This window comes from Mangrovimonas xylaniphaga, from assembly GCF_001280435.1.
GTDB lineage: Bacteria > Bacteroidota > Bacteroidia > Flavobacteriales > Flavobacteriaceae > Mangrovimonas_A > Mangrovimonas_A xylaniphaga.
In genome coordinates, this window is sequence record NZ_LBIP01000013.1 from 1,038,085 (window position 1) to 1,153,427 (window position 115,343).

96 protein-coding genes and 1 tRNA gene (2 of these 97 only partly in view) are annotated in these 115,343 nt (G+C 38.8%); 53 read left to right on the plus strand and 44 right to left on the minus strand.

Annotated elements, in window-relative coordinates:
• The 3 genes in view from ZA06_RS04615 to ZA06_RS04625 are tightly spaced (at most 20 nt apart) and all read right to left on the minus strand, a layout consistent with a single transcriptional unit that may run on beyond the window.
• On the minus strand, positions 1–324 hold the 5' end (the start) of the coding sequence (locus tag ZA06_RS04615; protein ID WP_053976214.1) for a tetratricopeptide repeat protein. The gene continues 819 nt to the left of window position 1, outside the view; the window shows 324 of its 1,143 coding nt (coding positions 1–324); it begins with the start codon at positions 322–324; its stop codon lies beyond the left edge, outside the window.
• 20 nt (positions 325–344) lie between these two features.
• Positions 345–2,582, minus strand: coding sequence for a M56 family metallopeptidase (locus ZA06_RS04620; RefSeq protein WP_053976215.1), 2,238 nt, complete (start codon positions 2,580–2,582; stop codon positions 345–347).
• A 2-nt stretch (positions 2,583–2,584) separates the two neighbouring features.
• Complete coding sequence (locus tag ZA06_RS04625) at positions 2,585–2,944, minus strand: BlaI/MecI/CopY family transcriptional regulator (RefSeq protein ID WP_053977064.1); 360 nt, start codon at positions 2,942–2,944, stop codon at positions 2,585–2,587.
• Between the two features lie 165 nt (positions 2,945–3,109).
• Here ZA06_RS04625 and ZA06_RS04630 point away from each other — a divergent pair, with 165 nt between their 5' ends.
• Positions 3,110–3,610: a DUF456 domain-containing protein gene (locus tag ZA06_RS04630; protein ID WP_053976216.1), complete on the plus strand. Its 501-nt coding sequence runs from the start codon at positions 3,110–3,112 to the stop codon at positions 3,608–3,610.
• Positions 3,611–3,837: 227 nt separating this feature from the next.
• Here ZA06_RS04630 and ZA06_RS04635 read toward each other — a convergent pair whose 3' ends face one another.
• From ZA06_RS04635 to ZA06_RS16885, 3 genes are all read right to left on the minus strand, one after another.
• A complete protein-coding gene (locus tag ZA06_RS04635; protein ID WP_053976217.1) occupies positions 3,838–4,509 on the minus strand; it encodes a response regulator in 672 nt (223 codons plus the stop codon).
• A gap of 4 nt (positions 4,510–4,513) precedes the next feature.
• Positions 4,514–6,436, minus strand: coding sequence for a tetratricopeptide repeat-containing sensor histidine kinase (locus ZA06_RS04640; protein ID WP_053976218.1), 1,923 nt, complete (start codon positions 6,434–6,436; stop codon positions 4,514–4,516).
• A 250-nt stretch (positions 6,437–6,686) separates the two neighbouring features.
• Entirely contained in the window at positions 6,687–6,854 is a 168-nt protein-coding gene (locus ZA06_RS16885; RefSeq protein WP_157503100.1) for a hypothetical protein, read from the minus strand.
• Positions 6,855–7,282: 428 nt separating this feature from the next.
• On the opposite strand from ZA06_RS16885, the gene ZA06_RS04645 reads away from it, so the two are divergent.
• Entirely contained in the window at positions 7,283–8,284 is a 1,002-nt protein-coding gene (locus ZA06_RS04645) for a glycoside hydrolase family 5 protein (protein WP_053976219.1), read from the plus strand.
• A 37-nt stretch (positions 8,285–8,321) separates the two neighbouring features.
• On the opposite strand, the gene ZA06_RS04650 is transcribed toward ZA06_RS04645, so the two are convergent.
• The 7 genes from ZA06_RS04650 to ZA06_RS04680 form a co-directional block, all read right to left on the minus strand.
• Positions 8,322–9,332 carry a LacI family DNA-binding transcriptional regulator gene (locus ZA06_RS04650; RefSeq protein WP_053976220.1) on the minus strand — a complete coding sequence of 337 codons (1,011 nt, stop codon included), beginning with the start codon at positions 9,330–9,332 and terminating at the stop codon, positions 8,322–8,324.
• A 32-nt stretch (positions 9,333–9,364) separates the two neighbouring features.
• Positions 9,365–10,570, minus strand: a complete 1,206-nt coding sequence (locus ZA06_RS04655) for a glycoside hydrolase family 27 protein (RefSeq protein ID WP_053976221.1) — start codon at positions 10,568–10,570, stop codon at positions 9,365–9,367.
• Between the two features lie 86 nt (positions 10,571–10,656).
• Positions 10,657–13,140 carry a glycan-binding surface protein gene (locus tag ZA06_RS04660; protein ID WP_053976222.1) on the minus strand — a complete coding sequence of 828 codons (2,484 nt, stop codon included), beginning with the start codon at positions 13,138–13,140 and terminating at the stop codon, positions 10,657–10,659.
• Between the two features lie 52 nt (positions 13,141–13,192).
• On the minus strand, positions 13,193–14,275 hold the full coding sequence (locus ZA06_RS04665) for a CIA30 family protein (RefSeq protein ID WP_053976223.1): 1,083 nt from the start codon (positions 14,273–14,275) through the stop codon (positions 13,193–13,195).
• Between the two features lie 10 nt (positions 14,276–14,285).
• Positions 14,286–15,869 carry a RagB/SusD family nutrient uptake outer membrane protein gene (locus ZA06_RS04670; RefSeq protein ID WP_053976224.1) on the minus strand — a complete coding sequence of 528 codons (1,584 nt, stop codon included), beginning with the start codon at positions 15,867–15,869 and terminating at the stop codon, positions 14,286–14,288.
• Between the two features lie 11 nt (positions 15,870–15,880).
• The gene (locus ZA06_RS04675) at positions 15,881–18,982 is read right to left on the minus strand and encodes a SusC/RagA family TonB-linked outer membrane protein (RefSeq protein ID WP_205625693.1); all 3,102 of its coding nucleotides are present in this window, start codon (positions 18,980–18,982) and stop codon (positions 15,881–15,883) included.
• A 351-nt stretch (positions 18,983–19,333) separates the two neighbouring features.
• A complete protein-coding gene (locus ZA06_RS04680) occupies positions 19,334–20,212 on the minus strand; it encodes an AraC family transcriptional regulator (protein WP_053976226.1) in 879 nt (292 codons plus the stop codon).
• Between the two features lie 158 nt (positions 20,213–20,370).
• On the opposite strand from ZA06_RS04680, the gene ZA06_RS04685 reads away from it, so the two are divergent.
• Genes ZA06_RS04685 through ZA06_RS04710 form a run of 6 tightly spaced genes read left to right on the plus strand, consistent with a single transcriptional unit; the run spans position 20,371 to position 28,625 of the window.
• Positions 20,371–21,501 carry a glycoside hydrolase family 26 protein gene (locus ZA06_RS04685; protein WP_053976227.1) on the plus strand — a complete coding sequence of 377 codons (1,131 nt, stop codon included), beginning with the start codon at positions 20,371–20,373 and terminating at the stop codon, positions 21,499–21,501.
• 3 nt (positions 21,502–21,504) lie between these two features.
• Positions 21,505–23,343, plus strand: coding sequence for a sodium:solute symporter family protein (locus tag ZA06_RS04690; RefSeq protein ID WP_053976228.1), 1,839 nt, complete (start codon positions 21,505–21,507; stop codon positions 23,341–23,343).
• A 1-nt stretch (position 23,344) separates the two neighbouring features.
• Positions 23,345–24,532, plus strand: a complete 1,188-nt coding sequence (locus ZA06_RS04695) for a glycoside hydrolase family 130 protein (protein ID WP_394332243.1) — start codon at positions 23,345–23,347, stop codon at positions 24,530–24,532.
• A complete protein-coding gene (locus tag ZA06_RS04700) occupies positions 24,532–25,719 on the plus strand; it encodes an AGE family epimerase/isomerase (RefSeq protein WP_053976229.1) in 1,188 nt (395 codons plus the stop codon). Before ZA06_RS04695 ends, ZA06_RS04700 begins: the two co-directional genes overlap by 1 nt.
• Positions 25,720–25,723: 4 nt before the next feature.
• On the plus strand, positions 25,724–27,271 hold the full coding sequence (locus ZA06_RS04705; protein ID WP_053976230.1) for a glycosyl hydrolase: 1,548 nt from the start codon (positions 25,724–25,726) through the stop codon (positions 27,269–27,271).
• 46 nt (positions 27,272–27,317) lie between these two features.
• Positions 27,318–28,625, plus strand: coding sequence for a glycoside hydrolase 5 family protein (locus tag ZA06_RS04710; protein ID WP_053976231.1), 1,308 nt, complete (start codon positions 27,318–27,320; stop codon positions 28,623–28,625).
• A 36-nt stretch (positions 28,626–28,661) separates the two neighbouring features.
• Here the strand turns inward: ZA06_RS04710 and ZA06_RS04715 are convergent, their stop codons facing one another.
• Genes ZA06_RS04715 through ZA06_RS04725 form a run of 3 tightly spaced genes read right to left on the minus strand, consistent with a single transcriptional unit; the run spans position 28,662 to position 32,127 of the window.
• Positions 28,662–30,029 (minus strand): sialate O-acetylesterase, encoded by a 1,368-nt coding sequence (locus ZA06_RS04715; protein ID WP_053977066.1) that lies wholly within the window; start codon positions 30,027–30,029, stop codon positions 28,662–28,664.
• Entirely contained in the window at positions 30,022–30,987 is a 966-nt protein-coding gene (mgrA, locus tag ZA06_RS04720) for an L-glyceraldehyde 3-phosphate reductase (RefSeq protein WP_449405304.1), read from the minus strand. The genes ZA06_RS04715 and mgrA overlap by 8 nt, the downstream gene beginning before the upstream one ends.
• Before the next feature lie 39 nt (positions 30,988–31,026).
• On the minus strand, positions 31,027–32,127 hold the full coding sequence (locus tag ZA06_RS04725; RefSeq protein WP_053976233.1) for an SGNH/GDSL hydrolase family protein: 1,101 nt from the start codon (positions 32,125–32,127) through the stop codon (positions 31,027–31,029).
• 174 nt (positions 32,128–32,301) lie between these two features.
• Here ZA06_RS04725 and ZA06_RS04730 point away from each other — a divergent pair, with 174 nt between their 5' ends.
• From ZA06_RS04730 to ZA06_RS04740, 3 genes are all read left to right on the plus strand, one after another.
• On the plus strand, positions 32,302–32,895 hold the full coding sequence (locus ZA06_RS04730; RefSeq protein ID WP_053976234.1) for a YceI family protein: 594 nt from the start codon (positions 32,302–32,304) through the stop codon (positions 32,893–32,895).
• Positions 32,896–32,935: 40 nt separating this feature from the next.
• Positions 32,936–34,228, plus strand: coding sequence for a hypothetical protein (locus tag ZA06_RS04735; protein WP_053976235.1), 1,293 nt, complete (start codon positions 32,936–32,938; stop codon positions 34,226–34,228).
• An 83-nt stretch (positions 34,229–34,311) separates the two neighbouring features.
• Positions 34,312–34,860, plus strand: coding sequence for a YceI family protein (locus tag ZA06_RS04740; RefSeq protein ID WP_053976236.1), 549 nt, complete (start codon positions 34,312–34,314; stop codon positions 34,858–34,860).
• Here ZA06_RS04740 and ZA06_RS04745 read toward each other — a convergent pair.
• The 5 genes from ZA06_RS04745 to ZA06_RS04765 all read right to left on the minus strand — a co-directional run bounded on the left by ZA06_RS04745 (position 34,853) and on the right by ZA06_RS04765 (position 44,475).
• Positions 34,853–35,716, minus strand: coding sequence for a hypothetical protein (locus tag ZA06_RS04745; RefSeq protein WP_053976237.1), 864 nt, complete (start codon positions 35,714–35,716; stop codon positions 34,853–34,855). The two genes, ZA06_RS04740 and ZA06_RS04745, sit on opposite strands and share 8 nt — an antisense overlap.
• Before the next feature lies 1 nt (position 35,717).
• A complete protein-coding gene (locus ZA06_RS04750) occupies positions 35,718–37,697 on the minus strand; it encodes a beta-N-acetylhexosaminidase (RefSeq protein ID WP_240472202.1) in 1,980 nt (659 codons plus the stop codon).
• 69 nt (positions 37,698–37,766) lie between these two features.
• A complete protein-coding gene (gene nagB, locus ZA06_RS04755) occupies positions 37,767–39,695 on the minus strand; it encodes a glucosamine-6-phosphate deaminase (RefSeq protein ID WP_053976239.1) in 1,929 nt (642 codons plus the stop codon).
• Between the two features lie 94 nt (positions 39,696–39,789).
• Complete coding sequence (locus ZA06_RS04760) at positions 39,790–41,379, minus strand: RagB/SusD family nutrient uptake outer membrane protein (protein WP_053976240.1); 1,590 nt, start codon at positions 41,377–41,379, stop codon at positions 39,790–39,792.
• 6 nt (positions 41,380–41,385) lie between these two features.
• Entirely contained in the window at positions 41,386–44,475 is a 3,090-nt protein-coding gene (locus ZA06_RS04765; RefSeq protein WP_053976241.1) for a SusC/RagA family TonB-linked outer membrane protein, read from the minus strand.
• Positions 44,476–44,715: 240 nt separating this feature from the next.
• Here ZA06_RS04765 and ZA06_RS04770 point away from each other — a divergent pair, with 240 nt between their 5' ends.
• The 15 genes from ZA06_RS04770 (at position 44,716) to ZA06_RS04840 (ending at position 61,267) form a co-directional block, all read left to right on the plus strand.
• Complete coding sequence (locus tag ZA06_RS04770) at positions 44,716–45,756, plus strand: sensor histidine kinase (protein ID WP_240472203.1); 1,041 nt, start codon at positions 44,716–44,718, stop codon at positions 45,754–45,756.
• The gene (locus ZA06_RS04775) at positions 45,753–46,475 is read left to right on the plus strand and encodes a LytR/AlgR family response regulator transcription factor (RefSeq protein WP_053976242.1); all 723 of its coding nucleotides are present in this window, start codon (positions 45,753–45,755) and stop codon (positions 46,473–46,475) included. The genes ZA06_RS04770 and ZA06_RS04775 overlap by 4 nt, the downstream gene beginning before the upstream one ends.
• A gap of 21 nt (positions 46,476–46,496) precedes the next feature.
• Positions 46,497–47,825, plus strand: a complete 1,329-nt coding sequence (locus tag ZA06_RS04780; protein WP_082331934.1) for a sugar MFS transporter — start codon at positions 46,497–46,499, stop codon at positions 47,823–47,825.
• 11 nt (positions 47,826–47,836) lie between these two features.
• Positions 47,837–48,922, plus strand: a complete 1,086-nt coding sequence (locus tag ZA06_RS04785) for an acyltransferase family protein (RefSeq protein ID WP_053976243.1) — start codon at positions 47,837–47,839, stop codon at positions 48,920–48,922.
• Positions 48,923–49,187: 265 nt separating this feature from the next.
• The gene (gene rplM / locus ZA06_RS04790; RefSeq protein WP_053976244.1) at positions 49,188–49,643 is read left to right on the plus strand and encodes a 50S ribosomal protein L13; all 456 of its coding nucleotides are present in this window, start codon (positions 49,188–49,190) and stop codon (positions 49,641–49,643) included.
• Positions 49,643–50,029 (plus strand): 30S ribosomal protein S9, encoded by a 387-nt coding sequence (gene rpsI / locus ZA06_RS04795; protein WP_053976245.1) that lies wholly within the window; start codon positions 49,643–49,645, stop codon positions 50,027–50,029. Before rplM ends, rpsI begins: the two co-directional genes overlap by 1 nt.
• Before the next feature lie 143 nt (positions 50,030–50,172).
• Positions 50,173–50,943, plus strand: a complete 771-nt coding sequence (gene rpsB, locus ZA06_RS04800) for a 30S ribosomal protein S2 (protein ID WP_053977069.1) — start codon at positions 50,173–50,175, stop codon at positions 50,941–50,943.
• A 91-nt stretch (positions 50,944–51,034) separates the two neighbouring features.
• Positions 51,035–52,009, plus strand: coding sequence for a translation elongation factor Ts (tsf, locus tag ZA06_RS04805; protein WP_053976246.1), 975 nt, complete (start codon positions 51,035–51,037; stop codon positions 52,007–52,009).
• A gap of 192 nt (positions 52,010–52,201) precedes the next feature.
• Positions 52,202–52,909 (plus strand): UMP kinase, encoded by a 708-nt coding sequence (gene pyrH / locus ZA06_RS04810; protein ID WP_053976247.1) that lies wholly within the window; start codon positions 52,202–52,204, stop codon positions 52,907–52,909.
• A gap of 50 nt (positions 52,910–52,959) precedes the next feature.
• A complete protein-coding gene (frr, locus tag ZA06_RS04815) occupies positions 52,960–53,517 on the plus strand; it encodes a ribosome recycling factor (RefSeq protein WP_053976248.1) in 558 nt (185 codons plus the stop codon).
• A 63-nt stretch (positions 53,518–53,580) separates the two neighbouring features.
• Positions 53,581–54,855, plus strand: coding sequence for a hypothetical protein (locus ZA06_RS04820; RefSeq protein WP_053976249.1), 1,275 nt, complete (start codon positions 53,581–53,583; stop codon positions 54,853–54,855).
• A 73-nt stretch (positions 54,856–54,928) separates the two neighbouring features.
• Positions 54,929–57,322 carry an efflux RND transporter permease subunit gene (locus ZA06_RS04825; RefSeq protein WP_053976250.1) on the plus strand — a complete coding sequence of 798 codons (2,394 nt, stop codon included), beginning with the start codon at positions 54,929–54,931 and terminating at the stop codon, positions 57,320–57,322.
• Positions 57,323–57,537: 215 nt separating this feature from the next.
• Entirely contained in the window at positions 57,538–58,971 is a 1,434-nt protein-coding gene (gene asnS, locus ZA06_RS04830) for an asparagine--tRNA ligase (RefSeq protein ID WP_053976251.1), read from the plus strand.
• 93 nt (positions 58,972–59,064) lie between these two features.
• Positions 59,065–60,531 (plus strand): RNA polymerase factor sigma-54, encoded by a 1,467-nt coding sequence (gene rpoN, locus ZA06_RS04835; protein ID WP_053976252.1) that lies wholly within the window; start codon positions 59,065–59,067, stop codon positions 60,529–60,531.
• Positions 60,532–60,709: 178 nt separating this feature from the next.
• A complete protein-coding gene (locus ZA06_RS04840) occupies positions 60,710–61,267 on the plus strand; it encodes a hypothetical protein (protein ID WP_240472204.1) in 558 nt (185 codons plus the stop codon).
• Here the strand turns inward: ZA06_RS04840 and ZA06_RS04845 are convergent.
• The 8 genes from ZA06_RS04845 to ZA06_RS04880 all read right to left on the minus strand — a co-directional run bounded on the left by ZA06_RS04845 (position 61,262) and on the right by ZA06_RS04880 (position 66,461).
• On the minus strand, positions 61,262–61,957 hold the full coding sequence (locus ZA06_RS04845; protein ID WP_053976254.1) for a porin family protein: 696 nt from the start codon (positions 61,955–61,957) through the stop codon (positions 61,262–61,264). The genes ZA06_RS04840 and ZA06_RS04845 overlap by 6 nt on opposite strands.
• 108 nt (positions 61,958–62,065) lie before the next feature.
• Complete coding sequence (locus tag ZA06_RS04850; RefSeq protein ID WP_053976255.1) at positions 62,066–62,548, minus strand: ExbD/TolR family protein; 483 nt, start codon at positions 62,546–62,548, stop codon at positions 62,066–62,068.
• A gap of 21 nt (positions 62,549–62,569) precedes the next feature.
• Complete coding sequence (locus tag ZA06_RS04855; protein WP_053976256.1) at positions 62,570–63,172, minus strand: ExbD/TolR family protein; 603 nt, start codon at positions 63,170–63,172, stop codon at positions 62,570–62,572.
• 2 nt (positions 63,173–63,174) lie between these two features.
• A complete protein-coding gene (locus ZA06_RS04860) occupies positions 63,175–63,624 on the minus strand; it encodes a hypothetical protein (protein WP_053976257.1) in 450 nt (149 codons plus the stop codon).
• 22 nt (positions 63,625–63,646) lie between these two features.
• Complete coding sequence (locus tag ZA06_RS04865) at positions 63,647–64,426, minus strand: MotA/TolQ/ExbB proton channel family protein (RefSeq protein WP_053976258.1); 780 nt, start codon at positions 64,424–64,426, stop codon at positions 63,647–63,649.
• Between the two features lie 73 nt (positions 64,427–64,499).
• Positions 64,500–64,587 (minus strand) — tRNA-Ser (locus ZA06_RS04870).
• Positions 64,588–64,660: 73 nt separating this feature from the next.
• Positions 64,661–65,692, minus strand: a complete 1,032-nt coding sequence (locus tag ZA06_RS04875) for an asparaginase (protein ID WP_053976259.1) — start codon at positions 65,690–65,692, stop codon at positions 64,661–64,663.
• A 1-nt stretch (position 65,693) separates the two neighbouring features.
• Positions 65,694–66,461, minus strand: a complete 768-nt coding sequence (locus tag ZA06_RS04880; RefSeq protein WP_053976260.1) for a TatD family hydrolase — start codon at positions 66,459–66,461, stop codon at positions 65,694–65,696.
• Between the two features lie 51 nt (positions 66,462–66,512).
• Here ZA06_RS04880 and ZA06_RS04885 point away from each other — a divergent pair, with 51 nt between their 5' ends.
• Together ZA06_RS04885 and ZA06_RS04890 are read left to right on the plus strand one after the other, a co-directional pair.
• Complete coding sequence (locus tag ZA06_RS04885; protein WP_053976261.1) at positions 66,513–66,956, plus strand: retropepsin-like aspartic protease; 444 nt, start codon at positions 66,513–66,515, stop codon at positions 66,954–66,956.
• 65 nt (positions 66,957–67,021) lie between these two features.
• Entirely contained in the window at positions 67,022–67,645 is a 624-nt protein-coding gene (locus ZA06_RS04890) for a response regulator (protein WP_053976262.1), read from the plus strand.
• A 693-nt stretch (positions 67,646–68,338) separates the two neighbouring features.
• Here the strand turns inward: ZA06_RS04890 and odhB are convergent.
• Both odhB and ZA06_RS04900 read right to left on the minus strand, forming a co-directional pair.
• Entirely contained in the window at positions 68,339–69,553 is a 1,215-nt protein-coding gene (gene odhB, locus ZA06_RS04895; protein ID WP_053976263.1) for a 2-oxoglutarate dehydrogenase complex dihydrolipoyllysine-residue succinyltransferase, read from the minus strand.
• A 28-nt stretch (positions 69,554–69,581) separates the two neighbouring features.
• Complete coding sequence (locus ZA06_RS04900) at positions 69,582–72,338, minus strand: 2-oxoglutarate dehydrogenase E1 component (RefSeq protein WP_053976264.1); 2,757 nt, start codon at positions 72,336–72,338, stop codon at positions 69,582–69,584.
• Positions 72,339–72,452: 114 nt separating this feature from the next.
• Between ZA06_RS04900 and ZA06_RS04905 the strand changes: the two genes are divergently transcribed.
• On the plus strand, positions 72,453–72,998 hold the full coding sequence (locus ZA06_RS04905) for a hypothetical protein (protein WP_053976265.1): 546 nt from the start codon (positions 72,453–72,455) through the stop codon (positions 72,996–72,998).
• Here the strand turns inward: ZA06_RS04905 and ZA06_RS04910 are convergent.
• Complete coding sequence (locus ZA06_RS04910; protein ID WP_053976266.1) at positions 72,995–73,345, minus strand: hypothetical protein; 351 nt, start codon at positions 73,343–73,345, stop codon at positions 72,995–72,997. The two genes, ZA06_RS04905 and ZA06_RS04910, sit on opposite strands and share 4 nt — an antisense overlap.
• On the minus strand, positions 73,345–74,319 hold the full coding sequence (locus tag ZA06_RS04915) for a polyprenyl synthetase family protein (protein ID WP_053976267.1): 975 nt from the start codon (positions 74,317–74,319) through the stop codon (positions 73,345–73,347). Before ZA06_RS04915 ends, ZA06_RS04910 begins: the two co-directional genes overlap by 1 nt.
• 122 nt (positions 74,320–74,441) lie before the next feature.
• On the opposite strand from ZA06_RS04915, the gene ZA06_RS04920 reads away from it, so the two are divergent.
• The 8 genes from ZA06_RS04920 to ZA06_RS04955 all read left to right on the plus strand — a co-directional run bounded on the left by ZA06_RS04920 (position 74,442) and on the right by ZA06_RS04955 (position 85,402).
• Positions 74,442–75,047, plus strand: coding sequence for a TetR/AcrR family transcriptional regulator (locus ZA06_RS04920; protein ID WP_053976268.1), 606 nt, complete (start codon positions 74,442–74,444; stop codon positions 75,045–75,047).
• On the plus strand, positions 75,047–76,462 hold the full coding sequence (locus ZA06_RS04925; protein WP_053976269.1) for a TolC family protein: 1,416 nt from the start codon (positions 75,047–75,049) through the stop codon (positions 76,460–76,462). Before ZA06_RS04920 ends, ZA06_RS04925 begins: the two co-directional genes overlap by 1 nt.
• 29 nt (positions 76,463–76,491) lie before the next feature.
• Entirely contained in the window at positions 76,492–77,664 is a 1,173-nt protein-coding gene (locus tag ZA06_RS04930; RefSeq protein WP_053976270.1) for an efflux RND transporter periplasmic adaptor subunit, read from the plus strand.
• A 10-nt stretch (positions 77,665–77,674) separates the two neighbouring features.
• A complete protein-coding gene (locus tag ZA06_RS04935; RefSeq protein ID WP_053976271.1) occupies positions 77,675–81,211 on the plus strand; it encodes an efflux RND transporter permease subunit in 3,537 nt (1,178 codons plus the stop codon).
• Positions 81,212–81,297: 86 nt separating this feature from the next.
• Positions 81,298–83,052 carry an aspartate--tRNA ligase gene (aspS, locus tag ZA06_RS04940; RefSeq protein ID WP_053976272.1) on the plus strand — a complete coding sequence of 585 codons (1,755 nt, stop codon included), beginning with the start codon at positions 81,298–81,300 and terminating at the stop codon, positions 83,050–83,052.
• A gap of 46 nt (positions 83,053–83,098) precedes the next feature.
• Positions 83,099–84,886 (plus strand): chloride channel protein, encoded by a 1,788-nt coding sequence (locus ZA06_RS04945; RefSeq protein WP_053976273.1) that lies wholly within the window; start codon positions 83,099–83,101, stop codon positions 84,884–84,886.
• A 3-nt stretch (positions 84,887–84,889) separates the two neighbouring features.
• Positions 84,890–85,120 carry a hypothetical protein gene (locus tag ZA06_RS04950; protein ID WP_053976274.1) on the plus strand — a complete coding sequence of 77 codons (231 nt, stop codon included), beginning with the start codon at positions 84,890–84,892 and terminating at the stop codon, positions 85,118–85,120.
• 90 nt (positions 85,121–85,210) lie between these two features.
• On the plus strand, positions 85,211–85,402 hold the full coding sequence (locus ZA06_RS04955; RefSeq protein WP_053976275.1) for a cold-shock protein: 192 nt from the start codon (positions 85,211–85,213) through the stop codon (positions 85,400–85,402).
• A gap of 64 nt (positions 85,403–85,466) precedes the next feature.
• On the opposite strand, the gene ZA06_RS04960 is transcribed toward ZA06_RS04955, so the two are convergent.
• Complete coding sequence (locus tag ZA06_RS04960) at positions 85,467–85,916, minus strand: nucleoside deaminase (protein WP_053977070.1); 450 nt, start codon at positions 85,914–85,916, stop codon at positions 85,467–85,469.
• A 59-nt stretch (positions 85,917–85,975) separates the two neighbouring features.
• On the opposite strand from ZA06_RS04960, the gene ZA06_RS04965 reads away from it, so the two are divergent.
• Positions 85,976–87,757 carry a 1-deoxy-D-xylulose-5-phosphate synthase gene (locus tag ZA06_RS04965; RefSeq protein WP_053976276.1) on the plus strand — a complete coding sequence of 594 codons (1,782 nt, stop codon included), beginning with the start codon at positions 85,976–85,978 and terminating at the stop codon, positions 87,755–87,757.
• On the opposite strand, the gene ZA06_RS16890 is transcribed toward ZA06_RS04965, so the two are convergent.
• Both ZA06_RS16890 and ZA06_RS04970 read right to left on the minus strand, forming a co-directional pair.
• Complete coding sequence (locus ZA06_RS16890) at positions 87,735–87,905, minus strand: hypothetical protein (protein ID WP_157503105.1); 171 nt, start codon at positions 87,903–87,905, stop codon at positions 87,735–87,737. The two genes, ZA06_RS04965 and ZA06_RS16890, sit on opposite strands and share 23 nt — an antisense overlap.
• 192 nt (positions 87,906–88,097) lie before the next feature.
• Entirely contained in the window at positions 88,098–89,441 is a 1,344-nt protein-coding gene (locus ZA06_RS04970; RefSeq protein ID WP_053976277.1) for a deoxyguanosinetriphosphate triphosphohydrolase, read from the minus strand.
• A gap of 180 nt (positions 89,442–89,621) precedes the next feature.
• Here ZA06_RS04970 and ZA06_RS04975 point away from each other — a divergent pair, with 180 nt between their 5' ends.
• Entirely contained in the window at positions 89,622–92,432 is a 2,811-nt protein-coding gene (locus ZA06_RS04975) for a TonB-dependent receptor (protein ID WP_053976278.1), read from the plus strand.
• 122 nt (positions 92,433–92,554) lie between these two features.
• Entirely contained in the window at positions 92,555–94,771 is a 2,217-nt protein-coding gene (locus ZA06_RS17075) for a hypothetical protein (RefSeq protein ID WP_205625694.1), read from the plus strand.
• A 73-nt stretch (positions 94,772–94,844) separates the two neighbouring features.
• On the opposite strand, the gene ZA06_RS04985 is transcribed toward ZA06_RS17075, so the two are convergent.
• Positions 94,845–95,198, minus strand: coding sequence for a toxin-antitoxin system YwqK family antitoxin (locus ZA06_RS04985; protein WP_053976279.1), 354 nt, complete (start codon positions 95,196–95,198; stop codon positions 94,845–94,847).
• A 390-nt stretch (positions 95,199–95,588) separates the two neighbouring features.
• Here ZA06_RS04985 and ZA06_RS04990 point away from each other — a divergent pair, with 390 nt between their 5' ends.
• The gene (locus ZA06_RS04990; protein WP_053976280.1) at positions 95,589–96,794 is read left to right on the plus strand and encodes a porin; all 1,206 of its coding nucleotides are present in this window, start codon (positions 95,589–95,591) and stop codon (positions 96,792–96,794) included.
• Positions 96,795–96,872: 78 nt separating this feature from the next.
• Entirely contained in the window at positions 96,873–99,188 is a 2,316-nt protein-coding gene (locus ZA06_RS04995; protein ID WP_053976281.1) for an inorganic phosphate transporter, read from the plus strand.
• Positions 99,189–99,260: 72 nt separating this feature from the next.
• Here the strand turns inward: ZA06_RS04995 and ZA06_RS05000 are convergent, their stop codons facing one another.
• On the minus strand, positions 99,261–101,738 hold the full coding sequence (locus ZA06_RS05000) for a ribonucleoside-diphosphate reductase subunit alpha (RefSeq protein ID WP_053976282.1): 2,478 nt from the start codon (positions 101,736–101,738) through the stop codon (positions 99,261–99,263).
• A gap of 208 nt (positions 101,739–101,946) precedes the next feature.
• Complete coding sequence (locus ZA06_RS05005; protein ID WP_053976283.1) at positions 101,947–102,927, minus strand: ribonucleotide-diphosphate reductase subunit beta; 981 nt, start codon at positions 102,925–102,927, stop codon at positions 101,947–101,949.
• Between the two features lie 696 nt (positions 102,928–103,623).
• On the opposite strand from ZA06_RS05005, the gene ZA06_RS05010 reads away from it, so the two are divergent.
• A complete protein-coding gene (locus ZA06_RS05010; protein WP_053976284.1) occupies positions 103,624–104,358 on the plus strand; it encodes a LytR/AlgR family response regulator transcription factor in 735 nt (244 codons plus the stop codon).
• A 1-nt stretch (position 104,359) separates the two neighbouring features.
• Entirely contained in the window at positions 104,360–106,351 is a 1,992-nt protein-coding gene (locus tag ZA06_RS05015; RefSeq protein ID WP_053976285.1) for a tetratricopeptide repeat-containing sensor histidine kinase, read from the plus strand.
• Here ZA06_RS05015 and ZA06_RS05020 read toward each other — a convergent pair whose 3' ends face one another.
• Positions 106,352–106,927: a DUF3109 family protein gene (locus ZA06_RS05020; RefSeq protein ID WP_053976286.1), complete on the minus strand. Its 576-nt coding sequence runs from the start codon at positions 106,925–106,927 to the stop codon at positions 106,352–106,354.
• A gap of 125 nt (positions 106,928–107,052) precedes the next feature.
• On the opposite strand from ZA06_RS05020, the gene ZA06_RS05025 reads away from it, so the two are divergent.
• Genes ZA06_RS05025 through ZA06_RS05035 form a run of 3 tightly spaced genes read left to right on the plus strand, consistent with a single transcriptional unit; the run spans position 107,053 to position 108,457 of the window.
• Entirely contained in the window at positions 107,053–107,640 is a 588-nt protein-coding gene (locus ZA06_RS05025; protein WP_053977071.1) for a MarC family protein, read from the plus strand.
• Between the two features lie 11 nt (positions 107,641–107,651).
• Complete coding sequence (locus ZA06_RS05030; RefSeq protein WP_053976287.1) at positions 107,652–107,855, plus strand: hypothetical protein; 204 nt, start codon at positions 107,652–107,654, stop codon at positions 107,853–107,855.
• Complete coding sequence (locus ZA06_RS05035; protein ID WP_053976288.1) at positions 107,855–108,457, plus strand: FAD-dependent oxidoreductase; 603 nt, start codon at positions 107,855–107,857, stop codon at positions 108,455–108,457. Before ZA06_RS05030 ends, ZA06_RS05035 begins: the two co-directional genes overlap by 1 nt.
• A gap of 4 nt (positions 108,458–108,461) precedes the next feature.
• On the opposite strand, the gene ZA06_RS05040 is transcribed toward ZA06_RS05035, so the two are convergent.
• From ZA06_RS05040 to ZA06_RS05050, 3 genes are all read right to left on the minus strand, one after another.
• Positions 108,462–110,054: a S41 family peptidase gene (locus tag ZA06_RS05040; RefSeq protein WP_157503107.1), complete on the minus strand. Its 1,593-nt coding sequence runs from the start codon at positions 110,052–110,054 to the stop codon at positions 108,462–108,464.
• 40 nt (positions 110,055–110,094) lie between these two features.
• Positions 110,095–110,529 (minus strand): deoxycytidylate deaminase, encoded by a 435-nt coding sequence (locus ZA06_RS05045; RefSeq protein WP_053976290.1) that lies wholly within the window; start codon positions 110,527–110,529, stop codon positions 110,095–110,097.
• 230 nt (positions 110,530–110,759) lie between these two features.
• Complete coding sequence (locus ZA06_RS05050; protein ID WP_053976291.1) at positions 110,760–111,350, minus strand: HupE/UreJ family protein; 591 nt, start codon at positions 111,348–111,350, stop codon at positions 110,760–110,762.
• Between the two features lie 179 nt (positions 111,351–111,529).
• On the opposite strand from ZA06_RS05050, the gene ZA06_RS05055 reads away from it, so the two are divergent.
• The 6 genes from ZA06_RS05055 (at position 111,530) to ZA06_RS05080 (ending at position 114,908) form a co-directional block, all read left to right on the plus strand.
• Positions 111,530–111,979: a LexA family protein gene (locus tag ZA06_RS05055; protein ID WP_053976292.1), complete on the plus strand. Its 450-nt coding sequence runs from the start codon at positions 111,530–111,532 to the stop codon at positions 111,977–111,979.
• Between the two features lie 224 nt (positions 111,980–112,203).
• Entirely contained in the window at positions 112,204–112,686 is a 483-nt protein-coding gene (locus tag ZA06_RS05060) for a hypothetical protein (RefSeq protein WP_053976293.1), read from the plus strand.
• A 10-nt stretch (positions 112,687–112,696) separates the two neighbouring features.
• A complete protein-coding gene (locus ZA06_RS05065; protein ID WP_053976294.1) occupies positions 112,697–113,089 on the plus strand; it encodes an OB-fold protein in 393 nt (130 codons plus the stop codon).
• Between the two features lie 34 nt (positions 113,090–113,123).
• Entirely contained in the window at positions 113,124–113,978 is an 855-nt protein-coding gene (locus ZA06_RS05070; protein WP_053976295.1) for a DUF5777 family beta-barrel protein, read from the plus strand.
• A gap of 16 nt (positions 113,979–113,994) precedes the next feature.
• Complete coding sequence (locus tag ZA06_RS05075) at positions 113,995–114,354, plus strand: hypothetical protein (protein ID WP_053976296.1); 360 nt, start codon at positions 113,995–113,997, stop codon at positions 114,352–114,354.
• A gap of 11 nt (positions 114,355–114,365) precedes the next feature.
• Positions 114,366–114,908: a YceI family protein gene (locus tag ZA06_RS05080; RefSeq protein ID WP_053976297.1), complete on the plus strand. Its 543-nt coding sequence runs from the start codon at positions 114,366–114,368 to the stop codon at positions 114,906–114,908.
• 77 nt (positions 114,909–114,985) lie between these two features.
• Here the strand turns inward: ZA06_RS05080 and ZA06_RS05085 are convergent, their stop codons facing one another.
• Positions 114,986–115,343 carry the 3' end of a TolC family protein gene (locus ZA06_RS05085; RefSeq protein ID WP_053976298.1) on the minus strand. The gene runs 1,097 nt beyond the window's last position, so the window shows 358 of its 1,455 coding nt (coding positions 1,098–1,455); its start codon lies off the right edge, out of view; its stop codon occupies positions 114,986–114,988.

Consider the following 115,343-nt stretch of genomic DNA (forward strand, 5'->3'; position numbering starts at 1 on the left):
AACTGTTGAAGCGTCATCAAACTTTCTAGTTTTGGACAGAAGCCTAGCATACTCAAATGCAATTAACGCATCATTTGGTTTTACGCCAACACTTGTTTCATAATAAGACAAGGCTTCATCATAATTACCAATAGCCACATAGGATCTGGCAATTTTATCGGCAACTTCACCTTGAGCTTCATAGCTTTTATAATGCGCTATGGCTTTGGAATAATTGCCATTGGCAAAAAGGCTATCGGCCACATCTAAAACAGCTGTTTGGGATTGCATATTGCATACTATTCCTAAACCAACGAAAAACACTAGCGTTTTGAATTTTATCATTTCAATGACAGATTAACTGGTTAGTGCACCTCAAATGAAATAGGAAGACTGTAAGCTACATTTATAAGACGCCCATTATGTTGCCCCGGCACAAATGGAGGAAAGGTATTTACCACCCTTTTAGCTTCTTCTGCTAAGGCTGGATGCGAAGCTCTGGCATTAACATCGTATACTTTGCCATCCTTCCCAATTTTAAAAATAACATTTGCCCATTGCTTCCCCTGTAATCCTTGCTCCTTTCCAATGGCGGTTCTAAAATTGGTGTTAACATATTTGTTGACCTCATCTGTGGTACACTGCTTAATTTTGTCCTTATCCACCAAGCCTTCACAGCCCTTAAAAGCCGGCGCTTGATCAACTACAGCAAAAGGAAGTTCATTTAGAACCTCAATTTCCAGAGAAGGATTGGATTTTTCAGCTTCAGCTGCTTCACCTTGGATTTCATTTTCATTGTTTTCCGGAACCTGAAATATAATAGGCAAACTATATGGCACTGTCACTAATTTTCCCTTTTGTTTTCCTGGAACAAATTTAGGCATGGAGCTTACCACCCTAAAAGCCTCTCCTGACAAAAGTGAATCATGTGCTCTTGTCAAAACATCACGTACCGCACCATCTTTGCCAATTTTAAAAATGACATTTATTCTCTGCTGTCCTGTTAAACCAGCTTCTTTGGCAATGTCTACATTAAAGTTTTGATTCACATATTTAGAAATCTCCCTTGCAGTACATGCCTTACGTTCTTCATTACTTAAACCGGTATCACAAGAGGCATAAAAGGGAGCTTCCTCAATAACTGCGTAGGGAACCTCTATATCCAAATCTACAGGATCCTGTGCTTTTGAGTTTTTTGTTCCATATTCAAAACTGCTTGTTATTTTTCCATCAGTCATCACCAAGGTGTGATAGTAATCGTCTTCTTTTAACATTTTCATTTTTTCATCATAACGCTTTTGCTCGTCTTCAGTAAGATTCGCCATATCTTCCACAAACAATCCTAAGGTTCCCCTCGAAACTGCTTTTTCCCAACGAAGTTTGGCCTCCTTAGTCTTCTTAAATTCTAAATAGTCTTGATAAGATTTAAACTCGGATAGACTTTCGAAAAGTTTTATATCATCCTCGCTAAGTGTTATATCAGAAGGACTCTTGAGCCTTTTTGCTCCAACAAATCTTAAAAAAGCTAAATTCTTATAGTAATCATCTCTGCTCACAATATAGCTATCCGATTTAGATAAGTACAAACTATAGATATCCTTAAAACTCTTTCCATTATTATCTAATGTTATAATCTCTTGGTAATATTTCTTAAAAAGGGCTTCATCTGAAATGTTCTCTGAGGAAGCTTCAACCTTGGTTTCTTGGGCCCTATTAGGATCCTGCGAATAGGAAGAGGTATACATTAACATGCCAAATACCATAGGAATCAACAAGGCGTACTTCCATACGTTTAACAGACTTGATTTTGTTTTTGAAATCATAAAAATGCGTTTTTTAATGATGGATTGTTTAAAAAATGGATTGGTAAAGGAAAAGTGTTGCGTATCGAATATTTGAGACAACAAACTTTGATAGTATTGTTTTTTTCCTTCCAGTTTTGACGCCTTGGCATCGGCCAGAAATTCATGGATTTCAGAAATGCGACCTTGATACATGTACACCAAAGGATTGAACCAAAACGCCACGCGCAGCAGTTCAAAAAACAACAAATCCAAAGTGTGTTTTTCCTTAACATGTACCAATTCATGTTCCAGAATAGCCGGTTGGTTTTCGGGTTTTATCTGCGCCCCCAAAAACACATATTGAAAAAATGAGAATGCCGCATTGCTGTTCAACAGTTCAACAACCAACAAATCGCCTTTCCAAGATTTAGGATTTCTATGGATCATCCAAAACAACTTGGCAAATTTCACTATCAACAATATCCCTGCAATGGCCATGCCCAAATACAACAGTGTATTCCAAGACCATTCAAAAACAGGCTCTTGCACCATTTGAGGTTGATTGATTAAAACATCGATTACAGATTCCTTTTTTGCTGCCTCTCCAATAATCACCGCTGGTAATTGGATGACAAACTGCTCCGGAACTAGTTCCTTGATGCTAGTCAACTTAATAAAAGGGACAACCAATGACAATATTGGGGTGATGATTAAATAGGCTCTGTTGATTTTAAAGAAGGTTTCACGCCTTAAGAATAGGTCGTAAACCAGAAGAAAAACCAGTTGAAAGGTGATGGTTTGTAATATATAATGTAACATGATTAGTCTTTTTTATCGATTTCCTTTAACACACGCTCCAAATCCTCTAGATTCACGTCATTTTTCTTCACAAAGAAAGACACCAAACTTTTAAAGGACCCTTGAAAATAATTATCAACCAACTTATTAATGGACTGGTTGCTATATTCCTGCTTGCTAACAACAGGAAAATACACATGGCCTTTCCCCTTTTTTTCATAATCCACAAAGGCCTTGCTTTCCAAAATTCGAACAATTGTAGATACTGTATTATATGCCGGTTTTGGTTCTGGCATGGCTTCGATAATAGACTTGACATTGCCTTTGCCCAATTGCCATAATACCTGCATTATTTCTTCTTCTGCTTTGGTGAGTTGTTTCATTTCCATCGTAAATAAAGTTGTATATTATTGTTGAAATTTCGGTTACTATTTTAATTTCAATACACTAATATAACTAAAAACTTAGTTCAAACTAACTTTTTAGTTAAAAAATTTTGTAACAAAAGAATCAGCAGCTAGTCAAACTTTAAATCATTTTACTATTTAATGGACATAATTTTAACAATAATCGCAGCTCTATGTATGCTTCTCGGAATTTTGGGAAGCTTCCTCCCCATACTGCCAGGACCTCTGTTAAGCTGGATAGGTTTATTATTGATTGGAATCACCAATAGTATTCCAGTAACCCAAACCTTTTTGGTGATCACTTTTATTATCGCCGTTGGCATTATGATTTTGGATTATATCATTCCTGCAGTGGGTACCAAACGATACGGAGGCAGTAAAGCGGGAATTATTGGAACCACTATCGGATTTATAATAGGATTAATTTTTCTTGGACCATTTGGTATTATCGTCGGGCCATTTATAGGAGCCTTAATAGGAGAACTATTTAACAAAAGTTCCTTTGACACCGCCATGAAAGCGGCTTGGGGATCCTTTTTGGGCTTTTTGGCCTCTACCTTTATGAAGTTTGTAATCTCCCTTGTTTACCTAGGATTCTTCATTGCAAAACTCATTGATAATTGGGGAAACCTAATTTCCTAAAACAAATAAGCCTGACGTAGGTTGTCAGGCTTAAGTTCTTTGCTATCAATTCAACAAATTACTTAGAGGGATTAATTAATTCTGTTGACTGATACAAATATATGTTAGGGTTTCTTTTTAAAACTGCGGAAAAACCTCAAACTTGATGCGGAAAAACCGTAAAACCCAGAATGCGCAACGCCTCTCGCATTTTTTGAAACCATAAAAAAGTCAAAAAAAGTTCATTTTTATAAAAATCCTTTATCACGCGCTTCCTTTAAAAGGGTTTCGTCCTTCCCATCTTCCACCGAAAACAACAATTTCATTTGCTTTTTACGCTTTTCAATGGCACTCATGGACAAGTCGATATACTCCTTTAAACTCCTGGTCTTGATTCCTTGTGATAATAAATGCAGAATCTTTCGGTTGATATCATCTATATAGATATCACTGGTCACCGATTTTTTCAGGTAGTTATTTACCGTACTACTGTAATACGGAGGCGACACCAATATATGTTGAAAGGCCTCGGCCAATTCCATAGAAGTCAAGTCGCTTTTTATCAAAAACCCATCAGGCTCCACAGCCTTTATGATATTATGAATGCGATAGGATTCGTTAAACATGGTAAGAATGATGATCTTGGAATGCGGCATGATATCGCGAGCTATTTTTGCCAAGTCTTCACCCGAAGAAATAGCACCATCTGCCGAACTAGGTAAACTGATGTCAAAAAAACAGACGTCATAAGGACGTTCTTTTGATGCCCGTTGTAACAATTCATTGGCAGTATCACAGTTGTTTGCAGTATCAATTAAAAGTACTTGATCATCATTTTTAGTGGCCATTAAGGTGTTTTGATAGCCCTCAATAATCATTGGGTGATCGTCTACCATTAAGATATTTATCTGCTGCATCATAGTTTTAATTTATATATGGAATTTCTATTGTAATTGTTGTTCCCTGATTTAGAGCTGAATCGATGCTCAACTTTCCTTCAATTTCGGCAACTCTGGAATTAATATTTTTTAAGCCTATTCCTTTTCGGCTTTTGTTGACGTCAAAGCCCTTTCCATCATCCTTAAGTGACAACATAATGACATCATCCTTTAAATCTACGTTGATTTTCACCAATTGGGCTTGAGCATGCTTATAAATATTTTGAAGTGACTCCTGAATCACTCTGTAAATATTGATTTTGGTTTTATTGGGTACGTTTTCCCAATTAATATCGTCTGTATAATTAAAGGTATATTTCAATTGATAGGCATTGGCCTGTTTTTCCACAAGTTCCCCCACAATATCCATATACCCCGAACCCGAAACGAAATCGGTGTTTAAGTCGTGGGAAATCTTCCGAATGTCCTCTTCTATTTTCTTCAATTCTGAAATATATCCTATCCTGCTTTTGGCTGCCTCTTTCCCTTCACTAAAGCTCAAACTATCCAGACTAAGTCTGGTACCAAACAAACGCCCTAAAATACCGTCATGCAATTCTTCTGAAATACGCTTCTTTTCGTGGGCTCTAGCTTCTTCAACCTTATCCTGTTGTGACAACATGAGATTATAGATGTCCTCATTGGCCTTTTGCTGATCCTGCTTAAACCTCAACTCCTTGTTTTTGGCTCTTTGGGTAGCGATAACATACAGGAGGAAAAGCGTAAACAACAACACCAAAGACACCACAAACAACCAAAATCGCTCTCGCGAAATCCTGTGGTTTTCCTGTTCTATGAGATCGGTTTCAAATTCTATTCGCGCAAATTTGTTACGTACATTACGCTCTACATTGAGTAGACTATCGCTCAATTTAATATGTTCATTAAGATAAGCTTTACCTGAATCACCTTCCTTCAGTTGGGAAAGCACCATTAGAGCATCCAGATATATTTCGTTTGAAGAGGTTTCTTTACTCAATTTTCGCGCCTCATTAGCATAAACCAAAGCGGAGTCCTTTTGCTTTAATTCTGCATAAAACTTTGAAATATCCAAACATACTGCCTGCTTAGTAGCAGGATCCTCCAAACTATCTGAAATTCTGTATGCCTCCTTAAACATGGCTTCCATAGAATCATAATCCGTACGTCCCGCCTCTAATTTAGTATAAGCAATGTTGTCCACGATAAGCGCATAAAAAGATGGATCGTAATCTTCATACTCTTTCTTGTAAGGCATTAGACCTTCATATAATTCCAAGGCTGTTTCAAAATCTCCCTTTTTTCTATAAACAAAAGCCTTATTATTCACAGAAATACATCTTTCAACAAAACCGTCCTCCATTCCATCTGCAATATCTATAGCACGATCATAGTGTTCAATAGATTTATCATAGTGTTGCAATTTATTGGAGACTATCCCTATCAAATTGGTAAGCATCCATTGATTCCCAAGATTATATTCACTTTTAGGTTGCTTTTCCAAAAGCTTAATAGCCTTAATAGCATTCTCCTCTCCACTCATATAATCCTTCTCTCCCACTTGTAAATCAGCTATACTGGACAAAATATCAGCCTGTCCAGTCTTATCCTTCAAAGCGAGAGCATAGTCTAAAGATTTATAGAGGTAATAATAGGCGCTATCAATCTGCTTATTGTAATGATAGAAATATCCTAAATTAGAACTAGCTACTCCCATTGCAGAAGTATCCCTTAGTTTTTCAGCCAGTTTTACATTTCGTTGATTGATCTTGACATAGTCATCATATTGTTCCGTTTCAAAATACATCAAGGACAATTTCCTGTCACTGGCCAATATGGTAGAATCCACCCCAATTCGCTTGGCCATTAGCGAAGACTTTAAAGCGAAATCTAACCTTTCTTGCAAAGAGAATTCTTCATCTTGGGACATTGCCCTTAATTTAATAATACTATCCAAAACAAAAGAATTCTTACTATCCTGAGAAAAAAATGGATGAGAGAATAGAAAGACAAAAACAAAAAGAAAGGGCCTTATCAAAATACCAATTGTTACAATCTATTCTCAAATTTAGAATAATTATTAAGAAAATGAATACAGATTTTGAACTTATGTAACAACAAAAAGCCCTTTATCAACATTTGATAAAGAGCTTTTACAAACTATACAGGGAGAAATATGTTTATCCGTTGGTTTTTAGTTTTCCTAAAGACCTCTCGTGAGCCAATAAGTTTTTATTATTGTATTCTTTATAGGTAGGTGTATTATCGTTGCTAATATCGCTGCGTTGTCCAGATACAGTTAATACTAATACGGCTAACAATAATAATGTAATTTTTAGGGCTTTCATGATTCTTAATTTTTTTGGTTGAACAATAGTTAATATTTGGGTTTAGTAAATTACTATTAACAACGCATCGTTAAATGCCATTGGAGGGAGGAATGGATTAACAAATACACATTTCTGTGCAAATCGTAACTAGTTGAGGGAATAAAATTTAGTTACTCAAAATAAGATTCAATGAATTAAAATCACCTCGATAAGTGTTTGGGGCTTAAAGAAGTACAGCTAAGATATAATCAAATGATGTAACGGATAAAATATACACGATAAACGCATCAATTTATTCGACGAAATACATTTAAGTAATCTTAAGACTACAAATAAATGTTAATTATAGGAAATATCATAGCAGTCTTTGACAAAATAATACGCTCGTTTTTCGCGGAAAACCCCTAACTTGCTAATAGCATATTCAATATTATACATCCATAAAAATGACTATCAAACCTTTCACAATTATCGCACTGCTTTTCCTCACCCTAAACTTAAGTGCCAATTCCAAAATGTCTCGCATTGCAGTTAAAGGCAATAGTTTTATAACAGAAGTTGGCGACACTATCATATTCCGTGGACTAAACACTAGTGATCCTGACAAACTAAAAAAAGACGGTTATTGGAACAAAAGCTATTTTCAGGAAATCAAAAATTGGGGTGCCAATATAGTGAGATTCCCGGTGCATCCTCCACGATGGAACGAACGTGGACACGAGAACTACTTGAAACTTTTGGATGAAGGCATTAAATGGGCCGGAGACTTGGGGATGTACGTTATTATAGATTGGCATAGCATTGGCAACCTTAGAACCGAAATGTATCAATCGGATATTTATGATACATCTCCTAAAGAAACCTATGATTTTTGGAGGAAGATTGCCAAGCGTTATGGCAATAATCCAACAGTAGCCTTTTACGAGTTATTTAATGAGCCAACTACATACAACCATGAACTCGGCACTATTACTTGGGAGCAATGGTCTGAATTCAACAAAGAGATGATTACCATTATCCGTGCCAATGGCGGAAAAGGGATTCCCTTGGTAGCTGGATTTAATTGGGCCTACGACCTAACCCCTGTTAAAGATGCCCCTTTAGACGTTGAAGGTATTGCCTACGTAAGCCATCCCTATCCTCAAAAAAGAGAAAAGCCTTGGGAAAAGCAGTGGACAGCAGATTGGGGATTTGTAAAAGCCAAATATCCATTAATACTCACCGAAATCGGTTTTTGCGGCCCGGAAGATCCAGGAGCTCATCAACCTGTTATTAGCGATGAAAGTTATGGTGATGCCATAACCAATTATTGCGACGACAAAGAAATATCTTATATGATTTGGGTGTTTGACAAAGAATGGGCGCCACGCCTATTTACAGACGATAATTACACCCCATCAAGGCATGGAACCTATTTTAAAAAGAAACTTCAGAGTTACAAGTATTAAACAAGTAACCCTGAAGTTAATTTTATTTCAAAATGTTCTAAGCTAGTTTTTTGGTTGAATTTCTATGGATAATTGTAGTTTCTACCACATGATGCGTTGTCTCCGTAGTCTGACCTGTTATTTTATCAAGCAACGCTTTTACAGACTCTCTTCCAATTTGTTCGGCATGCTGGCTTACTACTGTTAAGGAAGGAATGGAATGCTCCGCCATAAGACCATTTGTAAAACCAATGACTGATATTTGATCAGGAATCTTATAATCATTCAATCTAGCAACATTCAAAGACAACACGGCAGAATATTCGTCGGCAGCTAAAATTGCGTCAACTTTATGGGTTTTCAAAAATTCCGTCAGTTCCCTTTCAATGGTATTATAATTTTCCACATTAAGAATCTTAGGTGCAATTCCCAGCTCCTCTAAAGCCTCCAAATACCCACTTTCACGAGCCTGCCCTACACTAATATCCGGAATAGGGCTTACAAAAACGATGTTTCTACAACCCGTTTCATATAGAAATTTTGCTGCATTATAAGCTCCATGAAAATCATCAACAGTTACCTTATCGCATTCAATTTCATCAGAGACCCTATCAAACATAACCATAGGCAGGTTGTAGTTCATACTCTTATAAAAATGCGAGTAATTCTTTGTTTTCTGGGTTTCTTCTGCCAATGACAGGATAATACCATCCACGCTTCCGTTAATAAAAGTATCTATACTTTCACTTTCCTTCTTCTGAAGTTCGTTCGACAAACAGATAATAATCTTGTAACCTCGCGCAGTCGCTTCCTTCTCGATACCATAAAGTACTTTACAGAAAAATTCCAGCAAGATTGCCGGAATTACCACTCCAATAGTTTTGGTCGATTTAGATTTTAAACTCTGAGCTATGTTGTTCGGGACATATCTATACGACTCCGCCAGCTCCTTAATTTTCGTCCTGGTTTCAACACTGATTTCAGGATTGTCATTTAAGGCCTTCGAAACCGTTGATACCGACACATTCAATATTTTCGCTAAATCCTTTAGCGTTATTTTTGTACCCATGGTTTAAATTTACTAAATCTTTTTATTCGTGATTATTTTTTTTCAAGTTTAATCATCAGAACATCGTGGACCCCAATTTTAGCTTTCATACTTTTTGAAGTATCTCCCAAATTCTTGTGATTAAACAAATCTCTAATGCTATAGACATTGTGTTTTGGCTCTAACATTCTACCGTGAACATCATCTCCAATATCATGTTTGGCAAAATCAAAATCAATTTCTACCTCCTCATTCTTCATATTGACAAAAACCATTGCCCAAGCATTGTTAGCCAAAGGTTTTAACCATATTTCGATACCATTTTCATTAGTGAATCGGAATCCTTGGATTCCCAACTCATCCTGGTTGATGGCAACGACCTCCTTATTGGAAAGCGTTTTTATGGTTTCCTTGGTAGCACTTCTCAAATCGTTCCCCATAATTAACGGGGAGGTCATGATGCTCCACATGGCAAAATGGCTTCTGTCTTCCGCATCGGTCATTCCGTTTCCAACCTCCATCATATCCAAATCATTCCAATGACCAGGACCTGCAGCACTGCGAATGTCCTTACGCATATCAATGATTTTCCAGATTCCCCATGAAGACCAAGAACCATGTCCTACCTCACAATCCCAACAGTTGATGATATCACCTGTAACACGCCACAAATGTCCGATATCTTTAGCCCATTTCCAAGGCTCATTATCGCCCCATTCACAAATACTGAATACAACAGGTCTGCCTGCAGCCTTTAATGCGTCACGCATAGTCATATAGGCTCCTTCGGCATTTAATTTTTCTGTGTTACACCAATCGTATTTTAGATAGTCTACATCCCATGAGGCATAACTTCTGGCATCTTGATACTCGTACCCTCTACTTCCAGGATATCCCGCACAGGTTTGTGCCCCTGCACAATTGTACAATCCAAATTTCAACCCTTTGGAATGCACATAGTCTGCAACAGCTTTCATTCCATTTGGGAATTTTACAGGGTCTGGCACCAAATTACCATTTTCATCGCGCTCTTTAGCCATCCAACCATCATCAAGCACAATATATTCGTAACCTGCATCCTTCAAACCAAGCTCTACAAACTTATCTGCAATATCCTTTACCAATTGCTCATTGATATTGGTCCCAAAGGTATTCCAACTATTCCACCCCATTGGAGGAGTTTCTGCCAAACCGTCAAACTTTTGGGCTTGGATTTGTACGGTGACAAAAAGTAAAATAAGGGCAAAAATCTTTTTCATAAGTATAAATATTTTAAAAAATATTCCCTGCAAAGGTATTTTACAGGGAATAAAAAAACTAATTCAAATAAGTGTTATTAATCAATTTACTGAGCTTCAAAACGCACATTGTCTATGGCGAAATTCAACAAGACATCGGCTCCTTCGAAAGCCATTCCAAATTCCTGATCAATCAAACTGAAATCTGGCACTCCTAGGACAGAACAAGGAATAGTGACTGTAGTCCAGCCGCCATCGGTATCAAAATCTTCTCCGGTATCGGCCCACGGCTGCCAATTATAGAAGGCATCCACTCCGTCACCATCATGAAAACGAATCCTGAACATTCCCGCCGTAAGCGGTTCAATGGTCATGATATCGAATTTCAAAACATAGTCACTGATATTGTCAGCCACAGTATTTTGTCCGTTCAATGTGGAACCGTTTCTCCAGAAAAGATCTTGCCATCCGGTACCGCCTGTTTGGAAATTGGCTCTACCGTAGCTAGATCCATCCAAACTAATGGCTGCATCATTTTCGGCATTTACATTACCCCACCAAGGACCATTGGCATCCCAATCGAAGAATACCAAATCGGTATCATCTACAGGATCGACACCACCACAACCAGCAGTATCAAAACGCACATTATCTATAGCGAAGTTCAATAAGACATCGGCACCTTCAAAGGCCATTCCAAACTCTTGATCTACTAAACTGAAATCCGGAACTCCCAAAACAGATAAAGGAATTTCAATGGTTTCCCATCCATCTGTCTCTAAAGGCTCACCTGTGTCCACCCATGGCTGCCAGTTGTAAAAGGCATCGACACCATCTCCATCATGGAAACGAATTCTGAACATTCCAGCTGAAAGTGGCTCTATGGTTCTCAAATCGAATTTCAACACGTAATCATTCACGTTACTTCCAACGACATTTTGACCATTTAAAGTAGACCCGTTTCTCCAGAATAAATCCTGCCATCCAGTGCCCCCAGTTTGGAAGTTCGCTCTACCATAGCTAGACCCATCGATGCTTAGAGAAGCATCATTTTCCGCATTTACATTACCCCACCAAGGACCATTAGCATCCCAATCGAAGAACACCAATTCCGGATCCCCAACAGGACATAGACCACTTTCTCCTGTTTCAATTCCCAGAGCACCCGTTAAAGCATCAGGAACCAAAATTCTATTTATTTCATGCACTATCCCGTTAGTAGCCCCAATATTTGTATTTACGACCAAAGAAGGGATCGCCGCCTCAAAAGTTGGCAACAATCTAGGATCATCTCCACTTAAATCAACTGAAATGACGTCTCCATAAACCGTACTAATATCCCCACCATCCACAAACTCACTGGACATTAATGTTCCTACATGCAAATGGTAATTAACAATATCTGTCAAAACTGCTAATTCTTCAGGGGTATCAAAATCATCCAAACTTTCAAAGTTACCAGCAATAGCAAACAAGGCCAAAAAGGCATCATTATTAGGCGCAAATACGGTAAATTCATCTGTAGTTAAGGTTTCTGTTAAGCCAACCATTTCAACAGCCGAAGTAAATGACGTAAATCCTCTGTCGTTGCAACGCTCTACAATATTCAAAGTTGCACTCAACACCGATTGAAATATGGAATTCGGAATCAACACTTTATTCACACCATGTACCATACCGTTTACAGCTTGCACATCGGTCAGAACGATTTCACCATTATCATAAGAAGCATCATCGATTAAATTATCATTAATAGCGAATGTTTCTCCTTGCATCGTTGTTGGCGTAGTTCCATTCACTTCTTCACCTAACATATTTTCTCCAGCAACCACATGATACAACAATATTTCCTGCAATATTTCTACAGGCACATCACTCAATGAAGTCCATCCAAAAGCACCGTTAAGTTGAGCCAACAAGCTTTCAAAGGCCTCATTAGTTGGCGCAAATACGGTAAATGGATAGTTTTCATTTTCAGGATCCGATTCTGACAACGCTTCTCCCAAACCTGCCAACTCAATAGCTTCCACCAAAGAAGAATACTCAGGGTTTGCAGCAACATGATCAACTACAGTAGGAGGCAACAACACAGCATCCACGGTATGAAGCACCCCATTAGTAGTTCCTATGTCGTAAGCACCATCAACTAGAGAAGCCACACCATTGAACATCAATTCGGCATTGGCATTCGTGAAAAAACTCAAGTTATGACCATCTGGTCCCGTTGCCATTGTGCTCCTATATCCTGTTGTCATTGTAGTGGTGAAATCTGGAGTCACTGTACTAATGACATGGTTGAGCAAAGCATTTTCCAATTCTTCCTCCGTCAATGAAGACGTATCGATATTTCCAAAGGCCGAGTTATTTGGGGCAAAAACGGTATAGGTAGATGTCGTTCCCAAGGTTTCATCCAAACCTGCTTGCGCCAAGGCGTCGTTCAATAACGATAAGTCAGGAGTTTCAGAAATTACTTCAGAAATACTCCTTGGATCATTCCCCAAACTAGGAAACTGGTCATCGTCGTCCTTACATGCCGTAAAGCATGCCAAGGCCACAAACAAGAACGTGTTATATATTTTGGATACTTTCATTATAATTCTTTTTAATTAATATGTTTTAGTTGATTATAATACCGACAATGAATTATAGGAATCCAAAATCATCGATATAGAAAATATACTCAGCCAATCCAGTGTTGGATGACTCTTGGAAATCCAATCTGAAAATTGTACTTGGCGCTCCGTTTGGATAGAAATCCGACAACGGAATCACCACTTTGTTCCACTCTCCTGGAATCAATTGGATAGGTTGGTGCGTTGCGGCGCCATCAAAATCATTGATTGCCAAGGTTACAGTGTCTCCAGGTGCTCCAGTACCATACACCGATACAGTAATGGCATCAAACTGATTGAAAGGAATATTTGGCACCCAGAAAGTAAATCCAGACCAAGCCTCTCTAATACACTTGATAGAATACTGACCGATAGCATGCTCTGTAGAATACAAATCATGGGTTCCGCCCCATTCTCCTACCGTCCAATCTGGATGCAGATCATCTATATAAATTGAATATGAAAATCCATAAGAATCCGATCTGGCCACAGCGCCTCTGGTAGTTGCCAAATAGATATAGGCCTGCTCCACTCCGTCGGGAACTTTTACAGTAACAACTTCGGGAGTAATAGACACTATTTCTGCTTCCAACTCTACAAGGTTTCCATTTTCCTCAGAACCGCTTACAAAGGTTACCGTATCTGTATCGGTGAAATCACCTCCCATTAGGTGTACCAATTTTACACCGTCTACAGTTTCCTCTGTAAAGTCTGTAATGGTTAACAGGGAAAAATCGTATTCAACAGATCCTCCCAAGGTTTCCAAACGCAAAATATTAGGTTGATTTACGTAAGGTGCTTGTTCAGGAATGGTTACAAACGCAACATTATCTGTTACCAATGCTGGATTAAATCCTGATTGATATCCATTAAAGTATACTTTGAGCAAGCTACCTAAATAGTTTCCTCTAATAATATAAGTGCCCTCCAAAACTCCTTGAGTTACGGCAACGTCTTCCGTTACTTCACTCACACTAGTAATCACTGGTGGCTTTGAAGCATCAGGCGTGGGAGCGTCTTTAAAGTCATTTTCACAAGATGTCAACTGCAATGCTGCAATTATCATTACCATAAACCATCTTGCCTTCTGTAAGTTTATATGCATTGTTTTCATAGTCTTCTTTTTATTCAAAATCGTAAGGTACCGGTGACTCCAATAGAGCTGGGTTATTCTCAATCTCGTTGTTTGGATATGGGAACAACAAATCATCCATTGTTGCTGTATAAGTTTCCGACCAAACAGAAGGTGGATCAGTATCATTGTTATAAGTACCTCTTTCGGTATTGCTTAAGAAATTCAAGGCGAAATTTGGCCCACGTCTTACTACATCGTACCAAAATTCAGACTCATAAGCCAACTCAATTCGTCTTTCATTGAACACATCATCCAAAGTTGGATTTGGCTTATCTGCCAATCCAGCTCTACGTCTCACCTTATTGAAGGACGCAATGCCATCGGCTGTAGAGCCACCTCCGCTTAAAGCCGCTTCAGCATGAATTAACAACAACTCTCCATAACGTAAAATATAGGTGTTGTTCGGATAACTTTGCGCGGCACCACCACCATTGGTAGCAGCATTACCTACTACATATTTTTTAACGCCAGCATTGGTTCCTTGGTGACTGATATTTTCAGACACTGTATATCCATCATTTAAATCTGGATAATAAGCCCCTGGCGCCATAATGGTAGCATAATATCTCTCATCCAATTCCGTATCCTCATAAGCTTGCTGCAAGTCTATTGAAGGTCCTACTGCAGACCATCCATCGGAGAATCCCGTTACACCAGCTGGCGCAAACAAGGATTGCAATCCATTCCCTTCAGCCCACACTCCTGTGTTGGTCCATTGTAAGGCAATGATAGATTCTGGATTATTGTCATTTGCCGTTAGAAAAAGGTCGTAGTAGCTTCCTGCAGGGTCCCCATCTTCGGCATCACCTCCATAAAGTTTAAATTCACCTGAATTAATCACTTCGCTCGCCAATTGATACGCCATGGTATAGTTTTGCTCATATAAATATACCTTCGCCAATAAGGCTTTAGCAGACCCGCTAGAGAGTTTGGCATTGGCATCATAGTTGGAACCTCTTACTTTTTCATAACAATTGTCAATGGCAAACTCCAGGTCTCTTTTGATGAACTCATACACATCAGATTCTGGGTTACGTGGCACCACAGGCTCCAAAACATATTCGTTATTATCCGCAATAATTGGAATTGAACCAAAAATTCTAACCAAGTAAAAATAAGCGGCAGCTCTAATTACGCGAGCTTCCCCTAAGGCATTATTAACTACATCTACCGGAACATCTGCCGCTACTTTTTCCGGCAAGGTGTTAATTACAGCATTACTTTGTGCAACCACGGCATATAAAGACTCCCAAGCTTGGGTTAAAGTTCCATGCTCTCCTGTGATGGCAAAGTTCATAAAATCCCCATTTCTAGGATCCCAAGTACGTCCGTTCCCAGAACTGATTTCTCCAATACACCAAGACACATTGGTTACAAAATTGTACCAAGGCCTTGTGTAAAGCGCATTAGTTGCTGCATTGACCTGCTCGGTAGTTTGATAAAATTCATCAACGTTATATGAATCCTCCGGTGGCCTATCCAAGAAATCTCCCGTACAGGACCACAAGCCCAACACCACCGTTAACACGGCTACAAGTTTCGTTTTAAATAGTCTGTTTGTATATGTATTCATAGCTGATGTTTTTAAAATTCTAAATTAAATCCTAGCGTGAAAATCCTTGGGGTTGGATAACGTCCGTTGTCCACACCCATAAGTAGCGCATTTTGGTTATACACCCCAACTTCTGGATCGTATCCCGAGTAGTTGGTGAAGGTGTAAAGGTTTTGGATCATTCCATAACATCTCAATCGGTTAATACCTACAGATCTTGTTACATCTACTGGCAAAGTATACCCAAGGGTCACGTTTTGAATTCTCAAATAAGACCCATCTTCGATATAGCGATCGGAAATATTAATGTTTGGCGTGTCATTTCTAGCCAGTCTTGGAGAACTTGCATTTGGATTGTCTATTGACCAATAATCCAAAACTGAAGGCGACTGGTTGGTATGTGTTGCATTACCTGCAGTTAAGTTTCTTGCCACTGCATTAAACACATCATTTCCATAAGATCCTTGCATGAAAATGGAAAGATCTAAGTTTTTATAGTTGAATGAGTTTTGGAATCCAAATGTAAAGTCTGGGTGAGGATTACCAATCACAGTTCTATCGTTGGTATCAATCACGCCATCACCATTCACATCCTTAAACTTCAAGTCTCCTAACCAAGTAGTAGAGAATAAAGCATCTTCAAAAGGACGTCCAAATTGTATTGGAGCGCCTTCCATATCTTCTACGGTTCTAAACATGCCTTCCACTTGGTACCCGTAAAACATCCCGATTGGCTCACCTACCTCGGTAATGGTTATAATCTGGTTGGAAGTGTTCATGGTAACCGTCCCGTAAATGGTCAAATCACCTAGAAGTTCGTTAACTCTGTTTTCATACTTCGAAAACGTTAAAGAGGAATTATATGAAAAATCCCCGCTTCCAATAGTTTTATAGCTTAAGGTAACATCAACCCCTTTATTTTGCATTTCCCCAAGGTTTACCCAAGGTGCCCCAATGGATCCTGGAGAATTACCACCGGTAACAAAATCAGTAACCGCCAATTGGTACAAGAAATCCTTAGATACCTTGTTGTACACCTCAACTGTTGCCCCGAAACGAGAATCAAACAAAGAGAAGTCCAAACCAAAGTTGGTTTGTTGCGAAGATTCCCATTTTAAATCTTCGTTGGCAAAATTGGCAAATTCAAAACCTGTTCCCAAGCCTGTGGATATGGTATTCAATCTTGCTCCATAAGCAAAGTTTGGAATGGCCTGATTACCTACCTCTCCGTAACCTCCATAAAGCTTAATGTTCTGTATGGCATCAAAATCGTTCATAAAGTTTTCATTGGACAATCTCCAAGATCCCGAAATAGATGGGAAATACCCCCATTTTTTGCCATCGGCAAATTTCGAAGATCCATCCGCCCTTAAAGAAGCCGTGATATTATAACGACTATCGAAGGAATAAATCACCCTTCCAAAGAAAGAAGACAAAGCGGCGCTACCTTTATATTGTTCGTTGTTGTCATTGGCATCACCAGTACCCAAGATTGGCACATCGTTACTCACGAAATCTCCATCACTTCCAATGACACCTTCCCATTTGGACTCCTGAGCTTCTTGCCCTAGTAATACTGTTAAATCATGCTTATCATTAAAACGATCATTATAGGTCACCAAGTTTTTAACAATCCAAAAATCGTTATTTTCTCTTCTTACATTCAAAGAACTCTCCCCTCCAGTAATTTCACCATATGTGAAAGTAGGCTGGAATCTGTCACTTAAATTAAAACCAAAGTCACCACCAAATTCAGCCCTATAGGTAATTTTATTTCCTAATTGGATATCAGCAAACATATTTCCGAAAAGACGGTTACGGGTCAAGGTATTCTTAAGGCTTAAGGCCTTTGCAATAGGATTCTCGTTTTTGTAGTCATCATCAGCATCAGGACCTGCAAATGACCCATCCGGATTATAGACCGCGGTAGCTGGGTTGTTCATTAAAGATAAGAAAACAATCCCGTTTGTCGCGTTGTTCAATGTTAATTTGTCATTGGTTCTACTGGCAGTCAAGTTAGCTCCAACCGTAATTTTGTCGGTTACTTTAGCCGATATGTTAGAGCGAATATTGATCCTATCAAACCCAGAACCGATCACCGTTCCTTCTTGATCCAAAAACCCTGCAGATATGAAGTAATTCATATTGTCGTTTCCTCCTGAGAAAGACAGCTCATGACTTTGCATCAAGGCATCATCAAAAATGGCACTTTGCCAATTGGTACCTTCTCCCAACAAACTAGGGTTGGCAAACTCAGGCTGAAGATTTAACCCATAAATAGTACCAATTTCATTTTGCAATCTTGCATATTGCTGCAAGTTCATTACGTCAATAAAGTTGGTAGGACGCTGGATAGCCATAAAGGTATTGTACTTAAGCGATCCCTTTTTGTTTTTTCCACTTTTAGTAGTGATGATTACTACCCCGTTAGCACCTCTAGAACCGTAGATAGCCGTTGCAGAAGCATCCTTTAAAACGTTCAACGTCTCAATATCATTTGGATTCAGTGCCGCCAATGGACTTACGTCTGTAGCACCATCTCCTTGACCAATATTGTTATCGGCAATGGAACGCCCACTGGTAGCAATATTATTGGTATCCCCAGAAATTGGCACGCCATCAATAATATACAAAGGCTCACCAGATCCAGAAATGGTATTCACCCCACGGATCCTAACGGACACCGCACTACCTGGCTGCCCAGAGTTAAGAGTAACGTTCACCCCAGAAGCACGACCTTGAATCAACTGGTCCACACTCACTTGTGGCATGTTCTGAATAGCTTCAGCATCTACAGTTGCTACGGAACCACTGAGGTCCTCCTTCAATTGTGACCCATAACCAATGACCACAACTTCCTGAAGACTCTCCAAGTTTTCTTTAAGGGTAACATTCACAACAGTCCTTCCTCCTACAGAAACTTCCTGCGTCACAAATCCTAGGTAACTAAAAACCAAAGTCGCATTTTGCTTGACATTAATTGCATAGTTCCCATCAAAATCTGTAACAGCACCAACCGTTGTGCCCTTCACCAAAATGTTCACCCCTGGCAGCGCCATCCCATTTTCATCACTGACTGTTCCAGTGACTTGAGATTGTGCAAAGGCAAATTGTCCCGCCAGAAAAAAGAACAAAAAGGCGTAACAATATTTTGTACACCTATAAATGTTTTTCAGATCAAATTTTCGCATGTTGTTAAAGTGTTAGTACAGTATATTTAAGTAATTTTAATTTTAAGCGCCTTATAATTGATATTAATACAAATAATTAATGAGTTTTTTATCATATCCAAATTTAGCTCAAATGTTAAGCTACTGTTAATATTATTTTGTCATTTACCTATAAAATATTTCACCTATAGCTAAAATAATTAAGCCACACCTGCTTTAAAGAACACAAAAAGCTAACCCACAACAGCTTAAACAGCAATAAGACACTAAAACAAAATCACACCATACACCTCCACTTTAACTTTCATCCCTTTCTTACAGAATCCGTTTAATACCTGAGAATTCGTTTTTATATTGACTTGGCGTACAATTTTTAAGCTTTTTGAACACCCTATTAAAATTCGCAATGTTGTTAAACCCTGAATTAAATGCGATTTCGGAAATACTCATTTCCTTCTCCAAAAGCCACATCGAGGCATAGCCAATCCTTACATCATTTACATAATCCACAAAGGTTTTTCCGGTTCTCTTTTTCATAAAACGGTTAAATGACACATTGCTCATATTCACCAATTCCGCCACTTCCGAAAGGGAAATTTTCTTTTCAAAATTATCCTGCACAAACTCATATACAATTTTGATCTTATCACTATTCTCAAAATTGTCTCGATTCACAGTATAGGTCGACAAAAGCCTTTGATTTCGAGAGTTGGCGAGATCGTGAAGAATAGATACCAACTCCAAAAAATAGTCCATCCCATCCAATTTAGACACCTGCCCCAGACGCTCCCCAATTTCGGCAGCCGTCTTTTTGGAAAACAGAATCCCATGGATGGATCTTTCAAACATATCCTTAATGGACTTCATTATTTTTCTGGACAACAACTCCTTGTTCAAAAGGTTTTCATGAAACTGAATAGTCACCTCATGAATGGCTTCACTTTTACAATCATGAGTCAACCAACCGTGATGCAGATTAGGCCCAACAAGTACCAACTCCACATCGTCAATCACCTCTACACTATCCCCAACAACACGTTTAACCCCTTTGCCATTACTGATAAAATTGAGCTCGTACTCTGGATGGAAATGAATGGGAAAATCAAAATCATTCTTAATTCTGTCAAACACTAAGAAGCTATCTTCTGGAGATAAGGGCGTAATCTCGCGATGCACCTTTTTAAGTATGTCCATTTAATTTGCAATTATATTGTAACATATTGATAAAATAATATCATGAATATGTTAGCTGTATGTTTAATTTTGAATACTGTAATTTTTACTTAACAAAAATAGATATTTTACAATTATACCGCATAAAAATATCAAATAACTAAATCAAGTCACAAAAAATGCAGATTATCATTAATAAAAATGCATTCACAAAGAAATTTGTAATTCTATTTTTAGCTCTCAACTTCGCTTGTGCGCAAGCCCAACATAAAGAAGCTCCAGAATTGCAACTTTCTGACAAAAAAGTATCAAAAAGTGTAAAAAATCTTTATCAAAAATTGGAAGCCACTACCAAAAAAGGCTTCGCAATAGGACACCAAGATGCTACTTCTTATGGATTAGGATGGCTTTACGAGCAAAGCCCTACAACCATAAAAAGTGACGTTTATGAGGTCTGCGGAGATTATCCAGCCGTTTATGGTTTTGACATAGGCCACCTTGAACTTGGAGATGATAGAAATCTGGATTCGGTACCTTTTAAATTAATGAGAGACCTAATCATAGATGCACACAAAAAAGGAGGCATCATCACCATAAGCTGGCATTTGGACAATCCCACTTCTGGAGGAAACTCTTGGGATAAAACATCTGCTGTTCAAGACATCATCAAAGGAGGTAAACACAGAGACACCTATGAACTTTGGGTTTCCAGAGTGGCCGATTTCATGAAATCACTCAAAACTGAAACCGAAATGGTTCCTGTCATTTTTAGACCCTTCCACGAAATGAACGGCTCTTGGTTTTGGTGGGGAGAAGGCAACTGCAGCGCTGAAGATTACAAAACGCTTTGGATAGAAACTCTTGAACTTTTAAGAGACAAACACGAAGTTCACAACCTGCTTTATGCCTATTCCCCAAACAAACTTAACCCTACAGACGATTACCTTAAATACTACCCCGGCGACAATTATGTGGACATATTGGGAATTGACATTTACGACTTTAAAAATTCGGAAGATTATATAAAATCAGTTGTGAATGATTTAAAAATCGTAAAAAATATCGCCTCCCAAAAAGGAAAACTATATGCTTTTACGGAAACTGGTTTAGAAACCTTATCCACCCCAAATTGGTTTACCGAAGTATTGTACCCAACTATTGAAAATACTGGCATAGCCTGGGTATTGTTTTGGAGGAACGCCCGAACCGACCACCATTATATGCCCTACAAGGGCCACCCTAGCGAAAATGACTTTAAAACCTTTAAAGCCCTTCCTAAAACTTTATTTTTGCAGGACATAAAAAACTAACTTATGAAATTATTGCACACCGTTGATATTGTTATCATCCTATTGTATTTGGCAACCATTGTATTTATAGGACTTTACCTTAGGAAAAGAGCACAAAAAAGTAAAGACGATTATTTATTGGGAGGAAAATCCATTCCTTGGTACATGTTGGGTCTTTCCAATGCCTCAGGAATGTTCGACATTTCAGGAACTATTTGGCTGGTAACCCTCATGTTTGTGTACGGAATTAAAAGCGCATGGATTCCATGGCTATGGCCCGTATTCAATCAAATATTCTTGATGGTCTACCTTTCCAAATGGCTCAGACGATCTAATGCCACAACCGGTGCCGAATGGATTGGGACGCGCTTTGGCTTCAAAAAAGGCGCAAAACTTTCCCATATTATTGTAGTGATTTTTGCCCTTATCATGTGTTTGGGATATCTAGCCTATGGCTTTATAGGTCTAGGAAAATTCATCGAAATTTTCATTCCTTGGGAAATGGTCAGCAACTATGTGCCATTTAATGTCACCCCAGAATACGTACCACATTTCTACGGAACCATCTTCACCCTGTTCGCCGTGTTCTATTCCCTATTGGGAGGAATGTCCGGAATTGTTTGGGCCGATGTGGTGCAATTTGCCATCATGACCATTGCCGCTTTAGTTATTGGATATCTAGGATTCCACGCCGTAGGCACCCAAGGACTCACAGTTCCAGAAGGATGGGACAGCCCGTTCTTTGGCTGGGAACTTAATTTGGACTGGAGCAATATCATCCCTGAAGTCAATCAAAAAATCAAGGAAGACGGTTTTGGACTCTTTACTATTTTCTTTATGATGATGGTCTTCAAAGGTGTTTTGGTGAGTGTTGCCGGACCTGCACCAACCTACGACATGCAAAAAATTCTATCCACAAAATCGCCTGCCGAAGCATCTAAAATGAGTGGATTTGTTTCGGTTATTTTAATGCCAATCCGCTATTTAATGATTGCTGGGTTTGCCGCTTTAGCCTTGATCTACTACGAAAAACTGAACTTGGAAAATGCCGCTGGAAATATCGATTTTGAATTGATCCTACCAACAGCCATCATGCAATTTGTACCGGTTGGCCTACTTGGACTTTTATTGGCAGGATTAATTGCCGCCTTCATGTCCACTTTCGCAGGAACTTTGAATGCCGCGCAAGCCTATTTGGTAAATGACATCTACCTAAAATACAAGGCCCCAAATGCCAGCAGCAACCAAATTAAAAACATGAACTACATCACGGGTATATTGGTAGTACTTATCAGTATTGTTTTGGGCTTCTTCGCTAAAGACGTTAATTCTGTACTGCAATGGATTGTTTCTGTACTTTACGGAAGTTATGTAGGCGCCAATATCCTAAAATGGTATTGGTGGCGCTTTAATGGAGAAGGCTTTTTCTGGGGAATGGCCGCAGGTTTGTTATCCGCCGCCATCATTCCAGAGCTGTTCCCAAATGTTTTAGGACTTTACCTATTTCCGCTCCTTTTAATCATTTCTTTGATAGGATGTATAATAGGCACCTACTCCGCACCACCAACCGACGAGGAAGTATTGAAAACTTTCTACAAAAACGTACGCCCGTGGGGATTCTGGAAACCAATTCACGATAAACTGGAAGCCGAAATTCCTGGATTCAAAAAAAATACAGACTTTGGAAGAGACATGTTCAATGTGCTTATTGGTACCATTGCCCAAACGGTTTTGGTAATTCTTCCAATGTATCTCATTTTCAGACAGACATTACCAATATACATTTCAATAGCCATTTTAATTGTTTGTGTGTTCCTATTGAAAAAATATTGGTGGAATAATTTAGAAGAAAAATTAGACTAAGATGATGCAAAACGATGTTTACCCTGTTGGCTCCAAACTTCAAAAAGTTAAGGAAGAATTTGACGCATTGATCGCTCAAAAAAACGAAGCTGTTTTCAGCTCTAACGGCATATACAACCGCTATAAAAACCCTATTGTAACAGCTGCTCATGTGCCGCTACATTGGCGATTCGATTTAAACGAAACAACCAATCCAAATGCTTTGGAACGCATTGGCTTTAATGCCACCTTTAATGCAGGCGCCATAAAATGGAAGGACAAATACGTGTTATGTGTAAGGGTTGAAGGAAACGACAGAAAGTCCTTTTTCGCTATGGCCGAAAGCGACAACGGGATTGACAACTTTCAATTTTGGGACCAACCTTGCGTGATTCCTCAAATTGAAGGCAATCCAGATACCAACGTCTACGACATGCGCTTGACCCAGCACGAGGACGGCTGGATCTACGGCATCTTTTGTACCGAACGCAAAGACCCCGATGCCCCTGCTGGAGACACCAGTGCAGCAGTAGCCAATGCAGGAATTGTTCGCACCAAAGATTTATTGACTTGGGAACGCCTGCCTGACCTTATTTCCAATACAGGACAACAGCGCAATGTAGTAATGCACCCAGAATTTGTAAATGGCAAATACGTATTTTATACCAGACCTCAGGACGGTTTCATCAGTGTTGGAAGTGGCGGAGGAATTGGTCTTGGCTTCATTGAAGACATGAATAACCCGGCGGTAGAAAATGAAACCATCATCAACAACAAAGAATACCATACCGTTTACGAATTGAAAAATGGCTTGGGGCCAGCCCCAATCAAAACCGACAAAGGATGGCTACACTTGGCTCACGGTGTTCGTAACACTGCAGCTGGACTGCGCTATACCTTGTACATGTTCATGACAGATTTAAATGACATTTCCAAAGTAACGCATCAACCCGCTGGTCATTTTATGGGACCTACCGGCAATGAGCGTGTAGGCGATGTTTCCAACGTTTTGTTTGTAAATGGATGGATTGAAGATACAGATGGAACGGTTTATATCTACTATGCTTCTTCAGACACTAGAATGCATGTGGCCACTTCTACCGTTGACAAATTGGTCGATTATGTCACCAACACTCCCGAAGACACCTTTATTTCGGCAGGATCGGTGCAAAACATCATTGACCTCATCAATAAAAATAAGGCATTATAATGCTTGAGGCATATAAAAATTTACAACAGGAGCTTGCTGCTGAACTGAAACGCATCCTTAATTATTGGGTAGATAATACGCTCGATATGGAATTTGGTGGTTTCGTTGGAACAAGAAATCATTTCAATGAGTTAGTCCCATTGGCTTCCAAAGGAATTATTTTGAACACGCGCATTTTATGGTCATTTTCAGCAGCCTACAATCATTTAAAAACAGACACTTACAAAGACATTTGCGATAGAGCCTTTACATACCTAAACGACTATTTTAGGGATACAATTCATAAAGGTTTGTTTTGGGAACTCGATTATACGGGAGCTCCCATCAACAAACGTAAACAGGTATACGCACAAGCATTTGGGATTTATGCGCTATCTGAATATTATCTATTAAGCAGTGATGAAGCTTCCAAACAATGGGCTATTGAATTGTTTCAACTTTTGGAAACCCACACCAAGGATACCGAGCGCAAGGGCTATTTAGAAGCTTTCAATGAAGATTGGAAGCCTATTGAAGATATGCGCTTGAGCGAAAAAGACATGAACGCCGCTAAAACCATGAACACCCACCTTCATGTTTTGGAAGCCTACACTTCATTACTAAAAATTCATGACCACCCAAGCTTAAGGGCTTCGCTTCAAGAGCTCATAAGATTGTTCAATGACACCTTTTTAAACAAAACCAATCACTACGATTTATTTTTTGATGAAGAGTGGAAACTCTTGAGCAACACAATCTCCTATGGGCACGATATAGAAACTGCTTGGCTGGTAATTGAAGCCGCAAAATCACTTGGAGACGACGCACTGATTAAAGAATGTGAAGCCATTGCTATTCAAGTAGCGGATGCTTTTCTTGCGGAAGGCATTGACAAGGAAGGCGCGGTTATCAATGAAAAGAACCTAACTACCAATCATATTGACCTTGATCGTCACTGGTGGCCGCAGGTAGAAGCTTTGATCGGCCTCAATTATGCCTATCATATAAGCAAAGATCAAAAGTATCTTTCAGCTTCTCTACCTATTTGGGAATTCACCAAAACCCATTTGATAGACCACAAAAATGGAGAGTGGCATTTTAGGGTTAATGACAAAGGAATACCTTATGAAAACGAGGACAAAGTTAGCATGTGGAAGGCACCATACCACACATCGCGCGCCTGCATCATGTTGAGTCCAAAACCATAACACCATGAAAACACTTGCCAAATTAGCAATACTAACCACTATCTTTTGGACCCTGTTCAATTGTTCAAGCGATAGCGACTCCGATGGAGATGGAGACATCCTTCCAAAGGTGAGTATTGCCGCTACAAACAGCACCGCAGAGGAACCAGGCACCAACAGTTCTTTCAAACTAACGCTTACAGGAGCCTCCAGTTCCGCCACCACGGTAACGTTAAACATCAACGGAAGTGCCACCAATGGAGAAGATTATCAAGCCATTTCCAACACGGCAACCATTCCTGCAAACACTACAAGTTTCACAATTCCTTTAACCATTATCGACGATCTCGAAACCGAAGGAGATGAAACCGTAGAAATTGAAATTATAGAGGTGAGCAGCAATGCAATTATTGGCAACCCAAATTCGGCTGCGATCACCATTTCGGAAATTCCAGAAGACTTTATTTTACAGGCAGAGAACACCCCAAATTACATGGTCAACCCAAATGCCACGGCCGAAACTGTAGCCTTGTTCTACAACCTAAAGACATTATCCAGAACCAAATTCATCGTTGGACAACAAGACGCTTTCAGCAGTTTTTACAATAACAATTCTGGGGATTCGGATATCAAGAAAACTACAGGAAGTGACCCCGGTTTAATTGGACTGGATTTTATGTTTATTACAGACGACCAAAACGATGGTTCCTCTGGAAATTGGTTCTACCAACAGGAACAACAAATAACTTCCCACGCCATTGAAGCTTACAACAAAGGCATGGTTGTCGGGTTTACATGGCACCTAAGAGAGCCTTATGAAGGCGAACATTTCTACACTAGTGAAATGACCGAATTCCAAAAAAACAACGCCTTTAAAAGCATCCTTCCCGGAGGCGCCAACCATGACTACTACAAGGAAAAACTCAACAAAGTAGGAGAAGTGGCCAATAATATGATTGGTTCAGACGGAAAGAAAGTCCCATTTATCTTTAGGCCTTTCCACGAATTTGACGGCAATTGGTTTTGGTGGGGAGAAGCCTATTGCACGGCCCAAGAGTTTAAAACGGCATGGCAGTTTACCGTCACTTACCTTAAGGACACTTTAAGCGTGGACAACATTTTATTTGCCTTTGCCCCAGATAATCAATTTAATTCTTCCGTAGAATATTTGTCTAGATATCCTGGCGATGCTTATGTTGACATCTTAGGAATGGACAACTATGGCGATTTCAACAATCAGGGGCAAAGTGGTGTGACCGCTGCCAACAACAAGCTTAAAATCGTTTCGGATTTGGCTAAGGAGAAAGTAAAAATTGCCGCCCTTACGGAAACCGGCTATTTTGTGACCCCTGGAGAAAACAATCCAATTTCCAACTTCTATTCTACAAATCTATACAACGCCATTTCCGAAAACAACAACCATGTTGCCTACATGATGTTTTGGAGCAATAGCGAAAATACGTATTGCACCCCTGCGCCTGGACAATCGGATGTGACGGATTTTATAGAATTTACAGACAAACCAAAATCTACGCTGGAAAATGAACTTCCAGACATGTATTCATTACCATAACCATTAAACAATGCGAATTTACCCAACTCTATTACTATCATTACTCATGGCTTTTTCGTGTAAAGAGAACGCCAAAAAACAAGCCGTTGTAGAAGACAACAATACTACCACTGAAATCACCATCAACGAAGTGTCTTTAATTCAAGTTAAGGACTCCAAATTTTACAAAGGAGACCAGCCCTACTATTTCGTAGGCGCCAACTATTGGTACGGACCGCTTATTGGCGCCAAAAATGGTGGCGACAGAGAGCGCCTTATCAAGGAGCTTGACCTCATGAAATCCATAGGAATTGACAACCTGAGAATTTTGGCTGGTGCCGAAGGTGATGGCGGGGATTCAAGAGTGCACCCCGCCCTGCAGCCTGAACAAGGTGTTTACAACGAAGATTTGTTGGATGGCCTTGATTTCCTTATGGCCGAAATGCGCAAGCGTAACATGTATGCCATTTTGTATTTGAACAATAACTGGATTTGGTCCGGAGGGATGTCCGAATACTTGAAATGGAACGGTTATGGCGAAGTTCCTAACCCATTTTTAGAACAATATACTTGGGACCAATATATGAACTACACCAAGCAGTTCCACAGTTGCAAACCATGTAAAGAAGCTTTTTACAAGCATGTGAAGTTCATCATGGGAAGAACCAACGCCTACACCGGTTTGAAATACACCGAAGATAATACCATTATGTCCTGGCAGGTTGCCAACGAACCTCGTGTATTGATGACTCCAGATCATGAAACAGCTTTTTCTGGTTGGCTTAAAGAAACTGTTGATCTTATGGAATCTTTAGATTCTGTACACCTCATCTCAACTGGGGCTGAAGGAAAAGCAAGTTACCTGCAAGATCTTGCGATGTATGAGAGATTACACGACAATCCTAATATCGATTACCTGACCATGCACATGTGGCCCAAAAACTGGGGATGGTATGATATTGACAACGAAAAAGTAACCACCCAAGAATCCATTGAAAAAGCCAATACCTATATGGATGAACATATTGCTATTGCCAAAAAACAGCAAAAACCAATCGTGATGTCGGAGTTTGGATTTCCTAGAGAAAAGGAAAGTCTCTCTCTAGACGCCTCCATCGAAAATAGAAACACCTTCTATAATGCCATTTTCAATAGAATTGCGGACAGTAAAGCAAAGCAAGGTGTATTAGCAGGATTGAATTTTTGGGGCTTTGCAGGCTACGCCAAAACCAATCCTTCAAATGGAAAATGGCAACATGGCGACGACTTTAGTGCCGACCCTCCACAAGAACCGCAAGGTTTGAATTCGGTGTTTGCTTCAGACACCTCCACCTTGGAATTGATAAAAAAAGCTAATGACAGTCTACTTAAATAGATAAAAAAATCCCCGAACTATGTTCGGGGATTTTTTTTATTCTGTAGTAAAACAAGAAGCTGGCAACTGGGCACCGTTAAACAAATTGGATTGATAGGAATTGTTCCAAGCAAACCTCACATATTTTGGCGTTTTAACTTCCTTCGATTTTAATTCCACGCTTCCATTCACCAACTTTACATTTGCCTTATAAAACACTTTATCTTCTCCTGCAATTTCAAATAAAGATTCCGAGGATGATAGATAGAGACCATCATTATTTTTGAAAGTCAAAACAGCCCTTTTTCCATCAAAATCTACACTTTCGAACAAAGGTACTTCTGCATCTTCATCAATTACATTATAATGCTTGTTTAAAGCTAAATTGGCCAACCTCAACCCAACAGACTTCTTATCTTTAGGATGAATATCATCTACTGTAGACACATCATCAATGACCACCATTCCGGTATTAGTAACACGGTCCAAAACCTTACGTTGAGCATTTCTAATTTTAACTGCTGAATAGATATCCTCCCCATAGTTATAAGGCGCTATTTGCACATAGTAAAATGGAAATTCGTCATTCCACAATTTTCTCCAAGATTGAATCATCGCTTCTAGAGACGCATCATAGGTATCCGCCCCAACGTTGGCTTCTCCTTGATACCAAAGAGCACCCGCCAATTGATAGCCTACCAAAGGCTGTATCATAGCATTAAAGATCCGTGCAGGCTCCACTGGTCCATAAGGCACAGGTGTTAATTTTTGAGCCGCATCGTTTAAAACAGGATTTTCAAGTATAGTTTCTTCGTGAGTCCACGCTTCAATAGGCGTCCCTCCCCATGCGGACACCACCAAACCAACAGGAGTATCTAGTATTTTACTTTGGAGCTGTTGCGCAAAGAAATAGGCCACGGCACTGTTGTTTTTCATAATCTCTGACGTGCACACCTCCCATTTACCAGGCAGGTTATTTTGAGGATAGATGGACGTTGTTTTGGTCACCCTAAAAAAACGTATGTTAGGCACATTGGCCTTTGCAACCTCATCGTCATTTTTAATGCCCCAAGCTGGAGACATTTCCATATTGGATTGCCCAGAACACAACCAAACTTCTCCAATCAAGACATCTTTAATTTCAATGGTATTATATCCTGAAATGGTAATGAAATACCCTTCTCCGGCTTTAGGTGTTTGAATATTCATTTCCCATTGCGCCTGCACATTGGCTTTTACCTTATAGATTTCAGAAGTCCACGATGGCCGGATCACCACTTCTTCATCTGGCGCTGCCCAACCCCAAAATTTCACATTGCTATTTTGCTGTAAGACCATATGATCTGAAAATATGGCCGGCAAACTGATATTTGCCCAAATTCCCTGAACAATCAAAAAACTTGCAATAAAAAATAGGTTACGCATTTGTATCATTTAAAATGGCTTCAATCGCTTCCAATTCGGAAATTGAAAAGGTTTTATTTTCCAAAGCCCCTAAATTATCCAACAACTGTTTTTCACTGCTGACCCCTACCAAAACAGAAGTCACTCGTTCATCTTTCAACAACCAAGCAACCGCCATTTGTGCCAAACTTTGCCCTCTATCTTCAGCAATTGCGTTCAGTTTTTGAGCCTTTGATACCTTTTCCGCTGTAACCTGATCCAACTGAAGGAACCCTGTACTTTTGGCTGCCCTGGAATCTTCTGGAATCCCTTTCAAATATTTAGAAGTCAAGATCCCCTGTTCCAACGGAGAAAAAGGAATACAACCTACTCCTTCATCCTCCAAAACCTCCAACAAACCACCCTCAACCCAACGGTCCATCATGTTATATCTTGGTTGATGGATCAAACATGGCGTTCCGAAATCCTTCAATATTTCTACCGCTTTTTTGGTATCCTCAGCACTATAAGAAGAGATTCCCACATACAAGGCTTTTCCTTGTCGTACGATTAAATCCAAAGCACCCATAGTTTCCTCTAAAGGCGTGTTTGGATCTGGCCTGTGGCTATAAAAAATATCCACATACTCCAAGCCCATTCGCTTTAAGCTTTGATCTAAACTAGCCACCAAATACTTTTTGGATCCCCATTCTCCATAAGGCCCAGGCCACATTAAATAACCTGCCTTGGTAGAAATAATCATTTCATCTCTATAAGGAGCGAAGCTTTTCTTCATGATTTTCCCAAAGTTCTCCTCGGCAGATCCCGGAGGTGGCCCATAGTTGTTAGCCAAATCAAAATGGGTAATTCCCTTATCGAAAGCTGTGTGCAAAATTTGCTTTCCATTGTCAAATTGGTCCACATGCCCAAAATTATGCCACAAACCCAGCGACAATTCAGGCAACAACAAACCACTGTTTCCACATCTTCGATACTGCATGGTATCATATCTTTTTTCGGAAGCCGTATACATGATTTTTTAGTTTTTATTCAAAATTTCTTGGTAGAATGGCACTAACTGTTTTGCCATAATTTCATTTTCTTCAACACTTGGATGATAATTACAGCCATTTACGTACAAAGTATCAAACTGAAAAACAGCGATCTCCTTTTGCATACTATCCCTGAAATAACTTTGTACTTTTTCTAGACAATTGACCAAAATTTCATTGTTTTCCCCCTGAATCATCGGACTATTGAGCAATGTAATTTTTGTATTGGGATAATGACCGTAAATCATTTTCACGAAGTTAATGTAATTGTCCGTAAACTTTTCTGAATTAAATGGCAAACGCTCTTTCACGCCATCTCCGTTAGACATATCGTTCGTCCCCAAACAAATGCTTACCAAGTCCGGTTGAAACGAAAAATCATAGGGTTTTGAAGCATCTCTATTGAGATATAAATTTTCATAGACCTGCGGCATAATAGGCTCTTCTATATTTTCATCATTCCAATTGCGATACATCCCCATACCAGACACCGAACTCAGCACAAAATAAGCATTCAAAGCTCTTGCTGCCCTTGGCCCATAAGCCAAATAGGCGTTATGTTGATCGATATATTCTCCTTTATTACAAGGAATGCCACTATTATCGGCTAAAGCCCCGCAGGTAATGGAATCCCCAATAAACTCAATGGATAAGGATGCTTTATTTTCAATAGGAAGCAATGCTTCGGCTTCAATTCCCTTAAAAATCACTTCGCCACTTGCCGCTTCAGTCGCTTTAAAAATTTCTATGTGATGACTTTCCTGCCCATCCAATTTAAGTACCAATTTGATTATACTATCGCCTTTAATAGTGTGTCTTTTTTGATACTCCCCATCAATAGTAATCACTACATAATTTCGCGGCTTAAATTGAGACTTCAAATACACCGTCACCGAATCCCCTTTAACTTTAAAGGCCACTGAAGCCGCCGAACCCACCAAGGCTCTATCACCATTGTCATGCGTAGCAACCCTTCCCTTATATTCAAATTGAGGATTGGAAGGCATAAATTTCACCTCCTTGTTTTCTTCCTGTTTACAACTCACAAACATGAGCCCTAACAGTCCTAACATATATTTTAGTTTCATGGACAAATTTTAGGTTATAAAACTATAAAAAAGCGCAAAGCTTTCCTTCCTCTAAATCTTCAAAAACCTAAAATATTGATAACCTTCCAAATCATTACATAACATTTTACAAATACGCAAATACCTAGTATTCAATATATTTACTATCTTTAGAACACTTTTAATCCATCAGTTATGAAAAAAATTACTCTTACAAGCAACATTTTAAGTCTTGCTTTTGGACTTTGCCTCTGTTTCATTTCTTTTAATGTTTCAGCCCAAACATTCACACTAAACAATTCTTCTTCCAAATTAACAGTGGAAGGAACTTCTAGCCTACATGATTGGGAAGAAGTTGCAGAAAAGCAAAAAGGCAGTATTGTGATTGACAATTCAGGCTCGGAACCTTCCATTAGTTCCCTTTCTGTTGAAATTGAAGCCGAAAGTTTAAAAAGCGGTAAGTCTGCAATGGACAAAAACACCTATACCGCTTTAAAGACCAAATCCAACAAAAACATCAGCTTTAAGCTTACCAAAGTGAAAAGTATTTCCAAGGTAAGCGATGGCAAATTTAAGGTGAGCACTACGGGAGATTTAAGTATTGCCGGAGTGACCAATTCTACGGATTTGGATTTCACCATGGAAATAAGTGGCAGCACCGTAAAACTTAATGGTGCCAAATCCTTTAAAATGTCCACTTTTAAGATTGATCCTCCTACAGCGGTTTTTGGCACCGTTAAAACGGGGGACGAAGTGACTATTAAGTTCACTTCGGTCTTAAGCCAATAATCCATCATCCAACCATTTTTCAACACTAATTTATCACATCATGAAAGCAACAATCAAATGCTTATTACTAAGCACATTATTTTTTGGATGCATAATGAGTTATGCCCAAAACCGACATCTGGACAACTTTAGGTATCCAGACCAAACAGGGGTCAACGTATTTGAAGACCCTAAGGACAGCATTTTAACTTTTGACGGTATCAAAGTTAGAGTTGGAGGCTCATTTGCTTTGCAATTCCAAGCTTTGGACCATGAAAATTCAGGAGCAGCGGAATTGGAATCCATAGGTTACAACTTCAATTTAGCAACGGCCAACCTCGATTTGGACGTAGCTTTAGCACCTGGAGTTAGAATGCACTTAAGAACCTATTTATCCTCTCGCCACCACCCAGAACCTTACGTAAAAGGTGGATACTTCCAAATTGACAATTTAAGTTTTCTAAGTGACGGCCTTATGGACGGCTTTATGAAATATACCACCATTAGAATTGGGCATATGGAAAACAACTATGGGGATGCGCACTTTAGAAGAACAGACAACGCCCAAGCCATCTATAACCCTTTTGTAGGAAACTTAATCATGGATTCCTTTACTACAGAAGTAGGAGCCGAAGTGTACCACCAAAGAAATGGTTTTATAGGAATGCTAGGTGTTGCCAACGGAAAGTTAAACCAATCTGTAGTTGAAGGCTCCAACGGCAAAACTGGCGGTATTTCCTTTTTGGCCAAATTGGGATATGACAACCAAATCACAGATCGTATCAGGCTTAGATTAACAGGATCGTTGTACAACACAGGATACGTACCAAGTCTGTATCTATATTCCGCAGACCGTGCTGGATCTAGATACTATAGTGTTTTGGAAGCCCCTGGTTCCAGCGCTTTTAGATCAGGACGTTTTTCTCCAAATTTTAAAAACAGTATTACCGCGCTTATGTTCAATCCTTTTGTTAAATTTGGGGGACTGGAATTGTTCGGAACTATTGAATATACTTCCGGATCTACCAATGCCAGCTCAAGTATTGTGGATGATGTTGTTGTAATTACTCCTAAGAAGGATGGGAAAGCTCAACAATACGCTGCCGAGTTAATTTATCGTTTTGGTCACAGAGAAAATTTCTATCTTGGCGGTCGGTATAACGTCGTAAATTCAGAATACGATGATACCGCTGACATTACCGTTGAAAGATTTCAGGCTGCCGCAGGTTGGTTTATGACCAAAAATATTTTAACAAAACTGGAATATGTGACCCAAAACTATGACGGGGCCACTGGAAGACTTGAAGACGGTAAATTTGACGGCCTTATGGTAGAGGCCGTTATAAGTTTCTAAAGCAGAAACACCCTTAAGTCTATAATTTAAAGTGAATTCTATTAATGAAAAAGTTTGTAATACCTACGCTAGTTTTTTTGTGCATGCTGCTAACTGTATCTTCCACAACCGGAACATACAAGATCAATGTAAAAATACATCCAGACAGCCAGCTGACTATCGTAGGTAACACAAACATTAATAAATTTAATTGCGGGTTCGATTCCAAAACCTTGGAAGAACCTATTCCTGTTGAATTTCGAAGAAAAGGAGACAACATTTACTTCAAAAAGGCAAAGCTAAAATTGAACACCTATCTTTTTGATTGCGGGAAAAAACTTATCAATAAAGATTTTCAGGATTTAATTAAAGCAGAAACTTATCCAGACATTTATCTTATCTTAAAAGAAGTCATTCCTTCTACAACTGACAAAAACTTGGTAAACGCCAAAGTAGATTTTAAAATCGCAGGCAAAACAAAGGAATATACCGTTCCCGTTACCTATGACGGAAAAGACGACTTATCAATTTCAGGAAAATTGCAATTGAATATTCGTGATTTTGATTTGGAAAACCCAAAAAAACTTATGGGATTGATTAAAGTTGATGATGTTATCACCATCAATTTCAATTTACACATCGACACTATTTAAGTTGCACTGAATTGCCGTTCAACATGGTCTGCACCAAATTGTCCATAGGGCATTTCACAAAACCCTTGGCCTTAAAACCATATCCAGAAAGAACTTCCTGGAGGATCTCTTGTGCATAGAACGCTATCGAGCCTACAAAGTGCAACGGACTTGTTTTCAATTCTTCCGAATACTGCATCAATTGGTTATCAACAAATACTGAAAAGCCCTGAACCAATAGCTCTCGTGCAAACTCATGAGACTTATGCCCCACCAAAAATGGAGCAAATTGCGCCAAGTATTTGTTAGGCGCATCACACTTATACAACCTATGGAGCACATCCTTCTCCTCCAGAGAAAACTGCTTTTCAAATGCCATTCTCAAATCTTCTGGCATTTGTTGATAGTAATAGCTTTTGAGCAGCTCCCTACCAAAGTAATTACCGCTGCCTTCATCCATCAAAACATACCCCAACGATGGCACTTTGGCGATAATTTCAGTACCATCAAAATAACACGCATTAGAGCCCGTCCCCAAAATGCACACAACTCCCGGCTTGCCTTTCACAGTAGCTTTTACAGCAGCCATTACATCTTCTTCCACTTCAAAAACAGCATTAGGAAACACTGCCACCAAAACATCTTTCATCATATTTTTGCTCTCAACAGTATTACAACCCGCGCCATAAAAATAAACGTGACGCACCTTTTCCCCATGCAACAAAACCTCATCAATATTCTTTAAATTATCCAACAAGGCTTTTTTGTTGGATATAGATGGATTTAATCCCTGTGTTCTAATTTTGATGGGGGCACCTCCTGACACACAAAACACCCAATCACATTTGGAAGAACCACTATCTGCAATAACGACCATGTTATTTTCTTGAGTAGTTTTGTTCAGAAAAAAGTACCAGTTTTTCTAAATCTTCCGCAATGACAAGTTCCACATCCACATAAGGCTTTTTAAGTGCTTGCATTAATGCCTTTAGTTCTCCCAACTGCTTTTGGGAAACCTGCTTATCATTAAGGATTTTAGCCAACAATGAAGCTGTTTCACTTAAAGATTCAGACAAAGGAAGAAGCGGTTGGACATTCGGCGCATTTTTAATTTGCATCAATTCTTGATGGTTTTTCTCCCAAGTATGCAACCAAACCATCAAACTTTGTTTAGACGCATCGGAAGGATTCACTACAAAGGCCTGAACACGCTGATTAAATACGAATTTATCGGCTGCATCGGCAACACAAGCATCCGCAAACAAAGTAAATGGCGAATAGGTTTTGTACTCGGTACCTCCTTCGTTTCTTGTATAAATTTCCAAAGGCTCACAAATATTTAACAATTCAATCAAGGGCTGAATATTTTGATTATTGGTCATCATTCTTAAAATGACATCACGGTTTTTGAGATGTGTGATCCCCAATTCCTCCAATCTAAAACTTACCTCATCAAGACGAGGCAACATCAAGTCAACATCATTCACTTCCTTTGGTGACCAGAATCGTTCAGCAATAGCTGCCGTTCTTGGCCAAATTCTAGAATCAATTGTCAACGGTGTTACCAATTCACTCCACATCGTTACTTCACCACCCAAAATACGTTTACGCTCTTCAGCTGTCAATTTTGCATCGCCAATGGGTTCAACCGAATAATGTTCCACCACAGACTGCATCCTATCGATATAAAATCCATCGGACAATACCGTATTGTAGCCCGACTTGGCTGCAGCAATCAGCGTTTCTCCTTTTGAAAAGCCTTCATTTTCTCCTCTCCAAGAATGAATTACTGCCGTTGTAGGCATATTCTCGGTCATGATTTCATCCCAGCCCATCAACTTTTTGCCTAATTTATTCAGAATAACCTCTAACTTAATATTGAAATAGGTTTGAAGATCATGATTCGTCTTCAAATTATGTTTTTGCTTAAACTTTTGAATTTGCTCATTCTCATCCCAATGCTTGCCCTCATTTTCATCTCCTCCAATATGAAAATAGGCATCCGGAAACAAAGGCGTCATTTCTGTAAACAAACGCTCCAAGAACATATAGGTTTTATCATTTGTTGGATCCAATGTGGGGTCAAAAACTCCAGAATAACGTTCCACTTCGTACACATACCCAGGCTTACTGCCCAATTCAGGAAAAGCCGTCAAGATTGCCGAAGCATGTCCCGGTACATCAAATTCAGGAACTACTCGAATTCCCAACTTATTGGCATATGCTACCACATCCTTGATTTGTTCTTGAGTATAAAACAAACCATCTGAAGCCAATTCCGTAAGCTCCGGAAACACCTTAGACTCTATTCGAAATCCTTGATCGTCTATCAAATGCCAATGAAACACATTCATTTTCACAGAAGCCATAGCGTCTAAATTTCGCTTTAGAACATCTACTGGCTGAAAATGTCTCGCTACATCAATCATCAAACCTCGCCAAACAAAACGCGGCTGATCATTAATAGAAAGCCCTGGAAAGTAGTATTGAGTTTCATTGGAAGTCACCATTTGTAACAAGGTTTCCAAGGCCCTCATAGCACCAACATCGGTTTTGGCTTTTATTAAGACGTAATCCTGCTTAATCTCCAAAGAATACGATTCGTCTGTTTCAATGGTTAAATTGGAAACCTTATCAAATGAAATTTGAATCGTTCCCTGAACATTTTCCACAGGAAATCCTTTATCTAGAAACACACCTGTTCTACCTGACAATCGTCTTAAAAACTTTGTAGCCGCCGTATAAACACGTCCCTTACTATTTCCGTTAATGGAAATAGTAAGTTCTGAGTCAACAACCAACCTAGTAGTATGTTCCCTAATTTCTGATGGCCAAGGCATCAGATTGTATGTTTCCATAAGGCTATTTTGGGAATATCCCACAAAGGCCATTAGGAAGAAAAAAATCCTTAATAATTGTTTCATAAACTAAAAGTGGTATCGCTTAAAAGCTTCTATAGCGGCGTATTCCGCCAAGCCCAAATCGTTATATTTTTTGGCAGTCAATCGATTTCTATCCTCTACCCTTACCCAAAATTCCCTGGAGTCATCCCCTTGAAACATCACCCCATCCTTTTGAGTTTGGTGATAGAAAATTGCATGGCGTTTTCTAAGCACTTGGTCCGGACTTAAAGGCACTGCCATCTCTATTTGATAGGTTTCCCATTCATGCCAAGCACCACGGTACAACCAAACCCAGCAGTCTTTCATGTAATCCCTTTGTTTTAAAACATCCAGAGCTTCAAACAACACATCTAAACACACTTTGTGGGTTCCATGTGGATCGGCCAAATCACCCGCCGCATAGATTTGATGCGGTTTGATGTTCTCTATAAGATTGCACATGATTTCCAAATCATCTTGGGACAAATTGTTCTTTTTAATGGTCCCAGTTTCGTAAAACGGCAAGTCCAAAAAGTGTACTTGATCATCGGGCAACCCCAAATACCTAGTTGCTGCCAAAGACTCACTTCTACGAATCATAGCCTTGAGCTTTCTCGCTTCCAATGAATCAACATCATTCTGAGTTTTCTTCTTTAAAAACTCAATGATAACATCAGCTCCGTTAGAATGTGAATTCAAGGCTTTGGAGATTTCCGCAAACTTTAAAGCTTCTTCATCAGACACTGCAATGTTTCCTGAGGTTTGATAAGCAATATGCACCTCATGTCCTTGCTCTACCAATCGATCGAAAGTACCGCCCATAGAAATGACATCATCATCAGGGTGCGGACTAAAAATTATGACTCGTTTCTTGGGAATATCAGCACGTTCTGGCCGATTGGAGTCATCAGCATTTGGTTTTCCTCCTGGCCAACCGGTTATAGTATGCTGCAACTTATTGAACATCTTAATATTCAAATCGTATGCTGTGCCCTCTTCCGTAAGCAATCCAGACATCCCATTGTCGTTATAATCCTTATCGGTTAACTTCAAAATAGGCTTCCCTGTCAACTCACTTAGCCAAACCACGGCTTTCAGTTTAAGTTCTTCGGTCCACACACAGGACGTTACCAACCATGGTGTTTTCACACGTGTTAATTCTTCCGAAGCGCCTTCATCAAGTACAAAAGTGGTATTGTCGTGCTCCTGTAAATAAGTCGCTGGAACATGGGCGGCAATTTCTCCTTCAACAGTTTTTTTAATGATTTCCGCCTTACTCACACCCCAAGCCAACAGGACGATTCTTCTGGCATTTCTGACCGTTCCCACGCCCATGGTGATGGCTTTTCTTGGCACGTTGTCTATACCTAAGAACGAATGCGCCGCATCACTTCTAGTTAAGTGATCCAAGGTAATACTTCGCGTAGCAGAGTTATAGTGAGATCCAGGCTCGTTAAAACCAATATGTCCCGTTCTTCCAATACCCAACAACTGAAAATCTATACCCCCAACGGCTTTAATTTTCAATTCATAATCAATACAATATTGATACAGTTCATCCGGACTTACTTTACCGTCTGGAATATGAACATTCTCCGGCAAAATATCGACATGATCGAACAAGTGCTGGTGCATAAAGTAATGGTAACTTTGGATATTGCTTTTATCCATAGGATAATACTCATCTAGGTTGAATGTAATCACATTGACAAAACTCAACCCCTCCTCTTTGTGCATGCGAACAAGCTCCTCATACACCTTTATGGGAGACGACCCTGTTGCCAACCCCAACACACAAGTTTGGTTTTTGGCCGCCTTCCCCCTAATCAAATCAGCAATTTCATGAGCCACCAAAATGGAGGCCTCATTGGAAGTTTTAAAGATAACGTTGTGGATTTTTTCAAAACGGGTTTCTTCAAATTTCCCTGCTTCCCTATATACGATACTGTTATAATCTGCAATATCCAGTTTCATGCTAAATTTCTTTTTAAATGATATGTTGATAAAACAAGCGGAAAATTGAACTCCCGCTTGCCTTTCTGCTAACTAAAATGAATATGAAAAAAATTTAAAAGTTAGATCCTCCGGTATCCCACCATAAACGGGTTCCCCCAGTATCGGGACCATTAAGATAGCCCACGGCAGTTTGCACATTGTCACCATTGGTATTGATTTCATTGTCCACGAAATTGATACGTCTAATTTGAATATCCGTATCTATTTCACCGCCGCTGTTATTTACCACTACAGGGAACACTCTTGGATATCCTGTACGTCTAAATTCGCTCCAGGCCTCTTGTCCATCAGGGAACATAGCAATCCATTTTTGGGTAATGATTTGCTCCAATTTTTCCTCATTAGTTCCTGCCGCATTAAATGCCACGGTCACGTCACTTGGATAGGCGTAGTCATTATCAGGATTTAAAGCATCTATAAAATCATTTGGAGTACTTGTAGCATCCGCTAAATAAGCATCAGCACCACCAACACCAAATTGTGCAAAGGAGGCCATCACACCCGCTTCATAATTAGTCTGTGCATCTCCTGCACCAGTCCAACCCCTAAGAGCCGCTTCAGCTTTTAAGAAATGAATTTCAGCTGCTGTCATCCATACTTTTGAATCACCTTCAACCGCTTCGCCAATTAAAGAGTGGCTTCCGTATTGTGCTTTCGCTTCAATTTCAATTCCCTGTCTAATGCCTTTGTAATCACCTAAGGTTTCATCCAAAGGCGCATCAAAAAACTTAGCAATTCTTGGATCATTGAATCCCTTTAGAATCGATTCCATTTCGGCACTCATACAGATATCTCCCCAAACTTTACTGATGGTATAGATTGGGTGTACAAAACCTCCCATATCAATGGTCATAGTTTCATCTAGTAGACCTGCATTACTGTTAAATGCTTTTTCACCTTCTGTTTGTGCCAAAGTTGGGTTCACTTTAGACACTCTAATTGCCAAGCGCAATCTCAAGGAATTGGCAAAAGTTCTCCATTTGGCAATATCTCCAGTAAAACTGGATTGATCGAACGCTACAAATTGAGCATCTCCTACATAAGCCTCCAAACCGTCAATAGCCTCATCCAAATCAGCAAAGAAAGCAGTATAAGCTTCCTCTTGGGAATCGTACTGTCCTGTAGTTTCGTAATCGTTGTATTTTGTATAACGAATAGGTCCAAAGACGTCGGAAATACGATGCATGGCCATTACCTTAATGATGTTTGCCAAATACACAAATTTGTATCCACTCTCATCTCCCGATAATTCTACTTGCTGCCAGATCTCACGAGCATATGGCATAACCCCATTTCCGTTAGCCGCATCATATGCATCACTCCAAATAAATCCGTTCCACCCATTTACCAAGGCGTAGGTTTGGTTATTGATGTTTCCTGCAAAAGGTGTTGGCGCCGTCATATAACCAGAAAACACATCGGCATTCAAGTTTTGTTGCAATTGGTAGTTCCAAGCTGGTTCTACACGAATGACATTTGAAAATAGCGGCGAAAAACGAGATCCAATATGGTTGTTTTGCTGCGTTAAACTGGCCTGGGAAATCCCATTTGGATCGGTATTGATTTCCTCAAAATCCCCAGTACAATTTATCAAACTCATAGCCACTAGAGAGGCTAGGGTATATTTTGTTATGTGTTTCATAGCATTTTAGAAATTTACGTTAATGTTTAACCCGATGCTTCTAGTAGAAGGTTGGTTATAGATATCCACTCCCTGAAGTCCTAAACCTGTACTGGCAGCCACATTAGGATCGAACGGTGCATCTTTATAAAAGAAGAACAGATTATTGGCGATTAAAGAGAAACTGACATCATCAATAAACTTATCCTGAAGATTTAGTTTGTACCCTAAGGACAATTCTCTTAAGCTCACATTGGTAGCATCATATACATACTCACCCAACATACCATCTCTTCCACCAATAGCATTGAAATACTCCTGTGCCGTGATTTGAGAAGCTACACCACTTTCATCAACAACATCAACCATCCCTCCGTTAGTATTTCTAACATCAGCTGAAGCTTGAGACACCCCATATTTATCATTTACAGCCTCGGTAACACTCATAACATCCCCGCCGAACTTTCCATCAATCAAAACATTTAAAGTGAAGTTCCCAAATTCAAACGTATTGTTCCAACCTAAGGTAAAATCTGGCTGTGCATGAGCTACAGTTTCAAAATCGGTTGACATTAAGGTTCCTGAAGAATTAATTACAGGTGTTCCATTTTCGTCTCTTACCAAGGAACGTGCTTTGATACTTCCAAAATCTTCTCCTTCAATTAAGGAATACTCATATCCATTCACTCCCCTAGCGGTAATAATTGCTTCACCATCCTGTAAAGATGGGTGTACAGAAATCACTTCATTATCGTTTTGGGCAAAATTCACAGAAGACTCCCAAGAAAATTTATCTGTCTGTACCGGCGTTGCATTCAACACGATCTCGAACCCTTCATTTGAAATTTCACCGGCATTTACAATGTTTTGTGAATATCCATTTGGATTTGGTTCTGCCTGGATATAAAAGATTTGATTGAAGGTATTGGTATTGTAATAAGTAAAGTCGAATCCTAAGCGATTGTTGAAAAAGCGCCACTCGGTTCCAATCTCAAAAGACTTTTGTCTTTCAGGCTCTAATGTTTCCCCTTCCAAAGGCGCAAAAGGAGCGGTTCCAATTCCCGTATTGGTTGCATTGATAGAGTTAAGAGGAATGGTAGCATACACAGGAATATCCGATCCAACTTCAGCATACGATCCGCGAAGCTTCGCAAAAGAAATACCATCTGGCATATCGAACATTTCAGATAATACAGTGGTTAAACCAATCGATGGATAAAAGAAGGAATTAGAATCCGTATTCACCAAGGTTGAAGACCAATCACTTCTTCCGGTAACATCCAAGAATATCATATCCTTGAACCCAAAGTTAGCCGATCCAAATACCGACTGAACCTCTCTTCTTCCTACAGATTGGCGAATATTGTTGGTATTGGCAAAGTTGGCTATTGTAAATACATTAGGATAAATCAAGCCAGCACCATCTCTTCCTGAATCCAAATAAACCTGGTCGCCGATCGTGTATTTTGTCAAACTAGATCCTAAAATTCCACTAAAGGTGAAATTCTCCGAAAAATCTTTATTATAGTTTAAAATGAAGTCGATGTACTGTTGTGAGTTTTCTGTTTTCTCAAGAATATAACGACCGTTATCCCCGGAGTTCACAGGATCTGTTCCCGCATATTGTCTTTTGTCAAAAGTGAAAAACGATTTATCGTAACTCCCTCTAGATTGCAAGGAAAGCGCATTTGTAATTTGATACTTAACAGACAGGTTTGCATATACACGCTGCGCAATATCCTTACTCGGACTTCTATGAATTAACCAATAAGGATTTTGTTGAATATTTTCGTCAAAAGACGTAGCATATTGATCCATTTGGTTCAAAGCCGTATTGAAATATTCATATTTGTTTTTATAAATATCTCTATCAATCCCTACAGGATGTAAATATACTCCCGTCAATGGGTTTGAATACAAACCATTGGTTGGACGGTTCCAAATACGTTGGTCTGATAAATTAATACTTGCAGACACATCAATTTTTTCATTTAAAAACTTCGCTGTTTCCCTAAGAGTAATATTATTTCTCACCAAACGGTTCTCAGGAATCACGCCTTCTCCAATAGTATTAGCATAAGAAAAATAGGTTTGGGCCTTTTGGTTCCCTGCTGTTAGCGACATGGAACTGATAGAAGTAAATCCTGTATTAAAGAAGTCTTTAGGGTCGTTAGACAAACCACCTACTTTATCTCCCCAAGATTTAGCATCTACTACCCTTCCATTTTCAGCAATAGGTTGTCCAACAGAAACACTTTGGTATTCCGATTGCAACTCAGGCAAAGACATCACATTGTCAACAGTAAAATTAGAAGTGAAGTTCACGGTTAAAGTTCCCTCCTTACCTTTTTTAGTGGTAATTAAAATCACCCCATTCGCCCCTTGACTTCCATACAAAGCCGAAGCCGAAGCTCCTTTCAAAACTGTCATGCTTTCTATATCGTCAGGGTTGATCATGGACATTACATCTCCTCCATCACGGTTTCCTGTCTGGCTACCAAAAATATCTGTACCGGGTTCATTTCCGTTAGAACCGTTTCCACTATTTAACATTGGAATACCATCAATAACATATAGGGGATCATTATCACTTGTAGAGGCATTACCTCTCAAAACCACTTTAACAGCACCACCCAAACCAGAAGAACTTCTTGAAATGGTAACCCCGGCAGACTTACCAGACAAACTATTGATAGGGTTGGTTTGTTTCACTTTGGTAAGCTCATCACCACTTACCTCTTGCGCCGAATAAGTCAAAGCTTTTTTCTCTTTGGAAATCCCCAAAGCCGTAACAATTACTTCTCCCAACATCTCCGTATCTTCCGCCAATTGCACATTTATAACATTGCTATCTGCAACTGTGACCTTTTTGGTGGTCATTCCCAAATAACTAAAAGTAAGTACGTCACCAACCGATGCCGTTAAGGTATAATTACCATCAAAATCTGTTTGCGTCCCATGGGTAGTTCCTTCAACCAACACATTGACACCTGGAATAGGCATCCCGTTGGCCTGGGAAGTAACAGTTCCGGTCACTGTTTTTTCCTGCGCAAATGTGAAGTTTACAGCAAAAAATAACAATGAACACAAAAACGTCATTTTTAAATTGTGTTTCATAAAATGAATTGTTTAGTTGTTTAATGATGTCCAAAGTAACTAGGATGAAAATTATTAAGAAAAAAAATATATAAACGACAAGAATTAACACACAGACAACATTCTATTAACGATAAACGATTTCCTACAAATAAACAATTGTCATTTTTATTGCTAATCACATAATATATTTCTAAAATTGTCATAATTATTTAAAGATTCAACAACACAAGTATTCATTTAAAATAAAAACCTCAACTCTTGCTTAACAAAAAAATAGCTAACAATATTCCTTTAAAATATCATATCCTGTTTTGGTTGCTGTACTTTTCGTTTAATGTGGTACGATGGGGAAGCTATTTTAATGACTATTGGTACTCCTTAAAATCCAACCTTGTTGAATTCCCTATCCACATTATTGTGGTGTACATCAATGTGTATTATCTCATTCCGAAATTCATTTTAAGGCGGAAATACAAAACCTATATCGCATGGTTATTCGGGATACTTATCTTGGTTTATTTGGTAAGAACGGGACTCAACTATCTTTTGGTTACTAAGGAAATTTGGCCAGAAGCGGAAGAGGCCGGAAAGTTCCTTGAGACCAACCACCTCATTGCGGTAATATTGGGAGAGCTATATGTTTTGGCCTTTGTAACCGCCATACAATTGCTTATTGATTGGCCAATAGAACTGCGACGAAATGAAGACCTCGCCAAGTTGCAATTGAGCACGGAATTGAAATTTCTGAGAACCCAAATACAGCCGCATTTCTTCTTCAACACCTTAAACAACCTTTACGCTCTCACTCTACAAAAATCGGATGACGCTCCAAGGTTAGTGATTAAACTTTCGGACATTATGCAATATGTACTGTATGAAGTGAACAGCTCCAAGGCCAATTTGCTGGAAGAAATCAACCATATCAATAATTATATCGACATAGAGCATATTCGTTTTAAGGACCGCATAGATTCTGAACTTGATATTACTGGCGACATTGAAGACGTCCAGGTACCTCCTCTACTGTTTTTATCTTTTATTGAAAACTGTTTCAAACATGGTTTAAAAGGGAATGACAATATCAAGATTAATATGAGTTTTGAAATCCTTAATAAACACTATCTGGAATTCAAATTATCCAATACGTTTAACCCAGAAGTTGTTCAAGAAAACAACCACGGTATTGGGATTGCCAACACCAAACGAAGGTTAAATTTATTATTTTCCAATGATTATGTCCTTGAAACTGATATTTTAGACGACACTTATAATATTTACTTAAAAATTCCTATCCAATGAAAATTAAGTGCGTAATCATAGATGACGAATCGTTGGCCATTGAAGTGATAGAAAGTCACCTAAAGAACTTTGACCATGTAGAAATTTTGGGCACTATCAATAATCCGCTAAAGGCTTACAGCCTCTTGGAACAGGAAAAAATAGACATTGTTTTTCTGGATATCAATATGCCACAAATGTCCGGCTTCACTTTTATCGAAAACCTAAATCACAAACCACTTATTGTCATTACCACCGCTTACCGGGAATATGCCGTAAAGAGTTTCGAACTCAATGTTTTGGATTATTTGGTAAAACCAATCCCTTTTACTCGCTTTTTAAAAACCATGAATAAGGTGTACCAACAAGTCTACCTTAACAATGTAAGCAATGATTCCAACCTTCAACAGGAACCCCATATTTTCCTTAAGGTGAATAAAAAACTGATCAAGGTGAATTTGGGAGACATTCTATATATAGAAAGCCTTAAGGATTACGTAAAAGTCATCACAACTATGGGCGATTATGTGGTTCACAAATCCCTTACAGCCATAAGCGAGGAATTGCCTCAATCCAATTTTATAAGGGTGCACAGGTCCTACACCATTTCAATCAATAAAATTGTGGCCCTTGAAGGAAATACTATTGAGATTTCCAATAAAAAAATACCTATCGGAAGAAACTACCTTAAACAAACCAAAGAACGCATCTTCAATACCACCGAAGATATAGAAACCTAACTATTACTTAAAATTTAACTTATGTCTAAAGCTATAGATATGCCCATTGCACAAAAACAAAGCAGCTTATTCCCAATCCTGGTTATTGCCGGATTGTTCTTCATATTTGGATTCATCACATGGATCAACGGCGCCTTGATTCCATTTATGAAAACCATCAACGAATTAACCGATGCCCAATCCTATTTGGTTGCCTCGGCCTCCTATATTTCCTTTGTGGTCATGGCACTTCCCGCCTCTTTTATCATTGGTAAAATTGGCTATAAAAAAAGTATGTCACTTGGACTAATCATCATGGCTTTGGGTGCCTTATTATTCATTCCTGCGGCCGAAGCCAGAACCTATTGGGTTTTTCTTACTGGAATTTTTATTCAAGGTGCAGGTATGACTTTATTGCAAACGGCCTCAAATCCTTACATCACAATTTTGGGACCTATTGAAAGTGCTGCAAAACGTATTGCTATTATGGGTATTGCCAACAAAGTTGCCGGAGCTTTGGGTTCGGTGATTTTTGGAGCACTTTTACTTTCGGGAATTGATGACATTAAGGAAAAGCTAAGTACTGTAGATGCATCTGAAAAAGCCTCATTACTCAATCAAATGGCCGATAGCGTAGTCATGCCATACATTGTTATGGCCCTCGTATTGTTCATTTTGGGAATCTTGATAAGAAAAGTAAACCTTCCACATGTTGAAGCAGAGACAGAAGATTTAAAAGATGGCGAAACAGCAAAAGTAAGCATCTTCCAATTCCCTCATTTATGGTTGGGCGTGATTGCACTTTTTGTATATGTAGGAGCCGAAGTAATTGCTGGTGACACTATCATTTCCTATGGAATTTCATTAAACCTACCCGTTGAAGAGGCTAAATTCTTTACGCTTTTCACCTTAATGGCCATGGTATTCACCTATGCATTAGGTGTCTTTTTGATTCCTAAATACATCAGTCAGGTACTTGCCTTAAAAGTCAGTGCGGTTTTGGGGATTTTGTTTTCCATCTGCATTTTATTGACTAGTGGTTTTACTTCTGTGCTATTTGTTGCAGCCCTAGGAATTGCCAATGCTTTGGTATGGCCTGCCATTTGGCCTCTAGCTTTAAAAGGCCTTGGAAAATTCACCAAAACAGGATCCGCTCTTTTAATTATGGCGATCTCTGGAGGCGCTTTAATCCCACCATTGTACGGAACTTTGGTTGACCATAAAAAGGAGGCTTTATTGGCCAGTGGTGTGGATGCCGTAAATTCAGCTGCGGAAGCTTCCACATCCAGCTATTGGATTTTAATTCCATGTTATGTTTTGATTCTTTTCTACGCCCTTTACGGACACAAAATAAGATTCAAAAACAGCTAATATTTTCTTTGATGAAAAATAGAATTGAAGCCGTTGACCTCTTAAGGGGATTCACCATTGTGGCCATGATTTTGGTCAACACGCCTGGCGATTGGAATCATGTCTACCAACCACTGTTGCATGCCGAATGGAATGGACTCACACCAACAGATTTGATATTTCCATTCTTCCTATTTATTGTGGGCATCTCTATCTATTTTTCGTATAAAAACAAACCCAACACAGTCCCAACCTATCGAAAAATAACCATTAGAAGTTTAAAACTGATTGGCTTGGGACTCTTTCTAAACCTATTTGTTCCATATCTCCCATTTATTACGAACCTAAGCACTTTTAGAATTCCGGGAGTTTTACAACGGATTGGAATTGTCTTTTTGATTTCCTCCATCTTATATCTGAATTGCAAACCAAGAACGCTGCTTTTTATCATCGTTGCCATTTTATTGTCCTATTCCATTATTTTAGGATGGATTCCTTTTACAAACGGTACATTGCCTAGCTTGGACCGAGCACCAAATAATTGGGCCAATTATATAGACCTTAAAGTTTTTGGGCAGCATATGTGGCAAGCAGATTACGACCCAGAAGGATTGCTGAGCACATTGCCTTCCATCGTAAGTTGCGTTACTGGTATTCTCATCGGGAAACTTTTGGGCGGACCAACGCCATTAAGATATTTGACCAGAGCAATTGTGACACTTTTGGCAACGGGATATTTATTGAGTATTTGGATTCCCATCAACAAAGCTTTATGGAGCAGCAGTTTTGTACTAGTCACCTGTGGTTGGGGATCACTTATCCTCACCATTATATATTATATTACCGATGTGAGGAAACTATCTTTCGGATCCATATTTAAACAGGTCGGCATGAACGCCATAGTCATTTACTTCCTATCAAGTTTGATTTCAAAGTCGTTTTACTCGATTCCTATTGGTGAATCACATAATGTACATTCATGGCTCTACCAAAAGTTCTTTACGTTTTCCTCTATTCCACAGGAACTCTCATCTTTACTTTATGCCCTATCGGTTGTTTTAAGTTATATAGCGTTGGCCCATTTACTCTATAAAAGAAAAATTTTCATCAAAGTCTAATAGCCATACATGCAAAAGCAACTTGTTTAAAAATAACAATCATGCCATTAAAGATTGTTCAACCTAAAACAACATAAACAAGAGCTATCAACATTCAAACACCAACATAAGACATAACATCCTGAAAGTGTTTTGTTAAACTTAAGCACCTATTCAATTTAATTGACGGATAAAATTTCAGCCCACACTATTTGGTAATCAAATATATAATCGTAAATTTGCAAACTCTTTTTGAGAGAGGAATGTTTAATTTAAATTAATTAGTGTGGACACATTAAGCTACAAAACTATTTCAGCAAACAAAGCTACTGTAAACAAAGAGTGGGTTTTGGTTGATGCTGAAGGTCAGACTTTAGGTCGTTTAGCTTCAAAAGTTGCAAAACTTTTAAGAGGTAAACATAAGCCTAACTTCACACCACACGTTGATTGTGGAGATAACGTAATTGTTATCAATGCAGAGAAAATCAACTTGACAGGAAACAAGTGGAACGACAAAACTTACATTCGTCACACAGGTTACCCAGGTGGTCAAAGAAGTTTAACTGCTACCGAGATGTTTGGAAAAGATCCAGCTAGGTTAGTAGAAAAATCAGTAAAAGGAATGTTGCCTAAAAACAAATTAGGAGCAAACTTATTCCGTAATCTAAATGTTGTTGTTGGTGCAGCTCATACTCATGAGGCTCAAAAACCAAAAACAATTAACTTAAACGAATTCAATTAATGGAAGTAATTCACAAAATCGGCCGTAGAAAGACGGCTGTTGCTCGTGTGTATGTAGCCCAAGGTTCTGGGAACATCACGGTTAACAAAAAAGACATGGCGGTTTATTTTCCTACTGCAACTTTACAGTACAAAGTAAACCAACCTTTGACCATGACTAACAATGATGGCAACTTTGACATTACTGTTAATGTATATGGCGGTGGTATTACCGGTCAAGCAGAAGCTATCCGTTTGGCAATTTCTCGCGCTTTGTGTGAGGTAGATGCAGAAAACAGATTGACTTTAAAGCCAGAAGGTTTATTGACAAGAGACCCAAGAATGGTAGAGCGTAAGAAATTCGGTCAGAAGAAAGCTCGTAAGAAATTCCAGTTCTCTAAACGTTAATCCCACAGTAAAAGAAACAACCCAGTTTTTGTTGTCCATAGCCTGTTAAGGCTAGGATTTAGTTTAGCATCTAAATGGACAAGGCGAACGCAACGCGTGACCACTTGCCCATTGCTAATCAACAGAACGTAAACTATTACAAAATGGAAAAAGTAGAAGTAAAAGAATTATTAGAAGCAGGTGTACATTTTGGTCACTTGACCAGAAAGTGGGATCCAAACATGGCTCCTTACATCTACATGGAGCGTAACGGCATCCATATCATCAATCTTTACAAGACAGCTGCAAAAATCGAGGAGACTGCTGAAGCTCTTCACAAAATTGCTGCTTCTGGAAAGAAAATCTTATTTGTAGCTACAAAAAAGCAAGCAAAAGACATCGTTGCTGACAAAGCAGGCGCTGTAAACATGCCATACATCACTGAAAGATGGCCAGGTGGAATGTTGACCAACTTTGTAACTATCAGAAAAGCTGTTAAGAAAATGGCTTCTATCGATAGAATGAAAAAAGATGGAACTTTCAACACTCTATCTAAAAAAGAGCGTTTACAAGTTGACCGTTTAAGAGCTAAGTTGGAGAAAAACTTAGGTTCTATTAGCGATATGACTCGTTTGCCAGGAGCTTTGTTTGTAGTGGACATCAAACGTGAGCACATTGCAATTAAAGAAGCACAAAAATTAAACATTCCAATCTTTGCAATGGTTGATACCAACTCTGACCCACGTCAAGTTGATTATTTGATTCCTTCAAATGATGATGCTTCAAAGTCTATAGATAAAGTTTTATCTCTTGTTACTTCAGCAATCGCTGACGGTTTATCTGAAAGAAAATCAGACAAAGCTGTAAAAGAAGAAGGTAAAACTTCAGCAAAGAAATCAGCAAAAGCTAAAGTTGCTGGTGACGAAGAAGAATAAGATAACATTTACAAAACACAAATAAGTCGTTTAATTCTTTTCTTTGTTGAAAATTAATTGAACGACTTTTTTTTAAAAAATTCAAATACTTATGGAAGGTACAGTAAAAATTACAGCTGCTGAAGTAAACAAGTTGAGACAGGCTACTGGAGCCGGTATGATGGACTGTAAAAAAGCTTTGGTTGAGGCTGAAGGTGATTTTGACAAAGCCATTGAGGTTTTACGTAAGAAAGGTCAAAAAGTAGCAGAAAAGAGAGCTGACAGAGATTCTTCTGAAGGTGCTGCTGTTGCTAAAGTAAACGACGACAACACTACTGGTGTTGCTATCGTTTTAGGATGTGAAACTGACTTCGTTGGTAAAAACGAAAACTTTGTGGCCCTTGCCAACCAATTGGCTGACTTGGCCCTTACCGTAGATTCTAAAGACGCTTTATTGGCTGCTACAATCGACGGAATGACTGTTGCTGACAAATTAACTGAGCAAACTGGTGTAATTGGTGAAAAACTAGACATCACTGGATTTGAGAAATTGGAAGCTCCATACGTTGGTTCTTACGTACACATCAACAAAATTGCTGCTTTAGTTGGATTGTCTGCTAAAGTTGACAACGCTGATGTATTGGTTAAGGATGTTGCTATGCAAGTAGCTTCTATGGGTGCAACTACGTTATCTTACAAAGATTTTGATCCTGCTTACATCGCTTCTGAAACTGAAGCTAGAATTGCAGTAATCGAAAAAGATAATGAAGAGTTGGCTCGTTTGGGTAAAACCCTTAAAAACGTACCTAAATTCATCTCTATGGCTCAATTGACTCCAGAAGCATTGGCTGAAGCTGAAGAAGAAGCTAAAGCGCAATTGAAAGCTGAAGGTAAGCCAGAACAAATTTGGGACAAAATTTTACCAGGTAAAATGGAGCGTTTCATTTCAGACAACACTACTCTAGACCAAGAGAAATGTTTGTTGGATCAAAACTTCATCAAAGATGAAAAAATGAACGTTGCCAAATATGTGGAATCTTACGGTGACGTAGTAATCACAGATTTCAAACGTGTAAGCGTAGGATAATCCAGTACTGTTCAAAATATTTAAAAAAGCTTCTCCTTACGAGAAGCTTTTTTTATAACCCAAAAACAAAAAAATTACGTAGTTTTGCTAAACTTAAAAAAGTACTGTAAATAAGCTGCTCTTAACTTGTTTTCTACTGAACAAAAGACACTTAAAGTTTGCAGCTTCTTTAAAACAAATCGTCTCAAACTAATGAAATACAACAGAATACTTCTAAAATTATCTGGAGAAGCACTAATGGGGAGCCGCCAATACGGCATTGACCCTGTAAGATTGGCCGAATATGCCGAAGACATTAAATCCATAACAGACAAAGGCGTTGAAGTTGCCATTGTTATTGGAGGAGGAAATATTTTTAGAGGTGTGGCTGGTGCCAGCAATGGCATGGATCGTGTACAGGGAGACCACATGGGGATGTTGGCAACCGTTATCAACGGATTGGCATTACAAAGTGCCCTGGAAAATTCTGGTATTCCTACACGCTTGCAAACAGCTATCAAAATAAATGAAGTGGCCGAACCATTCATTCGTCGCAAAGCCATCCGTCATTTGGAAAAAGGTCGTGTGGTAATTTTTGGTGGTGGAACAGGAAACCCATATTTCACTACAGATTCTGCAGCTGTATTGCGCGCCATTGAAATAGAAGCCGATGTCATCCTAAAAGGAACACGTGTTGACGGAATTTATAATGCCGATCCAGAAAAAGATGAGACCGCAGTAAAATTCGACCATATTACTTTTGACGACGTTTTACAAAGAGGTTTGAAAGTCATGGACACAACAGCCTTTACCCTTAGCCAAGAAAACCAATTGCCAATTATTGTATTCGATATGAATACCAAAGGCAATTTGCTAAAAGTGATTTCTGGCGAAAACATTGGAACCAAAGTAAACCTATAGCCCCTTACCACGAAGCTTATTTTTTGTAATCACATTAAATTTCAAAGAACATGAACGAAGAGATTCAATTTATATTAGATGCTACCAAAGAAGCCATGGATGGTGCCATTAGGCACTTGGAAAAGCAATTCGTTAACATTAGAGCAGGAAAGGCAAGCCCTGCAATGCTTGGTAGCGTTATGGTAGATTATTATGGTTCTCAAACACCCTTAAACCAAGTTGCCAACGTAAACACTCCGGACGGAAGAACGATTACGGTACAACCTTGGGAGAAGAACATGCTCCAGGAAATTGAGCGTGGCATCATGTTGGCCAACATTGGCTTCAACCCTATGAATAACGGTGACACTATTATCATCAATGTACCGCCTTTAACCGAAGAGCGTCGTAAAGAATTGGTAAAACAAGCCAAAACTGAAGCTGAAGACGCCAAAATTGGGGTAAGAAGCGCGAGAAAAGATGCCAATAATGACATCAAAAAACTTACTGAAGTATCTGAAGACCTTCAAAAAAATGGTGAAATTGATGTACAAGGAATGACCGATAAGTACGTTAAGAAAATAGATGAGCTTTTGGCTGTAAAAGAAAAAGAGATCATGACGGTATAAAAAAAAGCGACATCAATTGTCGCTTTTTTTAGATGCCTTTTAATAACCATTTCGATATTCTACATGCGTAAGCACTGCATTTTCTTATTTATTGTTCTATGCTCTATCGCTGTACAGTCGCAAACCGCACCAACAGACTCCTTAAATAGCACCAAACAAGATTCCATAAAAAGGAAGGCTTTTATAACCAATATTGGCAACGGTTATTTCCCTACCAAATATTTCAATTTTGATTTGAGATATTTAGTAAAATTCAACCAATACGAAGGCTTTCGCACAGGTATGGGAGCAGTTACCAATGACGCCTTTTCAAGCAGATACCGTGCCACCGGATATCTGTCTTACGGATTTAGAGACGACCGATGGAAATACAGCATTGGTGGAGGAACAAGGGTAAGACCGCGTTCCAACACTTGGATCAACGTGGCCTACACAGACGATCTTCAGGAAACGGGAAGTTCCACCTTTTTAACGGACAAACGCTTTTTTCAACTGTTCCAACCGCGATTGCTTAACATTGATCTGTTTCACCGATTGATCAATAGGACTATTTCCTTGGAACACCGCATTTCGCCTCGCTTGTTGACAGAAATTCAATTGGCCAGCACCGATGTTTTGCCAACCTATGGCTATTCCTTTGTGGTGGATGACAAGGCCTATCATGATTTCGATTTGACCACTTCAATTGTATCCTTGCAATGGAGTCCATTTAGTAGATACGAATATGTTGACGATAAATTGAGGGAACTTAAAAAGGGATTTCCACAGTTTACGTTACAATACACCCAGAGTTACAAGAACATTTTTGATGGCAACTTCAATTTCTTAAAATTAGATTTCAGAAGTATCTATCAAATTGTATATCCAAATACCTCTGAGACAAAATTCACATTGCGTGCGGGAATTGCAAAAGGAAAAGCACCGCTAACGCATTTGTACCACACCTACCCTAACAACATCACCAAGGAAACCATTTTACAACGTTTCTCTGTAGCGGGATTGAACAGTTTTGAGACCATGTACTTCAACGAGTTTTTCTCAGATAGATTTACAACCTTTCAAATCAAACATTTCTTTAAGCCATTTAAAATCACTGAACGCTATCAACCTCAATTGGTATTGATTACGCGTTACGCCCTTGGTGATATGGACCATATTGAACGACACCAAAATGTTACTTTTGGAACTTTGGATAAAGGCTATACCGAATCTGGTCTTGAAATCAACAAACTATTGTTTGGCTTTGGGCTAAGTTTTGCCTATCGCTATGGCGCTTATCACTTACCAAGGGAAGAAGACAACATTGCCGTAAAGTTCACTTTCAACCTCACCCTTTAACAGAATTAAATACCCTATTTTGCAACCAGTTCCTTAGGTTTTTCCTACCTTTGTCGACTGTTTTTATCAAGCTATGCTCAAACTATTTACAACAGGCTTTTGGGAAGTCATTGCAAGACTTATTTTACGTAACAAAGTTGCCATTTTAATTGGTATCGTAGCAGTTACGTTGTTTTTCAGTTATCAATGGAAATACATGCGCTTCACCTATACCGAAGCCAATTTATTGCCAGATGACCACGAAGTAAATATTACCTACAACAATTTTCTTGACATCTTCGGAGAAGAAGGAAACCTGATTGTAATTGGAGTGAAAGATTCCACCTTGTTCACCGTGGAAAAACTCAACGCTTGGAACAAACTCTCCGAAAGTTTTAAGCCGTATGAAGAAGTAGAAACCGTAGTGTCCATAAAAGATCTTCAAAAGCTTGTCAAAAACACCGATGAGCAAAAATTTGATTTGGAACCTTTCATCAAGGATTCCATTCATTCCATGTCGCAGATTGACACCCTAGAGCAAGAGCTCTTTGAACAATATCCTTTTTATGACAATTTCCTTTTCAATAAGGAAACCAAAACGGTGAGATCGGCCATTTACATGAAAAAGGACATTGTAAATACGTCTCTTAGAAAAGATTTTATAGAGCAAATTCTGGAACCAAAAATTGCAGAATTTGAAGCTACCAACAACCTCGATGTAAGGGTCTCTGGGATGCCTTACATCAGAACGTTGAATGCCAAAAGTATCATTGATGAAATTGGATTGTTTATTGGGGCTGCCCTTTTGGTAACGTCCGTAATCTTCTTTTTCTTTTTTAGGTCCTTTAGAGCCACCTTTATTTCCTTAATCGTAGTGTGTATTGGAGTAATGTGGACCTTTGGACTCTTAGGTTTGTTGAAATATGAAATCACGGTTTTAACGGCCTTAATTCCACCATTAATTATCGTTATCGGGATTCCTAACTGTATATTCCTCATCAACAAATTTCAGCATGAGGTGAAATTGCACGGAAACAAGGTAAAATCGCTTCAACGTGTCATTACAAAAATTGGAAATGCCACCTTGATGACCAACATTACCACGGCTTCCGGTTTTGCTACCTTTATCCTTACAGAAAGTAAGCTTTTAAAGGAATTTGGTATTGTAGCCTCCTTAAGCATTTTGGGCATTTTCGTGCTGTGTTTATTGATCATTCCAATTATTTACACCTTCTTACCACATCCAAAAGACCGCCACCTAGAGCACTTAAACAAACGTTGGATAGGCACTTTCGTAGAATGGATGGTCCGTATGGTAAAAGAGCACAACATTGCTATTTATTCCATTTCGTTGATTTTGATCATGGCCAGCATTATTGGGATTTACCAAATTAAAATCTCAGGAAGCTTAATTGAAGACATGCCAAAGGACACCGAATTCTTTGACGACATCAGATTCTTTGAAAGTGAATTTGATGGTATCATGCCTTTGGAAATCATGGTGGACACCAAACGCAAAAAAGGGGTGATGAAGCTGAGCACCCTGAAACGTATGAGCGATTTGGAGGAAGTCATCAATGAAACGCCAGAACTGTCCAAACCTATTTCTGTAGTGAGTTTGTTGAAATATTCCAAGCAAGCTTATTACAATGGCAACCCAAAATACTATCAATTGCCAACCAGTCAGGAAAATAATTTCATTCTATCCTATGCAAAAAACTCATCTTCGGATGTGGATTTAATGAAAAACTTTGTGGACAGCACAGGTCAATATGCCCGTATCACCACGTTCATGAAGGATATTGGCACCGACAGAATGGAGCGTATTGAAGAAGATTTACAAACTAGAATTGACAAGGTATTTCCAAAAGAACAATACACCATTACCCTAACAGGTAAAGCCTTAGTATTCCAAAAAGGAACCAAGTATTTGGTGAAAAACTTGATCATTTCATTGTCCTTGGCCATTTTCTTAATATCACTGTTTATGGCCTATATGTTCCGTTCGTTCAAGATGATTATAGTGTCATTAATCCCTAACCTATTGCCGTTGTTGGTAACCGCTGGATTGATGGGATTCTTGGGAGTTCCAATCAAGCCTTCAACCATCTTGGTATTTAGTATTGCCTTTGGAATTTCGGTAGATGATACCATTCACTTTTTGGCAAAATACAGACAGGAATTGCAAGCCAACCACTGGAAAATCAGAAAATCGGTATTTGGAGCATTGCGCGAAACTGGAGTGAGTATGTTCTATACCTCCATTGTATTGTTCTTTGGATTCTCGGTGTTTACCATTTCAAGTTTTGGAGGAACGGTAGCATTGGGAGCATTGGTGTCCACCACTTTGTTGTTCGCCATGTTATCCAATTTATTGCTGCTCCCATCTTTATTGCTATCCTTGGAAAGAAGTATTGCCAACAAGGAAGTTTTAAGAGAACCTTCTATCAACATTATTCCAGAGGAAGACGAGGAAGACCAGCTTTAAGGAAATTGTTAACCATTGGAATTTGGCTTTTCAGAAAGACAGGTTCTACTTGACAAACCTAGAAGTATTTAAATAGCAATTATCGATAAAAATGCCGTTTGGCTTTTTTATCTTTGCAGTTCAAAATTTAAAACCAATAACCTATTTGCAATTGAAGCCGACTTGTTTACAACTGCTTCCATGCAAATAAGCTTTAAAATAATATTGATTTAGAAATGAAATCACATACAATTGCCGACTTATTATCGCAGGATATCACATTTCATGACATAGAAATAAAAGGTTGGGTACGTACCTTTAGAGCCAACAGGTTTATCGCCTTAAACGATGGTTCTACCATTCACAACATTCAATGTGTTGTGGATTTTGAAAACATCGATCCTTCTACCCTAAAACGCATTACCACTGGAGCTGCGGTTCACATTGTTGGGGAATTGGTAGAAAGCCAGGGAAAAGGACAACGTGTGGAAATCCAGGTGAAGACCATTGAAATCTTAGGAGATTCCGATCCAGAAACCTATCCTATTCAACCTAAAAAGCATTCCTTCGAATTCTTACGTGAGAATGCACACTTACGCACCAGAACCAATACGTTCAGTGCCGTGATGCGTTTGCGTTCATCATTGTCTTTTGCTATTCACAAGTACTTTAACGAGAATGGTTTTTACTATATGCATGCACCTATTATTACAGGTAGTGACGCTGAAGGAGCCGGAGAAATGTTTAGAGTAACCAATTTGGACTCTAAAAAACCTCCTTTAAATGAAACTGGAGAAGTAGATTACAGCAAAGATTTCTTTGGAAAGGAAACCAACCTGACAGTATCCGGTCAATTGGAGGCCGAAACCTACGCTATGTCCTTAGGGAAAGTGTACACTTTTGGACCTACCTTTAGAGCAGAAAACTCCAATACTTCAAGACACTTGGCAGAATTCTGGATGATTGAACCAGAAGTAGCCTTTATGGACTTGGCAGGCAACATGGACCTTGCTGAAGATTTCATGAAATATGTTATCAACTACGTGTTAGAAAACAACATAGACGACCTTCAATTCTTGGAGCAACGTTTGTTGGACGAGGAGAAAACCAAGCCTCAAGCCGAGCGTAGCGAAATGAGCCTTATTGAAAAATTGAAGTTTGTTGTAGACAACAATTTCAAGCGTGTAAGTTATACCGAGGCCATCGATATTCTTAGAAATTCGAAACCAAACAAAAAGAAGAAATTCAACTATATCATTGACGAATGGGGTGCAGACCTTCAAAGTGAGCACGAGCGCTTCCTTGTTGAAAAGCACTTCAAGTGCCCTGTTATCTTGTTCGATTATCCAGCCAACATCAAGGCATTCTACATGCGCTTGAACGACGACGGTAAAACCGTTCGAGCTATGGATATTTTATTCCCTGGAATTGGAGAAATTGTTGGTGGTGCACAACGTGAAGAGCGTCTGGATGTATTAAAACAAAAAATGGCTGCCATTGGCATTCCAGAAGAAGAGCTTTGGTGGTATTTAGATTTACGCAAGTACGGAACTGCGGTTCACTCTGGCTTTGGACTTGGCTTTGAGCGTTTAGTAATGTTCGCCACAGGAATGACCAATATTAGAGACGTCATCCCTTATCCAAGAACGCCTCAAAACGCCGAGTTTTAATAAAAAATTAGCATAAATATTCCCAAAACAACCTATGTTTACATTTTAATATAGGTTGTTTTTTTTACCTTTATCCGAAAGCAAATTTACCTTATGCTCAAGCAGTATTTACAGTTTAAATTATCGCAAAAACTATCGCCGCAACAAATTCAATTAATGAAATTGATCCAATTGCCTACACAGGCATTTGAGCAGCGTTTGAAGCAAGAACTGGAAGAAAATCCTGCCTTGGAAAGCGGAAAGGAAAAACACGAAGATTACGAGGATACCTTTGAGGAATTTGACAATTCTGCCGATGAGATCAATGATAATGAAACCATCACCGCAGAAGACATTAATGTAGACGATTACCTGAGCGATGATGACATCCCTGACTACCGTACACAAAGCAACAACTACAGTAGTGACGACGAAGAAAAAAGTGTGCCCTATGCGGCTGGGACATCCTTTACGCAACATTTGACCAACCAGCTCAATACCTTCAGGCTTTTGGATGAAGAAATGGACATTGCCGAATTCTTGGTTGGAAGCATTGATGAAAGTGGTTATATACGACGTTCTTTAAACGATATTGTAGATGACCTAGCCTTTACTCAAAATATCTTTACAGAGGTAGAAACCGTAGAAAAAGTGCTTCATACGGTCCATTTATTAGATCCCGCAGGTGTTGGCGCCAGAAATTTACAGGAATGTTTGAGCATTCAACTTCATCGCAAAGAAAAAACTCCAGATGTAGAATTGGCCATTGATATTATAGACAATGCTTTTGAGCAATTCACCAAAAAGCACTACAAAAAGCTGCTTCAAAAATTCGATGTTACCGAGATACAACTTAGGGATGCTATAGAGGAAATAGAACACCTCAATCCAAAACCGGGAGGCTCTTACTCTGGGGGCAACAAAATGGTGGAACATGTGGTGCCAGATTTTGCTATTAGAATTGTGGATGGCGAATTGGAATTGACACTTAATGGAAGAAACGCCCCTGAATTACATGTTTCCAGAGAATACAGCAACATGATGAAGGGCTATAAAGAAAGTAAGGACAAGTCCAAACAACAAAAGGATGCCGTGCTATTCATTAAGCAAAAACTGGATGCTGCCAAATGGTTTATAGAAGCCATAAAACAACGTCAGCAAACCCTTTTTGTAACCATGAGTGCCATTATGGATTATCAAGAAGAATACTTCCTTACAGGGGATGAACGTAAGTTGAAACCGATGATTCTTAAAGACATTGCCGACAATATTGGCATGGATGTCTCTACCGTATCACGTGTGGCCAACAGTAAATATGTCGATACCCCTTATGGAACCAAGCTCATCAAAGAATTCTTTTCAGAATCCATGACTAATGACCAAGGAGAGGAAGTTTCAACCAAGGAAATAAAAAAAATCCTAGAAACGGTTATAGAAGAAGAAGACAAACGCAAACCACTTACTGACGAAAAATTGGCATCTATTCTAAAGGAAAAAGGCTATCCCATCGCCCGAAGAACCGTCGCGAAGTACAGAGAACAATTGGATTTTCCAGTGGCGAGGTTACGAAAAAAAATATAGTTCTAAGGGTTTACATTCCCTCTTTCCAAAAATCAAACTAATTGAATTAATTATAATTGCCAAGAGTTCTTATAAATCAATAAGGAATGCTATCTTGTAACCATAATTGAAATTCCAAACCCAAAGACTGCTTCCTTGCATGCTAAGAGCCATTTCATTTATATTTCACCCCGTTCTAATGCCTCTTTTAGGGGTACTTTTTTACTTTTCCAGAACGCCAAGGTACATCCCGGAACCAATTGTAAAAGCGAAGTTGTTTTCCGTTACCATACTAACCATTGTACTTCCTATTCTATTATTTTATTTATTAAAAACACTTAAGAAAATAGATTCGTTTCATTTGGAAACTACCAAGGAACGAGTGCTTCCGTTGGTATTACAGTGTGCTATTGTTATTTTAATTTTCACTAGGGTATTACCCCAAAACGAAATCCCAGAGCTTTACTTTTTCTTTATTGGCATTCTATGCTCAACCCTAACTTGCTTGATTTTGGCCCTTATGGACATCAAGGCTAGTATTCATATGATTGCTGCAGCCGGGTTCTTTATGTTTGCCGTTGCCATTGGCATCCATTTTCAGATAAATATTAATGGAAGTATTGCCCTTATGTGCATCGTTTTAGGAGCTATAGCTTCATCCAGGCTTCACATGAAAGCCCACACACCTATTGAATTGGTAATTGGATTTTTTATAGGCTTTTTACCGCAGTTGATAATGCTTAATTATTGGCTATAGAAAATAGAACATTAAGCCTATTTTCAATGTGGTCATGTCTAAGGCTTCATTGTCCACCCGAACATCGCCAAAAATAGAATTTAAGCCATAATAAAGATGAAGGTTGAAATCGTCATAGCCAGCACTTAAAGTAACCCCATACTGGAAGGCATTAAAATCATCATTGTTTTTATATTTAAACGTCCCTAGACTTCCTTCGTATCTAGAAGTATCGTAAAACACGTAACCTAGCTTAAATCCCGTATAAATACGCCAAAAACTATAAGATTGGGCTGTTGATGTACGCCAACGAATTTCAAAAGGAACTTCGATGACATAAGTAGAAAATTTATTTTTTGAATATGGGTTTTCGCTATCATCAATAATGCTATAATTAAAACCACGGTTAGGTTCATTAATTATAGCCATATTTTGACGGTAATTATTAAATGCAAATCCAAGTCCTAAACCAAAGGCTACGTTACGTCTTTTATTGATAGGCATATCGCGAACAAAGCCCAAATGTAAGCCATAAGAAAAGCCTGTTTGTGACAAACCGGAAGGCTCCTTGACCAACCAATTATAGGTTACCCCAGCATAAAACTGATCTTCTCTGTACTTGGTATCAACCACAACAGAATCGGGAAGGACTTGAGAAAATCCAAAACCAGAAAAGCAAACTATAAAAAAGGCAGTTAGCAAGTGTTTCATTGTAACAAATATAGAAGAATAAACTTTTGGGGCTTAAGATGAGAATATAAAAAAACATCCTGATGCAAGCAGCAGGATGTTCTCCATATTTTTAACAAATAAAATTATTTAATCTTTATTTTGGGAAATATCACCATTTCTGGTTGTGTAGTTGATCTTCAAGGCATTCACCTTTCTAAGTTCTGTCTTGATATCACCAACAATTCCCATGTTTACGTCCTTATCGACTTTTAACGCTGTAGTTAAATAAGGCACTAACTCTTCACGCTTAGAAGCGCGTTCAGCTTCAATAAAAGCTTGGATATCGCTTACATCCGCAAACTTATCGTTTAACTGGATGCGGGCTTCTTTACCAAACGTGCTTTGAAATCTATCAGATGGTTTACCTGCGTAGATATACATAATCAAGTCTTTTTTGTCAAGTTTCTCAACTTGGTCTGCAAATGGCAGATCGTTTTTCACTTTTAATGTAGTATCACGCATTACGGTAGCAACCATAAAGAAGAACAAAAGCATAAATACAATATCGGGTAGAGATGCTGTTGAGATCGCCGGTAAATCGCCTGATTTTTTCTTTTTAAATTTAGACATAAAATTGTGTTTTCTAAATTACTATTGAACTTCAGATAATTTTTGAGGATACTCAAGTTTTATCTTCTCGATCTTTTCCTTTAACTTCTCACTCTTAAATTCCGGTGAACGGGAGTCATCGTAAGCAAGTTCCATTTCGTGGAATGGTCTTCCAAACAATTCCTGAGCACGACGATTTCTCAATTCGTTATAGGCAGCCACCAATTCGTTTTGTACAGAAATATACATTGCGTATGATGTTTCTCTCTCATTTTTAAGGGAGATGATTGCCTTATCAGGGTTATCAGAAGATTTAGGATCTTTCTTTCCTTTACAGTAGCCACAAGCATCTTCGCCTGCTCCACCACCATTATCTAAAAATTCAACAGCTGCCTTTCTTAAATCCTTCAACTCCATCAATTCGTCCTCTACCAACAATTGATCATTTTTATTGATTAACACCGTAAAAATGTTTTTTTGCTTAATTACTGGTGGCTCAACTTGACTATCATCTATTGGCGGTAACTTTCTACTCAAACCTGTATCGGTTTCAATAGTGGTTGTTACCAAGAAGAAAATAAGAAGTAAGAACGCAATATCAGCCATCGATCCTGCATTTACTTCGGGTGCCGCTCTTTTTGCCATAATTACTTAATCATTTTTTTAACACCTGCCAACAACATAGATGCTGCTGCAGCGATAATTAGAATGTAGAACGCAATTAATCCAGCGCCCGCCATGTGCGACTCAGTTTCTGTAGCCACTTGGTTGTTGTATTTGTATACTGTAGTATCTCCTCCAGAAACGGCGTAAGCTACAATCAGTATAGCAGCAAAAAGTCCAACTCCTATCAAAGTTCCTTTAAGGGAAGCAGTGTGTGTTACTAAGTTTTTCAATACGAAGAACACTACAAACGCTAAGATAATCCCTAAAACAACGTAAGCAATATATGCGATAGGGTCAACAATTGCTGTATCTCCTTCCAAAGCAGCTGCCTTAATAGCATCATCTCCTTCACCTATAATACGGCCCAAGAAAATAACACCTAAAACGCTTAAGATAGCTACTAGTATTCTTAAAATTTTGTGTAAACCCATAGTTAATAAAAATTATTGCGGATTATTTTTTGTATCTGATCAACATATCCATTAAAGTAATAGATGCATCTTCCATATCGTTAACGATGCTATCAATTTTAGCAATAATGTAGTTGTAGAAAATTTGAAGGATGATAGCTACGATAAGTCCAAATACCGTTGTTAAAAGTGCTACTTTAATACCTCCCGCTACCAAAGATGGTTGCATATCACCAGCTGCTTCAATTTTATCGAATGCTTGAATCATCCCGATTACAGTTCCCATGAACCCTAACATCGGTGCCAAAGCGATAAATAATGAAATCCAAGAAACGTTCTTCTCTAATTGTCCCATTTGAACACCACCGTAAGCTACTACAGCTTTTTCAGCAGCATCGATACCTTCATCGTGTCTATCCAAACCTTGGTAGAAGATAGAGGCAACAGGCCCTTTAGTGTTTCTACAAACTTCCTTAGCAGCTTCAATACCTCCAGATTGTAAAGCATCCTCTACATTCTTGGTTAATTTTTTAGTATTCGTAGTAGATAAGTTCAAAAAGATAATTCTTTCGATTGCAATAGCCAATCCTAAGATCAAACAAAGCAATACAATCCCCATAAATCCAGGACCACCTTCAATAAAACGCTTCTTAAGCTCTTGGTGGAATCCAAGAGTCTCTTCAGCAGGAGCAGCAGATTCGTCCTCTTGGGTTACAGTGGCAACAGTTGCAGTAGCTGCGCTAGTAGTAGTGTATGCATTAGCATTAACAGTTCCGAAAGCCATGGTTCCTGCTATGGCTAGGATAGAAAATAGTCTTTTCATTGTTCTTAATCTTAATTTTATTAGTTAAAGTGTTAAAGATATAAAAAATTTGTAATTAAAAATAAAATAAGAGCAGAGAGGAAGGGATTCGAACCCTCGATACGCTTTTGGCGTATACACACTTTCCAGGCGTGCGCCTTCGACCACTCGGCCACCTCTCTGTTTATTGCTTTTTAATAAAGTTTAGCAAATAACCAAAAAACTTTTGAAAGCTGAAAATTTTACGAGTTAATTTTAAGACAATTCTCCACGCAGTGCGGTTTCAAATATGGTTTTGAATGTTTTCACGGCAACTTTTTCACCCAGCAAATACATTAATTTGACAATGGCGGCCTCGGTAGTAATATCCTTACCTGAAATCACGCCAATATTCTGAAGATGAGAACTTGTTTCATACTGCCCCATAGCGACACTTCCTCCAGAACATTGCGTCACATTCACCACATGAACCCCATTTTTCACCAATTGTTTAATAAAATCCACAAACCATGGCGCTGTTGTTGCATTTCCTGCCCCATAAGTTTCCAAAATCACACCTTTGATATTAGGGTTATGACTCATACACTCCAAAGTAGCCTTCGAAATTCCGGGGAACAACTTAATCAATGCTACATTAGTGTCGAAAGATTTGTGCACCACCAGTTTCTTTCTAGCATTTGGTTTAAACAAATAATCGTGATTGATTTTAAGGTGCACTCCAGATTCCGCCAAATGCGGATAATTCAAAGATTCAAATGCCTCAAAATGTTCTGCATTTATTTTTGTGGTACGGTTACCTCTATATAACTTGTATTCAAAATACAACCCTACTTCCCTTATGACAGGACGGTTTCTATGTTGCAAGGAAGCCATTTGAATAGAAGTGATCAAATTCTCCTTGGCGTCGGTTCTTAAATCCCCAATTGGCAATTGTGACCCAGTTAAAATAACAGGCTTCGCCAAATTCTCCAACATAAAGCTCAACGCCGAAGCAGTATAACTCATGGTATCACTACCATGAAGTACCACAAATCCGTCAAACTCGTGATAATGGTCTTCAATAATCTCTGCCAATTGCACCCAATATTCGGGACTCATATTGGAAGAGTCGATGGGTTCTTTAAAAGAGACCGTATTAATGTCACAATCCAAAAGTTTCAATTCGGGAATCTGTTTCAGTAGATTATTGAAGTCGAAAGCTTTTAATGCACCGGTATTGGGATCCTTGATCATCCCTATGGTTCCTCCTGTATAAATCAAAAGAATATTTGGGTGGCCTTGTTCCATATTATATACTAAAAATGTCTTTTGAATTTTGCGTGGTGATGTTTGCTATTTCTTCCTGAGTAACACCATAAAGTTCCGATAGTTTTTCTACCACTTTAATTATATAGGCACTTTCATTACGTTTACCTCGGAAAGGTTTCGGGGCCAAATATGGCGAATCTGTTTCCAAAACAATATGTTTCAAATCTATTTCGGAAATAAATTTATCCAATCCTCCATTTTTAAAAGTGACTACACCACCAATTCCCAATTTCATATTAAAACCAATAGCCCTTTGTGCTTGTTCCAAATTTCCGGTAAAGCAATGGAATATCCCAAAGAGACCTTCTCCTCTTTCTGTTTCCAACACTTCAAAAATCTCATCAAAAGCATCCCTGCAATGAATGACGATAGGCAGTTGGTACTTTTTGGCCAATTGAATTTGATGACGAAACGCTTCCTTTTGAATTTCAAGCGTGGAGGTATCCCAATACAAATCGATACCAATTTCCCCAATACCGCAAAACGAACGTTTAGCCAGAAGCTCTTCCACGTGGGCCAACTCCTCTTTGTAATTCTCCTTCACCGAAGTTGGATGCAATCCTGCCATTAAATAAACATAATCAGGAAACTTAGCTTCAAGATCCAACATAGCCTCTGTATACGAAGAATCAATGGCGGGAATAAAGAATCTCGACACACCAGTTTCTAGTGCTCTAATCATCATTTCTGCCCTGTCTTCATCAAAAGCCTCACTATATAAATGGGTATGGGTATCTGTTATCATCATGCTGCAAAAATATATGTTTTACATCATTATCTTTGCACCAAAGAGATACTAATGGAAAGATTACAGGATTTTTTACTGGAAAAAGGATACACCAAAATTAAATTACACTTAACGCATACCAACCATTTTGAAATAAAAGCCACTATTAATGGTGTTAAAGGATTGTTTATTTTGGATACCGGCGCTTCCAGTACCTGTGTAGGCTTTGACACGGTTGAACGCTTCAATTTAAAAGTAAAGGATTCTGAAATCAAAGCGGCTGGAGCAGGTGCGGTAGACATGCTCACGCAGATTTCCAAAAAGAATAAAATGAAAATAGGCAAATGGAAAAAAGATAAAGTGCCAATCATTCTATTCAACCTCACCCATGTCAACACGGCCTTGACCAGTCACAATTCAAAACCAGTAGACGGCATCATTGGTGCGGATATTCTAAAAAAAGGAAAAGCCATTATTGATTATGAAAAAAAATATCTCTATTTAAAATTGCCATAGCTCCAATAGTTTTTAAGGTTTTTAAAAAACTTGTATCTTTATACCTATCCCTTTTTACTAAACCAATGAAAGCTTCAATAATTACAGCCGACGACCATCCGTTAATCCTCAAAGGCCTTAATGACTTTTTAACTGAAAAAAAATACAACATTATTGGCAGTGCCACAGATGGGGAAAAAGCTTTTCGTTTAATTACCGAACTTAATCCACAAATTGCAATCCTAGACATACAAATGCCAGGCTTAACAGGACTAGAAATTGCAGCCAAGTGCAAAGAAACCAGTCTTCCCACAAAAATCATCTTAATTACTTTTGAAAAAGATATGGCTATCTACAAAAAAGCGAAGAACCTAAACATTTATGGTTACGTGCTAAAAGAACTTGCCTTGGAAGAAATAGAAAATTGCATAACATCTGTTAAAAAAGGAAAATCATACTTCAGTCCAGAACTTATTTCTCATTTAGAAGAAACTGTTCCGAAAGAACTGTTTACCCTAACTCCAACCGAAAAAGAAGTACTCAAGCAAATAGCCCTGAACAAAACAGCCAAGGAGATTGGTGAAGTACTTTTCAGCTCAAGCAGGACTATTGAAAAACATAAAAGTCATATAATTCAGAAACTGAACTTGGAGTCTAAACCTCGAAGCCTTTTTCTTTTTGCAAAGGAGCACGAATCATTTCTATCCTAAAATACGTAGTTCTACGTATTGTTTTACATTACATTTTTAAAGACTTTTACGGAGCTATTAATCAATTTATTTAGGAAGTCATAAAACCTTGATTGAGTTCAAGGTTTTATTCCTAATAATTTCCTTTTAGGAATAAACACCTGTAAAAATGAAATCAAAATTCACCTTTGTTAACCTTGCGTTAATCATTGCCCTAATTTTGAGCTCTGTCTTGATTATTTCTATGAACATCTTTGTATGTTTTCATTGAACTTAACCTAACGTTCATCAATCAAAAAATAATCAAATCAACCAAAAACCAAACCAACCCAGAAAAGCGCAAATGTAAAGTTTGCGCTTTTTTAGTTCAAAAAATACGTAGAACTACGTATTGTTTCGCATCTAGATAATGGCGAAATTTACATTGCTATTAATTAGTTCTTAGGGAGAATTATAAAAGCTCTGGGTTTATTGTTGACTCGGAGCTTTTATTTCACCACTCCTAACAAGTAATGATTTAAACATTGTCCCAATGAAAAATTCTTATGAACACCAACATAAAATTGTGGTCATTAGCTTAGTTAGCTGTGCCATTTTAATAATAATCATAAATATTCTTGTTAATTTTTTTTAGTTATTAGTTAGTTATTTATTTATCAAGAAAAAAAGGCGCCATTTTCAATGGCGCCTTTTTAAATATTATCAGGAATGTTTTTAAAGCTCTAAAGCCTTTTTAACATCATTGTTCATTAACAATTCAGTTGGGTTTTCAAGTGCTTCTTTAATGGCTACCAAGAACCCTACAGACTCTCTTCCGTCAATAATTCTGTGATCATAAGACAATGCCAAATACATCATTGGGTGAATTTCAACCTTACCATTTACAGCAATAGGACGCTCGATAATATTGTGCATTCCTAAAATTCCACTTTGTGGAGGGTTGATAATTGGCGTAGACAACATACTACCAAATACACCTCCATTGGAAATTGTAAAGGTACCCCCTGTCATTTCATCTACGGTAATTTGTCCGTCACGAGCACGTAAAGCCAAACGTTTTACTTCCGCTTCCACACCTCTAAAGGTTAGGTTTTCCGCATTGCGAATTACAGGAACCATCAATCCTTTGGGTCCAGATACAGCGATACTGATATCACAGAAGTCGTAAGTGATCATTTCCTTACCATCAATCATCGAGTTCACTGCAGGAAACTCTTTTAAAGCTCTTACAGTTGCCAAAGTAAAGAAACTCATGAAACCTAAACCAACACCGTGCTTAGCTTTAAACTCCTCTTTATATTGGTTACGCAATTCAAAAATTGGCGTCATGTTCACCTCGTTAAAAGTGGTCAACATCGCGGTTTCGTTTTTAGCAGACACTAAGCGCTCTGCTACTTTACGACGCAACATAGACAATTTAGAACGAGTCTCTCCTCTACTTCCTCCTGTTGGTGTTCCCATAGAAGGTTTAGCATTCACAGCATCTTCTTTAGTTACGCGACCATCTTTTCCTGTACCGGCAACTTCAGAGGCTTCCATTCCTTTTTCTGCTAAGATTTTCTTAGCCGCTGGACTTGCAGAACCCGTTGCATAGGTTTTGGTTTCAGGAGCTGCAACTGGTTTTGGAGCCTCTTGCTTCGGCGTTTCTTCCTTTACAGCTTCTTTTGCTGGTGCGTCACCTTCCGGCTTTGCCGCACTGGTATCTATTAAACAAACCACTTCACCTACAGCAACAGCATCACCTTCTTCCGCCTTTAGCGTGATAATTCCGCTGGCTTCAGCTGGAAGTTCCAAGGTTGCTTTATCACTATCAACCTCAGCGATGGCTTGGTCTTTTTCAACATAATCTCCATCTGCAACTAACCATTCTGCAATTTCTACTTCCGTGATGGATTCCCCTGGTGAAGGGACTTTCATTTCTAAAATCATTGTGTTATAATTTTATCGTTGGATTTTATTATCTCTGGTTATTTTTTGTTTTATCAAATACGAAGTTAATGACTTCTTGGTGACGTTTTTTGGAACGAACGCTACTTCCCGCTGCCGGTGCCCCATAAGGCCTACGTGTTGCAGCCCTGAAAGTTCTAGCTTCATCAAGATGCATTAGCATGTGGCTGTAAGCTCCCATATTTCTAGGCTCTTCCTGAGCCCAAACAACGTCCTCTACACCTTCATATTTAGCCAATACTTCTCTAATTTCCTTATCTGGCAATGGGAACAACTGCTCTATTCTTACTAGTGCAACGTCATTTCTATTTAAGTTCTCACGCTCTTCCAATAGGTCGTAGTAAAACTTACCTGTTACGAACACCAATGTTTTTACATTTTCAACTGCTACATCGGCATCGTCAATCAACATTTGGAAACTTCCATTAGCAAACTCTTCTACCGTTGAAACACATTTTGGATGACGCAATAAACTCTTTGGAGTAAACACGATTAAAGGCTTTCTGTAATTGGCCTTCATTTGCTTTCTTAACAAGTGGAACATGTTGGCTGGTGTTGTACAGTCGGCCACAAACATGTTGTCCTTAGCACATAACTGAAGGTAACGCTCCATACGTGCTGAAGAGTGCTCTGCTCCTTGACCCTCATATCCGTGAGGCAATAACATTACCAAACCGTTCTGTAATTTCCACTTATCTTCTGCTGCAGAAATGTATTGATCGATCATAATTTGGGCTCCGTTACTGAAATCCCCAAATTGTGCTTCCCAAATAGTTAAGGTTTTTGGGCTCGCCATAGCATAACCATAATCAAATCCCACTACACCATACTCAGAAAGCAATGAGTTGAACACAAAGAAACGTCCTTGCTTATCACTAATGGTATTCAATAATACGATTTCTTCTTCACTGTCTTCCACTTTCACAACAGCATGACGGTGAGAAAAAGTTCCACGCTCCACATCCTGTCCTGAAATACGCACATCGTGCCCTTCCTCTAACAAAGTTCCGTAAGCCAAGTGTTCAGCCATAGCCCAATCCAGCTTGTCTTCTTCAAACATTGTTTTACGAGACTCCACTAAACGCTCAATCTTGCGAATGAACTTTTTATCTTTTGGCAAAGAAGAAATGACATTGGTTATTTTTTCAAGACCTTCTCTAGTATAGGTGGTATCCACCTTCTTCATCATTTCGTCTTCCTTAACCGAAACATAGTCTTCCCATTCATTTTGCATGAACGGCGTGATTACCGTTTTATCTTCTTTTCTTGAGTCTTCAAGTTTCTCTTCCAAAGATGCTTTATACTGCTCCTCTAATTCGGTTACATAATCTTGGGTAATAATTCCCTCACCAATTAATTTTTCAGCATAAATATCTCTAGGATTTTTATGTTTTGCAATGGCTTTATATAGTAAAGGCTGCGTAAACTTAGGTTCATCACCTTCGTTGTGTCCATATTTTCTATACCCCAACAAATCGATGAACACATCGCGCTTAAACTGCATTCTAAAGTCCAATGCAAACAACATTGCGTGCACCACGGCTTCGGCATCATCGGCGTTAACATGCAACACTGGAGATAAAGTTACTTTACCAACATCTGTACAGTAAGTACTGGAACGCGCATCTAGGTAATTTGTGGTGAAACCAATTTGGTTGTTCACTACAATGTGAATGGTTCCGCTAGTTCCATAACCATCCAATTGTGCCATTTGAACTACTTCATACACCAAACCTTGACCTGCAATAGCAGCATCTCCATGCACCACGATTGGCAATACCAAAGATGGCTCATCAGCATACTTATCGTCTTGTTTTGCACGGGTAATCCCTTCAACAACGGCTCCAACAGTTTCCAAGTGCGAAGGGTTAGGTGCTATATTTAAATTGATTTTCTTTCCGGTATCCGTTACACGGTCACTAGTCCAACCTAAGTGGTACTTAACGTCCCCATCAAAAATTTCTTCTTCATAATCCTTTCCATCAAACTCACTGAAGATATCCTTTGCAGATTTCCCAAAAATATTGGTCAAGGTACTCAAACGTCCACGGTGGGCCATCCCCATCACAAATTCTTTAACACCATACTCAGCGGCACGTTCGATAACGGCATCCAAAGCTGGGATTAAAGATTCTCCTCCTTCCAATGAAAAACGCTTTTGCCCTACATATTTAGTATGCAAAAAGTTCTCAAAAGAAACGGCCTCATTCAATTTTTTAAGAATGTGCTTCTTCTGTTCTACAGAAAATTTCGGGTGATTGTCATTAATGTTCAATCGCTCCTGAATCCATTGCTTACGCTCTGGGTTTCTTATATACATATACTCAACACCAATAGCATCGCAATAAATGGCTTCTAGGTGTCTTATGATTTCGTGTAATGGCTGTGCACCAATTCCAAGAATCTCTCCTGCATTGAAAACGGTATTCAAATCGGCTTTGGATAGACCGAAGTTTTCTATTGCCAAGGTAGGCTCATACTGACGGCGCTCGCGTACAGGATTGGTCTTGGTAAACAAGTGCCCACGAGAGCGGTAGCCATCAATAAGACTTACTACCTGAAACTCTTTTTGTAAATGTTCTGGAATTTGGGCCGAAACCCCTTCAACGATTTCACCCTCCATTCCGTAGCTTTCACTACCAAAATCATAACCTTGAAAAAAGGCTCTCCAACTTGGCTCAACTGAATCTGGGTTTTGTAAATATTGATCGTATAAGTCAGCAAAGTATGCTGTATGTGCTGCGTTTAAAAAGGAATATTTATCCATTATGTGTACTAACTGCTTTTTCGCTTTTGCAAAATTTGTCCAAAAATACAATTTTTATAAAAATTAGATATGCTTTTATTATATTTATAACACATAACCTCATCAATTTAAAATATGACGGATTTAACCTCAATTTCATTGAAGAAAATTCTATTGCCCATACTTTTCCTTTGTCTTTTTTCAGTCCCAGGATTCTCTCAGCAAACCCCTCCTAAACAGAAAAGTGAGTTTTGGCGCCATGTAAGATTTGGTGGCGGCATAGGCCTTGGATTTGGAGATGGGTTCTTCAGCGGAACATTAGCTCCAAGTGCCATTTATGAATTTAATTGGCAATTTGCTCTTGGTGTAGGACTTAATTTTTCCTACAATACTCAAAAAGATTTTTATAAATCTACCATTGTGGGAGGTAGCCTAATTGGACTTTTTAGGCCTATTGAAGAAATACAACTTTCGGCAGAGTTTGAAGAAATGAACATTAGCCGAAACTATGACAGCCGTTTAATTTACAAAGATGACAACTATTGGTATCCCGCCCTTTATTTGGGAACCGGTTACAGCACACACAATGTCACCATTGGGATTAGATATGACGTATTATACGATAGAGACAAAAGTATTTATGCTGACCCTTGGGCACCGTTTGTGAGGGTTTATTTTTAAGAATATTTGTTTCTGAACCACACCTTTTGCCATTCGCGCTTCAAAATCAAAAAGGTAACATCTTCAGAAAGCTTTAAGGTATCACTACCATCAAGTTGCTTTATTTTCTCCTCGGAAACATCTATAATATAAAGAAGGTTTAAATAGTCGGCGAATTTTTCATGGATCAGTTTATAGACCGTTTCCTGTAAAAGCAACTTTAAACTGGACGGCAACACCTGCTCATCAAAATCCAAATCGATATTGGCGTACAAAAAGTCCTTATTTAACTGCCTTATCAACTTTTTGTAAAGGTCTTGCTCATTAGCTTGAGCAATCAAATCATCATATGTTGATGGTAATTGCATTATACCTCTCTATCCATTAACTGTTCTCCAAATACTCGCAACACATCTTTTCGATCTGCAGGAATATTCAATTCCTCCAACACGGCAAACGCCAAATTAGTATAATGTTTTATAGCCTCCTTAGTAGCCTGCGCAGCGCCAGTTGATTCAAAAAACTGTTTAACAGTTTTAATTTTTTCAGAAGCATCCGTAGGTTGGATACCATATAAATGCTGTAGTTGCAAACGATCACTTTCCGAAGAAAACTCTAAAGCCTTAAGATATAAATAGGTCTTTTTGTTCTCGATAATATCCCCTCCTACTTGTTTTCCAAAACTTTTAGGATCCCCAAAAGCATCCAAATAATCATCCTGTAATTGGAAAGCAATCCCAAGATTTTTCCCAAACTCATAAACACCAGTCTGATCTTCCAAAGAAACCTCAGCAACAATCGCCCCCATCTGCATTGCAGCGCCAACCAAAACCGCAGTTTTATACTCAATCATTTTTAGATAGTCAGGAATGGACACATTATCCATTAACTCAAAGTCCATGTCGTATTGCTGTCCTTCACAAACTTCCAAAGCCGTTTTGCTGAACAACTTTGCCAGGGCTTGAAACACATGTGGCTCATAGTTTTCAAACAACTGATAAGCCAAAATCAACATGGCATCTCCAGACAAAATTCCGGTATTCAAATCCCATTTTTCATGGACGGTCTCATTCCCTCTTCTTAGCGGCGCATCATCCATAATATCATCATGAACCAAAGAAAAATTATGAAACACCTCAATACTCAAAGCCGCATGCAAGGCCTTCTCCACTTCACAACCAAACATTTCTGCCGTCATCAATGTAAGCACAGGTCGCAATCGCTTGCCGCCCAAATTGAGAATGTAATTAATAGGATTGTATAAAGAAACAGGCTCTCTTTGAACCGTAAAAGTCTGTAAATACTTGCTAAAAGTATCTTGGTAGTATTCCACGTTTTGCATCGGACAAAAATAAGGCAATTGACTCAATAGACACAAATGTTTCCTTTTATTATTATCATTATGTTAAAACCAAGGAAACTTTTTTTGTTTTTAAAGTTTCCATAGTATATTTGCCGCTTCTTATGAAAGATGATATTTTAAAAACCGCCTCCGAACTCTTTCTAACCTATGGTTTTAAGAGTGTTACAATGGACGAAATTGCCAACGCACTTGGCATGTCCAAAAAAACCATCTATCAATACTTTGAAAACAAAAACGTATTGGTAGAGGCTACGACCCTTTATATGTTCAATCTCATTTCTAACGGTATTAATGAGATACGAGCACAAAAACTCAACCCTATTGAGGAAATTTTCGAAATTAAAAGGTTCAGTATGCAACATCTTAAGGACGAAAAGTCTTCCCCTCAATATCAGTTGCAGAAGTATTACCCAAAGATTTTCGAATCACTGAAGAACAACCAATTTTGCGTTATGGAAGATTGCGTTGCCTGCAATTTAACCGCAGGGGTTGAGCAAGGACTATACCGAGACACCATTAACATACAGTTTGTCACCAAAATCTATTTTAACTGTATGATGGCCCTAAAGGACAAAGAACTGTTCCCGTTGAACCATTTCTCCATGCACGAGTTGATGAACCATTATTTGGAATATCACCTTAGAGGCATCTGTACCGAAAAGGGCTTGGAAATATTAAAAAAGTACACAAACACAAATCCATCATAATGAAACACAAACTGATCTTAACTTTTAGCCTGCTGTGCTCCTTGACCTTTTTTGGCCAGGAAGAGACACACGTCTTCAGCCTACAGGAAGCTATAGACTATGCTTTGGAGCATAACCGCTCCTCGATAAATGCCACGCGAGATATTGAAGCTGCCGAAAAACAAAAATGGGAAACCACAGCTACTGGACTCCCACAAATTGATGCTGGAGTAGATTACCAAAACTTTTTGAAACAGCAGGTGTCCTTGTTGCCTGCCTCGGCCTTTGATCCTTATGGAGGGCTTCGTCAATTAGAAGATTATTATGACCTTGATGGTTTACAGACGCAGCCAATTCCAGACGCACCCGAAGGATTTGTTCCTGTAACATTTGGAACAAAACATTCCATAACTGCGGCCGCCACCTTAAACCAAAAAATCTTTGATGGCTCGTATTTAGTGGGATTGCAATCGGCTAAAGTATTTTTGGAAATCTCTAAAAATGCGAAAGTGAAGACAGATCTTGAAGTGAGACAAGCCGTAATAAATGCCTATGTCAATGTGCTATTTTCAGAAGAAGCTTTGGAGATTTTGAACAAAAACTTAGCGGTTCTTCAAAAGAATTTGGAAGAAACCACCAAAATCTTTGAGAATGGTTTGGAAGAAGAAGAAAGTGTAGAGCAATTACAAATCACCCTTTCTGGCATTGAAAGCCAATTAAACAATACCAAACGTTTAAAAACCTTGGCTTACCAAATGTTCAACATCACATTGGGGATCGACTTAAATTCCAATACGACATTAACAGACGATTTGGCCATTCTAACAGAAGAAAACATGGACCTGGGCATTTTACAAGCCGATGAAAACATAGAAAATACCATAGACTTTAAAATTGCCAAAAACGATATGGTTTCAAAAGAACTATTATTGAAGTTGGAAAAAAGCAAATTCCTTCCTACACTAAATGCCTTTATCAACGCAGGATATGCAGGGTATAACGATGAATTTGGCTTTTTAAGAGGTGATCAACAATGGTTTGGTTCTTCACTGTTCGGTCTAAGTTTAAAAGTCCCTATTTTCAGTTCGGGAATGCGAATGGCTTCTACTCAAAGAGCCCGTATCAACTACGAAAAAGCACAAACCGACCTTACAGAAATAGAACAACAGCTGAAACTTCAAATTGCCTCTGCAAAAAGCGACTATCAATTGGCAATGGAAGAATACGAAAACAAAAAGAAAAATCTTAACCTCGCCGAACGTATCGAAACCAAAAACGAGACCAAATTCTTTGAGGGAGTTGGATCGAGCTTTGAGTTGAGACAGGCACAAACGCAACTTTACACGGCACAAGAAGAATATCTTCAAGCCATGATGCAGGTTATCAACACAAAAGCAGAATTGGAAACAGCACTTAACACAGTCCTTATAAACTAGTCAATCACAAAACACAGAACATTCAAATCATGAAAAACATATTTTCCATCATAACACTAGCATTTCTTTTGGTTTCTTGCGGAGGCGAGAAGAAAAAGAATTCCGTAGAAAATGTTTTAAGCTCAAACAACCTAGAATTAATTAGAACCAAAAGAGCCGAGGTTGTTGCCGAACAACAGGTCATTGCTGGCAAACTAAAACAATTGGATGAGGCTATTGCCAAATTGGATACTGTAAAGCACATGCCACTGATTACCTCATTTACGGCAAAAGAACAAGAGTTCAAACACATGTTGGACATACAGGGTAACGTGACTACCAAAAACCTATTGGTCATCACTCCAGAATTCAACGGAATCTTAACAGATATCTATGTTAAGGAAGGACAACAAGTAACCAAAGGTCAAATTTTAGCTAAAATTGACGACGGTGGATTGAGTCAACAGTTGGCGCAATTGGAAATTCAAGCTGAATTGGCCAAAACCACTTTTGACCGTCAAAAACGTCTCTGGGATGCCAATATTGGTAGTGAATTGCAGTACTTACAGGCAAAATCTTCGTACGAAGCACAAACCAAAGCCATCAACCAATTGCAACAACAAATTGCTAAAACAAGAGTAACGGCTCCTTTTAGTGGAACTATTGACGACATCATCACTGAAAAAGGAAGTGTGGTAGCAGCAGGACAATCGCAATTAATACGTTTGGTAAACCTTAAGGACATGTACATAGAAACGGATGTCCCAGAACGCTACATCACCGATGTTTCCAAAGGCAAAGAAGTAATTGTTGAATTCCCGTTATTGAACAAAACAATCAATACAGAGATTCGCCAGGCAGGAGATTATATCAACCCTGCCAACAGAACGTTTAAAGTACAGGTTGACATTCCAAACAAAGATGAATCTATCAAACCTAACTTGACAGCGCGATTAAAAATCAACGATTACACCAATGAGAAAGCCCTATTGATCCCGCAAAGTATCATTTCTGAAAATGCCAACGGCGAGCAATACATCTACGTCATCAATAACAAAAATGGTAATGGTGAAGGACAGGCCAACCGAGTGATCATCAAAACCGGAAGAACCCAAGGAGACGTCATTGAAGTCTTGGAAGGTATTGAAAACGGTGCTGAAATTATTGAAGAAGGTGCCCGTAGTGTGAAAGACGGACAAACTGTTAAAGTAATCACTTACTAATCCAACGACAATGACAGAAAAAAACAAAAAAATAGTGGACAAAGAATTCCGTTGGTCTTCTTGGGCCATCGACAACAAAACCACGATGTACGTCCTTATTGTGGTGATTTTCTACCTTGGAGTTGGCGCTTTTTTCGACATGCCTCGAGAAAGCTTCCCCGAGGTTAACGAAACCAAAATATATGTAAGCTCTGTATTCCCAGGGAATACTGCTGAAGATATCGAGAAACTCATCATCGATCCCCTTGAGGACAGGCTTAAAACGGTAAGCAACCTAGTTGAGCTCACTTCTACCTCTCAAGAAGATTACGGGATGGTAATTGTTGAGTTTGATGAAAACATAACTGTTGAAGAAGCCAAACAAAAGGTGAAAGACGAAATCGATCAGGAAACCTCAAGTGAAGATTGGCCAACCTTTAATGGTGCCAAAGTAGAACCAGATGTGTTCGAATTGAGCCTTTCAGAAGAAATGCCCATCCTGAACATTAACATTTCAGGAGATTACCCAATTGAAAAATTAAAGGAATACGGAGAATACCTTCAAGATGAAATTGAAGATTTATTGGAGATTAAAAAGGTAGACATCCGTGGTGCCCAGGAAAAGGAAGTAGAAGTTGCCGTAGACATCTATAAAATGATGGCCGCCGATGTTACTTTCAGCGACATTATCAATGCCATCAATAACGGAAACGTCACCATTTCTGCAGGAAATTTAAAAGCCAGTGGACAGCGTCGAACCATCCGTGTGTTGGGAGAAATTGAGTCTCCAAACGACTTGAAAAATTTCGTTGTAAAATCTGAAAATGGAAATGCCATCTACCTTAAAGATGTAGCTACTGTAAGTTTTAAGGAAGAAGACAGGACTACTTATGCTCGCGAATTTGGACAACCTGTAGTCATGCTGGATGTTAAAAAACGTGCAGGAAAGAACATGGTGGACGCTGCCAATCAAATTAATGTCATCGTAGACCACGCCATCAAGGATGTGTTTCCTCAAGATTTACAAGTTACCATCGCCAACGATCAATCTTCCGTAACCATTGGAAAAGTAGACGACTTGGTGAACAACATCATCTTTGGGGTAATCTTGGTAGTAATGGTATTGATGTTCTTCCTCGGATTTAAGAATGCCATTTTCGTAGGATTTGCCATCCCGATGTCTATGTTCATGTCCTTGATGATCCTAAATTTCTTCGGAATTTCATTAAACACCATGGTACTGTTTGGTCTTATCATGGGGCTAGGGATGTTGGTAGACAACGGTATTGTAGTGGTAGAAAACGTATACCGACTGATGGATGAAGAAGGTATGAGCCGTTTGGAAGCAGCCAAAAAAGGAATTGGAGAAATTGCCTTTCCTATTATCATTTCTACCGCCACCACTGTAGCTGCATTTATTCCATTAGGATTATGGCCAGGTTTAATGGGAGAATTCATGATGATTTTACCACAGACCCTATCCATTGTATTAGGTTCTTCATTATTTGTAGCCATCTTCTTCAATTCTGTTTTGGTATCACAATTTATGACCACCGAAGACAAAGATATGCCGCTGAACAAGATCATAAAACTCACGGCAATAATGGCCGTAATAGGTATTTTGGTCTTTATTTTTGGAGGTTCATACAAATCTTTAGGAACCCTTATGGTATTTACAGCCATCATGCTTTGGGTGTACCGATTATTCCTAAGAAAGTGGGCCAACAGTTTCCAAACAAAAACGTTGGTAAAATTGGAACGTTGGTATGAAGGACAATTACGTTGGGCACTCTCTGGCAAGAAACCAGTTTTGATAACCATTGCTACTTTTTCTGCATTGATAGCTTCGTTTATAGCCTTCGGAATATCATTGAAGGAACAACGTACCAAAGTAGAATTTTTCCCAGACAACAAACCAAACCAGATTATTGTCTACATAGAATATCCACAGGGTACCGCCATTGAAAAAACCAATGCCATCACCAAAGAGATTGAAAAGCGCGTTTATCAAGTACTAGATAATACTCAATATAAAGACGGCGACTATAATTTTATGGTAGAAAGTGCCGTGTCTCAAGTAGGTGAAGGTGCTGGAAATCCTCAAACCGATGGAGGTTCTTCGGCCGAAATGCCTCACAAGGCAAAAATTACCGCTTCCATGAGGGAGTTTAAATTCCGTAGAGGGGAAGATAGTGAGCTATTGCGCCAAAAAGTTCAGGAAGCACTGGTAGGCATCTATCCTGGAGTTTTGATTTCCGTAGAAAAAGATTCCAACGGACCACCAGCAGGTTCTCCTATCAACATTGAAATTGAAGGTGACGACTATGACGAACTGATCGCCACTGCCGAAAATATGAGAGAGTTTATCAACTCAAAAAATATCCAAGGTATTGACGAACTTAAAATAGACGTAAACAAAAACAAGCCTTCCATGAAGGTGGTAATCGACAGGGAAAAAGCGGGAGAACTTGGCGTAAGCGCTGCCCAAGTAGGACAACAATTGCGCAACTCCATCTTTGGTACCAAAGCCGGAATTTATAAAGAAGGTGGTGACGATTACGACATCTATGTGCGTTTCAATGAGGAAAACAGATACAATACAAGTGCTCTTTTCAACCAGAATATCACTTTTAGGGATAATACTGGAAAAATCAAGAGCATTCCCGTATCAGCGGTTACCAAACATGAAAACAACTCTGGATTTAGTGCCATAAAACACAAAGATACCAGACGTGTGGTAACAGTTCACTCGGCTCTGTCCCCAGGTTTTACGGATGCTGGAGCCATTGTAGCGCAAATTCAAAATGAAATGAAAACCTATGAAGGCTTGCCTGAAAACATCAAAATTGATTATACAGGACAAATTGAAGAACAGCAAAAACAAATGAAGTTTTTGGTGGGCGCCTTTTTTACTGGACTGGGATTGATTTTCTTCATCTTGATTTTCCAGTTCAACTCCATCTCAAAACCAGCCATCATCATGTTGGCCATATTCCTAAGTTTCATTGGGGTATTTGGTGGACTTGTAATTACTGGATGGGCTTTCGTAATCATGATGACCATGGTAGGAATCATCTCCCTTGCTGGTATTGTGGTTAACAACGGGGTGGTTCTACTGGATTATGCCCAACTTTTAATTGATAGAAAGAAAATTGATAGAGGATTGGATGATGATGAATACCTTACTGTTGAGGATCTATTTGAAAGTATCGTGAGAGCGGGTAAAGCGCGTTTACGCCCTGTATTGCTTACGGCAATTACCACCATTTTAGGATTGATTCCATTGGCAATAGGACTAAACATTGACTTTTTTAGCCTGTTCAGCGAATTCAACCCACACATTTATATAGGTGGAGATAACGTGCGCTTCTGGGGGCCATTGGCATGGACCGTAATCTTCGGACTTTTCGTTGCCACCTTCTTGACATTGATTGTGGTTCCGGTACTGTTTTTCCTATCGATGAAGTTAAAAATGTGGATTAGAAGTAAAATCTCACCTACTAAGCCCGAAATCGAAGAATCATTTTCGTTACAAGAGAAAGTTGAAGCTCACCCGAGCATTGATTAATAGCGGAGAAGGCCCTGACAAATGTTAGGGCTTTTTTATTTTTTAATCAGTTATCTTCATTAAATTTGCACTTCAAAATTTAAGGTATGTACAGAAGTCATAATTGTGGTGAATTGAATGCATCACACATCAATAGTGAAGTTACTCTTGCTGGTTGGGTACAAAAAGTGAGAGACAAAGGTTTTATGGTATGGGTAGATTTACGTGATCGTTACGGGATTACCCAACTTATTTTTGATGAAGAACGCACGCCAAAGGCCATTATGGAACAAGCCCAAAAGTTAGGTCGTGAGTTTGTGATTCAGGTAAAAGGAACCGTTATAGAACGTGCTTCCAAAAACCCAAATATGGCTACTGGTGATATTGAAATTTTGGTTTCGGAACTTACCCTGTTGAACGGTGCCAAACTACCACCTTTCACCATTGAAGATGAAACAGACGGTGGAGAAGAGTTGCGTATGAAATATCGTTACCTTGATATCAGACGTAATCCTGTTAAAAACAGTTTGATTTTCCGTCATAAAGTAACCCAAGAGGTTAGAAATTACCTTTCACAAGAAGGGTTTATTGAAGTTGAGACACCTTATTTAATAAAATCTACACCAGAAGGTGCCCGCGATTTCGTAGTACCAAGTAGAATGAACCCTGGACAGTTTTATGCCCTTCCACAATCGCCACAAACCTTTAAGCAATTGCTTATGGTAGGTGGTATGGATAAGTACTTCCAAATTGTAAAATGTTTTAGGGATGAAGATTTACGTGCCGACAGACAACCGGAGTTTACACAAATAGACTGCGAGATGGCTTTTGTTGAGCAAGAGGACATCCTTAACACCTTTGAAGGCCTTACCAGACACTTATTGAAAGAAGTCAATGGCGTTGAAATTGACCAGTTCCCAAGAATGCTTTATGATGATGCCATGCGTTTGTATGGAAACGATAAACCAGACATCCGTTTTGGAATGCAGTTTGGAGAACTTAACGAAGTAACCCAACATAAAGATTTCCAAGTATTCAATGCTGCTGAATTGGTAGTAGGTATTGCTGTGCCAGGAGGAAATGCCTTCACCAGAAAAGAAATCGATAAACTTATCGATTGGGTAAAGCGTCCACAAATTGGTGCCTTGGGAATGGTGTACTGTCGTTACAATGAAGATGGGTCTTTCAAATCTTCCGTAGATAAATTCTACGATCAGGAAGACCTTGCCAAATGGGCTGAAGTTACGGGAGCAAAACCAGGAGACCTAATCTGTATTTTATCTGGAAACACCCATAAAGTAAGAACACAGTTAAGTGCCTTAAGAATGGAATTGGCCGAGCAACTAGGCTTACGCAAACCAGACGAGTTCGCACCACTTTGGGTAATGGACTTCCCTCTTTTGGAATGGGACGAAGAAACAGAGCGTTACCACGCGATGCACCACCCGTTTACCTCTCCTAAACCAGGCCAATTGGAATTATTGGAAACCAATCCTGGCGAAGTAAAAGCAAATGCTTACGACTTGGTATTGAATGGAAATGAAATTGGTGGAGGTTCCATAAGAATTCACGATAAAAAAACTCAGTCCTTAATGTTTGACTATTTAGGGTTTACTCCTGAAGAAGCTAAAGCACAGTTTGGATTCTTGATGAATGCCTTTGAATATGGTGCCCCTCCACACGGTGGTTTGGCCTTTGGTCTTGACCGATTGGTTGCTATTTTGGGTGGTCAGGAAACCATTAGAGATTTTATAGCATTCCCTAAAAACAATTCCGGAAGAGACGTCATGATTGATGCACCTGCACCAGTAGACAATGCCCAACTGGATGAGTTAAGCTTAAAACTAAATCTAAATTCATAAAAAATTAAATCCTGCAAATTGCAGGATTTTTTAGTAGTTTTAGGTTATGCCTGCAAAATCGTTGTACAAAAGCTTGTTGATCTGGAGAGCCAAGCACATCTCCCATAAGCAATTTGTTTATTTCCTTAGTATATTGGTTGGTTTCACCTCCGGAGTTGGAGCAGTAGTGCTGAAAAACTTGACGCACTTTATCCAACATTTACTGGAAGGGCGTTTGGTGCAATCCATCCACCATGCTTTTTACTTTTTATTCCCCATCATCGGGTTTACTTTGGTATATCTGATCATTAAATATGTAATCAGAAACAAGGTGAGCCACGGTATTCCATCAACCCTATTTGCTATTGCGAAACGCAAAGGGATCATGAAACAATACCAAATGTTTGGGTCCATATTAACCGCGCCTATTACGGTTGGTTTTGGAGGATCGGTAGGACTAGAGGGACCAACTGTGGCTACCGGAGCTGCCATAAGTTCCAACATCGCACGCATGTTCCACATGAACCAAAAAACAAAAAACTTGTTGATTGGTTGTGCTGCTGCCGGAGCCTTATCGTCCATTTTCAAAGCGCCCATCGCCGCTATCGTATTTGCCATTGAAGTATTTAGTCTGGACTTGACCATCGCGTCCATGCTTCCATTATTATTGGCATCGCTTTCGGCAATCATGACCTCTTACTTTTTCTTTGGAAGCGACATTTTGTTGCCTTTTAGAATTGAAGATCATTTCAAAGCTTCCGATGTCCCCTTTTACGCCATTTTAGGTGTTTTTGCTGCGTTTACCTCCATTTATTTCACAGAAGCATATGAACGTATTCAAAAACTGTTCAAAAAGATAGACTCGCCAGTTAAAAGACTTTTGGTTGGAGGTGCCGCCATTGGAGTACTTATTTATTTCATCCCACCTCTTTACGGGGAAGGATTCGATGTTATGAACAACCTCATTGCTGGAAAACCAGAAAAAGCCTTGGTAAATAACTTCCTCCATTTGGACCTAAGCAATGTTTGGATTGTAATTGGGCTTTTGGCCGGATTAGTATTTTTCAAAATTATTGCCAGTTCCATCACTTTTGGCGCTGGAGGTGTTGGTGGTATTTTCGCCCCTACCCTTTTTATGGGAAGCATCATGGGAAATTGTATTGCAAAAGTCTTAAACCACACCATCCTAATCAACAATCCAGTTTCCGAAAGTAATTTTACACTTGTGGGAATGGCCGGATTAATGGCAGGAGTACTGCATGCTCCATTAACAGCTATTTTCTTGATTGCCGAATTAACAGGAGGTTATGAACTTTTCATTCCCTTGATGCTTACGGCCACTATTTCTTTCGCCATTACCAAATATTTCTACCCACATTCCGTTTATAGTATGGAGCTTGGCAGAAAGGGAGAACTTATTACGCATGATAAGGACCATGCGGTGTTAACACTCATGGACATCAATAAGGTAATTGAAACCAATTTCATCCCTGTGAATCCAGAAATGAACCTAGGTGACATTGTCCACAAAGCAGTAGTAAAATCTAGCAGAAACATTTTCCCCGTTGTGCGAAGTAAAGACCAAACCCTTAAAGGGATTATCTTATTGGACGATATTAGACAGGTAATGTTTGACCAAAGCCTTTACAATGAAATAAAAGCTGAAGAAGTCATGCAAAACCCTCCGGAAATCATCGATATTGAAAAGGACAAGATGACCGATATTATGAAGAAGTTTCAGGACAGTAACGCTTGGAACCTACCAGTTGTTAGGAATAATGTGTATGTTGGCTTTATTTCTAAATCCAAATTATTGACAGCCTACCGCCGCAAATTGATCAATATTACTCACTAAAACATGAAATACATTATTGCCATATCCTTTATACTTTCTCTAATTAGCATAGCATGTGGTTTTCTCTTGGAAGTTGACTATTCACAAAAACTCATTGGTTTTGGGGTAGTTGGACTTTTCTTTGTAGTGTTTCCTTTGTTTTCATACCACCGTTGGAAAGACAAAGACATGAAAGACTATATGATTAATAAAGAGAATCTAGAAAAAATGAGAAATCACAAAAAAAAATACTGATAATCAATTTTTTAAATAAAAATACAATTACTTAACACATTGTAAGATTATTAATCATACATTTATGTTTTAATAATAATTTTTTTTACCATGACTGGAACAGTTAAATTTTTCAATGATTCAAAAGGATTTGGATTCATTACCAACAACGAAACAGGAAAAGACATTTTCGTTCACGTATCAAACTTGAACGGTATTGAGCTACGTGAAGGCGATAGCGTACAGTACACAGAAGAAGAAGGAAGAAAAGGACCAGTTGCAGCAAACGTGCAAGTGGTTTAACGAGCATATATCTTTAAGCACAGTTTCAACGCTTAACAAATTTGTTAAGCGTTTTTTTATGTTTTTAATTCAAATTACGTTTTTCAATAAAAAAGCGTTTCATCAAACGTGAGGCTTCTTCCTCCAACACGCCACCTACCATTTTGGTTTTTGGATGCAGTTTTGTTTTTAAATTGATACACCCACGCTCTTCATCCCTGGCTCCATACACTATTTTTCCAATTTGACTCCAATACAAAGCACCTGCACACATTTGGCAAGGCTCCAAGGTCACATAAAGCGTGCATTTGTTCAAATATTTTCCTCCCAAAAAATTAGCAGCCGAGGTAATGGCTTGCATTTCCGCATGAGCAGTAACATCATTGAGCATTTCCGTTAAGTTATGTGCTCGGGCAATAATCCTATCATCCACCACAATTACGGCACCTACCGGAATTTCCCCTTTCTCAAAAGCATCTTCAGCCTCCTGCAAGGCTTTCTTCATAAAATACACGTCATCAAAAGGATTTTCCATAGGTATAAAATTGAATTCTGTATCCCAAAAATACGATTTCAAATGGTACATTTGTAATTATGTCCAAGTTATTAAATCACATACAATCTCCAAAGGATTTAAGGGAGTTAGATCCACATCAACTTCCCCAATTAGCGAAGGAATTAAGAGACTTTATCATTCATATTGTCGCTACCAAAGAAGGGCATTTAGGAGCCAGTTTGGGAGTGGTTGAACTTACCATTGCGCTACATTATGTGTTCAACACCCCTGAAGATTTATTGATTTGGGATGTTGGCCACCAAGCCTACGGACATAAAATATTGACAGGCAGAAGAGAGGTCTTTGATACCAACCGACAATTTGGAGGCCTCAGTGGATTTCCAAAGCGAAGCGAAAGCTCCTACGACACATTTGGCGTTGGGCATTCTTCAACATCCATTTCAGCAGCCTTGGGAATGGCCATTGTGTCCAAATTGAAAGGAGACACAACCAAACAGCATATAGCAGTGATTGGTGATGCTTCCATAGCTAGTGGGATGGCCTTTGAAGGCCTTAACCATGCAGGCGTAACCAATGCCAATTTATTGGTGATATTAAACGATAATGCCATTGGAATTGATCCTAGCGTAGGCGCACTGAAACAATATTTAACTAATGTTAAAAAAGGTACACAGAAACACGAAAATGTATTTGAAGCCTTAAATTTTAATTATTCAGGTCCTATTGATGGACATGATTTTTCCGCTTTGATTTCAGAGATGGAGCGATTAAAAACCATAGAAGGCCCTAAACTACTCCATGTCATTACCACCAAAGGAAAAGGATTAAAACAAGCCGAAAAGGATCAGGTGAAATACCATGCGCCTGGTAAATTTGATGCCAAAACCGGGGAGCTCTTCCCTAAACCAGATACCGTGCAACCTCCAAAATTCCAAGATGTTTTTGGACACACCATTGTAGAACTAGCAGAAAAAAACGAAGCCATTATTGGCATTACCCCTGCCATGCCAACAGGCAGCTCCTTAAAATATATGATGGAGCAGTTTCCTGATCGAGCCATTGATGTAGGGATAGCAGAACAACACGCCGTGACCTTGGCGGCAGGAATGGCCACCCAAGGCGCCGTGGTATTTTGCAATATCTATTCTACGTTTTTACAGCGAGCCTACGATCAGGTAATTCACGATGTGGCCATTCAAAACCTTCCCGTGATTTTTTGTTTGGACAGAGCAGGTTTGGTTGGCGAAGATGGTGCTACACACCACGGTTTGTATGATTTAGCATATTTAAGATGTGTCCCTAACCTCATTATTTTTGCACCTCGTAACGAAGTAGAATTACGCAACATTATGTATACCGCCCAATTAGGACTTGAACATCCTATAGCTATACGCTATCCTCGCGGAAGGGGCAATACCTTGGATTGGAAACAAGCTTTTGAACCTATTGAAATTGGCAAAGCCATAGAATTAAAACAAGGGAACAACATCGCTGTTCTAAGTCTTGGTTTTATTGCCGATAATGTCACGAAGGCCATTGAAAAACTGGAAATGAAAGACGATGTAGCCCATATTGACATGCGCTTTTTAAAACCTTTGGACGAAAGCATGTTACACCAAGCTTTCAATTCCTATTCTGAAATAATTACAATTGAGGACGGTTGTGAAAAAGGAGGTTTTGGAAGTGCTATTTTAGAATTTGCAGCTCGGTACAACTACAAAAACAATATAAGCGTTATGGCCGTTCCCGACATTGTTGTGGAACACGGTAGTATTGAAACCTTACAGCACCTTACTAAAATTGACGTAGATGCAATTGTAGAAAAACTAGAAACGATTATTCAGCGTCACTGTCTGTAGTAGCCATGTTAGGCTGCTCTGTAGCATTATAAATATCTACACTTTCATTCAATTGCGAATTCTTGCTAGATCGCATATCATCAAGCATCAATAAAAAGGCCACAGTAACAAAGAAAATAACAAGAGCTCCTAAAAGGTTCTTTTTCATCATTGTAGGATTAAAAAATAAACGACAGGACAAATATAATATTTAATCGATAAAAAACAAATTTCCTCGACAAAATACATTTTTATGTAAAAAAATCTCTGATTATCAGATTCTAAAACAGCACAAATGTAAGTGAAAATTACACAGATTTTCGCTTAAGCCCAGAAGTTATAAACAGCTTATTAACAATCCTTAAATATAATCCCCTCTTAGCTTTCTGTAAGTCAATATAGCATTGCTATCCGATAACTTTGAAATATAATTGGACACCGCCATAAGACTGTCGTAAGTTGAAACTTGAGAAGACTGTATCGTTTCAGGAAGCATTTTCAAAATCAATTTATTGTAATTAGAAGCAGTGCCATTGGCTGTATTACAGACTGCATCTGTAAACGCTGTTAACAGCCCATTGATTACTTCATAACCGGACACTTCTTTATCAATCACTTCGGAAGATTCGTAAATATTTTGAATGCTAATTTTTATAATATCACTAATCTGTGCCTCAAAACGACTTTTATCAAGAAGTGCCTGAGGAAATTCATCGTTTAAAATAGCTTCTTCATTGACCATAAACAACTCCACAGCTTCATTGATCAATGTATTAATAGCAAGCGCTCTTAGGTAACTAATGCGGTCCTGAGTATTCTGAAGGGCATTGTATTTTTCAGTGTTAATGGAATATCTAACCAAATTGATCAGGTATTCCAAAGCAAATTCTTCCTGTATTAAACCTAAGTTAATCCCATCTTCAAAGTCTATAATGGTGTAACAAATATCATCCGCCGCTTCTACCAAAAATGCCAACGGATGTCTAGAAAACCGAACCTCTCCTTTGTTTCCACGGGTAAGCAAGCCTAAATCGGTAGCAACATCCATAAAAACATCCTTTTCCGATTGGAAAAAGCCATACTTTTTGTCCACTATATGCTTGGTAGGTTTTTTGGGTAATGATTCCTTGGGATATTTCATGAATGCTCCCAAAGTGGCATAACTCAATCTAAGTCCTCCTTCTCTCCCACTTCTACTTTCTGTTAAGATTTTGAAGCCATTGGCATTCCCTTCAAAATCACACAAGTCCTGATATTCCTTGTCCGTTAATTGGGCTTTATACTTGGCACCGTTACCATTTCTAAAGAATTCACCAATAGCCTTTTCACCAGAATGACCAAATGGAGGGTTTCCAATATCATGAGCTAAAGCTGCCGCAGCCACAATAGCCCCAAAATCGTTGGCTTGATAACCGTGCACGGTTTGCAAATAAGGATATTTCTCCAGAAGCTTTTGACCTACTTTTCTACCCAAGGAACGTCCCACCACACTCACTTCCAAACTATGGGTAAGTCGTGTGTGAACAAAATCGGTTTTGGATAAGGGAATTACCTGGGTTTTATCCTGTAAGCTTCTAAATTCAGCCGAAAAAATTACGCGGTCATAATCCACTTCAAAACCCAAACGTGTTTCATCTTGTTCCTTGCGCAAACGTTTATGGGTATCGCCATAACGCTTTAAGGATAGTAAGTCCTCCCAATTCATTTTAAAAATTTTAGTCGTCGCAAGATACTCTTTTCAATGTTAAATTAATGTTTCCAAAAGTCAAAAATAGCCTCATCTCTTAACATTTGCCTAACCTTTTTATTACCTAGTTTTAATTATGTGTTAACATTGACTTTACAGTATGAAGGTTTCTTTGCACCGAATTACAACAACTATAATATGAGACAATTACTATTAGTATTTTCGGTGCTTTTCACCACCGTTTTTTTCGCCCAAAACACTGGTTCTGTGGCGGGAAAATTAACAGACAAAGACTTTAATAATGAACCGTTGGCCTTTGCCAACATTTTAATCAAAGGTACAACTACTGGTACTACTTCGGATTTTGATGGTCTTTATGCCATTGACAATCTAGAACCGGGCAGTTATACCTTAATATTTAGCTTCGTAGGGTACGAAACCCAAGAATTAACAGTTGAAGTTGTTGCAGGCAAAGTAACCCAGGTAGATGTACCTATGGGTGCGAGTGCCGCTTCTTTGGATGAGGTCATCATTACGACCACCACAAGAAAAGAAACTGAAGCAGCTCTATTATTGGACCAGAAAAAAGCCACTGGAATCAAAACCTCCATCGGTGCACAGGAACTTTCTAGAAAAGGCGTTGGTGACGTGGCAACTGCAGTTACCAAAGTTTCTGGAATCTCTCAACAAGAAGGTTCAGGAAGTGTATTCGTAAGAGGTTTAGGAGACCGTTACAACATCACAACCCTAAATGGTTTGCCATTGCCTTCAAACAATCCTGCAAACAAAAATATCGATTTGGATATCTTCAGCACCAACATTGTAGAGTTTATTGGTATCGACAAAACTTACAATGCGGCTAACTACGGGGATTTTGCAGGTGCAAATATCAACATTATCTCAAAAGACTATACAGGATCCGGATTCTTGCAATTAGGATTAAGCACTGGTGCAAACACAGAAGCTATTGGAACAGATGACTTCTATTTACATGAAGGTCCGAACTATAGCGGATTTTACACGACAGACTATCCTGATTACCCACTTAACAACTACAATTTCACCACAAGTTGGGATAGAGAAAAAGGGCCTATGCCTGTAAACTCAGGAATCTCTTTGGTTGGAGGAGAGACCTTAAGATTAGGAGACGAAACTAAATTGAGCTTCTTTGGAGTAGGTAACTACAGTAATGGCTTCACCTATAAAGAAGGTGTTTCCAGAGGAGGCGTGAACGCATCTGCAGTACCATTGAGTAATTTCGACTTCGAAAACTACGAGTATAAAACCAACACAACCTTAATGGGAAATATTGGTTTGAAGCACAAACAGCAATCCATCAAGTACAATGTACTTTACCTAAACTCTACAAGTCAAAAGCAATTGGAATACGATGGTGTAATCAACATTTATGATGACGCACCAGAAGGCGGAGGGATCATTCAGCGTTCAGTATTTGACAGAACAGAGTTGTTTGTAAACCAATTATTGGGAGACCATGCTATTGGTGAACAATTTGACATCAACTGGGGGGTATCCTATAACATGCTTTACAACAATGTGCCTAACAGAAGACAAACTACATTGCTACCTGTAAACCCTAACGACCCTGACGGACCAAAATCTATGCAATTGGTATCTTCTGCTTCCGACAACCACAGATTCTACCAAGATTTGAATGAAGATGAATTAGCCGCAAACATTGCCACTACATTCAAATTCAGCAAAAATGAAGATGACGTATATGCAGGAAAAGTGACTTTAGGTTACAACGGGAGAATGAAAAAAGTAAATTTTGAAGCAACACAATTCAACTTTAGAATTTCCCTAAGAGATGCCAACAACAACCTTATCACACAACCTGAAGTAGATCCTTATAACATAGACGCCTACTTTACTCAAGAAAATTTGAATGCCGGCCTATTTAGAATTGAGACCTTCCGCGGAAATGTAAATACACCAAACGCGTTAGATCCTCAGTTCTACAAAGGAGACCAAAACATTCATGCAGGATTTGTGAATTTTGAATATACTTTTTCTCCAAAATTCAGTGTAATTGCAGGACTTCGAGGAGAGCACATCACTCAAACTATTGGATGGGATACTTCCATAAGCTCGAGTCCAGAACCTGAGGACAACAAATTTGATACTTTTGAAATCCTTCCAGCTTTATCTTTAAAGTACGCAGTAAACGAAAAGCATAACTTAAAATTTGCAGCAAGTAAAACCTATACCTTGCCACAGTTTAAAGAACGTGCCCCTTTCCTTTACCAGGAAGTAAACCAGGATTACATAGGAAATCCAGACCTGTATGCTTCTACAGATTACAATGCCGATATTATTTGGGAATTCTTCCCAGAATCAGACGAGATTTTCTCTCTTGGAGCCTTTGGAAAGTATATTGAAAATCCAATAAACCAAGTAACAATCGCCTCTGCATCCAACGATATCAGCTGGGTAAACTCTGGAGATTATGCCATGGCTATTGGAGCTGAACTTGAAGTACGCAAAAACTTATTCAAAAGTGAAGTTGAAACAGACGATAGCACTTTAGCTACTGTTTTCTCTGCTGGTTTGAATGCAGCGTACATGTACACAGACCAAGAATTGAACGATGATAAAGTAGCGGAAGAAAATACAACAATAACCACAGTGTTCACTAACGAAAATGATCGTCTATCTGGAGCTTCAGACTTTTTAATGAATGCCGACATTAGCTTCAACAAAGACTTTTCAGAAGATAGAAACTTCATGACCACTTTAGCATTCAACTACTTTTCTGATCGTATTTATGCCTTGGGAGTTCAAGGAAGAGGAAACATGGTTGACAAAGGTTACGGCACTTTGGATTTTATTACCAAATACCAAATAAATGAGCACATCACTTTAGGAGCTTCTTTCAAGAACCTGTTGAACCCTTCTGTAGAACGTTATCAAGACACTCAAGATGTTAACGTCCTTACCTATAAAAAAGGTAGAGACTTTAAATTATCCTTGTCTTACCAATTTTAAGTAATTGTTAACAAACCAAATATTTATCAGTATATATTCATATTAAGTTAACCATTCTGTAATCTTCAATTTAAAGCTGTTACCGTATTTCGCTTTAAATTTTTAAAACAACAAAAAACACAATGAGAAAAAATTTATTTACCTTAATTCTTACAGTGGCGACTTTGATTTCTGTTGTATCCTGTTCTAGTGATGACGACAATGGGGGTTCACAAGCTACATGTAATGACGGGATCCAAAACGGAAATGAAACAGGTATCGATTGTGGAGGTGATTGTGAACCTTGCGAAACCTTAAGCATTTTGGAAGGAAATATCACTGACGATGTGACGTTGGATGCTTCTATAGAGTACCAATTAACCGGAGCATTAAAAGTTCTTAGCGGGTCTTTGACCATTCCCGCTGGAACTGTAATCAAGGCTACAGGTGGAACTTCAGCTTATATCGCTGTTGCTCAAGGAGCAAAAATATACGTAAACGGAGAGCCTAATAACCCAGTTATTATGACTTCTGCTGCAAATTCTCCTGCTGCCGGTGATTGGGGTGGATTGGTAATCTGTGGTAACGCTCCTACTAACAAAGGAACTTCTGTAACTTCTGAAGTTGGTGATTTAACTTATGGTGGAGATGTATCAAACGACAATTCTGGTTCTATCCGTTATTTAAGAGTTGAGTACACTGGTGCAACATACTCCAATTCAAAAGAATTTAACGGGGTATCTTTATTTGGAGTAGGTTCTGATACTACTTTTGAATATGTACAGTCTTACAACGGTGGTGACGACGGTATCGAGTTCTTCGGAGGAACTGTAGAAGGGAACTACTTAGTTTCTATTAACAGTGGAGATGACTCTATCGATTTTGCTGATGGTTGGAATGGAACTGGATCTAACTGGTACATCGCTGGTGGTGCTAAAGCTGGTATTGAAGGGTCTAACAACGGAGATAACGGAAATGCAACGCCTACAACTACTACCACATTGTCCAACATTACTGTAGTAGGACCTGTATCTGAAGGTGCACTTTACTACAAAGAAGGTGGTGGACACTTTACTATCAACAACTTTTACGTAAGCAATGTTAACCTAGGAGTTAAAGTTGTGGATACTGATGCTGAAGCAGCGGTTAGAATTGAAAATGGAGACTTAACCATCACTAACCTTCAATTTGCAGATACTGCTGAAGGCTTTATGACAACTGATTATACTGGAGACAACCAATCTTTCTATTCTGAAGGAATTGCCACTGGAGCCGGAAACGGTGCAGCTGCTCCTGATTGGGCTGCAGGATGGACTATTGGTTTAAGCAACAGTGGATCTGCTACTGAAAACTTAGCTGGTGAAATTACAGGAACTGTAACTCTTAGTGCTAATACTGAATACTTATTGACTAGTAGCTTAAAAGTAAAAGCTAACGGAACATTAAATATCCCTGCCGGAACTGTTATTAAAGCTACTGGAGGTGTTGCTTCTTTTATTGGAGTTGAACAAGGTGGAACTATCAACATTAACGGTGAGCCTAACAACCCAGTAGTAATGACTTCTGGAGCAGAGTCTCCTGCTGCTGGTGACTGGGGTGGATTGGTAATCTGTGGTAATGCACCTACCAACAAAGGGGTTTCTGTTACTTCTGAAGTAGGAGATATGACTTACGGAGGAAACGATACTAACGATAGCTCAGGATCTATCCAATACCTAAGAGTTGAATATACAGGTGCAACTTACTCGAACGCTAAAGAGTTTAACGGTGTGTCTTTATTCGGTGTTGGAGCTGGTACTACTTTTGAATATGTACAGTCTTACAACGGTGGTGACGACGGTATCGAGTTCTTCGGAGGATCTGTAGTAGGTAACTACTTAGTATCTATCAACAGTGGTGACGATTCTATCGACTTTGCTGATGGTTGGACTGGAAATGGATCTAACTGGTACATTAAAGGTGGCGCTAAAGCTGGTATTGAAGGGTCTAACAATGGAGATAACGGAAATGCTACTCCTACAACTACAACTACTTTGTCTAACATCACTATTGTAGGACCTGTTGGAGAAGGGGCACTTTACTTCAAAGAAGGAGGAGGAAACTTTACTATTGATAACTTCTACACTACTGGTGTAAACTTAGGTATCAAAGTTGTAGGTTCAGACGCTGAAGCTGCTGTAAGAATTGAGAACGGTGACTTAAGCATGACCAACGTAATGTTCGATAACACTGCTGAAGGGTTTATCGCAACTGACTATACTGGTGCTAACCAAGCGTTCTACACTGAAGGAACTGCTACTGGTGCTGGTAACGGTGCTGACGCTCCTGAGTGGGCTGCAGGTTGGACTACTGGATTATAATAACCATATCCATACAAATAAAAAAGCATCCTAACTAGGATGCTTTTTTTGTTATTAATTAACTATATAACGATTATTTGGAGGCCAAAGTACTTTTGGTAGCCCATTCATTAACACTAGCTACTCTATTGTTCAAATAATCAACTTCTTTTAATGTATCTTCTTCCCAAAAGAACCATTTTCCGGTCTTAACACCATTGTCATACTTTGCTGCAGCTATCTTCTTTCCATTCACATCATAACTATACCAATCACCCTGAAGTTTGCCGTCAAAGGTATAACTACCCGTTTGGCTAATGGTTCCGTTGTCATGATAATACACTACATCAATGACATTGGTTTCTTTATTTAACGTTAAAGTTCTTTCACTCTGTGCAAATCCAAGACTTACAAAAAGCAATGCTGCAAGTACGACTATCTTTCTCATGTTGCTTTGGGTTTAAGGTTCATATATATTCAAAGTTACAAAAAATTTACATTGAATAAACATTTACGTAACATTAAATTAACATTGAAACGTAATAACACTGTTTTTCTGACAGTTAAGACTTTGAGAATATTAAATGATATTAATAATTAGTTAATATTATCATTACATTAAAGTCATTTTATAATGGCAGATTTGCAGAGTCTTATGACAAACAATGAGAGATTCATATAATCTATTAGTTTTTGTCGACTATATTATAGTGAATTCTAGAGGCTACTTTTAACTAAGTAGCCTCTTTTGTTTAATGTTATAAACTTAATCTTCACATAACATTAAGTTAACATAGAGTTCAGTTCTTTGCCGCCGACAAAAACTAATACCCCTGATATGAAACTTAAACTTACTGCCCTAGCAGTTATGCTATGTTGTGCGCTTACTACTCACGCACAACAAACTGAAACAAACAGCCCAAAATTTGGTAAAGGTCTTTTCAACCTTGTAGGTAAAGATAGTACCTGGTCTATGAAGATTGGTGCCAGAATGCAATTCTTAGGCTCTGCGGTTTGGAATGAAGATGACGGAGATTTAGGAAATCCACAATCCAACATGTTGCTACGACGTGCCCGTTTAAAGTTTGACGGATATGCTTTGACCCCAAAACTTAAGTATAAAATAGAATTGGGTCTATCAAACCGTGATATGTCTGGCGCCTCTTACTACACCCACAATACCCCTCGTGTTGTTATGGACGCTGTAATGAAATGGAACTTCCACGAAAACTTCGTGCTTTGGTTTGGACAAACCAAACTTCCAGGAAACCGCGAGCGCGTTATTTCCTCTTCTAGCTTACAATTTGTTGACAGATCTATCCTTAACGCTGGTTTTAACATCGATCGTGATATGGGAATCCAATTACACCATCAAATAGCCATTACAGAGAAATTCGTTATTACCGAAGCATTGGCTGTATCCCAAGGAGAAGGAAGAAACGTTACTACCGGTAATTTAGGAGGTCATCAATATACAGGTCGTGTAGAGTTATATCCTTTTGGTAAATTTGAAGGAAAAGAAGACTATGTAGGAAGCGACCTAAAGCGCACAGCAACCCCTAAATTAGCCCTTGGAGTATCTTACGACTTTAACGACAATGCCGTAAGAATCCGAAGCAACAGCGGCTCTTACATGGAAACAGACACTGGTTTATTTGAAACCGACATCACAACCCTATTTGTAGATGCTATGTTCAAATACCGCGGTTTATCCATTATGGCAGAATATGCCGATAGAGAGGCCGATTCGCCTGTTGCTGTTAACAGCGATGGAACACCTACTGGAGACATTGTACAAATTGGATCTGGATACAATTTTTCTGCTGGATACCTATTCAAGAACAATTGGGAGCTTGCAGGACGTTTTTCCAACACCGATTTTAAAGAAATTACAGGAAGAGACACCACAAATGAGTATACTCTTGGACTTTCTAAGTATATTGTAGGTCATAAACTTAAGGTTCAAACGGATATCACTTATGCAGACAATGCAATTAAATCAGACAAGCTTGCTTGCCGACTGCAATTTGAGCTCCAATTTTAAGCAATTAAAATGATAACAATTAGGTAACGCACCTAATAAAAACACTATAGATATTTGCAAATTATTTGAAGTTAAATTATGGATAACATTTATTTATTAATGATAGTTGCCCTAGGCGTATTGGCCATAGCCGATTTGATTGTTGGGGTAAGTAACGACGCAGTAAACTTTTTGAACTCAGCCATTGGGTCCAAGGCGTTCTCCTTTAAAACCATCATGATTGTTGCCAGTCTTGGGGTAGCCGTTGGAGCCATATTTTCCAGTGGTATGATGGAAGTTGCCAGAAAGGGAATTTTCAACCCTGGAGAGTTCATGTTCAATGAAATCATGATCATTTTCATGGCCGTTATGATAACGGACATCCTGCTTCTAGACTTTTTCAATTCGGTCGGGATGCCAACATCAACCACGGTTTCCATTGTATTTGAATTACTTGGAGCTTCTGTTGCCATGGCACTGATTAAAATTGCCCACGATGGCGGAACCTTTACAGATGTTGTTAACTACATCAACACTTCCAAGGCAACCGAAATTATATTTGGTATTCTGCTCTCGGTAGTCGTAGCTTTCTCTATTGGAGCTTTGGTACAATGGGTTTCTAGACTTTTATTGTCTTACGATTTTGAAAAGAAAGCATCCTGGGTAGGTGGATTGTTCGGAGGATTTGCCCTAACAGCCATTACTTATTTCATCTTCATGAAGGGTATCAAAGGTACCAACTATGCCAAAGAAAGTTTTGACGTTTTAGGAGGCGAAACCATTAGCCACTTTTTAGAGCACCAAGTATTACTTATTGTAGCAATCAGCTTGGTATTTTGGTCTCTATTCTCTTTAGCTTTGATCAAATTTGCTAAAACCAACATCTATAAATTAGTAATCCTAGTAGGAACTTTTGCTCTAGCCTTAGCTTTTGCAGGAAACGATTTGGTAAACTTTATTGGTGTACCAATTGCAGGATGGCAGTCATTCCAAGCTTGGACGGCTTCAGGAGCAGCACCAGATGCCTTTGCAATGGCCAGCTTAGCTTCCAAAGTACCAACTCCAACATTCCTATTAGTAATCGCAGGTTTAGTAATGGTAGTAACACTTTGGTTCTCTAGCAAAGCTAAAGACGTTGTAAAAACATCTTTGGACCTTTCAAGTCAAGAAGCCACCAAAGAGCGTTTTCAACCTAATTTCTTATCCAGAATCTTTGTTAGAACTACTATCGTAGCATCTCAAGTTTCCTCTTATATATTGCCGAAATCATGGCAAGAGAAAATTGACAAGCAATTTGAAAAACCAGTTATCACCCTAAAAAAGGACAAAACTTACGAATTGCCTGCATTCGACTTAGTAAGAGCTGCCGTGAACTTAATGGTTGCCGCTGTATTGATTTCTATTGCGACATCCATGAAATTACCACTTTCCACTACCTATGTAACCTTTATGGTTGCCATGGGTACATCCTTGGCCGATAAAGCTTGGGGAGCAGAAAGTGCCGTATATCGTGTAGCAGGAGTATTAAATGTTATTGGAGGATGGTTCTTTACAGCACTTATCGCCTTTGTATCAGCTGCAGTTATTGCATACTTCCTAAACTGGAATGTAAAGGTAATGGTACCTGTATTGTTGTTATTAGCTACTATCATCTTGGTACGTAACTACCTAAAACATAACAAAAAATCCAAAGAACTTAAAGCTGAAGACCGTCTATTAAAAGCAGAAAGCAGTTCTGTACAAGGAGTTATCCATGAGAGCGCCAACAATATTGCCAATGTTGTGGAGAGAGGTAACAGAATCTACACCAACGCTATCAACGGTTTGGCAAGACAAGATTTGGCAATGCTTAAAAAGAATAGAAAGCAGGTAGTTAAATTATCTGAAGAAATTGATGAATTACGTGATAACATCTTCTATTTCATCAAAAACTTGGACGAATCCAGTGTTAGCGCAAGTAATTTTTACATCAATATTTTAGGCTACCTTCAAGATATGACCCAGTCTTTGGATTATATCTCGAAAGCGAGCCATAAGCACATCAACAATAATCACAAGAAATTAAAATTCAGCCAGATTAAAGAGTTGAAGGAAGTTGATGAGCGTTTTGAGCGTTTCTTCAAGAACACCAAAAATGCTTTTGAATCTCACTCATTTGCTGAAATTGGAAAAATCTTGAACAGAAAAGAAGAGATTGTTTCTTTGGTAACAGATAAAATCCAAAAACAAGTAGAACGTACTAGAACTGAAGAATCGAGCCCGAAAAACACGACGCTTTATTTCAGTATGCTATTGGAAACAAAAGACCTTCTTAATGCCACCATGAACTTATTGGAAGAGTATCACAATGCTCATGACAGTTCTGTGAAACCAGCAACCTTAGGAAAACTATTTGCCGGAAACGAAGAAGAATAAATTATACACCCTAAACAAAAAAAGCCATCTCAATGAGATGGCTTTTTTTGTTTAACCATAAAACACACACTATTAAGATCCGCACATAAGGCAATCATCTCCTTCGTTTGCTTTGGCAGCCTCAATCAAGGCTTTCATTTCCTCAGGACTCATTGGCTCCACTTTAACTTCCGTAGTTTCCTTTACAAATTTAGCTGCTGTTTTAGCAGCTTGTTCCTGCTGTTGTTCTACTATCAAGGTTTCCGTTTCTGTTTTAGGAGCAACAATTTCTTCCTTCTTTTTACTATTATCTAAGGTGAATTTAATGGCATCTACGGCACTTTTGGTACGCAAGTAGTACATGCCAGTCTTTAGTCCGCTTTTCCATGCATAAAAGTGCATAGAGGTCAATTTAGCCATAGTGGCCCCCTCCATAAAAAGATTCAATGATTGGGATTGGTCAATGAAATAACCACGATGACGCGCCATGTCGATGATATCCTTCATACTCAATTCCCAAACCGTTTTGTACAATTCTTTAATATCCTCTGGAATACCATCAATATCCTGAATGGAGCCATTCGCTCTCATAATTTCCTGCTTCAAGGTTTCGTTCCACAACCCAAGATCTACCAAGTCTTCCAATAAATGTTTGTTCACGACAATAAATTCACCAGACAACACTCTTCTGGTGTAGATATTCGAAGTATACGGTTCAAAACACTCATTGTTTCCTAAAATTTGGGAGGTTGAGGCCGTAGGCATTGGCGCCACCAACAACGAATTGCGAACCCCGTGTTTCACCACATCCTTTCTAAGTTTCGCCCAGTCCCAACGACCGCTTAATTCCTCATCATTGATACCCCAAAGGTTATGCTGGAATTCCCCTTTACTAATAGGTGATCCCTCATAACTTTGGTAAGGACCATCCGCAATAGCCTCTTCCATACTAGCGGTAATAGCAGCAAAATAAAGGGTTTCAAAGATTTCTTGATTCAGTTTTTTAGCTTCATCGCTTGTAAACGGCATACGCAATTTAATGAACGTATCTGCCAAACCTTGAACTCCCAAACCTACCGGACGATGTCTAAAATTGGAGTTCTGAGCTTCTATAACCGGGTAATAATTTCTATCGATAACCCTGTTAAGATTTTTGGTAACCCGCTTGGTAATTTTAAACAGTTCCTTATGATCGAACTCTCCATTTTTGATAAACATCGGCAAGGCAATGGATGCCAAATTACACACAGCCACTTCATCTGGCGCAGTATATTCCAAAATCTCAGTACATAAATTTGAAGAACGGATAGTTCCCAAATTTTGCTGATTAGACTTACGGTTTGCCGCATCCTTATACAACATATAAGGCGTACCTGTTTCAATTTGGGATTCCAAGATTTTCTCCCACAATTCACGAGCCTTAATGGTTTTACGCCCTCTTCCTTCAGCTTCATATTTCAAATACAATTCTTCAAAAGCTTCACTGTGCGTTTCATCCAATCCAGGACATTCATTAGGACACATTAAAGTCCATTGACCATCCTCCTGCACACGTTTCATAAACAAATCGGAAATCCACATGGCGTAAAATAAATCACGTGCACGCATTTCCTCTTTTCCGTGGTTCTTCTTCAAATCAAGGAAATCAAAAATATCGGCATGCCATGTTTCCACATAAATAGCAAAACTTCCTTTGCGCTTCCCTCCTCCTTGATCTACATAACGCGCTGTATCATTGAACACACGCAGCATAGGCACAATACCATTGGAAGTTCCATTGGTTCCAGAAATATAACTTCCCGTAGCTCTTACATTATGGATTGCCAATCCAATACCACCCGCAGATTGTGAAATTTTCGCTGTTTGTTTCAACGTATCATAAATTCCATCAATACTGTCCTCCTTCATGGTCAATAGGAAACAAGAAGACATCTGTGGTTTGGGTGTCCCAGAATTAAAAAGTGTTGGTGTAGCGTGTGTAAAGTATTTTTTAGACATCAACTCATAGGTTTCAACTACAGCATCCATATCATTAAGATGAATCCCAACTGCCACCCTCATCAACATATGCTGTGGACGTTCAGCAATATTACCATTGAGCTTCAACAAATAAGAACGTTCTAAAGTTTTGAACCCAAAATAATCATAACCGAAATCCCGATTGTAAATGATTGTGGAATCCAAAATGTCACGGTTTTCCATAACAACATTATACACTTCCTCTGAAAGCAATGGCGCCTTTTTTCCAGTACGAGGATTGACATAGGTATATAGGTCGTGCATGACTTCACTGAAGGTCTTCTTTGTATTTTTATGTAAATTCGATACCGAAATTCTTGCCGCCAATCGAGCGTAATCAGGGTGAGCAGTCGTCAAGGTTGCAGCAATCTCGGCCGCCAAATTATCCAACTCACTGGTAGTAACCCCATCATACAACCCTTCAATTACGCGCATTGCGACTTTTACCGGATCGACCAATTCGTTCAATCCGTAGCACAGTTTTCTAACTCTGGCGGTGATTTTGTCGAACATCACCGGTTCCTTTCGGCCATCTCTTTTTACTACATACATATGTTTTTTAAGTTTTTAGCTTTCTGAATCACTTCAGAAAATGGGTTAATTAGTTAGCCCGAACCCTGAGGCTTTCAAAATTCGGTAAGATAGGCCCTATAGTTTTCAAGAAAATACACCTTAAAAACTGCAGAGCTTAATTTTTTATAATAAGTTTTGATTCCCTTAAAACAGGGTTATTCTTTTAGATTTGAGAAACCACCAAATATTAAAAATCGGCGTCAAATTTGAATTTATCTTCTTCCTCCTCTTTGTTAAGCACACCTGCCTTTTGGTATTCTGACACACGCTTTTCAAAGAAATTGGTTTTCCCCTGTAGGGAAATCATATCCATAAAATCAAAAGGATTGGCAGTATTATAGACTTTTTCACAACCCAATTCACTCAACAAACGGTCTGTAACAAACTCCAAGTATTGAGTCATCAATTTAGAATTCATCCCAATTAAACTAACAGGAAGTGACTCTGTGATAAATTCTCTTTCAATATCAAGGGCATCCACCAAAATTTCGGTGATACGTGCCTTTGGCACCTTATTGACAAGGTGATGATTGTGCAGGTGAACCGCAAAGTCACAGTGTACACCTTCGTCTCTTGAAATAAGCTCATTTGAGAAAGTAAGCCCTGGCATCAAACCACGCTTTTTAAGCCAGAAAATGGAACAGAACGCTCCAGAAAAGAAAATCCCTTCCACTGCTGCGAAAGCAATCAATCGTTCCGCAAAACTTGGTGATTCTATCCATTTTAAAGCCCACTCGGCCTTTTTCTTAATAGCAGGAAATGTTTCAATAGCATTAAAGAGCATGCTCTTTTCCTTTTCGTCTTTAACATAAGTATCAATCAACAACGAATAGGTTTCACTATGGATGTTTTCCATCATGATTTGAAACCCATAAAAGAATTTGGCTTCACTGTATTGCACTTCGTTCACAAAATTTTCGGCAAGATTTTCATTTACAATTCCATCACTGGCAGCAAAAAATGCCAAGATGTGCTTTATGAAGTAGCGCTCGTCGTCATTCAATTTACTTTGCCAATCTGTAAGATCTTGATGCAAATCTATTTCTTCGGCCGTCCAGAAACTGGCTTCAGATTTTTTATACCACTCCCAAATATCGTGGTGTTGAATTGGAAAAATTACGAATCGATCTTTGTTTTCTTGTAAAATTGGTTCAGTAGTTTGAGACATTAGCGTTTTGGTTTTTTGATGATTTAAATGAACATTTTTGTCGATTTGGGTTTAACAAATATTCAAAATTGAAGCTGAAAAAGAAAGCTAATTTTATGAACATTGTCAACAAGTTTTTAACAAGTTCGAAATCACCTAAAACTCAAAAGTTTACAAAAAATATACACCAAACCCTTATACAGCAAGACTTTAGACGATTTACAACCAACCAATTATTTACAAATTTCACAAACAATTGACAATAACAAAACATTAAATTTTGATCAATAAAAAGAGAAGAAACCAATCTACCATTGGCACAAATAAAAAGAGAGCCTGACCAGCTCTCTTTTCCCCAATAATTAACTAAACTAACTAAAACTATACTTTAAAGAAATAGTTACCTTAAATTTTGTGATGACGAAACTAGATTGCTCTAACTTCAATTGATTAATAGCGTATAATCAAAAAAGTGAATCACAAAAATCACTTTTACTTTACAAAAAATTTATCCCTTTAACACTTCAAATATCTTCAATTCAATTCAACTATATTACCCTACTTGTATAGTTGGTTAAAAAAACTGTATAATTGGAACACTCTTTAAATTAGACAAAATAGTGTAAAATCCACACTATTCTTCACAATTTATTTTAACTAATTTCAAATTATTAACAGCATGTACTTCTATACTAGAATATTACTATATTTGAAGCTATGATAAAAGCCGTTATAGTTGACGATGAACCAAAAGCCATACAAAGTTTGTCCTGGGAACTAACAAACTTTAGCGATGATATAGAAATCGTCAACACATTCACCTCTCCGGAGGCCGCCCTAGACTATCTTGAAACCAATCCGCCAGACTGTTTGTTTTTAGACATACAGATGCCTACAATGGACGGGTTTCAGTTTTTAGACAAACTTCCAAACAAGGATTTTGCCATTGTAATTACCACAGCTTATAACGAATATGCTATAAAGGCCCTAAAACATGAGGCCATAGATTACTTGCTGAAACCTATAGATTCGGACGATCTTGAGGACACCATCAAACGCATTAAAAAATTCAACTACAGATTACTCAATTCTTCCAAGATTGAAGAAGTATTGATTAATTTTCACACCAAATTCGACCAGAAAAAAATCACCATCAATACCGATGGAAAACTAATGTTCGTCCCTGTGGATGATATCCTTTTCATTGAATCTGATGGAAATTACAGTACCATCGTTATGGCCGATGGCCAGAAAACCGTTATCACAAAAAAACTGAAAGAGGTAAACAGCATTCTACCAAAACAGTATTTTTTCAGAATCCATAACTCTTTTATCATCAACCTCAACCGAATTAAGGAATACATCAAAAACGATGGATATGTTGTCATGCAATCCAACCATAAAATTCCTGTAGCAAGGCAACGTAAATCAAATTTTTTAGAGAAATTTTAAAATGTCAATTTCATTTTCTTCTGGATTTTCAAGCCCCCTCTTGCTGTCTAAAAACTGTACTTTAGTACTTTTTGGATTGCTAATGCTTGCTAGTATAAAAACCTATTCCCAGTCCTCGGGAGACTTTTACGATACAGCAACAGCTCTCATGAAAACAACTCCAAAGAATTATGAGGAGATTAATGAGGCCTTTAAAAGTTTCAGAAGAGACAGCATTAAAATGAAAACTTTGGCCACCATGGCTGAAGCCTCCAATTATTTGGAAGCCGAATGTTACGCCTATAACTCTTTGGGTGTTATATACCGCAACATTTCTCATTACGAAATAGCCATTGAAAACCACAAGAAAGCCTACGAACTATCGGAATCCGCTAACAATATCGAATTACAGGTAATATGCCTTAATATGCTGGGAGTGGTTTACAGAAGGATGGACTTAGTAAAACCGGCCCTAGACTACCACAAAAAAGCTTTAGATCTAGCCAATTCGCAACAACCACTTACAACCGAATTAAAACACAGTATTGCGGTTTCCCAAAACAGTATGGGAAACATTTACCTAGCCCTGAACCAATATGACATGGCCCTTAAACAGTTCACCAAATCCTTGGTCATAGAAAAGGAACAGGATAATATTTTAGGTCTAGCCATCAATTACCAAAACATAGGGTATGCCAACGAGGCCAAAGGCCTTTTGGACGAGGCACTAATAGACTATAAAACCTCACTGGAATACAACAATCAAATTAATTCAGACATTGGCCGTGTCATCTGCAACAATAGCATCGCACAGATTTACATTAAACAAGGAAAACCCCAAGAGGCAAAAGAAATCATAGAAGACGCTTTGAAAATGGCCCTTATGGAAGGCGACCAACTTTACATTGCCTCCTCTTATATCAACTTAGGCTGGGCACAAAACGAATTGGGACTTCATAAAGAAGCCGAAAACAACTTAAAAACTGCCCTCGATATTGGCACTAAATACGGTTTGAAAGGATCCAAAGTGGAAGCCAACAAACACCTTTCAGAACTCTACCAAGAACTAGGCAACTACAAAGCTGCCCTGGAGAAGTATAAAGACTACATTGCCGAAGAAGAAACCATATTAAACGAACGCAACCTACAATATGTAAACGACATCATTATACAATACGAAAGTGAAATCAAAAACAATCAAATACGAGTTCTTGCCAGTGAAAACGAACTTGTAAAATCAAAATTACTGCGCAACCAAAAAATATTTTGGTACTCACTTATTGCCTTGATTCTTATTGCGGGCGGAATTATTACCGTCAACAGACACCGCCAGTTAAAACAGGAAAAACAGATTCTTACCTTGGAGCAAGACATGCTTAGAAGTCAGATGAACCCGCACTTCATCTTCAACTCCTTAAACTCCATCAAGCTATACATTATCAATAATGAAAAGGAAAATGCAGTGTATTATCTCAACAAATTTTCCAAACTCATCAGAAAGATCTTGATTGCCTCCACCGAGAAAGAAATCTCTTTGGAAGACGAATTGGACACCATGAAACTCTATATGAACATAGAGAATATCCGGTTTTCAAATGAAATAGATTTTCAGGTTAAAATTGACGACAACATCAACACTGCTAACGTAAAGCTTCCTTCTTTGATTTTACAACCCTTTTTGGAAAATGCGCTTTGGCATGGGCTTTCCTCCAAAAAAGAAGACAAGAAAATTGTGCTGCACGCCTCAAAAACCACCGATGACTACGTAACCATTTCTATCAAAGACAACGGTATTGGAAGAATAGAATCTGAAAAGATCAACAAGAACAAACTGCTGAAAAGAAAGTCGGTTGGGATTGCCTTAACGAAGGCAAGATTATCCAATTTTTACAAAACCTATACAAGTCCGTATAAAATTGAAGTTGAAGATTTGTACGACACCAACCATAAGCCAACAGGCACCAAGGTCATCATACATATCCCAACACGATCCAATGTCCTTAGAACCGCCTAACTATTTAGATTTCTGAAGTTTTTCGGCAACTTTTTCCAATTCGGCGTACCAATCTTCACCAAACTTACGGATAAGCGCCTGCTTCACAAATTTGTAGACAGGCACCTGCAGTTCCTTTCCCAAACTACAGGCATCATCACAAATATGCCACCTGTGGTAATTTACTGCCGAAAACTCACTATAATCCTGCACCCTTACAGGATACAAATGACAGGACACCGGTTTTTTCCAAGAAATATCGCCTTGATTATAGGCTTCCTCAATAGCACAAAGGGCCGTTCCTTTTTTATCAAAAATAACGTAGGCACAATCAGCACCATCTATTAAAGGGGTCTCCAATTCGTCATCTTCCGTGGTAATATAAGTACCCTGCGCCTCTATAGCCGCAATTCCTTCCTTACGCAAATAAGGTTTAACTTTTGGATAAATCTCCTTCAAAATCGCAGCTTCCTCTTCATCTAAAGGCGCTCCTGCATCTCCATCGATACAACAAGCTCCTTTACAGGCAGAAAGATTGCACACAAAATCATTCTCTATGATTTCCTCCGAAACTATGGTTTTTCCTAACTGAAACATGCCGCAAAGATAAGTCAATAATCCGTCAAAAGTAACCCCTTTAAAAGCAATTAAATTTTATAGCCTTTATAAAGCCCATTAATTTGTAAATGCCGAAATTTGCCAAAAATTTCCATCATAACATGATACAATTCAACATAAAAGAAATCATCACCACCTTTATGGTATTGTTTGCCGTAATAGACATTATTGGCAGCATTCCAATCATCATAGACCTTCGAAAAAAAGCAGGCCACATCCAAAGCGAAAAAGCTTCAATCATCGCTGGAATTATCATGATTTTGTTCTTGTTTTTAGGAAAAAGCATTTTGTCCATGATTGGCATTGGAGTGAACTCCTTTGCCGTAGCAGGCGCCTTTGTACTATTCTTTATTGCTTTGGAAATGATTTTAGGAATCACCCTTTACAAAGAGGAAGAAAGCAATGCTATGAACGCGAGTGTATTCCCTTTAGCATTTCCATTGATTGCCGGCCCCGGAAGTTTAACAACACTTTTATCCCTAAGAGCAGAATACCGTATCGAGAATATTATCATAGCCGTAATACTGAACGTTTTATTGATTTTTATTGTACTAAAAACCTCTTCAAGGATTGAACGAATGATTGGCCAAAACGGTATTGCAGTTATTAGAAAAATATTTGGTGTGATTTTGCTGGCCATAGCCGTAAAACTATTTGCCCATAACATTAAAGCCCTTTTTGAACTCGCTTAAACACTTATATCATGAAACTATTTACCATCATTTTTACAGTCATTGCCGCGGCACTTATCATATTCAACATTACCCAAATTGATTTTAGCGCACCATTTCAAGGACAAAGTATCATTGCACTAATTACCATTCTAGCCGCCCTTTGCGGAATTGTTTTGCTACAAATTTTGCGCATTTCCAAGCGCATTGAGAAACAATTGAAAAACAAAAAGTAATGTTTGACGCCCTAATTATTGGAGGAGGCGCTTCAGGAATGTCCTGCGCCTTGGTTTTAGGTTCCGCGGTTAATAAAGAATACGCCAAAGACAAACATATTGGTATCATAATGCACCAAAAGGCTTCCCATCTGCAAACCGCTTTATTCAATAATGCTTTGGGGCTCCTGGCAGGTACTACCGGGCAATCTGTTCTAGAATTAGGAAAGGAACAACTCGCCACGCAATATCCGCATGTAGCGCAAATTGAAAGCGAAAAAGTTTTGGAAATAAAACCTCTTCCTGAAGGATTTGAGGTTATCACCAACAAACACAGCTATACTTCCAAACTAGTCGTAATCGCAGTTGGCTACACCAATCTTTTGAACATAAAAGGCCTTGAAACATTTGTAGGCCCTCATCCTCGTGCCGCCGCTGAAAAAGAGCGCATTTGGCTAAAAAATGAAGACCACCTCATCACAAATGGACTTTATGTTGCTGGAACTTTAGCAGGCTGGAGAAGTCAATTCAATATTGCGGCAGGAAGTGGCGCACAAGTAGCTACAGATATTTTAACACTTTGGAACAACGGCCAAGATAGCCACGTGCACGATAAATTATAAGAAGCTATTGACCTTCGCTTAATTCAACGACTTCCAAGATCATTTCATCGGCGGCATTTATGATACGTTCGTAAGTATTGCCGCCATATAGTTGGTCTGCTAAATCTGCTTTGATCATTCTTTTAATGGCATCATGATAAGCCACAAAGGTCATCTTGGTACTTTCTTTAAGATTTAAATAATTCTGAAATTTGACTACGATATCGTCACTCACCTCAAAGTTTTTGATAAAATCCTCTTTGTCTACATCTCCATAAACACTTCTATCTCGATCCAATTCTTCAAATACAAAATTACTGATGTAACCTCTGCGTTTGATATAACTTAAAGTTTCATTTTGAAAACTAGTATCCAATGGCACAAAAATATCAGGAATGATGCCTCCGCCTCCATACACAATTTTCCCTTTAGGCGTCACAAACCTCAACGAATCGGCCACTTCAATATTCTGTTCTTCATTAAGCTCTCCATTACGCAAACGCTTATAATAATCGTTGTAATACTCATCATTACCACCATTATGGTACGGCCTCTGTATAGAGCGCCCGGTAGGCGTATAGTATCTGGAGACCGTCAAGCGAACGGCACTACCATCACCCAAAGCCATTTCGCGTTGCACCAAACCTTTACCATAAGAACGCCTTCCCACAATAATCCCCTTATCATTATCCTGAAGTGCTCCAGCCACTATTTCGCTCGCAGAAGCCGAGTTTTCATTAATAAGAATATAGACTTCGCCTTCTTCAAAATCGCCATTGCGTGTAGCATAGCTTCGTTCAATTTTACCCGCTTTGTTTTTGGTGAACAGAATCAGCTTATCATCTTCCAAAAATTCGTCTACAATCTGCTCTGCAATTCCTAAAAATCCCCCTGGATTGTCACGAAGATCCAAAACAAGTTGAGTAGCTCCTTGATCCTGAAGTCTATCCAAGGATACTTTAAACTCTCGATAGGTAGATTCTGCAAATCGGTTGATTTTGATATAGCCCAATTTGGAAGTCAGCATATACGCGGCATCCACACTTTTAATAGGAATTACGGTACGCTTCACATCAAAGTCAAGCAGTTCGTCCTCCCCTTTTCTATAAACGGTTAGATGCACTTTGGTATTCTTCTCTCCTTTCAGCTTTTGAATGATATCATCGTTAGACCATTGCCTTCCGAAAATAGAATCCCCATCGGCCACAATAATACGATCACCTCCCTTGATACCCGCCTTTTCACTAGGACCGCCTTCCACAGGTCTGATGACCGTTACCGTATCCTTATAAGTATAGAAGCTCACGCCAATCCCTACAAAATCCCCCTTCATATTCTCCGTAACACGTTCCATTTCCCCTTGGGGAATATAGGTGGAATGCGGATCTAGATTATCCAAAATACCATTCACGGTAACGTCTACAATGCTGTCTGTATTAACGTCATCTACATATTCGTATTCAATATAATCTATCAAACGGTTGAGCTTGTCCTTTTTGCTATTGGACGTAAACAGCCTATCGGAGGTATCTGCAAAATTCAGTTTTCCTCCAATTAATACGCCAATAGCCACGGCTATTCCCATAAGAAGCGGTATGTACTTTTTCTTAAAACTCAAATCCCTTCTCGAGGTTTCAATTCATTTTTAGCTCAACAATTTATGAATCTTCCAAAGCTTCTATCAGCACCAATTCAATCCCTGCTTTTTCCAAAAATTTAATTCCGGAATCATCTTTATAAGGCTGTTGGTAAACCACCCTAACAATTCCTGCTTGATGGATCAATTTACTACATTCTTTACACGGTGACAAAGTAATATATAATGTCGCCCCTTTACAGGACTGCGTGGAAGAGGCAACTTTTAAAATAGCATTGGCTTCAGCATGCAACACATACCATTTGGTATATCCTTCGTCATCTTCGCAATAATTTTCAAAACCAGTGGGAGTTCCATTGTACCCATCGGAAATGATCATTCTATCTTTTACTATTAGGGCTCCAACTTGTTTGCGTTTACAATGTGATAATTTCCCCCATTCCTTAGCAATTCTTAAATACGCCTTGTCATAGCGTAACTGTTTCTTTTTCGGCATTTAGTTTAGTTTCAATATCAGGGTGTGCCTGCTCCCGTACCTATCTAAAAAAGTACAGGATATTTGCACAAATTTTATTCTATTATGGTTTTCCCCATTAATCTTTAAGGGGTAAAAAGGGATATCGCCTACATGACTGCAAACGGTATAACGAAGATAACGGGTTCATATTTTAATTGCAATGCGTTTAGAGTTAAAGTTTTATCAAAACCCTAAATTTCATGCATTATTTAAGAAAGGTAACCGCTGCGCATGAGCATAGGAAGCATGGCTCCCAAAACCATTGCCGAAATGACCATGACCCAATCACGTTTAGAGAACCTAAAAATAGTCTCGCACAGAAATCCTAAAAACAATACTATAAAGGCAATGATGAGCTGACCTATTTCCAAGCCCAAGGAAATTTCCAAAAGCGTCACCAGCTTCATATCCGATGCATGTACAAATTTACCAAAAGTCCCAACATAGCCCATTCCATGGACCAATCCTAGAAACAAGGTTGCAAAAAACAAAATCCCTATTTTTTCATTCGGAGCCTTTTTACCAGAGGTAAACACATTGTACAATGCAACAATTAAGATGGTAATGGGAATTAAAAATTCCACGAGTGAAGCATTCACCCTAACCACATTATAGGAAGCCAAGGCCAAAGACAATGAATGTCCCAATGTAAATACCGTAATGAGAAGCAGGATGCGTTTCCAATCTTTAAACGCATATGGCACCATTAAAACAATTAAAAACAAAATGTGATCGTAGGCTTTAATATTCAGTACGTGGTACATGCCTTGCTGCAGGTGAGTCAAAAAATCGGCTAGCATAATTAATTACAATTTGGGATAAGTCAAAGTTACGATTAATGGGGAACTGGCAAAACAAATTTTAACATAAGAAGCTCTTTAAAATTTCTAGATATTTATACTTTTTAATGTAATTTTAAAACCTTGTGTAACGTGATTCCGTTTACTCAACAAAACACTAACAGCCAAAACTAAGCCAAATGTCCTTAAAGTTTTTAACCCCTAAAAACAGCCTAGAGTTTTTTACTCCAGACACTGAAAGTTCTCTTGAAATTACACTAGCACAAACTGGAATTTCGGCAGGGTATCCTTCTCCAGCAGAGGACTACAACGACTCTAAAATAAGCCTGGACAAAACCTTGGTTCGCAACAAGGAAACGACTTTTTATGCAAAAGTTAGCGGTCAATCCATGATAGGCGCTGGATTGGACGACGGCGATCTATTGGTGGTTGATAGAGGAATAAACCCGAAGCACAATAAAATAGCTGTGTGTTTTATTGACGGTGAATTTACCGTCAAACGCCTTAACGTCACTTCGGAGGGCATCTTTTTAATGCCCGAAAACCCAGCCTATGACCCTATAAAAGTTTCTAGCGAAAGTAACTTCCAAATATGGGGTATTGTAACCCATGTGATCAAAAAAATTTAATCTTTAACATTTTCACATATCATACCCCAACCACTTTTAAGGCTTTTTCCTTAAAGTTAGTCTTGCCAAACCATGGATTCCTTTACCCTATCAACCTCTGAGTAAATAGCATTTTTTCAGTTTTATTTTACAGAACACAACCATTTTCTTAACTTTCTCATAAAATATTGATATTTTGACACTTTAATCTAATTAGATTAAACTTTAACCTTAATTCAATTGTTATGAAAAAATCACTTCTTTTGGCGATTCTTACGCTAGGGTTTTCTTGGATACTTACAAGTTGCTCCTCTGATGATGACAACAATAATTCAAACAACGATGCAATTATTGAAGAGGTTGAAAATATTGCTGAATCTGGAGATTGGATTATAACTTCATTCATAGATTCGGGAGAGGATGAAACCAGTGATTTCACTGGGTACACCTTCACTTTTGGAAGTAATGGCACACTTACCGCAACCAACGGCACAACCACCCATACAGGTATCTGGACTATAACCGACAGTAGCAATAGCACAGACGATGACAACAACAGTGATGACGATCTTGATTTCAATATCTTTTTTAATGTACCGGACACTAATGATTTTGAAGACCTAAATGACGACTGGGATATAGACACCTATAGCAGTACAACAATTAAACTTATCGATGTTAGTGGAGGCAATGGAGGCACCGATACGTTAACTTTCCAAAAAATATAACCTCCATTATATGAAATCAACTCGCAACTGGCTTTTGATTATCGCCATAATTGCCATCGTGGCCATTTTGGGATACAACTACATTTATCAAGACCATAGGAATATAGAAAAAGAGGCTCCAACCTTTACAATGGAAGCCCAAGATTTAGTCTCAGAATTCTCTTCAGACCCAACTGCTGCTGAAACAAAATACCTAAACAACACGATTGCAGTATCTGGGATAGTTACCGAAAGTTCAACACAAAGTATCACACTTAACGACAAGATATTTTGCCAACTCTCACAACCTGCTGAAACAACTTTAGTACAAGGGCAATCCATCACCATCAAAGGACGCGTTATTGGCTATGATGATCTTTTGGAAGAACTGAAATTAGACCAATGCAACCCAATCAACAACTAACTCACAACAACCCTTTATTGAATTATTATCTCATATGAAGCACCTCTATTTTTTACTTTTTCTGTTTTGCACTCCATTATTCTCCTTCTCTCAAGAAGATTTATTAAGCGAAATAGACACAGACACTATTGTAGACCCTTATGTTTCTGCCGTATTTAAAGGTCTTAAAATCGTCAATTTTGAATCTACCAAACTCGTCGCCAAAAACGAATTCACCTTTGTAGTGGCTCACCGTTTCGGCAGTATCGAAAATGGTTTTGACACCTTCTTTGGGCTTGACGATGCCGTAACCCGACTTAATTTCATCTATGGAATTAGCGACGGATTCAATATTAGTGTTTCTAGAAGTTCCTACCAGAAGATTTATGAAAGCGCCATTAAGTATCGCCTTTTCAGACAGGAAACCAATGGGTTTCCCCTAACTATTGTGGGTTACAATTCGCTATTAATAAATACCGCTTTAGACAAAGACAATCTTCCAAAATTAGAATTCAAACATAGATTGGGATACACAGCGCAATTGCTTATCTCCAGAAAAGTCACTAAAAATCTATCCCTGGAATTGGCTCCAACATTTTTCCATGACAATTATGTGCAGTTTGATGACCAAGATAACTCGCAATTTGCCCTTGGATTTGGTGGGAGATACAAATTATCAACCAGATGGTCCCTTAATATGGACTACGGATGGCATCTTAACCGTGCTTCAAATTCACCATTCAAAAACCCATTATCAATTGGGGTAGATTTGGAAACGGGAGGCCATGTATTCCAAATGCATTTTACCAATGCACAACCCATGAACACCAACGGATTCTTAGGACAAAGCACTGGCGACTGGGCCGATGGAGACGTTTATTTCGGATTTAACTTAAGCAGAGTATTTTAACAACAAAAAAACAACTATGAAATTAACTTACACCTCAATTTTAGCCTTATTGCTATTGTTTAACTGTTCCAACGATAGCGAAGACGACTTAACCGACGATACCCCTATTACAGAAACAATTACCTACACCGGACATATAAAATCCATCATGGATAATAATTGCATCAACTGCCACAGTAATCCTCCCGTAAATGGAGCTCCAATGGCATTGACAACTTATGAAACTGTAAAAGAATCTATGTTGAACAGAAATCTTTTTGGACGTATCACGACAGATAACACAGCATTATTAATGCCTGTTGGAGGTCCTAAATTGCCACAAAACCTCATTGACCAAGTTGAGCAATGGGAAACAGATGGCCTACTTGAAGAATAAATACCATTATTATGAAAACACTTGTCTACCTCCTGCTATGCCTCAGCCTTACAGGCTTTGCCCAGGAAAAGTATCTCACGAAAACAGGAACCCTAGAGTTTGAAGCTTCAGTGCCCTCCTTTGAGGAAGTGGCCGCCAAAAACACTTCGGTAACCGCTATTTTAAATGCTGACAATGGTGAATTTGCCTCATTGGCATTGGTAAAAGGATTTCGGTTTAAAAATGCCCTCATGGAGGAACATTTCAATGAAAACTATGCGGAATCTTCAGAATTCCCGAAAGCGACCTTTAAAGGCACTTTCAAAGATTTTGAAGGGAATAGCCTTTCAGGGAAACAGCAATTCACCATAGATGGTGAGCTGACCTTTCACGGAGTTACCAATACCTTAAAGGACATTCCTGTAATTATCGAAAAACAAGGAGATCAACTCATCCTAACAGGAAGTTTTGTGGTGCTCATTTCTGATTACAACATCAAAATACCAAGTATTGTTGAGAATAAAATTTCCAAAGACGTTAAAGTGAGTTTCAACTTCACATTAGACAAGAAATAACAAAAACAAACCCCCATTGTACCTTTCAGTACACATGGGGGTTCTCATCAACCAACCATAATTCCTATACCAAGGAATCAATTCCATCCGCCCCCGAGGGCTTTATACATTGTTACAAAAGCAGTCATTTGCTCTTTTTTGGTTTCAACCAATTCCATCTTCGACTCCAACGCATCCCTTTGGGTCAACAACACTTCCATATAGTCTGCTCTCGCCGACCTGAAGAGTTTATTAGTAATATCGATAGACTTTGTTAAAGCTTCAACCTGTTGCTCTTTTAAGTGGTAACTTTCTCTTAGATTATCAATCTTGGAAACCCCATTGACCACTTCGATGTAGGCGCCCAAAATAGACTTCTCGTATTCAAAAATGGCCTGCACCTGCCTGTCATTGGCATTAAAATATTCCGCTTTAATAGCATTTCTATTGATAAGC

Excerpts from the sequence above, each read along its gene's own strand:
- ZA06_RS04920 (WP_053976268.1), top strand. The coding sequence starts at position 74,442 with ATGAAAGATGATATTTTAAAAACCGCCTCCGAACTCTTTCTAACCTAT.
- ZA06_RS04690 (WP_053976228.1), top strand. The coding sequence starts at position 21,505 with ATGAAATTATTGCACACCGTTGATATTGTTATCATCCTATTGTATTTG.
- ZA06_RS04725 (WP_053976233.1), bottom strand. The coding sequence starts at position 32,127 with ATGAAACTAAAATATATGTTAGGACTGTTAGGGCTCATGTTTGTGAGT.
- ZA06_RS04855 (WP_053976256.1), bottom strand. The coding sequence starts at position 63,172 with ATGGCAAAAAGAGCGGCACCCGAAGTAAATGCAGGATCGATGGCTGAT.
- rpsI (WP_053976245.1), top strand. The coding sequence starts at position 49,643 with ATGGAAGTAATTCACAAAATCGGCCGTAGAAAGACGGCTGTTGCTCGT.
- ZA06_RS04665 (WP_053976223.1), bottom strand. The coding sequence starts at position 14,275 with ATGAAAACAATGCATATAAACTTACAGAAGGCAAGATGGTTTATGGTA.
- ZA06_RS04925 (WP_053976269.1), top strand. The coding sequence starts at position 75,047 with ATGAAACACAAACTGATCTTAACTTTTAGCCTGCTGTGCTCCTTGACC.
- ZA06_RS04630 (WP_053976216.1), top strand. The coding sequence starts at position 3,110 with ATGGACATAATTTTAACAATAATCGCAGCTCTATGTATGCTTCTCGGA.
- ZA06_RS04750 (WP_240472202.1), bottom strand. The coding sequence starts at position 37,697 with ATGGAAACATACAATCTGATGCCTTGGCCATCAGAAATTAGGGAACAT.
- nagB (WP_053976239.1), bottom strand. The coding sequence starts at position 39,695 with ATGAAACTGGATATTGCAGATTATAACAGTATCGTATATAGGGAAGCA.
- ZA06_RS05005 (WP_053976283.1), bottom strand. The coding sequence starts at position 102,927 with ATGTCTCAAACTACTGAACCAATTTTACAAGAAAACAAAGATCGATTC.
- ZA06_RS04780 (WP_082331934.1), top strand. The coding sequence starts at position 46,497 with ATGTCTAAAGCTATAGATATGCCCATTGCACAAAAACAAAGCAGCTTA.
- ZA06_RS04645 (WP_053976219.1), top strand. The coding sequence starts at position 7,283 with ATGACTATCAAACCTTTCACAATTATCGCACTGCTTTTCCTCACCCTA.
- ZA06_RS17075 (WP_205625694.1), top strand. The coding sequence starts at position 92,555 with ATGAGAAAAAATTTATTTACCTTAATTCTTACAGTGGCGACTTTGATT.
- ZA06_RS04680 (WP_053976226.1), bottom strand. The coding sequence starts at position 20,212 with ATGGACATACTTAAAAAGGTGCATCGCGAGATTACGCCCTTATCTCCA.
- ZA06_RS04735 (WP_053976235.1), top strand. The coding sequence starts at position 32,936 with ATGAAAGCAACAATCAAATGCTTATTACTAAGCACATTATTTTTTGGA.
- ZA06_RS04965 (WP_053976276.1), top strand. The coding sequence starts at position 85,976 with ATGTCCAAGTTATTAAATCACATACAATCTCCAAAGGATTTAAGGGAG.
- ZA06_RS04670 (WP_053976224.1), bottom strand. The coding sequence starts at position 15,869 with ATGAATACATATACAAACAGACTATTTAAAACGAAACTTGTAGCCGTG.
- ZA06_RS04625 (WP_053977064.1), bottom strand. The coding sequence starts at position 2,944 with ATGAAACAACTCACCAAAGCAGAAGAAGAAATAATGCAGGTATTATGG.
- mgrA (WP_449405304.1), bottom strand. The coding sequence starts at position 30,987 with ATGCAGTATCGAAGATGTGGAAACAGTGGTTTGTTGTTGCCTGAATTG.
- ZA06_RS05070 (WP_053976295.1), top strand. The coding sequence starts at position 113,124 with ATGAAGCACCTCTATTTTTTACTTTTTCTGTTTTGCACTCCATTATTC.
- ZA06_RS04660 (WP_053976222.1), bottom strand. The coding sequence starts at position 13,140 with ATGAAAGTATCCAAAATATATAACACGTTCTTGTTTGTGGCCTTGGCA.
- ZA06_RS04775 (WP_053976242.1), top strand. The coding sequence starts at position 45,753 with ATGAAAATTAAGTGCGTAATCATAGATGACGAATCGTTGGCCATTGAA.
- ZA06_RS04760 (WP_053976240.1), bottom strand. The coding sequence starts at position 41,379 with ATGAAACACATAACAAAATATACCCTAGCCTCTCTAGTGGCTATGAGT.
- ZA06_RS05015 (WP_053976285.1), top strand. The coding sequence starts at position 104,360 with ATGTCAATTTCATTTTCTTCTGGATTTTCAAGCCCCCTCTTGCTGTCT.
- ZA06_RS04635 (WP_053976217.1), bottom strand. The coding sequence starts at position 4,509 with ATGATGCAGCAGATAAATATCTTAATGGTAGACGATCACCCAATGATT.
- ZA06_RS04745 (WP_053976237.1), bottom strand. The coding sequence starts at position 35,716 with ATGGTCGTTATTGCAGATAGTGGTTCTTCCAAATGTGATTGGGTGTTT.
- ZA06_RS16890 (WP_157503105.1), bottom strand. The coding sequence starts at position 87,905 with ATGAAAAAGAACCTTTTAGGAGCTCTTGTTATTTTCTTTGTTACTGTG.
- ZA06_RS04685 (WP_053976227.1), top strand. The coding sequence starts at position 20,371 with ATGCAGATTATCATTAATAAAAATGCATTCACAAAGAAATTTGTAATT.
- ZA06_RS04730 (WP_053976234.1), top strand. The coding sequence starts at position 32,302 with ATGAAAAAAATTACTCTTACAAGCAACATTTTAAGTCTTGCTTTTGGA.
- ZA06_RS04765 (WP_053976241.1), bottom strand. The coding sequence starts at position 44,475 with ATGAAACACAATTTAAAAATGACGTTTTTGTGTTCATTGTTATTTTTT.
- ZA06_RS05010 (WP_053976284.1), top strand. The coding sequence starts at position 103,624 with ATGATAAAAGCCGTTATAGTTGACGATGAACCAAAAGCCATACAAAGT.
- odhB (WP_053976263.1), bottom strand. The coding sequence starts at position 69,553 with ATGATTTTAGAAATGAAAGTCCCTTCACCAGGGGAATCCATCACGGAA.
- ZA06_RS04850 (WP_053976255.1), bottom strand. The coding sequence starts at position 62,548 with ATGTCTAAATTTAAAAAGAAAAAATCAGGCGATTTACCGGCGATCTCA.
- ZA06_RS04880 (WP_053976260.1), bottom strand. The coding sequence starts at position 66,461 with ATGATGATAACAGATACCCATACCCATTTATATAGTGAGGCTTTTGAT.
- ZA06_RS04995 (WP_053976281.1), top strand. The coding sequence starts at position 96,873 with ATGGATAACATTTATTTATTAATGATAGTTGCCCTAGGCGTATTGGCC.
- ZA06_RS04950 (WP_053976274.1), top strand. The coding sequence starts at position 84,890 with ATGAAATACATTATTGCCATATCCTTTATACTTTCTCTAATTAGCATA.
- ZA06_RS04860 (WP_053976257.1), bottom strand. The coding sequence starts at position 63,624 with ATGGGTTTACACAAAATTTTAAGAATACTAGTAGCTATCTTAAGCGTT.
- ZA06_RS04650 (WP_053976220.1), bottom strand. The coding sequence starts at position 9,332 with ATGGGTACAAAAATAACGCTAAAGGATTTAGCGAAAATATTGAATGTG.
- ZA06_RS04655 (WP_053976221.1), bottom strand. The coding sequence starts at position 10,570 with ATGAAAAAGATTTTTGCCCTTATTTTACTTTTTGTCACCGTACAAATC.
- ZA06_RS05050 (WP_053976291.1), bottom strand. The coding sequence starts at position 111,350 with ATGCTAGCCGATTTTTTGACTCACCTGCAGCAAGGCATGTACCACGTA.
- ZA06_RS04960 (WP_053977070.1), bottom strand. The coding sequence starts at position 85,916 with ATGGAAAATCCTTTTGATGACGTGTATTTTATGAAGAAAGCCTTGCAG.
- ZA06_RS04620 (WP_053976215.1), bottom strand. The coding sequence starts at position 2,582 with ATGTTACATTATATATTACAAACCATCACCTTTCAACTGGTTTTTCTT.
- ZA06_RS05075 (WP_053976296.1), top strand. The coding sequence starts at position 113,995 with ATGAAATTAACTTACACCTCAATTTTAGCCTTATTGCTATTGTTTAAC.
- ZA06_RS05055 (WP_053976292.1), top strand. The coding sequence starts at position 111,530 with ATGTCCTTAAAGTTTTTAACCCCTAAAAACAGCCTAGAGTTTTTTACT.
- ZA06_RS04905 (WP_053976265.1), top strand. The coding sequence starts at position 72,453 with ATGACGGATTTAACCTCAATTTCATTGAAGAAAATTCTATTGCCCATA.
- ZA06_RS04785 (WP_053976243.1), top strand. The coding sequence starts at position 47,837 with ATGAAAAATAGAATTGAAGCCGTTGACCTCTTAAGGGGATTCACCATT.
- ZA06_RS04700 (WP_053976229.1), top strand. The coding sequence starts at position 24,532 with ATGCTTGAGGCATATAAAAATTTACAACAGGAGCTTGCTGCTGAACTG.
- ZA06_RS05000 (WP_053976282.1), bottom strand. The coding sequence starts at position 101,738 with ATGTATGTAGTAAAAAGAGATGGCCGAAAGGAACCGGTGATGTTCGAC.
- frr (WP_053976248.1), top strand. The coding sequence starts at position 52,960 with ATGAACGAAGAGATTCAATTTATATTAGATGCTACCAAAGAAGCCATG.
- ZA06_RS04975 (WP_053976278.1), top strand. The coding sequence starts at position 89,622 with ATGAGACAATTACTATTAGTATTTTCGGTGCTTTTCACCACCGTTTTT.
- ZA06_RS04900 (WP_053976264.1), bottom strand. The coding sequence starts at position 72,338 with ATGGATAAATATTCCTTTTTAAACGCAGCACATACAGCATACTTTGCT.
- ZA06_RS04740 (WP_053976236.1), top strand. The coding sequence starts at position 34,312 with ATGCTGCTAACTGTATCTTCCACAACCGGAACATACAAGATCAATGTA.
- ZA06_RS04955 (WP_053976275.1), top strand. The coding sequence starts at position 85,211 with ATGACTGGAACAGTTAAATTTTTCAATGATTCAAAAGGATTTGGATTC.
- ZA06_RS04945 (WP_053976273.1), top strand. The coding sequence starts at position 83,099 with ATGCCTGCAAAATCGTTGTACAAAAGCTTGTTGATCTGGAGAGCCAAG.
- ZA06_RS04915 (WP_053976267.1), bottom strand. The coding sequence starts at position 74,319 with ATGCAAAACGTGGAATACTACCAAGATACTTTTAGCAAGTATTTACAG.
- ZA06_RS04935 (WP_053976271.1), top strand. The coding sequence starts at position 77,675 with ATGACAGAAAAAAACAAAAAAATAGTGGACAAAGAATTCCGTTGGTCT.
- tsf (WP_053976246.1), top strand. The coding sequence starts at position 51,035 with ATGGAAGGTACAGTAAAAATTACAGCTGCTGAAGTAAACAAGTTGAGA.
- ZA06_RS04865 (WP_053976258.1), bottom strand. The coding sequence starts at position 64,426 with ATGAAAAGACTATTTTCTATCCTAGCCATAGCAGGAACCATGGCTTTC.
- ZA06_RS05065 (WP_053976294.1), top strand. The coding sequence starts at position 112,697 with ATGAAATCAACTCGCAACTGGCTTTTGATTATCGCCATAATTGCCATC.
- ZA06_RS16885 (WP_157503100.1), bottom strand. The coding sequence starts at position 6,854 with ATGAAAGCCCTAAAAATTACATTATTATTGTTAGCCGTATTAGTATTA.
- pyrH (WP_053976247.1), top strand. The coding sequence starts at position 52,202 with ATGAAATACAACAGAATACTTCTAAAATTATCTGGAGAAGCACTAATG.
- ZA06_RS05020 (WP_053976286.1), bottom strand. The coding sequence starts at position 106,927 with ATGTTTCAGTTAGGAAAAACCATAGTTTCGGAGGAAATCATAGAGAAT.
- ZA06_RS04710 (WP_053976231.1), top strand. The coding sequence starts at position 27,318 with ATGGCTTTTTCGTGTAAAGAGAACGCCAAAAAACAAGCCGTTGTAGAA.
- ZA06_RS04705 (WP_053976230.1), top strand. The coding sequence starts at position 25,724 with ATGAAAACACTTGCCAAATTAGCAATACTAACCACTATCTTTTGGACC.
- ZA06_RS04640 (WP_053976218.1), bottom strand. The coding sequence starts at position 6,436 with ATGTCCCAAGATGAAGAATTCTCTTTGCAAGAAAGGTTAGATTTCGCT.
- ZA06_RS04930 (WP_053976270.1), top strand. The coding sequence starts at position 76,492 with ATGAAAAACATATTTTCCATCATAACACTAGCATTTCTTTTGGTTTCT.
- ZA06_RS05030 (WP_053976287.1), top strand. The coding sequence starts at position 107,652 with ATGAAACTATTTACCATCATTTTTACAGTCATTGCCGCGGCACTTATC.
- ZA06_RS04715 (WP_053977066.1), bottom strand. The coding sequence starts at position 30,029 with ATGCGTAACCTATTTTTTATTGCAAGTTTTTTGATTGTTCAGGGAATT.
- ZA06_RS04985 (WP_053976279.1), bottom strand. The coding sequence starts at position 95,198 with ATGAGAAAGATAGTCGTACTTGCAGCATTGCTTTTTGTAAGTCTTGGA.
- ZA06_RS04885 (WP_053976261.1), top strand. The coding sequence starts at position 66,513 with ATGGAAAGATTACAGGATTTTTTACTGGAAAAAGGATACACCAAAATT.
- rpoN (WP_053976252.1), top strand. The coding sequence starts at position 59,065 with ATGCTCAAGCAGTATTTACAGTTTAAATTATCGCAAAAACTATCGCCG.
- ZA06_RS05045 (WP_053976290.1), bottom strand. The coding sequence starts at position 110,529 with ATGCCGAAAAAGAAACAGTTACGCTATGACAAGGCGTATTTAAGAATT.
- ZA06_RS04840 (WP_240472204.1), top strand. The coding sequence starts at position 60,710 with ATGCCTCTTTTAGGGGTACTTTTTTACTTTTCCAGAACGCCAAGGTAC.
- rpsB (WP_053977069.1), top strand. The coding sequence starts at position 50,173 with ATGGAAAAAGTAGAAGTAAAAGAATTATTAGAAGCAGGTGTACATTTT.
- ZA06_RS04825 (WP_053976250.1), top strand. The coding sequence starts at position 54,929 with ATGCTCAAACTATTTACAACAGGCTTTTGGGAAGTCATTGCAAGACTT.
- ZA06_RS04990 (WP_053976280.1), top strand. The coding sequence starts at position 95,589 with ATGAAACTTAAACTTACTGCCCTAGCAGTTATGCTATGTTGTGCGCTT.
- ZA06_RS04695 (WP_394332243.1), top strand. The coding sequence starts at position 23,345 with ATGATGCAAAACGATGTTTACCCTGTTGGCTCCAAACTTCAAAAAGTT.
- ZA06_RS05080 (WP_053976297.1), top strand. The coding sequence starts at position 114,366 with ATGAAAACACTTGTCTACCTCCTGCTATGCCTCAGCCTTACAGGCTTT.
- ZA06_RS04845 (WP_053976254.1), bottom strand. The coding sequence starts at position 61,957 with ATGAAACACTTGCTAACTGCCTTTTTTATAGTTTGCTTTTCTGGTTTT.
- asnS (WP_053976251.1), top strand. The coding sequence starts at position 57,538 with ATGAAATCACATACAATTGCCGACTTATTATCGCAGGATATCACATTT.
- ZA06_RS04820 (WP_053976249.1), top strand. The coding sequence starts at position 53,581 with ATGCGTAAGCACTGCATTTTCTTATTTATTGTTCTATGCTCTATCGCT.
- aspS (WP_053976272.1), top strand. The coding sequence starts at position 81,298 with ATGTACAGAAGTCATAATTGTGGTGAATTGAATGCATCACACATCAAT.
- ZA06_RS05035 (WP_053976288.1), top strand. The coding sequence starts at position 107,855 with ATGTTTGACGCCCTAATTATTGGAGGAGGCGCTTCAGGAATGTCCTGC.
- ZA06_RS04970 (WP_053976277.1), bottom strand. The coding sequence starts at position 89,441 with ATGAATTGGGAGGACTTACTATCCTTAAAGCGTTATGGCGATACCCAT.
- ZA06_RS04875 (WP_053976259.1), bottom strand. The coding sequence starts at position 65,692 with ATGGAACAAGGCCACCCAAATATTCTTTTGATTTATACAGGAGGAACC.
- ZA06_RS05060 (WP_053976293.1), top strand. The coding sequence starts at position 112,204 with ATGAAAAAATCACTTCTTTTGGCGATTCTTACGCTAGGGTTTTCTTGG.
- ZA06_RS04910 (WP_053976266.1), bottom strand. The coding sequence starts at position 73,345 with ATGCAATTACCATCAACATATGATGATTTGATTGCTCAAGCTAATGAG.
- ZA06_RS04890 (WP_053976262.1), top strand. The coding sequence starts at position 67,022 with ATGAAAGCTTCAATAATTACAGCCGACGACCATCCGTTAATCCTCAAA.